70 protein-coding genes, 4 tRNA genes and 5 pseudogenes (1 of these 79 running past the window's edge) are annotated in these 82,687 nt (G+C 63.0%); 11 read left to right on the forward strand and 68 right to left on the reverse strand.

Going from position 1 to position 82,687, the window contains the following annotated elements; translation table 11 throughout:
- The 36 genes from HX613_RS05160 to aspS all read right to left on the reverse strand — a co-directional run.
- Positions 1-283: the beginning of an acetyl-CoA carboxylase carboxyltransferase subunit alpha/beta gene (locus HX613_RS05160; protein WP_235344355.1), read on the reverse strand. It extends 1,220 nt beyond the left edge of the window; the window shows 283 of its 1,503 coding nt (coding positions 1-283); it begins with the start codon at positions 281-283; its stop codon lies off the left edge, out of view.
- A 128-nt stretch (positions 284-411) separates the two neighbouring features.
- Positions 412-1,617, reverse strand: coding sequence for a CaiB/BaiF CoA transferase family protein (locus HX613_RS05165; protein WP_235344356.1), 1,206 nt, complete (start codon positions 1,615-1,617; stop codon positions 412-414).
- 2 nt (positions 1,618-1,619) lie between these two features.
- On the reverse strand, positions 1,620-2,036 hold the full coding sequence (locus tag HX613_RS05170; RefSeq protein WP_235344357.1) for a PH domain-containing protein: 417 nt from the start codon (positions 2,034-2,036) through the stop codon (positions 1,620-1,622).
- Positions 2,037-2,061: 25 nt separating this feature from the next.
- Entirely contained in the window at positions 2,062-2,901 is an 840-nt protein-coding gene (gene hisG / locus HX613_RS05175) for an ATP phosphoribosyltransferase (RefSeq protein WP_235344358.1), read from the reverse strand.
- Between the two features lie 62 nt (positions 2,902-2,963).
- Entirely contained in the window at positions 2,964-3,227 is a 264-nt protein-coding gene (locus HX613_RS05180) for a phosphoribosyl-ATP diphosphatase (protein ID WP_235344359.1), read from the reverse strand.
- Positions 3,228-3,308: 81 nt separating this feature from the next.
- Entirely contained in the window at positions 3,309-3,974 is a 666-nt protein-coding gene (locus HX613_RS05185) for a nicotinamide mononucleotide transporter family protein (protein WP_235344360.1), read from the reverse strand.
- 11 nt (positions 3,975-3,985) lie between these two features.
- Positions 3,986-4,648 (reverse strand): ribulose-phosphate 3-epimerase, encoded by a 663-nt coding sequence (gene rpe / locus HX613_RS05190; protein ID WP_235344361.1) that lies wholly within the window; start codon positions 4,646-4,648, stop codon positions 3,986-3,988.
- 1 nt (position 4,649) lies between these two features.
- Positions 4,650-6,137: an RsmB/NOP family class I SAM-dependent RNA methyltransferase gene (locus HX613_RS05195; RefSeq protein ID WP_328284902.1), complete on the reverse strand. Its 1,488-nt coding sequence runs from the start codon at positions 6,135-6,137 to the stop codon at positions 4,650-4,652.
- Positions 6,134-7,093, reverse strand: coding sequence for a methionyl-tRNA formyltransferase (locus HX613_RS22545; protein WP_235344362.1), 960 nt, complete (start codon positions 7,091-7,093; stop codon positions 6,134-6,136). Before HX613_RS22545 ends, HX613_RS05195 begins: the two co-directional genes overlap by 4 nt.
- A 54-nt stretch (positions 7,094-7,147) precedes the next feature.
- Positions 7,148-9,190, reverse strand: coding sequence for a primosomal protein N' (locus tag HX613_RS05205; RefSeq protein ID WP_235344363.1), 2,043 nt, complete (start codon positions 9,188-9,190; stop codon positions 7,148-7,150).
- Entirely contained in the window at positions 9,190-10,392 is a 1,203-nt protein-coding gene (gene metK, locus HX613_RS05210) for a methionine adenosyltransferase (RefSeq protein ID WP_328284903.1), read from the reverse strand. Before metK ends, HX613_RS05205 begins: the two co-directional genes overlap by 1 nt.
- Entirely contained in the window at positions 10,389-11,645 is a 1,257-nt protein-coding gene (coaBC, locus tag HX613_RS05215; protein WP_235344365.1) for a bifunctional phosphopantothenoylcysteine decarboxylase/phosphopantothenate--cysteine ligase CoaBC, read from the reverse strand. The genes metK and coaBC overlap by 4 nt, the downstream gene beginning before the upstream one ends.
- Complete coding sequence (rpoZ, locus tag HX613_RS05220) at positions 11,642-11,974, reverse strand: DNA-directed RNA polymerase subunit omega (RefSeq protein ID WP_204235746.1); 333 nt, start codon at positions 11,972-11,974, stop codon at positions 11,642-11,644. Before rpoZ ends, coaBC begins: the two co-directional genes overlap by 4 nt.
- Before the next feature lie 12 nt (positions 11,975-11,986).
- Positions 11,987-12,550, reverse strand: a complete 564-nt coding sequence (gene gmk / locus HX613_RS05225) for a guanylate kinase (protein ID WP_235344366.1) — start codon at positions 12,548-12,550, stop codon at positions 11,987-11,989.
- A gap of 19 nt (positions 12,551-12,569) precedes the next feature.
- Complete coding sequence (gene mihF, locus HX613_RS05230; RefSeq protein ID WP_092108101.1) at positions 12,570-12,881, reverse strand: integration host factor, actinobacterial type; 312 nt, start codon at positions 12,879-12,881, stop codon at positions 12,570-12,572.
- A gap of 244 nt (positions 12,882-13,125) precedes the next feature.
- On the reverse strand, positions 13,126-13,983 hold the full coding sequence (pyrF, locus tag HX613_RS05235; RefSeq protein WP_235344412.1) for an orotidine-5'-phosphate decarboxylase: 858 nt from the start codon (positions 13,981-13,983) through the stop codon (positions 13,126-13,128).
- Positions 13,983-17,258: a carbamoyl-phosphate synthase large subunit gene (gene carB / locus HX613_RS05240; protein WP_235344367.1), complete on the reverse strand. Its 3,276-nt coding sequence runs from the start codon at positions 17,256-17,258 to the stop codon at positions 13,983-13,985. Before carB ends, pyrF begins: the two co-directional genes overlap by 1 nt.
- A gap of 9 nt (positions 17,259-17,267) precedes the next feature.
- Positions 17,268-18,419 carry a glutamine-hydrolyzing carbamoyl-phosphate synthase small subunit gene (gene carA / locus HX613_RS05245; RefSeq protein ID WP_235344368.1) on the reverse strand — a complete coding sequence of 384 codons (1,152 nt, stop codon included), beginning with the start codon at positions 18,417-18,419 and terminating at the stop codon, positions 17,268-17,270.
- Positions 18,416-18,910, reverse strand: a complete 495-nt coding sequence (locus HX613_RS05250) for a PH-like domain-containing protein (protein WP_204235750.1) — start codon at positions 18,908-18,910, stop codon at positions 18,416-18,418. Before HX613_RS05250 ends, carA begins: the two co-directional genes overlap by 4 nt.
- Positions 18,895-20,214: a dihydroorotase gene (locus HX613_RS05255; protein ID WP_143921791.1), complete on the reverse strand. Its 1,320-nt coding sequence runs from the start codon at positions 20,212-20,214 to the stop codon at positions 18,895-18,897. Before HX613_RS05255 ends, HX613_RS05250 begins: the two co-directional genes overlap by 16 nt.
- A complete protein-coding gene (locus HX613_RS05260; protein WP_143921792.1) occupies positions 20,207-21,187 on the reverse strand; it encodes an aspartate carbamoyltransferase catalytic subunit in 981 nt (326 codons plus the stop codon). Before HX613_RS05260 ends, HX613_RS05255 begins: the two co-directional genes overlap by 8 nt.
- Positions 21,184-21,735 carry a bifunctional pyr operon transcriptional regulator/uracil phosphoribosyltransferase PyrR gene (pyrR, locus tag HX613_RS05265; RefSeq protein WP_235344369.1) on the reverse strand — a complete coding sequence of 184 codons (552 nt, stop codon included), beginning with the start codon at positions 21,733-21,735 and terminating at the stop codon, positions 21,184-21,186. The genes HX613_RS05260 and pyrR overlap by 4 nt, the downstream gene beginning before the upstream one ends.
- Before the next feature lie 110 nt (positions 21,736-21,845).
- Complete coding sequence (gene nusB, locus HX613_RS05270; RefSeq protein WP_198396295.1) at positions 21,846-22,253, reverse strand: transcription antitermination factor NusB; 408 nt, start codon at positions 22,251-22,253, stop codon at positions 21,846-21,848.
- Positions 22,254-22,814 carry an elongation factor P gene (efp, locus tag HX613_RS05275; protein WP_143921795.1) on the reverse strand — a complete coding sequence of 187 codons (561 nt, stop codon included), beginning with the start codon at positions 22,812-22,814 and terminating at the stop codon, positions 22,254-22,256. It lies immediately after the preceding gene.
- A 115-nt stretch (positions 22,815-22,929) separates the two neighbouring features.
- Positions 22,930-24,045 carry a 3-dehydroquinate synthase gene (gene aroB, locus HX613_RS05280; RefSeq protein WP_235344370.1) on the reverse strand — a complete coding sequence of 372 codons (1,116 nt, stop codon included), beginning with the start codon at positions 24,043-24,045 and terminating at the stop codon, positions 22,930-22,932.
- A gap of 79 nt (positions 24,046-24,124) precedes the next feature.
- Positions 24,125-24,748 carry a shikimate kinase gene (locus tag HX613_RS05285; RefSeq protein WP_235344371.1) on the reverse strand — a complete coding sequence of 208 codons (624 nt, stop codon included), beginning with the start codon at positions 24,746-24,748 and terminating at the stop codon, positions 24,125-24,127.
- Complete coding sequence (gene aroC / locus HX613_RS05290; protein ID WP_235344372.1) at positions 24,745-25,944, reverse strand: chorismate synthase; 1,200 nt, start codon at positions 25,942-25,944, stop codon at positions 24,745-24,747. The genes HX613_RS05285 and aroC overlap by 4 nt, the downstream gene beginning before the upstream one ends.
- Before the next feature lie 10 nt (positions 25,945-25,954).
- Positions 25,955-26,677 (reverse strand): prepilin peptidase, encoded by a 723-nt coding sequence (locus tag HX613_RS05295; RefSeq protein ID WP_235344373.1) that lies wholly within the window; start codon positions 26,675-26,677, stop codon positions 25,955-25,957.
- Positions 26,678-26,704: 27 nt separating this feature from the next.
- Complete coding sequence (locus HX613_RS05300; protein ID WP_235344374.1) at positions 26,705-27,697, reverse strand: shikimate dehydrogenase family protein; 993 nt, start codon at positions 27,695-27,697, stop codon at positions 26,705-26,707.
- Entirely contained in the window at positions 27,694-28,836 is a 1,143-nt protein-coding gene (gene mltG, locus HX613_RS05305; RefSeq protein ID WP_235344375.1) for an endolytic transglycosylase MltG, read from the reverse strand. The genes HX613_RS05300 and mltG overlap by 4 nt, the downstream gene beginning before the upstream one ends.
- Complete coding sequence (gene ruvX / locus HX613_RS05310) at positions 28,833-29,309, reverse strand: Holliday junction resolvase RuvX (protein ID WP_235344376.1); 477 nt, start codon at positions 29,307-29,309, stop codon at positions 28,833-28,835. Before ruvX ends, mltG begins: the two co-directional genes overlap by 4 nt.
- Positions 29,306-31,960, reverse strand: coding sequence for an alanine--tRNA ligase (gene alaS, locus HX613_RS05315; RefSeq protein WP_235344377.1), 2,655 nt, complete (start codon positions 31,958-31,960; stop codon positions 29,306-29,308). Before alaS ends, ruvX begins: the two co-directional genes overlap by 4 nt.
- A 175-nt stretch (positions 31,961-32,135) precedes the next feature.
- Positions 32,136-32,735: a 30S ribosomal protein S4 gene (rpsD, locus tag HX613_RS05320; protein WP_186293019.1), complete on the reverse strand. Its 600-nt coding sequence runs from the start codon at positions 32,733-32,735 to the stop codon at positions 32,136-32,138.
- Positions 32,736-33,035: 300 nt separating this feature from the next.
- On the reverse strand, positions 33,036-34,649 hold the full coding sequence (locus HX613_RS05325) for a cation:proton antiporter domain-containing protein (RefSeq protein ID WP_235344378.1): 1,614 nt from the start codon (positions 34,647-34,649) through the stop codon (positions 33,036-33,038).
- Between the two features lie 138 nt (positions 34,650-34,787).
- Positions 34,788-36,299, reverse strand: coding sequence for a replication-associated recombination protein A (locus tag HX613_RS05330; protein ID WP_235344379.1), 1,512 nt, complete (start codon positions 36,297-36,299; stop codon positions 34,788-34,790).
- Complete coding sequence (gene aspS / locus HX613_RS05335) at positions 36,299-38,083, reverse strand: aspartate--tRNA ligase (protein ID WP_235344380.1); 1,785 nt, start codon at positions 38,081-38,083, stop codon at positions 36,299-36,301. Before aspS ends, HX613_RS05330 begins: the two co-directional genes overlap by 1 nt.
- Before the next feature lie 119 nt (positions 38,084-38,202).
- Here aspS and HX613_RS05340 point away from each other — a divergent pair, with 119 nt between their 5' ends.
- Entirely contained in the window at positions 38,203-38,577 is a 375-nt protein-coding gene (locus tag HX613_RS05340; protein WP_235344381.1) for an ArsR/SmtB family transcription factor, read from the forward strand.
- A 54-nt stretch (positions 38,578-38,631) separates the two neighbouring features.
- Here HX613_RS05340 and hisS read toward each other — a convergent pair whose 3' ends face one another.
- A complete protein-coding gene (hisS, locus tag HX613_RS05345) occupies positions 38,632-39,966 on the reverse strand; it encodes a histidine--tRNA ligase (RefSeq protein WP_235344382.1) in 1,335 nt (444 codons plus the stop codon).
- 109 nt (positions 39,967-40,075) lie between these two features.
- Complete coding sequence (locus HX613_RS05350) at positions 40,076-40,720, reverse strand: MBL fold metallo-hydrolase (protein ID WP_198396307.1); 645 nt, start codon at positions 40,718-40,720, stop codon at positions 40,076-40,078.
- Between the two features lie 119 nt (positions 40,721-40,839).
- Here HX613_RS05350 and HX613_RS05355 point away from each other — a divergent pair, with 119 nt between their 5' ends.
- A complete protein-coding gene (locus HX613_RS05355) occupies positions 40,840-42,192 on the forward strand; it encodes a DUF349 domain-containing protein (protein ID WP_235344383.1) in 1,353 nt (450 codons plus the stop codon).
- 96 nt (positions 42,193-42,288) lie between these two features.
- Positions 42,289-42,849 carry a hypothetical protein gene (locus HX613_RS05360; protein WP_235344384.1) on the forward strand — a complete coding sequence of 187 codons (561 nt, stop codon included), beginning with the start codon at positions 42,289-42,291 and terminating at the stop codon, positions 42,847-42,849.
- Positions 42,850-42,881: 32 nt separating this feature from the next.
- Here HX613_RS05360 and HX613_RS05365 read toward each other — a convergent pair whose 3' ends face one another.
- From HX613_RS05365 to HX613_RS05450, 18 genes are all read right to left on the reverse strand, one after another.
- The gene (locus HX613_RS05365) at positions 42,882-45,179 is read right to left on the reverse strand and encodes a RelA/SpoT family protein (protein ID WP_328284905.1); all 2,298 of its coding nucleotides are present in this window, start codon (positions 45,177-45,179) and stop codon (positions 42,882-42,884) included.
- A gap of 16 nt (positions 45,180-45,195) precedes the next feature.
- On the reverse strand, positions 45,196-46,212 hold the full coding sequence (gene secF, locus HX613_RS05370) for a protein translocase subunit SecF (protein ID WP_235344385.1): 1,017 nt from the start codon (positions 46,210-46,212) through the stop codon (positions 45,196-45,198).
- Positions 46,209-48,533, reverse strand: coding sequence for a protein translocase subunit SecD (gene secD / locus HX613_RS05375; RefSeq protein WP_235344386.1), 2,325 nt, complete (start codon positions 48,531-48,533; stop codon positions 46,209-46,211). The genes secF and secD overlap by 4 nt, the downstream gene beginning before the upstream one ends.
- 33 nt (positions 48,534-48,566) lie before the next feature.
- Positions 48,567-49,175 carry a preprotein translocase subunit YajC gene (locus HX613_RS05380; RefSeq protein ID WP_235344387.1) on the reverse strand — a complete coding sequence of 203 codons (609 nt, stop codon included), beginning with the start codon at positions 49,173-49,175 and terminating at the stop codon, positions 48,567-48,569.
- 81 nt (positions 49,176-49,256) lie between these two features.
- A complete protein-coding gene (gene ruvB / locus HX613_RS05385; RefSeq protein WP_235344414.1) occupies positions 49,257-50,300 on the reverse strand; it encodes a Holliday junction branch migration DNA helicase RuvB in 1,044 nt (347 codons plus the stop codon).
- 56 nt (positions 50,301-50,356) lie between these two features.
- Positions 50,357-50,953, reverse strand: coding sequence for a Holliday junction branch migration protein RuvA (gene ruvA, locus HX613_RS05390; RefSeq protein WP_029416492.1), 597 nt, complete (start codon positions 50,951-50,953; stop codon positions 50,357-50,359).
- Between the two features lie 131 nt (positions 50,954-51,084).
- On the reverse strand, positions 51,085-53,022 hold the full coding sequence (locus HX613_RS05395; protein WP_235344388.1) for an HNH endonuclease signature motif containing protein: 1,938 nt from the start codon (positions 53,020-53,022) through the stop codon (positions 51,085-51,087).
- Positions 53,023-53,473: 451 nt separating this feature from the next.
- A complete protein-coding gene (ruvC, locus tag HX613_RS05400; protein ID WP_235344389.1) occupies positions 53,474-54,070 on the reverse strand; it encodes a crossover junction endodeoxyribonuclease RuvC in 597 nt (198 codons plus the stop codon).
- 21 nt (positions 54,071-54,091) lie between these two features.
- Positions 54,092-54,844 (reverse strand): YebC/PmpR family DNA-binding transcriptional regulator, encoded by a 753-nt coding sequence (locus tag HX613_RS05405; RefSeq protein WP_235344390.1) that lies wholly within the window; start codon positions 54,842-54,844, stop codon positions 54,092-54,094.
- A gap of 127 nt (positions 54,845-54,971) precedes the next feature.
- Positions 54,972-55,451, reverse strand: a complete 480-nt coding sequence (locus HX613_RS05410) for an NUDIX hydrolase (protein ID WP_235344391.1) — start codon at positions 55,449-55,451, stop codon at positions 54,972-54,974.
- Positions 55,452-55,675: 224 nt separating this feature from the next.
- On the reverse strand, positions 55,676-57,697 hold the full coding sequence (locus HX613_RS05415; RefSeq protein WP_235344392.1) for a S9 family peptidase: 2,022 nt from the start codon (positions 57,695-57,697) through the stop codon (positions 55,676-55,678).
- Positions 57,694-58,293 (reverse strand): HIT family protein, encoded by a 600-nt coding sequence (locus HX613_RS05420; RefSeq protein ID WP_442862586.1) that lies wholly within the window; start codon positions 58,291-58,293, stop codon positions 57,694-57,696. Before HX613_RS05420 ends, HX613_RS05415 begins: the two co-directional genes overlap by 4 nt.
- On the reverse strand, positions 58,290-60,296 hold the full coding sequence (thrS, locus tag HX613_RS05425) for a threonine--tRNA ligase (protein ID WP_235344393.1): 2,007 nt from the start codon (positions 60,294-60,296) through the stop codon (positions 58,290-58,292). Before thrS ends, HX613_RS05420 begins: the two co-directional genes overlap by 4 nt.
- Before the next feature lie 185 nt (positions 60,297-60,481).
- Positions 60,482-61,852 carry a DUF4190 domain-containing protein gene (locus tag HX613_RS22075; protein WP_268826631.1) on the reverse strand — a complete coding sequence of 457 codons (1,371 nt, stop codon included), beginning with the start codon at positions 61,850-61,852 and terminating at the stop codon, positions 60,482-60,484.
- 183 nt (positions 61,853-62,035) lie between these two features.
- Positions 62,036-62,107, reverse strand: a tRNA-Val gene (locus HX613_RS05435).
- Between the two features lie 36 nt (positions 62,108-62,143).
- Positions 62,144-62,215 (reverse strand) — tRNA-Val (locus HX613_RS05440).
- Between the two features lie 34 nt (positions 62,216-62,249).
- Positions 62,250-62,320, reverse strand: a tRNA-Cys gene (locus tag HX613_RS05445).
- 26 nt (positions 62,321-62,346) lie between these two features.
- Positions 62,347-62,419: transfer RNA gene (locus HX613_RS05450), tRNA-Gly, on the reverse strand.
- A 136-nt stretch (positions 62,420-62,555) separates the two neighbouring features.
- On the opposite strand from HX613_RS05450, the gene HX613_RS05455 reads away from it, so the two are divergent.
- Positions 62,556-63,032: a TIGR02611 family protein gene (locus HX613_RS05455; RefSeq protein WP_235344394.1), complete on the forward strand. Its 477-nt coding sequence runs from the start codon at positions 62,556-62,558 to the stop codon at positions 63,030-63,032.
- 46 nt (positions 63,033-63,078) lie between these two features.
- On the opposite strand, the gene zapE is transcribed toward HX613_RS05455, so the two are convergent.
- The 8 genes from zapE to hrcA (HX613_RS05495) all read right to left on the reverse strand — a co-directional run bounded on the left by zapE (position 63,079) and on the right by hrcA (HX613_RS05495) (position 71,033).
- Positions 63,079-64,089, reverse strand: coding sequence for a cell division protein ZapE (zapE, locus tag HX613_RS05460; RefSeq protein WP_235344395.1), 1,011 nt, complete (start codon positions 64,087-64,089; stop codon positions 63,079-63,081).
- 97 nt (positions 64,090-64,186) lie between these two features.
- Positions 64,187-65,122 (reverse strand): GTPase Era, encoded by a 936-nt coding sequence (gene era / locus HX613_RS05465; protein ID WP_235344396.1) that lies wholly within the window; start codon positions 65,120-65,122, stop codon positions 64,187-64,189.
- A 1-nt stretch (position 65,123) separates the two neighbouring features.
- Positions 65,124-66,377 carry a hemolysin family protein gene (locus tag HX613_RS05470; protein WP_235344397.1) on the reverse strand — a complete coding sequence of 418 codons (1,254 nt, stop codon included), beginning with the start codon at positions 66,375-66,377 and terminating at the stop codon, positions 65,124-65,126.
- A 3-nt stretch (positions 66,378-66,380) separates the two neighbouring features.
- Positions 66,381-66,869: an rRNA maturation RNase YbeY gene (ybeY, locus tag HX613_RS05475; protein ID WP_235344398.1), complete on the reverse strand. Its 489-nt coding sequence runs from the start codon at positions 66,867-66,869 to the stop codon at positions 66,381-66,383.
- The gene (locus tag HX613_RS05480; RefSeq protein WP_268826632.1) at positions 66,866-67,918 is read right to left on the reverse strand and encodes a PhoH family protein; all 1,053 of its coding nucleotides are present in this window, start codon (positions 67,916-67,918) and stop codon (positions 66,866-66,868) included. Before HX613_RS05480 ends, ybeY begins: the two co-directional genes overlap by 4 nt.
- Before the next feature lie 28 nt (positions 67,919-67,946).
- A complete protein-coding gene (locus HX613_RS05485; protein ID WP_235344400.1) occupies positions 67,947-68,729 on the reverse strand; it encodes a 16S rRNA (uracil(1498)-N(3))-methyltransferase in 783 nt (260 codons plus the stop codon).
- Positions 68,726-69,841: a molecular chaperone DnaJ gene (gene dnaJ / locus HX613_RS05490; protein WP_235344401.1), complete on the reverse strand. Its 1,116-nt coding sequence runs from the start codon at positions 69,839-69,841 to the stop codon at positions 68,726-68,728. Before dnaJ ends, HX613_RS05485 begins: the two co-directional genes overlap by 4 nt.
- 121 nt (positions 69,842-69,962) lie before the next feature.
- A complete protein-coding gene (hrcA, locus tag HX613_RS05495; protein WP_235344402.1) occupies positions 69,963-71,033 on the reverse strand; it encodes a heat-inducible transcriptional repressor HrcA in 1,071 nt (356 codons plus the stop codon).
- Positions 71,034-71,174: 141 nt separating this feature from the next.
- On the opposite strand from hrcA (HX613_RS05495), the pseudogene HX613_RS05500 reads away from it, so the two are divergent.
- Positions 71,175-72,037 (forward strand): annotated as a pseudogene (locus HX613_RS05500) (DUF3097 domain-containing protein).
- Positions 72,038-72,167: 130 nt separating this feature from the next.
- A complete protein-coding gene (locus tag HX613_RS05505; protein ID WP_235344403.1) occupies positions 72,168-73,025 on the forward strand; it encodes a DUF4870 domain-containing protein in 858 nt (285 codons plus the stop codon).
- Positions 73,026-73,218: 193 nt separating this feature from the next.
- Here the strand turns inward: HX613_RS05505 and hemW (HX613_RS05510) are convergent.
- Positions 73,219-74,453, reverse strand: a pseudogene (gene hemW / locus HX613_RS05510) (radical SAM family heme chaperone HemW).
- Positions 74,454-76,061 (reverse strand): annotated as a pseudogene (gene lepA, locus HX613_RS05515) (translation elongation factor 4); the annotation flags it as partial. It lies immediately after the preceding pseudogene.
- On the opposite strand from lepA (HX613_RS05515), the pseudogene lepA (HX613_RS05520) reads away from it, so the two are divergent.
- Both lepA (HX613_RS05520) and hemW (HX613_RS05525) read left to right on the forward strand, forming a co-directional pair.
- Positions 76,029-77,695: pseudogene (gene lepA / locus HX613_RS05520) on the forward strand (translation elongation factor 4). The pseudogenes lepA (HX613_RS05515) and lepA (HX613_RS05520) sit on opposite strands and share 33 nt — an antisense overlap.
- Complete coding sequence (gene hemW, locus HX613_RS05525; protein WP_235344404.1) at positions 77,696-78,928, forward strand: radical SAM family heme chaperone HemW; 1,233 nt, start codon at positions 77,696-77,698, stop codon at positions 78,926-78,928.
- A gap of 213 nt (positions 78,929-79,141) precedes the next feature.
- Here hemW (HX613_RS05525) and HX613_RS05530 read toward each other — a convergent pair whose 3' ends face one another.
- Positions 79,142-79,570 (reverse strand): DUF4870 domain-containing protein, encoded by a 429-nt coding sequence (locus HX613_RS05530; protein ID WP_235344405.1) that lies wholly within the window; start codon positions 79,568-79,570, stop codon positions 79,142-79,144.
- A gap of 45 nt (positions 79,571-79,615) precedes the next feature.
- Between HX613_RS05530 and HX613_RS05535 the strand changes: the two genes are divergently transcribed.
- The gene (locus HX613_RS05535; RefSeq protein WP_235344406.1) at positions 79,616-79,858 is read left to right on the forward strand and encodes a hypothetical protein; all 243 of its coding nucleotides are present in this window, start codon (positions 79,616-79,618) and stop codon (positions 79,856-79,858) included.
- A gap of 249 nt (positions 79,859-80,107) precedes the next feature.
- Here HX613_RS05535 and HX613_RS05540 read toward each other — a convergent pair whose 3' ends face one another.
- Positions 80,108-80,971, reverse strand: a complete 864-nt coding sequence (locus tag HX613_RS05540) for a DUF3097 domain-containing protein (protein WP_235344407.1) — start codon at positions 80,969-80,971, stop codon at positions 80,108-80,110.
- Between the two features lie 141 nt (positions 80,972-81,112).
- Between HX613_RS05540 and hrcA (HX613_RS05545) the strand changes: the two genes are divergently transcribed.
- Together hrcA (HX613_RS05545) and HX613_RS05550 are read left to right on the forward strand one after the other, a co-directional pair.
- The gene (hrcA, locus tag HX613_RS05545; RefSeq protein WP_235344402.1) at positions 81,113-82,183 is read left to right on the forward strand and encodes a heat-inducible transcriptional repressor HrcA; all 1,071 of its coding nucleotides are present in this window, start codon (positions 81,113-81,115) and stop codon (positions 82,181-82,183) included.
- A 120-nt stretch (positions 82,184-82,303) separates the two neighbouring features.
- Positions 82,304-82,687, forward strand: a pseudogene (locus HX613_RS05550) (DnaJ domain-containing protein); the annotation flags it as partial.

Genomic DNA, 82,687 nt, shown 5'->3' on the forward strand with positions numbered 1-82,687 from the left:
CGCGTTCGATCGCGTCGACGAGCCGCTGAGCCGCGGCGACGCCGATCGAACCGGCCAGGAACCGGAATTCTCCGGCGACGATGGCGACGCGCCGGCCCTCGATCATGCCCTCTCCGGTGATGACGGCCTCATCGACTCCGGATTTCTCCCTGGCGGCGGCGAGTTCGGCCGCGTATTCCTCGGAGATGCCCCCGGCGGGCCTGATCGGGGTCGTATCCCAAGACACGAAGGATCCGTCATCTACGACAATGTCGACGAGTTCATGTGCATTCAACCGTGCCACGTGCTTATCTCCTGCTTCAGATGTGTCTGACCAACGGTAAATCTGACGAACGGTAAAGCGGTGTTGGGCCACCAGCTGCGGATTGCCGCCACCTGCGGATCAGAGGGCGCAGCTGGTGGTCAGGGTCCTCAACTGTCCGAATCGAGCCAGGACACGATCGCCTCGGCGTCCTCGTTCAGCAGAGGCGGTGCATCGTGAGCGGTCCTCGTGGTTTCGACCTCGGCCTCGCCGTCCGCGTCGAAGAACCGCAGCGGTGGTCCTGGCAGGTCGATGTCACCGAGGACGGGATGGTCGACGGAGACCTTGAGTCCCTGGCTCAGCGCCTGGTCCCACGAGTAGACCTCTTCGAGGGTGCGCACGGTGCCGGAGGGGATTCCTGCGCCTGCGAGTTTGGCGAGCAGCTCGTCCGATCCGTAGGCGGCGAACTTGCTTTCGATGAGTTCGATCACGGCCGGACGGTTCGCGACACGAGCGGAGTTGTCGCCCATGCCCTCGGTCGCCGGGTCGATGTCGAATGCGGCGCAGAACTTCTTCCACAGGTTCTCGTTGCCCACGGAGATCTGCACGGCACCTTCGTGGCAGTTGAAGAGTCCGTAGGGAGAGAGCGACGGATGGTGGTTGCCACCGGGCTCGGGGTTCTGCCCGGCCACCGTGGCGCGTGTGCCTTGGAAGGCGTGGACTCCGACCATGCCGGCGATGAGCGAGGTCCGCACGACCTTGCCCTTGCCCGTGCGCTCTCGTTCGAGCAGGGCCGCGAGAACGCCGTAGGAGCCGTAGATGCCTGCGAGGAGGTCTGCGATGGGAACGCCGACGCGCTGCATGTCGTCGGGTCCGGATCCTGTCAGCGACATGAGTCCGGCCTCGCCCTGGGCGATCTGGTCGTATCCTGCGCGCGAGGATTCGGGTCCGTCGTGGCCGAAGCCGGTGATCGAGAGGAGCACGAGGCGGGGGTTGATCTCCATGCACACGGCGGTGGAGAAGCCGAGCCGATCGAGGACGCCGGAGCGGAAGTTCTCGATGAGCACATCGGCGCGGGAGATCAGTTCCCGCAGCGTCTCCTTGCCGGTGTCCGACTTGAGGTCGAGGGCGATGGATTCCTTGTTGCGGTTGCAGGAGAAGAAGTAGGTGGCCTGAGGATCTTCCTCGGGACCGACGAACGGAGGACCCCAGGACCGGGAGTCGTCCCCCTTGCCCGGGTTCTCGACCTTGATCACTCGGGCGCCGAGGTCACCGAACATCATTCCCGCGTGCGGGCCGGCCAATGCGCGGGAGAGATCGATGACCGTGTATCCGGTCAGTGGGCCTTCGACCCCTGTGATTGTGTCGTTCGACATTCCTATTCCTCCTTGAAGTGGGTCCATCTAGCGATGAGCATACGCAATCGCTGACATTCCTCGTGGGCTCGGGGCCCGTCCGCGTGCTGGATCGCCATCACGGCGTATGTGGTTCCGTCTGTCAGATCGAGGGTCGGCCATGGGTCGTCGCCCTCGGGTGAGAAGGCGACGCCGAGGATCTGGCCCCACGCGAAGGTGCGTGTCCTGACCATGTTCTTCACGACCAGGCCGGCTTCGCTGGGTCGGGCCTGGATGTCGGCGACGCGCAGCAGGGCCGCAGCGAAGATGATCCCGAGCAGGTTCATCCAGACGGTGTCGAGCGGGGTCCAGGGGTTCCAGTCCACGACGAGCAGGGCGACGGAGAGCACCGCGAAGCCGATGAACACCGCCACTGCGCCGACGGTGCTGATGATGCGCACCTGGCGGGGCCTGAAGACGCGGAATTCAGATTCGGCAGGCGCCAATGTTCGTCACCAGAATCGCACGGGCACCGACTGCGTAGAGACGGTCCATGACATTGTTGACCTCTTTGGATTCGACCATGACACGCGCGGCCACCCAGCCCGTCTCCTGCAGCGGGGAGATCGTGGGTGATTCGAGGCCGGGCGTGAGTCCGAGGGCCTCAGGCAGAAGGCGCTCTTCGATGTTGTAGTCGACGAGAACGTACTGTCGGGCCACCATCACGGATTCCAGACGGCGACGCAGCACCTCGATCGACTCGGCTGCTCCATCACGCTGGACGAGGACGGCCTCGGATTCCAGCAGGGGTTCGCCGAACGTCTCGAGCCCCGCGGCGCGCAGGGTGCTGCCGGTCTCGACCACGTCGGCGATGGCGTCGGCGACGCCGAGCTGGATGGAGACTTCGATCGCACCGTCGAGCTGAACGGTCTTCGCGTCGATGCCCCTGGCCTGCAGATCGGCGTCGACGAGGTTCGGGAAGCTGGTGGCGATGCGTGCGCCTTCCAGCTGGGTCGGCGAGGAGTAGGAACCGGTGACTCCGGCGTAGAAGAAGCGGGAGGCTCCGAATCCGAGGCCGATGACTTCCTGAGCTTCGGCCTTCGACTCAAGCAGCAGGTCGCGACCGGTGATGCCGGCGTCGAGGATTCCCGACCCGACGTAGACGGCGATGTCGCGCGGACGCAGGTAGAAGAATTCGACGTCGTTGACTTCGTCCTGATGGACAAGGGTCTTGCTTCCCCGACGGGTGGAGTATCCTGCCTCGCTGAGCATCTCGGAGGCGGCTTCGGACAGTGCGCCCTTGTTCGGCACGGCTACACGCAGCATGGTGTCCTTTTGTGTTTCATCGTCAACGGTTGTTTGGGGTTCGGCTGTGCCGGCGTGGAAGGCTACAGATGCGAGTTGACGTCGTCGAGGCTGAGATCCTTGGCGACCATGAGCACCTGCAGGTGATAGAGCAGCTGAGAGATCTCCTCGGCGAGCTCGCCCTTGGTCTCATATTCTGCCGCCATCCAGACCTCCGCGGCTTCTTCGACGACCTTCTTACCGATCGCATGGACTCCGGCATCGAGTTCGGCCACGGTCTTCGAGCCTTCGGGGCGATCGAGGGATTTCTGCAGGAGTTCGGCGTAGAGCGAGTCAAAGGTCTTCACGAATCCAGCCTAATACATCGCGACCGCCGCGCTCACACGGGGTCTCGGCCAGCGGGACGGCTCTCACCCGTCGCAGCACCCTCAGTTCTCAGTGCTGCGGTTGATGTCCGTAGCACCCCGATGCGGTGCGGAGATCGTCTGGCGTGATCGCTTCGACCAGTCGATGAAGCCGATGACGACCATGACGAGGAAGATGAGGTACACGGCCCCGGAGAACACGAGTCCTCCGGCCACTGCCAAGGGAATCCCGACGAGGTCGACGGCCAGCCAGACGAACCAGAATTCGACGATCGCCCGCCCCTGGGCATACATCGCCACGAGTGATCCGATGAAGATGTAGGCGTCCGGATAGGGATTCCAGGACCACCCTCCGAGGGCGAGGACGTAGCCGAACACCGCGGTGCCCAGCAAGAGGGCGCCGATCAGGAGCAGTCGCTCCTTCCAGGTCGCCCAGCGGACGAGGACCTCGCCGGAGGCCTCCCGGGACTTCTTCCACTGCGTCCAGCCCCAAACTGCGGCCACGATGATGACGACCTGGCGGGAGGCGTTGCCGCCGAGTCCCGCGGAGATGCTCGCGGCGAAGAGGAGGATGGAGCCCAGGATCTGGACCGGCCAGGACAGGATGTTCCGGCGCAGCGCGAGGACCACTGTGGCCAGAGCACAGATGTTGCCGAACAGGTCGGAGTACGGCACCGGTTTGCCCAGCAGTTGAAATGCCGGGGTGTTCAGCCAGTCGAGCAGTTCCATATCGGCTCTCTTCAGTGCACGTGGGATGCTGCGAGTTCACGCAGACCAGAGATCGCGGTGGCAGCGTCCTCGGCACCGTAGACGGCGGAACCGGCCACGAGCACGTCGGCACCGGCGTCGACGACGCGTTCGATCGTCGACGTGGAGACTCCCCCGTCGACCTGCAGCTTGATCTCAAGCCCGGCGGCCGAGATCGCTTCACGGGTCCGTCGGATCTTCGGCAGGCACACATCGAGGAACTTCTGCCCGCCGAAACCGGGCTCGACGGTCATGATGAGGATCTGGTCGAACTCGCCGAGGAGGTCGATGAAGGGTTCGATCGGGGTCGCCGGCTTGAGTGCGAGGCTGGCCTTGGCCCCCAGCTTCCGGATCTCCCGGGCCAGGCGTACGGGAGCGGCGGCCGCCTCGGCGTGGAAGGTCACCGAGGCGCAGCCGAGTTCGGCATAGACCGGAGCGTGCCGGTCCGCCTCGGCGATCATCAGGTGGGCGTCGAGCGGGATGGGGCTGATCGCCTGGATCCGTTCGACCACGGGAGGCCCGAATGTCAGGTTCGGGACGAAATGGTTGTCCATCACATCGATGTGCGCCATATCGGCAGTGCTGATTTTGTCCAGTTCACCACGCAGGTCCGAGAAATCGGAGCTGAGGATGCTGGGGTTGATCTCGATCGCCATTTCAGTTCGCCTTCCGCATCAGGGCCAAGAACATTCCATCGGTGTTGTGGACGTGGGGCCACAGCTGAGCGTACCGTCCTGCTCCCCGGCTCACCGAGGTGAACCCTTCGGCATCGGCACCTGTGATCTCGGCGAGGACGGCTGGGGCGTCGAGGATTTCGATGTCGGTGCCGCGAACGACGTCGTCGACGACGAGCACGGTCTCCGCGTAGTGGGGAGAGCAGGTGGAGTAGGCGACGACTCCCCCCGGAGCGCAGGCGTCCAAGGCCGCCCGCAGCAGTTCTCGCTGCAGTCCGGCCAGGGCGTTGATGTCCTCGGGGCGACGGCGGTAGCGGGCTTCGGGACGGCGGCGAAGGGCACCGAGACCCGAGCAGGGAACGTCGACGAGGACCTTCGCATATGGGCCTGTGGCGTCGCGGGCGTCTTGGACGCGGGTGGTGACGTTGTCGAGTGCCTGAGTGGAGGACCGCACGAGTTCGACCCGGTGGTCACTCGAGTCGAAGGCGTCGAGGGTGGTCCCCTGCTGCGTCGCAATCGCTGCGAGGACTGCGGCCTTGCCGCCGGGTCCGGCGCACAGGTCCGCCCAGGTGCCCGCCGGTGCCTGAACCTGTGCCAGTGCCAGTGCCACCAGCGCGGAGCCTTCGTCCTGCACACGGGCCCGGCCGGTGGCGACGGCGTCGACGTTCTTGGGCACGGCGGTTTCGAGGGTGACGCCGATGGGTGAGAACTCGGTCGGCGCTCCGGGCAGTTCGCTGCGGTCGATGAGTCCGGGCAGAGCGGAGACGCTGACCTTCGCGGCCGCGTTGTCGGCTTCGAGGAGTGCCTGCAGTTCAGACGCCTGCCGTCCGTGGCCTTTCAGTGCCTGTGTCATGGCCCGGACGATCCATTCCGGGTGGGAGTATTCGATGGCCTGTTCGCCCACTTCGGTGGTTCCTGCGGTGACGCGGCGAAGCCATTCTGCCCGGTCGACCTCGGAGATCCGACGCAGGACGGCGTTGACGAACCCGGATGTCTTCGGTGCGTAGGACTTGATGACGGCGACGGTCTCCGACAGTGCCGCATGGTCGGGCACGCGCATGGACAGGATCTGGTGGGCGCCGAGGCGCATGCCTGCCAGCGGTTCGGGGTCGATTGTATCGAGGGACCGGTTCGCCGCCTTGGCGATGATCGCATCGTAGAACTCCTGCTGGCGCAGAGCGCCGTAGGTGAGTTCAGTCGTGAACGCCGCGTCCTGGGAGTCCATATGCGTGCGGGCGAGCTTGGCGGGCAGGAGCAGGTTCGCGTAGGAGTCCTTCGTCTCAACGTCGACGAGGACCTCCCAGGCGATGCGTCGCGGCAGGTTCTTCGCCGGCGCCTGCTGCCTTCCCGAAGACGACTGCCTTCCCGAGGATGAAGGTCCTCCCGACTTCGGCTTCTGGCCCCGTGGCGGTTTCCCACCTGTTGCCGGTCTCTTCCGCGGCATGCGCTCATCTGCTGGCATCTGTCTCATGCTCCTTGCTCGGGGTCTGCCGCCGGCTCGGCGCTGGTTTCAGTGGGATCGAATCGGATGTCGCCACGGCCGCGGAGGAAGTCCACGGCAGCCATCCGTGCCTTGCCGAAGGGTTGGATCTCTGCGACGTGGACCCAGCCGTCGCCGCAGCCGAGGACGGCGGTCTTCTGCCATAGGGTCAGCAATCCGACTTCTGGAGGGGTGGTGACCTCGGGAGCGGGTGTGAGTCCGAAGAGTTTGGTCCGCTTCCCGTCGACGTTCGCCCATGGCCCGGGGCTGGGGCTGACTCCCCGGGAACGGTCGATGATCGCCCGGGCGGAGTCGGAGAAGTCGAGATGGGCGTCATCGATGCCGATCTTGTCCGCGTGGCTCGGCTCCCCGGACTGCGGGGTCATCACTGCGGTTCCGTCCGCGAGGTCGTCGAAGGCGGCGACCAGTTCGACCGCGCCTCGGTGGGCGTAGTCGTCGAGGGCGGCGGCGACATCGGGATGGTCCAGAGGCAGTTCGAGTCTGCGCAGGACGGGTCCGGAGTCCATGCCCTCGTCGATCTTGAACACGCTGACTCCGCTGCTGGCTTGGCCCGCGATGAGTGCCCGTTGGACCGGTGCGGCTCCACGATGGGCAGGCAGGAGTGAGAAGTGGAGGTTGAACCAGCCGAGCTCGGCGGTCGACAGCGCTGCCGGGCCGGCGATGGCCCCATAGGCGACCACGGCCACGGCGTCGACCTTGAGGGCCCGGAGTTCGGCGATGACCTCGCCGCGGAGTCGGCTGGCCTCGATGACGTCGAGGCCGAGTTCGAGGGCTCGTGCCTTGACCGGTGAGGGGGTGAGGACGCGTTTGCGCCCCACCGGGGCATCGGGTCGGGTGAGGACGGCACGGATGCGGTGCTTTGATTCGACGAAGGCCTCGAGGGCTGGCACTGCGGCATCCGGTGTTCCGGCGAAGACGATATCCACTTGAGGAATTCTACTTGTTCGCGAAGCAGTCGCAGAGTCCGGGCACCGAGGCACTCACAGCGACCGCGGATCGTCTATGCGGATGCGCACCTGGGGAAGCTTCTTCGCAGACCGGGAGGCGATCTGATGAGCCAGTGCTTCGCCGACCGCCTCTCCTGCTGCGATCGGATAGGCTGCGACGGCTTTCTGGTCATCACCGTCGGAGTCGCGGATGAGTTCGGTGAGGTCTGGGACGGCCGCGATGATGGCGTCGATGTCGGTGCCGGCGCCGGTGAGTTCGACGATGCGACGATAGGGCGGAAACCCGAGCTCGTAGCGATCGCCGAGAGCTCTGGACATGGTGGTGACCGGGTCGAAGGTGGTCACCGTGTTCCGGATCGTCTCATCGGTGTCGCCGAGGTAGACGACGCCCCCAGCTGTACGTGATCTGACGAGGACTGCCGCCCGCAGTCGTCTGCTGACTCCTTCATCGGTCGAGCGCATCCACGGCCCCGGCCACAGCGAGTCGAGCAGGATTGCGCAGGCGTAGCCACCGAGAGCATAGGGTTCTGCTCCGGTGGTGGCGACGACGATACGTGGGCTGTCGTCGATGGCGATGGGAATGTCATCGCCGCCGGATTCGAGGATCTCGATTCCCGGCATGGCCTTGCGCAGCTCCTCGACGGTCCGGCCCCTGCCGCGCACGATCGAGCGCACCTGATTCGAGCGGCAGCGCCCGCAGGAGAACGTATCGGAGTGGTAGCCGCAGGAGCGACAGGCGAAGGGTCCGACCTCGGACTGAGTGGTCAGCGCAGCCGAGCATTGAGGGCAGCGAGCAACCTCTTGGCATCTCGCGCAGGCGAACACCGGGTAGTACCCGGCACGCGGGACCTGGACGAGGACGGGTCCGACCGCGTTCGAGTCCTTGGCTCCGGGGCGCAGGGCACCGCGCATCAGCTGCCAGGCGCGTGAGGGGATGCGCTGCCAGGCGAAGGGGTCACGCTCCTCGTCGGGAACGTAGACGCGGGGCGCACCTTCACGGCGTTCGGGGCCGGTGGGGGTGGCGTCGCGAAGCCACCCGACCTCGACCAGGCGCTGGATCTCGGCGCTGCGATCGGTGGAGACGAACAGCAGTCCGGTGGTGTCGATGGTCGATCTCAGCAGGCACACTTCTCTGGCGTGCGGGTAGGGTGCGTGCTGGTCGAGGTAGTTCGGGTTCGAGTCGTCGAAGCAGATGATGAGGCCGAGGCCTGCGATCGGGGCGAAGGCGGCAGCTCTGGTGCCGATCGTCACTCGTGTGTGCCCCAGCAGGCCGCGTAGCCAGGCTTTCCACCTCTGCTCCGGTGACTGGTCTGCACTCAAGACTGAGTAGGAGGGGATGTCCGGGCTGGCGTCGAGGGCCGCCGAGAGGACTGCGAGCTCACGGTGATCGGGCACCAGCCACAGCACCGACTCCCCTGCAGCCAGTGTCGCTCGGGCAGCTTCCAGCCCGGCGGTGATCCAACTCAGCCCCGGCGTAGGGCCGGGAACGGAGGTCAGTGCCATCCGCGGATGCTCGGCGGCCGGGAAGTCGTCGTCTCGCTCGTGCTGAGACTCGTTGACCACCCATTTGCCGAGGCGGTCAATCGTGTCCTCGGCAGGCCCGTGATCGGCAGTCGAGCTCTCGGACGCCGTACTCGCGCCGCGCTGCAGCGTCTTCTCCGCCTTGAGCACAGCCTTCTCGGCGCGTGCATGGCGCGGCGGGATCGCCAGACGCAGGACATCGGAGAGGGTTCCCGCGTACCGGCGGGCAGTGGCAGAAGCGAGGCGCAGCAGTTCGGGGGTGAGCACGACGACGGGACTGGTGATGCGCTCGATCGTGGCAAGCGGTCCGATGTGGTCGGACTTCTCGACCCGCTCGAGGAGGAAGCCGTCGCGCAGTCTGCCGGCGAATCTGACTCTGACTCGCACACCGGGGCGGGCCGTGTCGGCGAACTTCTCCGGAACTGCGTAGTCGAAGGCGCGGGCCAAATGCGGCACAGGATGATCGATGAGCACGTGGGCCACGGGGTCTTCCGCTGCCAGCGGCACCTGCCCGATGGCTGCGGTGCCGGTGTCGATCGGAAGAGGTTCGTCCATCAAGCCGAGGAGACTGCGCGCAGCAGATCGTCAGCGCGGTCCGTGACCTCCCAGGTGAAGTCGGGGAGCTCACGGCCGAAGTGCCCGTACGTCGATGTCTGAGAGTAGATCGGGCGCAGGAGATCGAGTTCCTGGATGATCATGGCAGGTCGCAGGTCGAAGACCTCGCGAATGGCCCGCGAGATCGCGTATGGGTCGACCTTCTCGGTGCCGAAGGTTTCGACGTAGAGGCCCATCGGATCGACACGGCCGATCGCATAGGAGACCTGCACCTCGGCGCGGTCGGCGAGCCCGGCGGCCACAACGTTCTTCGCGACCCAGCGCATGGCGTACGCGGCTGAGCGGTCGACCTTCGAGGGGTCCTTGCCGGAGAAGGCGCCTCCGCCGTGACGCGAGTATCCGCCATACGTGTCGACGATGATCTTGCGGCCCGTCAGCCCCGCGTCGCCCATCGGCCCGCCGGTGACGAAGGGCCCGGCCGGGTTGATGTGGATGTTGGCATGACTGTCATCGAGACCGGAGCCTGCGATGACCGGATCGATGACGAAGTCTTTGATCTCGGCGTGCAGCTGTGCCTGATCGACGTGTCCGGCGTGCTGAGTCGAGACGACGATGTTCTCGATCGACACGGCTTCGTTGCCGTCGTAGCCCAGTGTCAGCTGAGTTTTGCCGTCGGGACGCAGATAGTCCAATGCACCGGTCTTGCGCACCTCGGAGAGCTTCTCCGCCATGCGTGAGGCGAGGTGGATGGGCACGGGCATGAGGACGTCGGTGGCGTTGTCGGCATAGCCGAACATGAGGCCCTGGTCGCCGGCGCCGAGGCTCGAACCGTGGTCGGATTCCACTGCTTCGCGGAAGTCCAGCGGGTTCGTCACTCCGGAATGGATGTCGGTGGACTGGCTGCCGATTGACACGGAGACGCCGCAGGAGTGACCGTCGAATCCGGTGTCGGAGGAGTCATAGCCGATTCCGGTGATGAGCCGACGCACGATGCCGGCGACGTCGGCGTAGGCTGCGGTATTGACCTCGCCGGCGACGTGGACGAGACCGGTGGTGACCATCGTCTCGACGGCGACCTTGGCGTTCGGGTCCTGACCCAGCAGATCGTCGAGGACGGCATCGCTGATCTGGTCACAGATCTTGTCGGGATGGCCCTCGGTGACGGATTCGGACGAGAAGAAGCGCAGATTTGATTGACTCACGCCGTCGATTCTACGCATTCCCAACGGCTGGCGAGAGCCTCGATGACCTTTTCCGAAACATCGTCCTTGCTGCCGGTGAATTCCGGGCCGGCGACAACTTCGTCACCGTCGACGCTCAGGATCTGGACGGCGTTGTCGTCGTGGCCGAAGGCCCTGTCGTCCGAGACATTGTTGAAGACGAGGAGGTCGACGCCCTTGCGACGGAACTTCGCCTTCGCATAGTCGAGTGCGCTGTGATGAGAATCTCCGGTCTCGGCGGCGAATCCGATGATGAGCTGGTTTTCGCGACGTGATTCGACGAGTCCCACGAGCACGTCCGGGTTCTGCACCAGGTTCAGAGTCATTCCCTCATCACCCGACTTCTTCATCTTCGAGTCGGTGCGCTCGGCCGGACGGTAGTCGGCGACGGCGGCGGCCATGATGATGGCATCAGCATCAGCCTGAGCTGCCTGCATCTGGGCTTGGAGCTCAAGCGTGGACTCGACTGTGGTGATCCGGACGCTGTCAGGCAGCGCCGACAGCAGGCCCGAGTCGATGTTGGCCGCGACCAGATCGACGTGGGCTCCGGCGGCGGCAGCGGCACGTGCCAGCGCAATGCCCTGCTTGCCTGAGGAGCGGTTCCCGAGGAATCGGACGGGATCGAGCGGTTCCCTGGTCCCGCCGGCACTGATGGCGACGCGTCTGTCGTTCAGCGGCCCGGCTGTATTCAGCACTGGATCGGTCTGTGCTGATCGGGCAGCGGCCAGCGCGAAGTCGACGATCGTGTCGGGTTCGGGCAGACGACCGGGACCGGAGTCCGGGCCGGTCAGACGCCCCACGGCGGGTTCGAGGACGTGGATGCCCCGCTGCTTCAAGGTCGCGATGTTCGCGACGGTGGCGGGGTTCTGCCACATCTCGGTATGCATGGCGGGGGCAACGACCACCTCGGCGGTCGTCGTGAGGACAGTGGCGGTCAGCAGGTCATCGGCGATACCTGCGGCCAGCTTGGCCAGGGTATTGGCGGTGGCCGGCGCGATGATGACGAGTTCGGCGTCCTGCCCGATGCGGACATGGTTGACCGATTCGACCTCGTCGAAGACATCTGTGGTCACGGTCTGTGAGGACAGCGCCTCGAAGGTGGCCGCACCGACGAAGTTCAGTGCACTGGCGGTGGGCACGACCTTGACGCTGTGCCCGAGTTCCCGGAGTCGCCGAATGACATGGCACGCCTTGTAAGCGGCGATTCCACCGGCGACGCCGAGTACGGTTCTCACTGGTCGCTGAAGTCCAGTGCGCCGTCGTTGCTGACAGCCGGCTGTGCAGGCTCTTGGGTGAGCGCACCGAAGTCGGCTTCGGTGACTTCGCGGGCCACGATCTTGCCTTCGTTGATCTCGCGGAGCGCGATCGACAGTGGCTTCTCATGGGTGCCCGGGGTCACCAGCGGACCGACGTTCTCGAGCAGGCCCTCTTGGAGCTGGGCGTAGTAGGAGTTGATCTGGCGGGCTCGCTGAGCCGCAATCGAGACCAGTTCGTACTTCGAGCTGGTCACGGCCAGCAGATCATCAATCGGTGGATTGGTGATGCCTTCAGGTTGTGCAGGCAATGAATGTCCAATCTAATCGGTAGTGGGTATACCCATCAATGATATGAGTTCTTCGGCCGCAGTGCGAACGTGGTCATTGACGATCGTGACATCGAACTCGGATTCGGCCTGCAGTTCCTGCTTGGCCGTGGTCAGTCGACGCTCCTGTTCGACTGCTGTTTCCGTTCCGCGCCCGGTGAGTCTCGACACGAGTTCCTCCCAGCTGGGCGGAGACAGGAAGACGAACAGCGCGTCGGGCATCTTGTCCTTGACCTGGCGTGCTCCCTGCAGATCGATCTCCAGCAGGGAGGGTATCCCCTGGCTCAGCTTCTCCTGGACCTGGGCCGAAGGAGTGCCGTAGCGGTGGCGTCCGTGGACGACGGCGTACTCGAGCAGCTCACCGGCAGCGATGAGCGAGTCGAATTCGTCATCGCTGATGAAGTGATAATGAACACCATCGATTTCGCCGGGTCGCCGCGGCCGCGTGGTGGCGGAGACGGAGAACCAGACCTCGGGATGATGATCTCTGATGTACGCGCTGATGGTGCCTTTTCCGACCGCGGTAGGTCCCGCGAGGACGGTCAGTCGATTATTCACAGATCTATTGTTCACACATTCAGGAGTATTTCTCCAACAGGGCATTTTTCTGGTGTACGCCCAGGCCCTTGATCCGACGTGACGATGCGATGCCGACGTCGTCCATGGCCGCTTCCGCGCGTCGGTCGCCGACGCCGGGCAGTGATCTCAGCAGATCGACGACGCGCATCTTCGCGAGTGCCTCGTCCGCGCCGGCCTTCTTCAGCACAGCTGCGAGATCGGTTTGACCATTCTTCAGCGCTGTCTTGACCTCGGCTCGCGCCTGACGCGCTTTGAAGGCCTTGTCCAGAGCGGCTGAACGCTGTTGCGGGGTCAAAGGTTCGAGTGCCACATTATCTCCTCTGTCACCATGAACGGGCAGGTAGGGAAGTTGCTTCAGTCTAAAACAAAAACCCTCGTGAGAGGCATAAAGAGCAAAAGAAAACTCAAGTCTCTGCAGAACCGGCCGAACCGGGCCCGTCGCGTCCTACCTCAGACGACGTCCCCCAACCGGTGCCGACCATTCGATGCACGCCTTGCGCAGGGCGCCGAAACCGGCGGCCTGCGCAAGCGATGGGAGATGATCGGCCCGGGTCTCAGCCCACCTGCGTCAGGGACTCGTTGAGCGAACGTGCCGCTGCGCGCATGCCGTCTGCCCCGGCGCTGAGCACAGCGCGTGAGGTGGTGGCCAGAATCTGATTGGCAGCGATCGCATCTGTGCCGAAGACGTCGATGAGTTCACCGATCCCGGCTCCCTGAGCACCGACTCCCGGTGCCAGGATCGGCCCTCCGCACGCAGACGGGTCGAATCCGAGCTCGCGGGCGCCGGATCCGATCGTCGCTCCGACCACCAGGCCGAACCGTCCGAGACCCTGTGCGGACTCAGCCGAGTTGCGCGCAGCCACCTGGCCCACGATCGTCCCGGCAACGGAGTCTCCGAAGCCCTCGACAGACTCTCCGCACGTGGCGTGCTGAACCTCTGCGCCTTCCGGATTCGAGGTCAGCGCGAGGACGAAGACTCCCCGATCATGAGCATTCGCGAGTTCGAAGGCCGGGTCCAGTGCTCCGAATCCGAGGTACGGAGACACAGTGATCGAATCGGCGGCCAGCGCCGAGGCGGGGTCGAGGTAGGCGCGTGCGTAGGCTCCCATGGTCGATCCGATGTCCCCGCGTTTGATGTCGAGGACACTGATGAGATCGTGTTCCCGGCAGGCTGCGAGGGTCTCTTCGAGAACGGCGACTCCGGTCGAACCGTACTGCTCGTAGAAGGCTGACTGCGGTTTGACCGCAGCCACATTCCCGGCCAGCTCGGTCACCGTGCGCAGTGAGAATTCGCGCAGCCCTGCCGCTGTGCGCGGCAGTCCCCAGGCCTCGAGGAGATGGTCATGGGGGTCGATGCCCACACACAGCGGTCCGTGCTCGTCCATGGCCGCCTGCAGGCGGGCGCCGAACATCACGCGTTCCAGTCCTGCAGGCTGCAGACCTTGAACTTCTTGTCACGAACGACCTCGAGTGAGGTGACTGCGGCTGCGAACTCGGCGAGCGTGGTGATCAGCGGCACGGAGTGTGCGGTCGCCGAGGCACGGATCTCGTAGCCGTCTGCCCGTTCCTGGCGTCCGGATGGGACGTTGATGACCATGTCGATCGTGCCGGCGGCCAGGTAGTCGAGGATCGTGCGATCCTCGGCATCGGCCTCGAAGTGCTTGTGCACCTGTGTGGTCTTGATGCCGTACCGGGACAGGACTGCGGCAGTTCCGGTTGTGGCGACCACGTCGAAGCCCATGTCGACGAGTTCCTTGACCGGCAGGACCATGGCCCTTTTGTCCCGGTCTGCAACCGAGACGAACACCGTGCCGGAGGTCGGAAGCTTGATCGATGCCCCCAGCAGGCCCTTCGCGAAGGCTGTCGGGAAATCGTGGTCGATGCCCATGACCTCACCGGTCGAGCGCATCTCCGGTCCGAGGATCGAATCGACGACCTTGCCCTCGACGGTCCTGAATCGACGGAACGGCAGGACCGCTTCCTTGACCGCGATCGGGTGGTCCAAGGACAGTCGCGAACCGTCGCCGGTCTCCGGGAGCATGTCTCCGCGCATATCGGCGATGGTGCGCCCGACCGCGATGAGCGCGGCGGCCTTCGCCAACTGTGTGGAAGTGGCCTTCGAGACGAACGGCACGGTCCGGGAGGCACGGGGGTTGGCTTCGATGACGTGGAGGACGTCGGCGGTGATGGCGAACTGGATATTGAGCAGCCCGCGCACGTTCGTGCCTTCGGCGATCGCTGCGGTGGCGCTGCGGACACGGTCCAGCACGTCTTCACCCAGGGTCAGCGAAGGCAGCACGCAGGCGGAGTCACCAGAGTGGATTCCGGCTTCCTCGATGTGCTCCATGATGCCGCCGATGAAGATGTCGGTGCCGTCGTAGAGGGCATCGACATCGATTTCGATGGCGTCCTCGAGGAAGCGGTCGACGAGGACGGGACGGTCCACGGAGATCTCTGTGGCAGTGGCCATATAGTCCACGAGCTGGGTGCGGTCGTAGACGATCTGCATGCCGCGGCCGCCGAGCACATATGAGGGGCGGACGAGGACCGGGTAGCCGATCTCCTCGGCTATCGTCTCGGCCTCCGCGTAGGTCACGGCGGTGCCGTGCTTGGGTGCGGTGAGACCGGCGCGGTCGAGGACGGCACCGAATTCGCCGCGATCCTCGGCCAGGTCGATGGCTTCGGGCTGGGTGCCGAGGACCGGCACTCCTGCGGCCTTGAGCTTGTCGGCCAGGCCCAGCGGGGTCTGGCCACCCAGGGTGCAGACGACGCCGAGCACGGGACCGGCGGCCACCTCGGCGTGGTAGACCTCCATCACGTCTTCGAAGGTCAGGGGTTCGAAGTAGAGGCGATCAGCGGTGTCGTAGTCCGTGGACACGGTCTCCGGGTTGCAGTTGACCATGATCGTCTCGAAGCCGGCCTCGGAGATGGCCATCGTCGCGTGCACGCATGAGTAGTCGAACTCGATGCCCTGTCCGATCCGGTTCGGTCCCGAACCGAGGATGATCACGGCAGGCTTCTCGCGCGGGGCGACCTCGGTCTCTTCGTCATAGCTCGAGTAGTGATACGGGGTGTGTGCGGCGAACTCACCGGCGCAGGTGTCGACGGTCTTGAACACTGGGCGGATCCGCAGGGCATGCCGGACACCGGTGACGACACCGGTATCCATGCTGCGCAGCGACGCAATCTGCTCATCGGAGAAGCCGTGGTTCTTCGCGTCCCGCAGCACCTGGGCGTCGAGTTCGTCTGCTGAGGAGATGAACTCGGCGACCTCATTGATCAGTTCGATCTGGTCGAGGAACCAGGGATCGATCTCGCAGGCCTCGAAGACCTCGGCATTGCTCAGGCCAGCGGCCAATCCGCGCTGAACGGAATGGATGCGGTCGGCTGTCGCGTGCGAGATCGACTCGAGGACGGATTCTCTGACATCCTCGTCGCCGATGTCGGGAAGATCGGACCACGAGAACGAGGCATCGCGCTGCTCCATCGACCGCATGGCCTTCTGCAGTGCGGTGGTGAAGTTGCGGCCCAGCGCCATAACCTCGCCCACGGATTTCATGGTCGTCGTCAGCGTCGGATCCGCTGCGGGGAACTTCTCGAACGTGAACCTTGGGATCTTGACCACGACGTAGTCGAGTGTCGGCTCGAAGCTGGCCGGTGTGACCTTGGTGATGTCGTTGGGGATCTCGTCGAGCGAGTAGCCCACGGCCAACTTGGCGGCCATCTTGGCGATCGGGAAGCCGGTGGCCTTCGATGCCAGTGCCGAGGACCGTGAGACTCTGGGATTCATTTCGATGACGACGATGCGGCCGGTCTTCGGATCCACTGCGTACTGGATGTTGCAGCCGCCGGTGGCGACTCCGACGGCGCGGATGACGTCGATGCCGATATCGCGCATCTTCTGATATTCGCGGTCGGTCAGGCTCAGCGATGGGGCCACGGTGATCGAGTCGCCGGTGTGGACGCCGACGGGGTCGACGTTCTCGATCGAGCAGATGACGACCACATTGTCCTTGTGGTCGCGCATGAGTTCGAGTTCGTATTCCTTCCAGCCGAGGATCGACTCCTCGAGGAGCACCTCGTGGGTGATGGAGTCACCCAAGCCGGCGCCGGCGATGCGCCGGAGGTCGTTCTCGTCATAGGCCATGCCGGAACCCAGTCCGCCCATTGTGAACGAGGGCCGCACGACGACGGGATAGTTGAGCTCTTCGGCCCCGGCCAGTGCCTCGTCGATGGTGTGGCAGATGACGGATTTCGCCGATTCGGCGCCGCATTCCTCGACGATGGTCTTGAACTTCTGCCGGTCCTCGCCGCGCTGGATGGCGTCGACGTCGGCGCCGATGAGTTCGACCCCGTACTTCTCGAGGGTGCCGGCATCGTGCAGTGCGATCGCCGCATTCAGCGCTGTCTGTCCGCCCAGCGTCGGCAAGATCGCGTCGGGGCGTTCCTTGTCGATGATCGATTCGATGATGTCGGGGTCGATGGGCTCGACGTAGGTGGCGTCGGCTACGTCGGGATCGGTCATGATCGTCGCGGGATTCGAGTTGATGAGGATGACCCGCAGGCCCTCTTCGCGCAGCACACGGCAGGCTTGGGTGCCCGAGTAGTCGAATTCACAGGCCTGACCGATGACGATAGGTCCGGAGCCGATGACGAGGACGGATTTGAGATCTTGTCTGAGTGGCATGGGTTCTCCTTAGGCCTGTGCGACCTGGGAAGCGGACATGAGGTCGATGAAGCGATCGAACAGGTAGCTCGAATCGTGGGGCCCGGCTGCGGCCTCCGGATGGAATTGGACGGAGAACGCGGGAAGATCGAGGCATTGGAGTCCTTCGACCACGTCATCGTTGAGGCACACGTGGGAGACCGCGACACGGCCGAAACTCTCATCATGCGGTGCCTGTGTCTCACCGTCCAAAGGCGCGTCGACGGCGAAGCCGTGGTTCTGCGAGGTGATCTCGACCTTGTCTGTGGTGCGATCCATGACGGGGACGTTGATGCCGCGATGGCCGAAGGGCAGTTTGTATGTGCCGAAGCCCAGTGCTCGGCCCAGCAGTTGGTTGCCGAAGCAGATGCCGAAGAACGGGATCTTCGCAGCGAGGACCTCCCGCAGGAGCGCGACCTGGTCATCGGCAGTCGCTGGGTCCCCGGGTCCATTGGAGAAGAATACTCCGTCGACGCCCAATGCCTTGATCTCGGCGAAGCTCGTCGTGGCGGGGAGGACATGGACGCCGATGCCGCGTTCGCTCAGGCGCTGAGGGGTCATCGACTTGATGCCCAGGTCCAGGGCTGCGACGCTGAACTTCTTCTGACCCACAGCGGGGATGAACTGGGGCTCGGTGATCGAGACCTCTTCGGCCAGTTTCGCTCCGGCCATGTGCGGTGAGGCCCGGACCTTGGCCAGCAGCTCATCGTCGCCTGCCTCGGCAGCGGGACCGGAGAAGATTCCCATGCGCATTGCACCGGCTTCGCGCAGATGCAGTGTCAGTGCGCGGGTGTCGACGTCGCTGATGCCCACGATGCCCGATTCTTCGAGGCGGGTGGACAGGTCTCCGATGGAGCGCCAGTTCGAGGAGATGCGGGAAGCGTCGCGGACGACGTAGCCGGCGACCCAGATCTTGCCCGATTCGTCGTCATCATCGGTGATCCCCGTGTTGCCGATGTGCGGCGCGGTCTGGATCACGATCTGACGATGATAGGACGGGTCGGTCAGGGTCTCCTGATAACCGGACATTGCGGTGACGAAGACCGCTTCGCCCAGGGTCTCGCCGACGGCCCCGTAGGAGGAACCGCGGAAGGTGCGTCCGTCTTCGAGGACGAGGACGGCAGGTGTGGTGGACAGTCTCATTGTGCCTCTTCGATCATTTCGCGGATGCGGTCGACGGTGGGGGTGGTGCTGGCGGCGTAGCGCGCGCGGAAGCCGGTATCGACGAGGGTCTCCCCCAGTCTCCAGGTGATGCGCACGATGCCGCCGCGTTCGACGAATTTGCCGATCATGCCGGCGGTGGTGTCGACGGAGACGATATCGCGCCTGGGGATCAGGAAGTCCTCACGTCCGGCGAGGTCCATGACCACGCCGCCGTCGGTGATGACGATCTCTCCCGTGGTGCGGATGCCGAGACCATGGACGGCGACTCGTTCGAGCGGATGTCCGGCCAGGGTCGTCGAAACGTACGATCCTTCGACGGGGTCCGCGACGGGTTTGATACCCATATGTGGTTTCGCCGGCTGCGGCACCACCGTCTGGCTCTTCTTTCGTCGGCTCCAACCCCAGGTGATCGCGAGGATCAGGAGGAGGAAGACGACTGCGATGATGATGACGCTTACTGGTCTGTCCATGATGCTCCTGCCGGGTGGGGTGTGCTGAGTCGTCCGCCCGAGAGCACCCGGTGGCCGTAGAAGAACGTGTCGGTGATCGAGGTGGAGACCTCAAGACCGGCAAAGGGGTTGTTGCGCCCCTTCGTCGCATGGTCGGCGGGCACGATCGTGTGCGTGGAGTTCGGGTCGATGAGCACGATGTTGGCACTCGAGCCGCTCTCGAGGCTGCCGTGTCCTGTTGCTCCGGTGATGCGTGCCGGTGTTGCCGACATCACGCGGGCGAGGTCACGGTAGTCGAAGTCGTAGTCGGACATCGCCTCGACGACGATGGGCAGCGCCGTCTCCATGCCGACCATGCCCATGGCCGCTGCCGTCCATTCGCTGCATTTGTGTTCGGCTGTATGCGGAGCGTGGTCGGTGCCGATGACGTCGATCGTGCCGTCGGCCAGGGCTTCGCGCAGTGCGGTGACGTCGGCTTCGGTCCGCAGCGGCGGGTTCACCTTGTAGACGGGGTCGAAGCTGCGGACGAGTTCATCGGTGAGCATCAGGTGGTGCGGGGTGACCTCGGCGGTGATCTCGACTCCGCGGGACTTCGCCCAGCGGATGATATCGACGCTGCCCTTGGTCGATACGTGGCAGATGTGCAGCCGCGAGCCCACATGTTCGGCCAGGAGCACGTCGCGGGCGATGATCGATTCCTCGGCGACGGCCGGCCAGCCGGGCAGTCCCAGCTCAGCAGAGACGACACCCTCGTTCATCTGCGCGCCCTCGGTCAGTCGCGGCTCCTGGGCGTGCTGGGCGATGACTCCGTCGAAGGTCTTGACGTACTCGAGTGCCCGACGCATGAGCAGCGGGTCTGAGACGCAGATGCCGTCGTCGGAGAAGATCCGAACTCGAGCCGCCGAGCGGGCCATGGCTCCGATTTCGGCGAGGTTCTGTCCCTCCAGGCCGATTGTCACGGCTCCGATGGGCACGACTTCGGTGTAGCCCGCTGTCCGGCCGAGTCGGTGGACCTGTTCGACGACGCCTGCGGTGTCCGCGACGGGGGCGGTGTTCGCCATCGCATGAACGCAGGTGAAGCCGCCCGAGGCGGCCGCGCGCGACCCGCTCAGGATCGTCTCCGCATCTTCTTTGCCCGGTTCCCGCAGGTGTGTGTGCATGTCGACGAGGCCGGGCAGGGCGATGAGCCCGTCGGCGTTGACGAGTTCCACATCGCTGCCGTCGGGGTCGAGCAGATCGGGGTCGACGATCGTCGAATCCTTGATCGCAATATCGGCGATTCCCTGGCCCAGCACGTTCGCACCGCGGATCAGATAATCAGTCATTGGTCTCCTCCTGACCTGTCAAGAGGCGGTACAGGACCGCCATTCGTACGCTCACTCCGTTCTCGACCTGGTCGAGGATGAGGGCGCGCGGTGAGTCGGCGGCTGCCGCTGAGATCTCGAAGCCGCGGTTCATCGGCCCCGGGTGCATGATGAATGTCTCCTTGGGCAGTCCGGCCAGCCGGGCTGCGGAGAGTCCCCATAGTCGTGCGTATTCGCGTTCGTTGGGGAAGAACGATTCGTGCATGCGCTCGTGCTGGACGCGCAGCATCATCACGGCCGCGAACTCCTCGGAGTGCAGCGCCTCGTCGAGGTCGTAGTGCAGAGTCACGGGCCAGGTCTCAACGCCCCATGGAAGCAGCGTCGGCGGTGCGATGAGGTGAACTTCGGCGCCGAGGTTGGCCAGCAGATGGACGTTCGACCGGGCTACGCGCGAGTGCAGGACGTCACCGACGATGGCGACCTTTGCGCCGTCGAGCCCCCGACCCCGCGGCCCGTCCTTGACCGCCCCTGAAGCGGAGAACCCGCCGAGGGCACGGCGCAGGGTGAAGGCATCGAGCAGCGCCTGTGTGGGGTGTTCGTGAGTGCCGTCGCCGGCGTTGACGACGGGAACGTCGATCCAGCCGGTGTGGGCCAGGCGATGCGGGGTGCCCGACCCGGGATGGCGAACGACGAGCGCATCGGCGCCCATGGCCGAAATGGTCTGGATGGTGTCCTGCAGGCTTTCGCCCTTGGATACCGACGAGCCCTTGGCGGAGAAGTTGAGGACGTCGGCCGAGAGTCTTTTGGCCGCGGCTTCGAAGGACAGGCGGGTGCGCGTCGAATCCTCGAAGAACAGATTGACCACGGTGCGTCCACGCAGCACGGGCAGTTTCTTGACCTCACGTTCGGAGACCTGTGTCATCTCCTCGGCGATGTCGAGGATCGAGATGGCGTCTTCGCGGCTCAGCGAGACGGTGTCGAGGAGGTGCTTCATTCGCGGCCTCCCGAGATCGTGACGCCGTCTTCGCCGTCGATCTCCGCAAGGGAGACGTTGACGCGTTCGCTGCTCGAGGTAGGCAGGTTCTTCCCGACGTGATCGGCCCGGATCGGCAGATCACGGTGGCCCCGGTCGACGAGGACGGCGAGCCGGACCTTGGACGGACGGCCCAGATCGGAGAGCGCGTCGAGTGCGGCTCTGATCGTGCGGCCGGAGAAGAGCACATCGTCGACGAGGACGATGGTCTTGGCATCGATGCCCTCGGCGGGGATGGTGGTGGGTTCTGGGGCGCGGTAGGCGCCGCTGCGCAGATCGTCGCGGTACATCGTGATGTCGAGGCTTCCGACGAGTTCGCTCGCCATCTCCGGGCGCCCGGAGATCGAGGCGATCTGTTCGGCCAGTCGAGTGGCCAAGGGCACCCCGCGGCGTGGGATGCCGAGCAGAACGAGGTCGTCGCTGCCCTTATTGGACTCGATGATCTCGTGGGCGATACGGGTCATTGCCCGCTTCATATCTGGGGCATCGAGCACTGTTCGCTGTGTCATGCTTCCCCTTCTCCGCCTCTCCGGACGGTGGTTAAAGGAGTGGTTCGATTCGATTGTAGACCTCGGATGGGTGAGGTCGGTGCGCGGGTCCGGATTCCGGACCCGCGGACTCAGATCAGGGTGGGCTTGACGTCCAGGACGCGCGAGAGCAGTCCCGAGATGAAGCCTGGTGAGTCGTCCGTTGAGAACTGTTTGGCCAGCGAGACGGCTTCGTCGATGGCTGCCTTGTCAGGCACCTCATCGTTGAAGAGGATCTCCCAGGTTCCGATCTGGAGCAGGGCCAGGTCGACGGCCGGCATCCGCTCCAGGGTCCAGCCTTCCGCGTAGGTGGCGATGATCTCATCGATCTCGTCGCGATGGCTCGTGACTCCTTCGACGATCTCCACCGCGTAGGCCTTCATCGGATAGTCGGGGTCGTTGGACCGCATGGTCACGATCTGATCGGTGTCGAGGCGACGCTGTCCTGCCTCGAACATGAGTTCCAAGGCCCGACGGCGGGCCCGCGTTCGTGCTGACACTTACTTGACGCGACCCAGGTAGTCGCCGTTGCGGGTGTCCACCTTGACCTTGGTGCCCTCTTCGAGGAACAGGGGCACCTGGATGTCGTAGCCGGTCTCCAGCGTTGCAGGTTTGGAGCCACCGGTCGAGCGGTCGCCCTGCAGTCCAGGTTCCGTGTGGGTGATCAGCAGCTCGACCGAAGGCGGCAGCTCCACAGAGAGCGCGGTGCCCTCGTGGAAGGAGATCTGCAGGTTCTGGTTTTCGAGCATGTAGTTGGCGGCATCGCCGACGAGGTCTGGAGAGACGCTGACCTGGTCGTAGTCCTCTGCGTCCATGAAGACGTAGTCGGTGCCGTCATGGTAGAGGTACTGCATATCGCGACGGTCGACATTGGCTGTCTCGACCTTGGTCCCGGCGTTGAAGGTCTTGTCGATGATCTTGCCGGAGATGACGTTCTTGAGCTTGGTGCGGACGAATGCCGGACCTTTGCCGGGCTTGACGTGCTGGAACTCCAGCACCTGCCACAGCTGCTTGTCGATATTGAGCACAAGGCCGTTCTTCAGGTCGTTGGTTGAAGCCACTAATTCGTCCTTCTTCGTGTCAGTCTTGGCCACCGCGAGGTGATTTGGTGTGTCTGGCAGTTTCGCCAAACAGCAATTCTAGCAAGCTCCTGTAGGAGCTGCCATCTTGGGCCTCTCAGCCCAGATCAGTGCCGAGCATGACGCGGGGCGAATCCTCGCCGATCTCCTGGTAGGCCGTGTGGAGAATTGAGACGTCCGGGATCTCCACCGTCGCGGGTGCGCCCACCTCGCTCAGCAGCACCATGCGCAGCATCGAGCCGCGCGCCTTCTTGTCTCGCTTCATCGTGTCCAGGAGCTGCGGCCAGACATCGGCACGGTAGGCGATGGGCAGGCCCAGCTTGGTCAGCAGTTCACGATGGAGGTCGACGGTCTCCGGCGGGAGGCTCTTGACCATCGCCGCCACCTCGGCGGCGAAGACCATGCCCACGGACACCGCGGCGCCGTGGCGCCACTGATAGCGCTCTTTGTGCTCGATGGCGTGGGCAAGGGTGTGGCCGTAGTTGAGGATCTCGCGGTGTCCGGATTCTTTGAAGTCGTCTGCGACGACCTCGGCCTTGACGGCGATGGCGCGTTCGATGAGCTCGCGCAGGACAGGACCATCCACCTCGGCGATCTCGGACTTCGAATGCCTGTTCACCAGATCGAGGATCGCGGGATCGGCGATGAAGCCGGTCTTGACCACCTCGGCGAGGCCGGTGAAGAGCTCGTTCTCCGGCAGCGTCTGCAGGGTGTCGAGGTCCACGAGGACGCCCGAGGGCGCGTGGAAGGAACCGACGAGGTTCTTGCCTTCAGCGGTGTTGATTCCGGTCTTGCCGCCGATGGCCGCATCGACCATTCCGAGGACCGTGGTGGGAATGTGGATGACGGAGATTCCGCGCAGCCAGGTTGCTGCGACGAAGCCGCCGAGGTCGGAGACGGCTCCTCCGCCGACGGTGATGATGGCATCGGTGCGGGTGAAGTCGCTCTGACCGAGGACCTGCCAGCAGAACGCGGCGACCTGCACGTGTTTGGCTTCCTCCGCATCGGGGATCTCGGCCACAATCGCATCGAGTCCGGTTGCGCGCAGGTCATCACGGACCGTCTCTCCTGTTGTCCGCAGGGCCCGCGGATGGATGACGAGCACCTTCTCGACGCGGGGACCGAGGAGCTCCGGAAGTTCGCCCAGGAGACCTTGGCCCACGAGAACCGGGTAGTTCCCGCCGGCTTCGACGTTGATGCGTGTGAGACTCATTCGTGCACTTTCCCCTTTGCTGCCTCCGGGCATGACATGACCGCGGTGGCTGAACTCTGAACCGGTTGCGACCTCAAGCCTAACTCTCCGGGTCGCGGCCCGAGTACTTGGCATACTCTTCCGCTCGCTGCAGACCGGTGAGGACGTCGACGACGCGGTTGACGATGGTCGAGGGATGCGAATTCGAGGCATGGACGCGGAAGGTGGCGACCTGATCATAGAGAGGTTCACGCTCGTTCACGAGCGCCAACCAGTTCTCCACCGCGGTTCCAGCACCGCGCAGCAGCGGTCTGTGCGGGGAGTTCAGCCGAGTCACGACGGTGTCGACGTCGATGTCGATGTGCACGACCTTGATCGCGGGATGGCCCAGCTGGGCACGGGTGCCCGGGTTGAGGATCGCTCCCCCGCCCAGGGAGACGATGCCTGGGCGGTCGAGCAGACGACGCAGGGCGCGCCGGACGACCTCGCGTTCGATCCGCCGGAAATGGTCCTCACCGCGCTCGACGAAGATCTCTGCGATGACGCCGTATTTGTCGACGATGTTCGCATCCGTGTCGATGAGCGGCAGATCGAGTCGATCAGCCAGGAGACGACCGATCGTGGATTTGCCGGCGGCAGGCGGTCCGGTCAGGACGATGCGCGACTGCGAGGCCGGGACCGGTTCCAGCGGTGGAACCGGTTTCGGGTGCGGGCGTTGAGTCATCGGCCGATGCGGAGGTTCTCCGGAATGGCCGCCACGTAGGCATCCAGGTTCCGCTTGGTCTCGGCCACGGAGTCTCCGCCGAACTTCTCCACCACTGCTTCGGCGAGAACGAGAGCCACCATCGCTTCGGCCACGACACCGGAGGCCGGAACCGCACACACGTCGGAGCGCTGGTGGTTGGCCTTGGCAGGTTCACCGGTGACGACGTCGACGGTGGCCAGAGCGCGTGGGACCGTGGCGATGGGCTTCATGCCTGCCCGGACTCGCAGCGGTCCACCTGTCGACATTCCGCCCTCGGTGCCGCCTGCGCGGTTGCTGACGCGTCGGATACCCTCGTCACCCACGGCGAGTTCATCGTGGGCTGCGGACCCGGAGCGCCTGGTAGTGAGGAAGCCGTCGCCGACCTCGACACCCTTGATCGCCTGGATGCCCATCAGGGCACCGGCGAGGCGGGAATCAAGTCGACGGTCCCAGTGGACGTGGGAGCCAAGACCAGGGGGCAGATCGTAGGCGAGGACCTCGACGACTCCGCCGAGTGTGTCTCCTGCCTTCTTCGCTGCGTCGATCTCAGCGACCATGGCAGCCGAGAGCTCGGAATCGAAGCAGCGCACAGGATCGGCGTCGAGGGCATCGACGTCGGAGGCCTGCGGCAGTGACACAGGCGTGTCCTCTGGCCCCGTGGCAGCACCGATCGCCACGGTGTGGGAGACGAGTGTGATGCCGAGTTCGCGCAGGAAGTTCGCGGCCACTGTGCCGAGGGCAACGCGCATCGCGGTCTCACGCGCCGAGGCGCGTTCGAGGATCGGCCGTGCTTCGTCGAAATCGTATTTCTGCATGCCGACGATATCGGCGTGCCCTGGACGCGGCCGAGTAAGTGGGGCGTTGCGGGCCTGACCGGCGAGTTCGTCCTCGTCGATCGGGTCGGCGCTCATCACGGTCTCCCATTTGGGCCACTCCGTATTTCCGACCTCGACAGCCACGGGTGAGCCGAGGCTCTGGCCGTGGCGCACTCCCCCCAGGAGCCGAACCTCATCGGCTTCGAACTTCATCCGGGCTCCACGGCCGTAGCCCAATCTGCGTCGAGCTAAGCTCGCGCGGATGTCTTCCCTGGTGATAGGAACGTGGGCGGGAAGCCCCTCAATGATCCCAGTCAGCGCTTCGCCGTGGGATTCGCCTGCAGTCAGCCATCTCAACATTCAACCGATTCTACAAAAGGATTGGGCCGAGCACCGACCCGAACCACATTCCGGATAGCATTGCCGGTCCGAATGCGATCGTCGTCGCCTTCAGGCTGCGTTTCGCAGCGGCTGCCAGGAGGGCTGCGATGCCGGCGATGAACATCATGATGATGAAGACGAGCGCCGGTGCCCACGGGGAGAACAGTGAGGGCACACCGAAGACGACGAACGCGAGTTTGACGTCGCCGAGGCCCATCGTGCGCGCGTGCATCACCCTTCCGCTCAGGTAGAGGACTCCGAAGAGAAGGACCCCGGCGCCACCGACAATGAGTCCGAGGGCCCAGATTGCGGACTTCCCCAGCAGCTGCCCGAGAATGAAGGTGAGAAGTTCGATTCCGATGAGCGGATACACGATCCGATCCGGCAGCCGATGGACGACGATGTCGACGACAGCGAGGTACGGGGTGGCAGCGGCCGCTGCACCCAGGCTCAGAGCCAGCAGAAGCCGGTCGACGGACCCGATGTCGGTTGCCACGCCGGCGTCGGGGAAGAGCAGTGCGGCCGCAGCTGCCAAGACGATGCCGAGGATCACTGAGGGCAGAGGGCGGTACAGACGAGTCTTCGCGAGCACGGCAGCGTGGGCGTCATCGGCCAGCCACCACGAGGTGCTGCTGGCCAGGAGAATGCCGAGACCAGCACTGAAGACGGCGCTGACTCCGATCGGCCACCCGTGGAGAACTCCGATGTCCACCCTCGCCCACCCTTTCCGTCCTTCTGGTCAGTCGCCTGCCGGCCCAGGTTGATCTTCGAGTGCGCGGTACATGGCTGCTGTGATCACGGCGCGCCGCTGCGCGTTCTGCGTGGGGCCCTGAGCGAGGCCGGGCTCGGCGGCCGATGCTTGGGCCGCGGCGATGAACATCTCCGACTGGGCAACGGCCTGCTCGACGAGCATCACCGTACCCTCTACCGGCATGAGGCCGTGGGATTCGGCTGCCCGAAGGAAGCCGGACTCTGCGGCATAGGCGACGTCGAGGGCCACTCCGCCGCGGAAGTCGCGAGACCACTGCAGTTCGGGGACAGCCTCGGCGGGGAGGGTCGAGATGACCACGGCGGAGGGTTCGATCTGCCTCAGCGGCGCGGTGGACGCCGACACTCCGAGCTGTTTGCTGAGGTCGAGGACCCGACCGGCCCGTTCAGGGTTTCTGACGAGGAATTCGACCGTGGTGATGCCCAGTTCGCTGCAGGCCAGCAGCGCCGAAGCCGCGGTCGCCCCTGCACCCAGGATGGTTGCTCTGTCAGCACCGTCGATGGTCGCCCTGTCGTCACCATCTCTGTCGGCGGTGCTCGCTCCTGCAGTCGCACCGAGGCCCGCGGCCGTGGCCGATATAGCGGCGGTGACAGCTGCTTCCCGACAGGTGCTGAGGCCCGGAGTCAGCGCGCGCACTATTCCCTGCACGTCGGTGTTGGCAACCGACGTCGCCCCACCTCGGCGAACCAGTGTGTTCGCCACTCCGGTCAGCCCGGCCGTGTCATCGAGGTCCCACCCATGGGTAAGCGCGAGTTCGACGAGCCGTTCCTTCAAAGGCATCGTCAGCGAGAATCCGATCTGGCTCATGTGAGCTGCCAGGAAGGATTCGAGGTCCTCCGCGCCGAGGTCGAAGCTGGCGTATTCGCTGCTGTCGAGGCCGAGGGCCCGAAATGCCGCACGATGAAGCAGCGGCGACTTGGAATGGGCGATCGGGCGACCGAGCACCGCAGCCGAGATCGTCATTTGTCGCCGTTGGCCTCTCCGTGCTCCTTGAGCCATTTCCGATAGATCTCGACATTCTTCCGATGCTCGTCGTAGGTGTCGGCGAATTTGGTCTCCCCGGTGTCCGGGTTCGTGGCCACGAAGAACTGCCAATCACCTTCGGTGGGATTGAGCGCCGCATCGACTGCTCCGGCGCTGGGCGAATTGATCGGTCCCGGTGGCAGCCCCTTCTTCTTGTACGTGTTGTACGGGCTGTCGGACTCGCGCTCCTTCTTCGTCGTCGTCAGATCGCTGCGGGCACCGTGGATATAGGCCACGGTCGCATCGGACTGGAGCAGTTGGCCGGTCTTCGAATCCTCTGAGATGCGGTTGAGGAAGACCTGCGCCACCTTCTTCCGGACTTCTTCATCACCGGGTGATTCGATTTCGACGAGGCTCGCCAGGGTCATGATCCGATTCGCGTCGTCGAGATCGATGTCAGCGTTCTCGATCTCACGCTTCGTCTTCTTGACCATCTCGGACACGATGTCCTCGGCCGTTCTGTCCTGGTTCAGCTCGTAGGTTGCCGGATACAGGTACCCTTCCAGGCTGGGGGCGTCAACGTCGAGGCCGTAGTCCTTAGGAGTCTTGTCATCGATGGCTTTGTCGACGGCTTCGGCCTTCATTCCCGACTCGACCATCGTCGATTTGATCTGGTCGATCTTGCGGCCCTCGGCGATCGTGATCTTGGGAGGTTTGATCGGATTGACGATCGCTTCCACTGCTGATTTGGAACTCATCTTCTCGCGCAGAATGATCGGTCCGGCCTGGATCGTGATATCGCGGCGCTCGACCTCGTCGAGGAACGGCTCGGAGTTCATGATCACCCCGGCCTCGACGAGCTGATTGGCCACGGAGCGGGCAGAGGCTCCCGGCGGGATCTCGATCGTGACCTCGCTGGTGCCAGCGCCCTCGTAGTCGCCCTTGGGACCGAACAGGTCATCGAAGACTCCGCCTGCGGCTCTGACACCGAAGAATCCTCCGATGCCGAATACGAGCACGCAGACGACGACGATGGCCGTCGTCCGACGCCTGCGCAGCATCCGGCGGCGCTTCTTTGCTCTGAGGTCGGACCTGCTCAGCCCTTCGTCTTCCGAGAACTCACCTGGGAACGGGCTCATAGCTCACTCTCCTCGTCGGGCATTGCTCGACCGGCTGGCTCACCGGTGTTGTGTTCGAATTCGAGGGCATTCTGCAAAATGATCACGGCGGCCTGGGCGTCGACGATCTCACGACGTTGACGCGAGTTCTTCCCTGCGGCGGCGAGGGCGTGGTGAGCCTCGACCGTGGTGAAGCGCTCATCGACGAGGCGGATGGGCGTCGACGTGGCGAGGCTGATTCGCCTGGCGAACTCAAGTGCGGTCGCCGCCGCCGCCCGTGCCGCGCCGTCGAGGGACTTCGGGTCGCCGATGAGCAGTTCGATCGGTTCGTATTCGTCGATGATCTCCCGCAGCGTTCTCAGCGCAGCGGGCTCATCGGTCCTCCGCACCACTGTCAGCGGCGTAGCGAGGATGCCGTCAGGGTCACTGCTGGCGACCCCGATGCGCACCGACCCGATGTCGAGGCCGATACGTCGGCCCCGGCGGAAACTCACTGGAGAGCTGCCTTGACCGCTGTGATGGCAGAGGGGATCGCGGAGACATCGCTGCCGCCGCCCTGAGCGAGGTCGGGTTTGCCTCCCCCGCCGCCGCCGAGTTCACCGCAGGCCAGGGACACGAGCTTGCCGGCCTGCTGTCCCTCTTCGCGTGAGGCAGCGGTCGTGGCGACCACGACAACGGGTTTTCCGTTGCTCGTTCCGATGCCAAGGACCACGGCGGAGCGTTCCGAGACTCGACCGCGCAGGTCGGTGGCGACGGTGCGGATGTCCTCTGCATTCGAGACCTCGCCGAGTTCGGCGACGATGAACAGTGTTGATCCCACGGTTTCGGCGTTGTCGAGGAATTTTCCGGCTGAGGCCAGGAGCTGCTGGGAGTTCAGGCGAGCGATCTCCTTCTCCGCATCCTTGAGCTTGGTCATCAGATCTCCGACGCGTTCGCGCACATCGGTTCCCGGCACCTTGAGCATGTCGGACAGGGAGGAGACGATGCTGCGTTCAGCGGCCAGCGAGCGAAAGGCGTCCATGCCGACGGCGGCTTCGATGCGGCGTACGCCTGATCCCACGGAGGCTTCGGAGAGCACGGAGATCGGCCCGACCTCGGACGAGGCACCGACGTGGGTGCCTCCGCAGAGTTCGCGGGAGAACGGTCCGCCGATGTCGACGACGCGCACGATATTCGGGTACTTCTCGCCGAAGAGCGCCATCGCACCGGACTTCCTGGCGTCCTCGAACGGCAGGAATTCGGTCCCGACCTCATAGTTCGAGCGGACGGCGAGGTTGGCGACGTCTTCGATCTCCGCCCGCATCTGCGGACTCGGGGCTTCGGGGAATGAGTAGTCGAAGCGCATGTAGCCTGGCTGGTTCATCGAGCCGGCCTGGACAGCGTGAGTGCCGAGGATCTCGCGCAGCGCGGCGTGGACGAGGTGCGTGGCGGTGTGGGCCTGTGAACCCTGGAACCGGTGGTCGCGGTCGACGACGGCCAGGACCTCGGCCCCGACGTGGATCTCGCCGTCGATGACTTCGACCCTGTGCGCGGGGAGCCCCTTGATGGGATTCTGCACGTCGAGGACGCGGGCGGTGAAGCCATGGCCTTTGATGAGGCCGATATCGGCGCGTTGTCCGCCCGCCTCGGCGTAGAACGGAGTCAGATCGAGGATGAGGTCGGCGGACTGTCCCGGTGTCAGAACTTCCTGTGCGAGCCCGTCGACGACGATTCCACGCACCCGGGAGTCGGCCTCGAGGCGGTCGTAGCCGACGAACTCGGAGGCACCGTCTTCGAGCAGCGCAGAGTAGGCGGAGAGGTCGGCATGTCCCCCGCCCTTCTTCGCCTTCGCGTCGGCCTTGGCTCGGGTCCGCTGTTCGCTCATGAGGGCGCGGAAGCCCTCTTCGTCGACGTGGACGCCCTGTTCGGAAGCCATCTCCAGAGTCAGGTCGATAGGGAATCCGTGAGTGTCGTGCAGAGCGAACGCGACGTCGCCGCTGATGGTCTTGTCCGACTCGGGCAGGGAAGCCGCAGCGTTCTGGAACAGCTGTGTGCCCGACTCCAGGGTCCGCAGGAAGGCCTTCTCCTCGGCGTAGGCGATGTGGGAGATGCGATCGAAATCTGTCTCCAGCTCAGGGTAGGAGAGCTTCATCGATTCCATGGACACCGGCAGCAGTTCCGGCAGGACCTCGCTGGTCACGCCGAGGAGGCGCATCGCACGTACGGCACGACGGAGGAGACGGCGGAGGATGTAGCCGCGGCCTTCGTTGCCGGGGCGGACACCGTCGCCGATGATGATCAGGGAGGAGCGGACGTGGTCGGCCACGACGCGCATCTGCACGTCGGCCTCGTGATCGGCACCGTAGCTGTGGCCGGAGAGACGGCTGGCGGCCTCGATGACGGGAAAGACTTCGTCGATTTCGTACATGTTCTCGACGCCTTGGAGCAGGAAGGCGACACGCTCGAGGCCCATGCCGGTGTCGATGTTCTTCGCGGGGAGGTCGCCGGCGATGTCGAAATCGACCTTCGACCGGACCTCGCTGAGTTCGAATTCCATGAACACGAGGTTCCAGATCTCGATGTACCGGTCTTCATCGGCCACGGGGCCGCCTTCGACACCGTAGTCCGGACCACGGTCGAAGTAGATCTCGGAGCAGTAGCCGCCGGGGCCGGGCTGACCGGTGTGCCAGAAGTTGTCCTCATTGTCGCGCGGCTGGATGCGCTCTCGTGGAATCGAGGTCTCCTCGAGCCACAGGTCGATGGTCTCGATATCGTCCTCATGGACTGTTGCCCACAGGCGGTTCTCGTCGAAGCCGAGACCACCGTCGTCCACGGGGTTCGTCAGCAGTCCCCAGGCGAAGCGGATGGCTTCGCGCTTGAAGTAGTCGCCGAAGGAGAAGTTGCCATTCATCTGGAAGAAGGTGCCGTGGCGGGTGGTCTTTCCGACCTCTTCGATGTCGCCGGTGCGCACGCATTTCTGCACGCTCGTGGCGCGATTGAATGGGGCAGGTTCCCGACCGGAGAGATACGGGATGAACTGAACCATACCCGCGATGTTGAACAGGATCGATGGATCCGAGCTGATCACCGACGCTGAGGGGACGACTGTGTGCCCATTCGCTTCGAAGTAGTCCAACCAGCGCTGTTTGATCTCTGCCGTCTTCATCCAAGGCCTTTCACATGTTGCGTGTGCACTCTTGCACTCATCAGTGATTAGTTTAGTGGCTCATCCGCATTATGCGAGGTGCCGACGCTGCGCGCCGTCGACTTGCGTATGAATGCACAACTGCCCGGAACTCGACGTTCCGGGCAGTTGATGCCGTGCGATCCCTCTGGGGTGATCAGCGCGAGTAGTGCTCGACGACCAGCTGAACATCAACGGTCACAGGAACCTCTTCGCGCTTAGGGCGACGAAGCAGGGTGGTCTGCAGACCTTCGAGGTTGACATTGAGGTAGCCGGGAACTGCAGGGAGAACATCCTTGTGTCCACCGGCTGCTGCGACCTGGAACGGATCCATCGATGCGCTGCGCTCGTGAACCTGGATGGTCTGTCCTTCCTTCACGCGGAATGAAGGACGATCGACGCGCTGGCCGTCAACGGTGATGTGACGGTGCACGACGAACTGACGCGCCTGGGCGATGGTCCGGGCGAAGCCCGAACGCAGCACCAGTGCGTCGAGACGCATTTCGAGGAGCTCGACCATGGTCTCACCGGTCAGACCGGAGAGGCGGCTGGACTCTTTGTAGATCTTGAGCATCTGAGCTTCGCGGATGCCGTACTGGGCGCGAAGACGCTGCTTCTCCTTGAGACGGACCGAGTAGTCGCTGTCATTGCGACGACGTGCACGGCCGTGCTCGCCTGGAGGATACGGGCGACGCTCGAAGTACTTCTCCGCTTTCGGAGTCAGCGGCATGCCGAGGGCGCGCGAGACGCGCGTCATCCGGCGGTTACGTGCTGGTGCTGGCACTGTATTACCTTTCATCAATATGGTGTGTCTCGACCGGCCATGGGTTCTCGCCCAAGTCGACACGGTTGTTTCCCTGGATGGGAAAGAGGGATTGAGCGTCGAGATCCGCTCGCACCGACCGCCTTTAGGGTGCAGGCACAACAGCAACCAATCTTAGCGGATTCCACTCCCCCGGCGCAAAGCGACAGAACGGGGACACGAACGATGTGCCGCGACTCTGCCGCCGGGTTGACCACAGGGCAGAAAGTATATCTGCCCGGAAGGTTCTGATGCTCAGGCGCCGGTGCGATCGGCTCCGCCGTCGGGCCTTCGCGTGGTGGGCAGCCGCATTGCCGCATCGGCAACTTCGGCTCCCGAACCACCATAGATGTTGACGACGGTGTGAACTCCTGCCGCGGAGAGGGCGTCGGCCTGGTCCTGACGCTGGACCACTGCGGCGATGGCACCGTCGAAACCGGCTATTCTCAGCTGTTCGAGTGCGAAGGTGTTCGAGTCGTGGATCGCCATAGCCAGAATCACGGTCCGGGCGGTTCCACCGACGACCAGGCGATGCCAGAACTCGTGGTCTGTGGCGTCGCCCTCCAGGACGTTGAACTTCTCGCCTTTGAGATCCTCCACCACCAGATGATCGTTGTCGACACCGATGACGGACAGACCTCCTCGGTCGACCAACCGTTCATATGCACCGCGGCCGATGCGGCCCATGCCCAGCACCACCACCTCGGCGGCACCTGTGTCGATCGGGCGATCCGGTGGGCGCAGTTTGGCCTCATTCTCATCGGGCAGGATCTCATCGAGTCTGCCCACGATCTGCAGACTGTAGGCGTTGGCCAGTGAGGAGATGATCATTGAGATCGCAACGGCCAATGCAGTCACTGTCAGCCAGCTGTCCTCGAACACTCCGCTGGCTGCCCCGACCGCCACCACGATGAGGGCGAATTCGGAGAAGTTACTCAAGGCGAGACTGGTGCGGATGCTGGTCCGGTTGCGCAGGCCGAAGAGTCGACCCATCAGATAGAAGCTGAGGAAGTTGAAGGGGATGAGAATCACACACAGGATGAGTGCCATGACCAGGTCGGCCCAAGTCGGGATCGCCTGCAGCCCGATGACGACGAAGAAGGCGACGAGGAAGAGCTCCTTGACGCTGAACAGGGACTTCGACAACTCGGTGGATCTGGGATGGCTGGCAAAGAGCAGACCCATCACCAAGGACCCCAGGTCGCCATGGATGCCCACGGACTCGAAGGCCACGTATCCCGGGCCCAACGCCATGACCACGCCGAAGAGCACCAGCAGCTCGCCTCGTCCGACACGGTCGAGAAGGCGGCGCAGCACCCATGCTGCGGGGATCAGGAGAACGAGCGCGAAGGCCCACAGACTCGGCGGCTCCTCACCTGCAACGGTGATGAAGGCGACGGCGGCGATGTCTTGGATGACGAGGATGGCGATGGCGATCTGACCGTAGTACGAACCATCGTCGGAGCGGTCTTCGAGGACCTTGACCACGAGCACCGTTGAGGAGAACGACAGCGCGAATCCGAGCAGACCGACCGTGCCCAGTCCACCGTCGAGCGACACGACGCCGATGACCGCAGCCAACCCGATCGTGCCGGCCCCCACGAGGACGCTGGAGATCAGGTGGAGCGCGGCCGTGCCGTAGGCCTCAGGTTGGATGAGGGATCGCAGATCGAACTTCAGTCCGATGGTGAAGAGGAGCAGAACCACGCCGAGGTCGGAGACCCGTTCGAGACCGTCGAAAGCGGAGAAGCCGAGGAAGTGAAGCAGGAATCCGGCACCAAGGAAGCCCACCAGTGGAGGAATGCGCAGTTCACGTGCCACCAACCCCAGAGCGAAAGCGGCCGCGATGGTGACGATGATGTCCTGCACGTCGCCCCTCCTCAGTCTCTCAGTCGCCGGCAAACCGACCGTGGCCGCGGCGCTCCTTCATCCTGTGCACAAAACTACCGCGTCCCAGGGGCCAGAGGGAGGAAATCGGCGGCGAATATCGGTAGGCCGGTGCCGATCTCAGGGTCGCAGGAGGTTCTGCAGCATCTCGAGACGCTCACCTAAGGAGCGCTCCATCCCGTTGCCTGTCGGCTCGTAGTAGCGCTTCCCGCGCAGTGTCTCGGGCAGGTATTCCTGGGCGGCAACCCCGTGAGGATGATCGTGCGAGTATTTGTAGCCCTCGCCGTGGCCGAGCTCCTTGGCGCCGGGATAGTGAGCGTCGCGCAGATGTGTCGGGACCTGCCCCGAGAACCCGTTCTTGACATCAGCGATGGCTGCGTCGAGGGCGCGGTAGCTCGCGTTCGACTTCGGAGCCATGGCCAGGTAGGTGACCGCTTCGGCCAGCGGAATGCGTCCTTCCGGCATGCCGATGTTCTGCACAGCTGTTGATGCCGCCACTGCGATCGGCAGGGCCTGTGGATCGGCCATGCCGATGTCCTCGGCAGCCGATATCACGACACGTCGCGCGATGAAGCGGGGGTCTTCGCCGGCAACGATCATCCTGGCCAGGTAGTGCAGCGCGGCATCGACGTCTGAGCCGCGAATCGACTTGATGAATGCGGAGACGACATCGTAGTGCTGGTCTCCGTTCTTGTCATAGCGCAGCACAGTTTCGGAGCTGGCCTCGGCACAGGCGGCCTCGGTGATGAGGATCGCGCTGCGATCAGTTTCCGAATCATCCGCTGTCTGATTCGACTCGGTTGTGTCGTCCGCGTCGTCTGAACCGGCCGTGTCATCAGTCGAGTCATCGGCCGTGTCTCCGTCATCTGCCTGTGCGAACTCTGCCTGTGCGGCAGCGATGCCAGCGGCGGCTTCGAGGATGGTCAGGGAGCGTCGGGCGTCGGCACCGGCGATGCGGACGATGAAGTCCTTCGCCGCAGGCTCGAGTTCGAATTGGCCGGCCAAACCTCGGTCGCTGGTGACTGCACGGTCGAGGAGATCGGCGATGGCGGCATCGTCGAGCGGACGCAGCGTAAGCAGAAGCGAGCGGGACAGGAGTGGGGAGATGACGGAGAACGATGGGTTCTCGGTCGTCGCGGCCACGAGCACGACGAGGCGGTTCTCCACCGCTGGCAGCAGAGCGTCCTGCTGTGCTTTCGAGAACCGGTGGATCTCGTCGAGGAACAGCACGGTCGTGCGCTGATACATGTCGCGCTCGCGCCTGGCGTTCTCGATCACCTGTCGCACGTCCTTGACACCGGCGGTGATCGCGGACATCTCGACGAAGGTGCGGCCCGGCGCATGGGATATGACGTGGGCCAGGGTGGTCTTGCCGACCCCGGGAGGCCCCCACAGGATCACCGAGGAGGCTCCTGCCCGGTCTCCCCCGTTGGCCTCGACGAGTTGGACGAGGGGTGAGCCGGGGAACGTCAGATGGTCTTGGCCGACCACCTCGGCGATGGTGCGCGGACGCATCCGCACCGCCAGCGGATCGAGAGCTCGACCCGAACCGGCAGAAGAACCGCCGACGCCCGGACCAGGAGATCCCTGGTCCGGGCTATCGGAGGAGAAGAGGTCAGGGCCGTTGGTCATCAGGCCTCGGTGTCGTCATCTTCCGGTTCGAAGTCCACGCCGGCCTCGGCACGCTGTGCATCGGTGATCGGTGCAGGAGCCTGGGTGAGCGGATCGTATCCGGCACCCGTCTTCGGGAAGGCGATGACCTCGCGGATCGAGTCGACCCCGGCGAGCAGGGACACGATGCGGTCCCAGCCGAAGGCGATGCCTCCGTGAGGGGGTGCGCCGAACTTGAAGGCTTCGAGGAGGAAGCCGAACTTCTCCTGTGCGTCTTCCTCGGAGATGCCCATGATCTTGAACACGCGTTCCTGGATGTCCTTGCGGTGGATGCGGATCGAACCGCCGCCGATCTCGTTGCCGTTGCAGACAATGTCGTAGGCGTAGGCCAGGGCGGCACCCGGATCGGCCTCCAGGGTGTCGAGGAATTCGGGCTTCGGAGCGGTGAAGGCGTGGTGGACCGCGGTCCATGTTCCTTCACCGACGGCGACGTCGCCCGCGGCCTGAGCCGCGGCTGCCGATTCGAAGAGCGGTGCGTCGACGACCCACACGAAGGCCCAGTCGCCTTCCTTGATGAGTCCTGTGCGTTCGGCGATCTCATTGCGGGCGGCACCCAGCAGAGCCCGCGAGCTCGCAGGATCACCGGCGGCGAAGAAGATCGCGTCACCGGGGGTGGCTCCTGCGGCTTCGACGAGGCCTGCCTTCTCCTCATCGGAGATGTTCTTGGCCACGGGACCGGTCAGGGTGCCGTCTTCGGCCACGAGCACGTAGGCAAGGCCCTTGGCGCCGCGCTGCTTGGCCCAGTCCTGCCAGGCGTCGAGCTGACGGCGGGGCAGGGAGCCGCCGCCGGGGTAGACGACCGAGCCGACGTAGTCGGACTGGAAGACCCGGAACGGGGTGTCCTGGAAGAATTCGGTGAGGTTGTGCAGCTCGAGTTCGAAGCGCAGATCAGGCTTGTCGCTACCGTACTTCTCCATCGCCTCGGCGTAGGTGATGTGCGGGATCGGCGTGGTGATCTCGTGTCCGATGAGCTTCCACAGAGCCACGAGGATCTTCTCGGCAAGCTCGATGATGTCTTCCTGCTCAACGAAGGATGCCTCGATGTCGAGCTGAGTGAATTCGGGCTGCCTATCGGCGCGGAAGTCCTCGTCGCGGTAGCAGCGCGCCAGCTGGTAGTAGCGTTCCATACCGGCGACCTGCAGAAGCTGCTTGAACAGCTGCGGTGACTGCGGCAGGGCGTACCAGGAACCGGGCTGCAGGCGAGCGGGGACGAGGAAGTCGCGGGCGCCCTCGGGGGTCGACCGAGTCAGGGTCGGTGTCTCGATCTCGAGGAATTCCTGCTCGTCGAGGACCGTGCGGGCCGCCTTGTTCGCGGCCGAGCGCAGGCGCATGGTGGAGGCCGGACCGGACCGACGCAGGTCGAGGTACCGGTAGCGCAGGCGGGTCTCCTCGCCGACGGTGCCGGCGTCTTCGGCGTGGTCGGAGACCTGGAAGGGCAGCGCCTCGGCGAGGCTGAGGATCTCGACGTTCGTGTCGATGACTTCGATGTCGCCGGTCGGCAGGTTGGCGTTGGTGTTGCCCTCGGGACGCAGGGACACGGTGCCGGTGACCTTGACGACGGATTCGTTGCGCAGCGAGTGCGCGTCGTCCTCACGGACGACGACCTGGACGATGCCCGAAGCGTCACGCAGATCGATGAAGGCGACACCTCCATGATCGCGACGACGGTCGACCCACCCGGTCAGGGTGACGGTCTGTCCTGCGTGTGAGGCTCGCAGGCTTCCGGTTTTGTGGCTTCGCAGCACCTAGGGCTCCTTTACGATGTTTATGTGGCAGCGCGTGAACAATGATAGTCGCTCGCCACTCGATTACCGGCATGGCCCACTGCAGGACATCTGCCGCAGGCGACGAGGAAGAGGATCACATGAGCACAGGTGGCACGGGCACGGAGGATCTCGGCTCGGATGCGGGAACAGACCCCACCTCGGCGCAGGTCGAGGTGGCTGCGGAGACCTTTCGCATGCTCGCCTCCGGGACTCGCCTCCGTCTGGTCTGGACGTTGGTCAACCAGGAACTCGATGTCTCTTCCCTCGCCGAGGCGATCGGTGCGGCCGTCCCCACCGTGAGTCAGCATCTGGCGAAGATGAGATTGGCGGGCCTGATCTCGTCTCGCCGGGACGGGCGTCGGATCTTCTACACCGTCGACGATCCGCACGTGGTCACAATGGTGCGCGAGATCTTCGATCACATCGCCCCCGACGGATCCTTGGCGCCCGACCCGCCCGCGAGCGGCTCCTGACATTAGGCAGAGGCTTCACACCTCGGCCCAGGCAGGAATTCGGTCCGAACGATCTCAGTCCCGGTACACCCGTGGCTGACGGTCGGCGGCGACAGGCTCCCATGTCTGAGGGTCCGCCGGAGCCTGCTCCCCGGAGCGGATGTCCTTGATTTCGTGACCACTCTCACCATCGGTGAACCATACGAAGGGGATCTCCCGACGTTCGGCGTAGCGAATCTGCTTTCCGAACTTCGCAGCGCTCGGTGAGACCTCACAGGCGATGTCACGGGCACGCAGAGCGGTGGCGACCGCATCGGCCTCACCGCGCTTGTCCTCATCCGTGACGGCGACGACCACAGCCGACGGTGTTCCACGCGTGGCCTTGATGCCGCTGTCGGCATCGAGGATGAAGGCCATGAGCCGCGAGACGCCGATCGACATCCCAACACCGGGGTAGCTCTTCTTACCCACAGTCACGAGTGAATCGTAGCGACCGCCCGAGGCCACCGATCCGAGTTCTTCGTGTCCGATCAGCTGCGTCTCATAGACCGCTCCTGTGTAATAGTCGAGTCCCCGCGCGATCTTCAGCTGCGCCACAACGACGCCGGGTGCTCGCTCATGGGCGGCGCGAAGCATCGTGGTCAGAGAGGCGAGACCCTCGTCGAGCAGGGGGTGTTCGACGCCGAGTGCACACACCTCGTCTGCGAAGTCCGGCGAATCCGATTCGATCGCGGCCAGTGCGAGGCACAGTCGCTGCTGCTCCTCGTCGGCCGCGGCTTCCGCGGCCAACAGTCTGCCCACCTCGGCGGGACCGATCTTGTCGTACTTGTCGAGACAGCGCAGGACGGCCTGGATGTCGGTGAGTCCGATGCCACGCGCGAACCCTTCGAGGAGCCTGCGATCGTTGACCACGATCTTGACCCCGGGCACGCCCAGTGGAGCCAGCCGATTGAAGGCATCGGCGACGGCGAGCGGAATCTCAACTTCGAAGTGTCCAGGCAGCTCCGCCTCGGCGATGACGTCGATATCGGCCTGGATGAACTCGCGGTACCGGCCCTGCTGGGGGCGTTCGCCGCGCCACACCGGCTGGATTCGGGCGGCTTTGAACGGGAAGGAGAGTTCGTTCGCGTTGTCGGCGATGAACCGTGCCAGGGGTACAGTGAGGTCGAAGTGCAGCCCCAGCGGATTGCGCTCGGTGCCCTCGGAGTGCAGGCGGCTGACAGCGAAGATCTCTTTGTCGATCTCTCCGTCCTTGGCGAGCTGGCTGATCGGCTCGACTGCACGGTGGTTGAGTGCCGAGTATCCATGCAGCGCGAAGGTGTGTTCGAGGACGTCGATGATCGACCTCTCAATCACGCGCTCTGCTGGAAGTCGTTCCGGGAAACCGGACAGTCGGGCTGACTTCGCCATTGTTCTCCTTGGTGCTCTTCGTCTCTGATGGGTGTTGTCGTACCTGGTGGGTGCTGGTCTGGTTCGTCTCGCGCGGAACCGCTTCGTCTTTAGAAGAACCGATTCGTCTCTAGAAGAACGGGTTCGTCGCCAGTTCGTGGCCGACTCGGGAGCCTGGACCGTGTCCAGGATAGATGGGAACGTCGGGCAGCGTCGCGAACGCCCGCAGTGATTCTGCCATCGCCGAGGCGTCTCCCCCTGGGAGGTCGACGCGTCCGATCGCTCCGGCGAAGACCACATCGCCGGTGAAGATGATCTCCTCACCGTCGGCCTGCACCCGCAGCAGGGTCGAACCTTCCGTGTGTCCGGGTGCGGCCACAGCAGTGATCGTCAGCCCTGCGACCTCCACCGTCTGCGCGTCGATGAGAGCGTTGACCTCGGGCGCTGACCAATCCTTGACGAGCGGTTCGAGCATCTGGGCGAACTGAGGGCTGAGAGTCTCGGCGGGCTTGTCCAAGCGATAGTGGTCGGTGTCGCCTAGGTAGACGGGCACATTCCAGCGGGCCAGGACGTTGGTCAGTCCGAGGATGTGGTCGGGGTGACCGTGGGTGAGGAAGATGGCCCGAGGCACCAGATTCTCCTCGTCGACGATGTCGCCGAGACCGGGGGCACAGTCGAATCCTGAGTCGACGAAGATGGCATCGTCATGGCCTTCGGCACGCACGGCGTAGCAGTTGACTTCGAGAAATTCGGCGCGGGTCACAAATACATCCATGCTCAAAGTCTATCCAGAGCATGGGGCTTGGTTATGCTGGGATAACGTCAATCAGGAAATCGAGTGATCTGCAGGCACAGAGTCCCGCAGGTTCGACCGATGGAAACAAGGTGAGAATCATGTCGACCCCGACCCCGAAGCCGGTCCCGCGCCCGTCCTCTCTGCCCCGTCCACAGGCGGCGCAGACCGTGACCGGGACTACCGTTGATCATGATGCGGAAGTCCGGCGCGCAATCGAGCACGGTCGCGCTGACCAGGAGGGCAATGTCTTCGTCGTCACCGCCGACGGCGAGCGTGCGGTCGGACAGTATCCCGATGCCAGCGCTGAGGAAGCCTTGGAGTACTTCGCCAAGAAGTACGTCGACCTGGTGGAGAACGCAGCACTGCTCCGCAATCGTCTCTCCGCCGGTGCCCCCGGCCGCGAAGTGTCTTCGGCGGCGAAGACCCTGCAGGAAACCCTGCCGGAGGCCAATGTCGTCGGCGATCTCAAAGGCCTGTCTGCCACTTTGGACACCCTGATCTCGGATGCGCAGGCCACCGAATCGAAGCAGGCTGCCCGTGCGGAAGCGGCCAAGCTCGAGGCTGCACAGGAACGCGAAGAGATCGTCGCCGAGGCTGAATCGCTGGCCAAGCGCGATCCCGCGAAGATCCAGTGGAAGCAGTCCGGGGCACGTCTGCGTGAGCTCTTCGCCCAGTGGAAGGACATGCAGCGCAGCGGTCCCAGACTGCCGCGTGCCGTGGATCAGGAGCTGTGGGGCCGCTTCTCGCAGGCTCGGAACACGTTCGAGCACAAGCGCAAGGAATTCTTCGCAGAGCTCGACAAGCAGAACTCCGAAGGCAAACGGATCAAGGAGAAGCTCGTCGTCGAGGCGGAGTCACTGTCAGACTCGACCGACTTCCGCAATGTGTCGCAGAAGTACAAAGACCTCATGAACCAGTGGAAGAAGGCTCCACGTGCCTCGCGCAAGGACGATGATGCTCTCTGGGCGCGCTTCCGTGCCGCCCAGGATGTCTTCTTTGCGGCTCGAGATGCCGAGAATGCTGCCGTCGACGAGGAGTACAAGGGCAACCTTGAGGCCAAAGAGGAGATCTTGGCCAGGGCGCAGGGTCTGCTGCCGATCGGTGATATTGCCGTGGCGAAGAAGGAGCTGCGCGTTATTCAGGACGAGTGGGAGGCTGCCGGCAAGGTGCCTCGGGCTGATGTGTCCCGCATGGAGAACGGGCTGCGTGATGTCGAACGCGCCCTCTCCGATGCCGAAAGCGCCGAATGGAAGCGCAGCAACCCGGAGACCAAGGCACGCACGTCCGGTGCGCTGAGCCAGCTCGACGATTCGATCGCCGAGCTGGAGCAGAAGTACGAGAAGGCGAAGGCCGGTGGCGACGAGAAGGCCGTCGCTGAGGCACAGTCGGCACTCGACGCACGTCGGGCCTGGCGAGACCAGCTGGCTCAGACAGCTGCCGAATTGGGCTGATTGGGCTTCCACAGCCTGGCGACCATGAGTCGCGGTTTATCCACAGATCGGGTCTTCGGTCTTGAACACGCCTCCATACAGCGCAATAGTGGCTGTATGGAGGCGATGTTTCATCTGCGCGACTACAGCTATGAGCACCTCACCGAACTGACGCTGGACGGGCTGCTGACGCGGCTGACCGAGTCCACTTGGGTCCGCAAGGGCGCTGTGCTCAGCTCAGAGGACCGCATGGCGGCGCTGCGGGCGCAGATCCCGCCGCGCCTTGTGCTCTCCCATGACATCGCGTGGTGGGTTCACACCGGCCTTGGCAGAGCTCCGAGTCCGCTGACGTTCATCACCTATCCGAGGCGGCGCTACGTCGACGGCTGCGACGTCGTCGTTCATGAGCTCACCATTGCGCCCGACGAATGGGAACTGATCAGCGATCTGCCCATCACCACGGAGGACAGAACGCTCTACGACCTGCTGCTCCCCCACCTGCGCAGCCCCGATGAACGTTCGGCCCAGGTCGTGAAGAACCTCATCGACGAACTGCCCGGAAGAGCCAGACAACGGTTCCGCATGTATCTGGCGGAGATGTCCCGCAGGCCATATGTCGCCCACATGCGAACCGTCTTCGAGCGGACCTGTGCCGCATCAGACCGCGATAGACGCTGACCCTCTGCGAGACAATATGAACCGGGTCGCCTTCAGCCCCCGGCGATGCGGTAGACGTCGAAGACCCCTTCGACCTTGCGAACTGCCGAGAGTACGGTATCGAGATGGCTGGCGTCGCTCATCTCGAAGACGAACTTCGACTGGGCGACTCGGGCCCGGGACGTGGCGACCGAGGCGGACAGGATGTTGACGTGGGTCTCGGTGAGAACCTTCGTGATGTCCGAGAGCAGACCTGAGCGGTCCAAGGCCTCGACCTGAATCTGAACAAGGTAGATGCCGCTGGTCGTCTCCCCCCAGGAGACATCGACCATCCGCTCAGGCTCCCGCTCGAGGGACGCAATGTTGGGACAGTCCACACGGTGCACGGAGACTCCAGAACCACGGGTGACGAATCCGAGGATCTCATCACCGGGCACCGGCGTGCAGCAGCGGGCGAGTTTCACCAGGACGTCGTCGACGCCTTTGACTGTCACTCCCCCGGACGAGGAATGATGGCCCGAGGACTGACCTGTGCGATTGCGCGGTGACGGTGGCAGTACCGTCTCTTCGTCGTCGTCTCCAACCTCTTTTGCCAACAGATCAACGACGTGGGCGGCCGAGCTCACTCCGTTGCCGATCGCGGCGTAGAGCGCGGTGACATCGGGCAGGCGAAGCTCTGTGGCCACAACCTGCAGCGCTTGCTGACTCATCAGCGCCGAGGCGGAGAGCGTGTGACGCCGCATTGCCCGCGCCAGCTGCTCGCGACCGTTCTCGATCGCTTCTTCGCGGCGTTCTTTGGAGAACCACTGGCGGATCTTGCTGCGTGCGCGAGGGCTCTTGACGAAGCCCAACCAGTCACGGCTGGGGCCTGCGTTCTCATCTTTCGAGGTGAAGACTTCGACCGAGTCGCCGTTCTTCAGCTCGGTGTCGAGCGCGACGAGACGACCGTTGACCCGGGCGCCCATGGTCTTGTGCCCGACCTCGGTGTGAACCGCATACGAGAAGTCGACGGGCGTCGCCCCTGCCGGCAGGCTCATCACGTCACCCTTGGGGGTGAAGACGTAGACCTCTTTCGAATTCACCTCATAGCGGAGGTTGTCGAGGAACTCATCGGGGTCGCTGACCTCGCGCTGCCATTCCAGCAACTGCCGCAGCCATGCTGCGTCGTCAACTTCGCCGTCATCTGAGACTTTGACCGACCGTGCGGTATTCGACGTCGCGGCCTTAGATACGTTGCGGCGATCCTTGTACTTCCAGTGGGCGGCGACGCCGAATTCTGCGCGCCGGTCCATTTCATGGGTTCGGATCTGGATCTCCACGGGTTTCCCGTTCGGTCCGATCACCGTCGTGTGCAGGCTCTGGTACATGTTGTACTTCGGCATCGCGATGTAGTCTTTGAACCGTCCGGGGACAGGATTCCACCGGGCATGGACTATCCCCAGCGTGGCGTAGCACTCGCGAACGGTCTCGACGAGGACACGAACTCCGACGAGGTCGTAGATGTCGGCGAATTCGTGACCGCCGACGACCATCTTCTGATAGATCGAGTAGTAGTGCTTCGGTCGCCCTGTGATCGCGGCTTCGATGTTTGACTGCGCGAGCTCCGATTGGAGTTCGCTGGAGACCGTGGCCAGGTACTTCTCACGTTGAGGTGCCCTATCGGCGACGAGTCGCACCACTTCGTCGTAGACCTTCGGGTGGAGAACCTGGAAGGACAGATCCTCAAGTTCCCACTTGATCGTATTCATGCCGAGGCGGTGAGCCAATGGGGCGTAGATCTCGAGGGTCTCACGAGCCTTCTTCGTGCTCGATGAGGCGGGTACGAAACGCCAGGTGCGGGCGTTGTGAAGACGGTCTGCAAGTTTGATGACGAGGACACGGATGTCCTTGGCCATGGCCACGATCATCTTCCGCACGGTCTCCGACTGCGCGGCCTGGCCATAGGTGAGTTTGTCGAGCTTCGTCACTCCGTCGACCATCGCGGCGACCTCGGGACCGAACTCCTCGGTGAGTTCCTTCAAGGAGTAGGAGGTGTCTTCGACGGTGTCGTGGAGCAGCGCGGCGGCGAGGGTGACCGGCAGCATACCGATCTCAGCCAAGATCGTGGCCACGGCCACGGGGTGCGTGATGTAGTCATCACCCGACCTGCGGGTCTGACCTCGGTGGGCCTGTTCTGCGACCTGATAGGCCCGGACCACCAGGTCGATGTCGGCCTTCGGGTGATTAGACTGCAGAGCCCTGATCATCGGACCGAGGACGCGTGGGTAGCCAGGGTTGTTCTGCGCCCTGGCCGCCCACCAAGCTAAGCGGGAGATGCCTCGCGGACGGCGCGAATCGGCGGAAGAAGCCATGACATCCCCTTTCTGCTCAGACCTCGGCGTGAATCACCGGTGGAACATCTTCTGCTCCATTCTTCAAGCGTAGTTCACGCACGGCCTCTTCCTGTTCCTTGACCGCAGGTTCATTTGCCCGCAGAAGGGCATAGAGAGGACTGGCGACGAACAACGTCGAAGCTGCTGCCACAATCGTACCGATGAACAGCGACAGTGAGATGTCGACCAAAGTTCCCGCGCCGAGCAGGAATACACCGATGAAGAGAATCGATGCGATCGGGAGCACCGACACGACAGAGGTATTGATCGAACGAACTGTTGTCTGATTGACGCCGAGGTTGACCAACTCGGAGAATTTCAGATTGCGTTTGTCCTTGAACCGGGTCGTATTCTCTCTGATCTTGTCGAAGACCACCACAGTGTCGTAGAGCGAGAAGCTCAAGACTGTGAGGAAGCCGATCACCGCCTCAGGGGTGATCTCGAACCCTGTTGCGGAATAGATGCCCGTCGTGATGATCATGACGACCAACAGCCCGACGATCGCTGCCAGAGACATCTTCCAAGTCCGGAAGTACAGCGCCATCACGATCATTGCGATGCCGACGAAGATGACGAGAGCACGGATCATCTTCTCTGTCACATCCTGGCCCCACTCGGGGCCGACGAACGTGGATGTGACGTCTTCTGCCTTGACGTCGTATCCGCTCACGAGACCGTCACGCACTTCCTGCATCTGGTCATCGCTGAGCTGGTTCGTCTCGATCTTCACAGCTGTATCGCTCGTAGGAGTCAGACGTGGTTCGGAATTGTCCACGACCCCGGCGACGATGTCTTCGCCCTTGGCCGGCGCAGTGTCCGAGACGTGGTCGACCTGGAACTGCGATCCGCCCTTGAAGGCAATGCCGAAGTTGAATCCTGCGATCAACGGCACGAGCAGTGACAGAAGGACCAGACCGCCGGTGATCAGCAGCCAGAGTTTGGCCTTCCCGACGAAGGGAATCGATGACTCACCGTTGTGGAGCCGGTTGCCCCAGGCAAAGAACCGTTTCACTTGTCTGCCTCCTTGCCATTGTCGGCAGAATCTTCGGCGGCCTTCTTCTCAGCCGCCTTACGCTCTGCGATCGTGCCACCGGTTCGTGCCGAGTTCGTCGACGACGTGGTCTTCTTCTTCGACTTCTTCTCGGTCGCCTCATCGACTGGCTCTGTGAAATCAGAGACCTCGTCGGAATCGGTGGACCGAGACTGCTTCGACCGTTTGGTCGTCGTACCACGAGACTGGCTGGATGACTCGGATCCGGCTTCGACCTTCGACTTCGACGATGCAGACGGCGAAGTTGTCGACTCGCCAGTCGACTCCTCAACCGAATCCGCCTCAGCGTCGGGGGACATTCCTGCCTTGCGGATTCGAGCCTTCTCCCGTCTGCGTGCCTCCGGCGACTTCTCGTCATCGTCGATGCTGAGGTTCAGAGCGCCACGGTAGGCAGCGGGCTTGACACCCAACAGCCTCGGATCCATACCGGACATCGGATGGCCCTGACCGAAGAACTTGGTGCGTGCGAGCACTTCCAACATTGGGTGCGTGAACAGGAAGACGATGAGGACGTCGATGATCACCGTCAGGCCCAGGGTGAAGGCGAACCCGCGCACGGAACCGACAGCCAAGATATAGAGGATGACTGCGGCGAGCATATTCACTGCCTTGGACGCCCAGATGGTGCGCTTGGCACGATCCCAACCGACCTCAACTGCAGACAGCAGTTGTCTGCCGCTGCGCAATTCGTCTCTGACTCGTTCGAAGTAGACGATGAACGAGTCCGCCGCCATGCCGATGCCGATGATGATACCGGCGACACCTGCCAATGACAGTCGATATCCGTATCTCCACGAAGCCAGAAGCAGCAGGAGATAAGTCAGCACTCCGGCGACGACAAGACTCGAGACCGTGACCAGGCCGAGCACTCGGTACTGCAGGAGCGAATAGATGACGACGAGGATGAGTCCGACGAGACCGGTGAGCAGGCCGATATTGAGGTAATTGGTACCCAACGTCGGCGAAATCTGATCCTCGCTCTGGACCTGGAAGCTCAACGGCAGAGAGCCGTTCTTGAGCTGGTCGGCCAGGGTCTGTGCCTCGTCAAGAGTGAAATTGCCCGAGATCTCGGCATTGCCGTCAGTGATCGCTACGTTCGATGTCGGGGCCGAAAGCACGTTCCCGTCAAGAGCGATGGCGAACTGGTTGTACGGCTGCTGCTTACCGGTGATGTCCGAGGTGATCTGCTTGAAGATCTCACGCCCGACGCCGTCGAACTTGAGGTTCACCGCAGGCTGGTTGGTCTGCACTCCGTTGGCGCCCGTCGAATAGCCGAAGTTGGCATCTGCGAGATGCTCGCCCGAGAGTTCGACGGGGCCCAAGATGTACTTGGCCTCTCCGTCCTTGCCACAGGCGACGACCGGTTCATCGGAGGGCTGCTGCTGTCCACCGGTCCGATTCTTCGGATCGGTGCAGTCGAGCTCCGAGTACTTCTTGATGATGGACTCGGTCTGCCACTTGTCGACGTCCTTCTCGGGGTCGAAGAGCGGTCGCGGCGTCGAATCAGTGACCTTCGTGTCGTCGCCCTTGCCGGACCCGCTCGCCTCGGCCGCCTGTTGGCCGCTCTTCTCTCCGGATTTCTCAGCGTCCTTGCCTGCCGGTCCGGGAACGCTGCCACCGGCGTTGGCGACATCGCTGCCGCCGGCCTTCGCAACATCGCCACCACCGGTCTTGGCAACTTCGCCGCCACCGGCAGGTGCATCCCCGCTGTCCTGGCCCTGTGCTCCAGCGCCGCCCTGACCGCTGCCGTCGGCCTGTGCACCGGCACCGCCACCGGTGAGATCTTCGAGGCGCTTCTTCTCCTCGTCGGTGAGTCCTTCGGAGGGGTCCTGCTGCTCTCCCCCGCCGCTCTTCTCCTGTTCCTTCTGGATATCCTCCTGGGAACGAGGGTCACCGACGAGTGCGACTCGACGGAAGACGAGCTGCGCGGAAGAACGGACCAGGTTGCGTGTCTCCTCGTCCGGGTTGCCCGGCAGGTTCACAACGATGTTGCGATCACCTTGGGTCGTGATCTCGGCTTCGGAGACACCGGTCGAGTCCACACGCTGTCGAATGATCGACACAGCTTGGTCAAGCTGTTCCTTGCTGATGTCCGTGTCCTCTGAAACCTGGGGCTCCAGGATGATCGAGGTTCCGCCCTCGAGGTCGAGTGCGAGCTTCGGGGTGGTCGTGGCATCTGACCATACGACACCGCCAGCAATGACGCCGAGGAGCAGTGCAGCGACGATCGACAGCCACACGAAGCGCAAACCAGGACGTGGCTTTTCTTCAATATCAGACACGTTTCAGCTTTCGATTGAGTGCAGTGAACGAAGTCAGTTCTTCTTGTTGTTCTCAGGATCGGAAGAATCGGTGCCTGATGCGTCAGCATCGGTGTCACCGGAACCATCCACAACGTCGTCGGCACGCTCAGCCCCGGGAGCATCGTTGCCGATGACGGAGTCTGCATCGTCGGCCTTGGCCTGATCAGCATCCGTGTTCAGCCCGGTGTCGGAGTCAACCACATCGTCTGCGGAAAGGTCCGCATCCTTATCGGTGTACTCGGCCCGCTTACGCTCATTCATAGCGTCGAGTTCTGCGTCGGTGATCGCCGGGGTATCCGTGCCCTCAGCGTCGTCGGCTACGTCGGCAGATCCTGCAACAGCGCCGCCGGCGGCAGCGCCTTCGGTTTCAGGGTTGTTGATCTGGCCGATTGCCTGGCGGTGAACGCGGAGCACAGTGCCGGGGCTCGACTCGATGGTGACCTGGTTGTTTTCATCGTCGATGGACAGGACCGTGCCGAAGACACCGAACGTCGTCATCACGGTAGCCCCGGGGACGAGTCCAGTCTTGATCTGCTCTGCACGCGCCTTCTGTTTACGCCGAGAATTGAATAGGAAAAAAATGAGCAACGCTGCAAGCGCGAGAGGGATCAATAAATCCACAGGTATCTACCTTTCATAAGAACGAACCAGTCCACTACCTTAGTTCGTACTCAGTACTCAAGGCGAACTCAATTGCCGGGATCAGAACTCATAGTTTGCTGGGATCTGCATCCCAAGGTGTTTCCAGGCTGCTGACGTCGCAACTCGACCGCGCGGAGTGCGGCTGATGAGTCCTTCTCGCACAAGGTAGGGTTCCGATACGGTTTCAACGGTGTCGGCCTCTTCTCCGACGGAAACAGCGATGGTTCCAAGGCCAACCGGCCCCCCGGCAAAACGTTTGCACAGAACTTGCAGCACCGAACGGTCAAGACGATCCAGTCCAAGTTCGTCGACCTCGTAGACCTTGAGTGCCGTGAGCGCTGCGGCCTCATCGATGATGCCGGTTCCGCGTACCTGCGCCCAGTCTCTGACTCTTCGCAGGAGGCGGTTGGCAACTCGAGGAGTGCCGCGAGACCGGGTTGAGATCTCTTTCAGACCTGCAAGGTCTGCTTCGATTCCGAGCATGTGGGCTGACCGCTTCAGGACGGTCAGGAGATCATCGCTTGAGTAGAAGTCTAAGAGTCCGGTGAATCCGAACCGGTCGCGCAGAGGTGCGGGCAGCAGACCAGAACGAGTCGTGGCCCCGACCATGGTGAACTGGGGCAGGTCGAGCGGAATCGCTGTGGCGCCGGGGCCTTTGCCGACGATGACATCGACACGGAAGTCTTCCATCGCGACATAGAGCATCTCTTCTGCGGCGCGAGCCATCCGGTGGATTTCGTCGATGAAGAGGACTTCGCCTTCCTCCAAGGATGAGAGGATCGCTGCGAGATCTCCTGCATGCTGAACTGCCGGCCCGGAGGTGACGCGCAGACTCGTCTGCATCTCATGCGCGATGATCATCGCCAGCGTCGTCTTCCCCAGGCCGGGAGGCCCCGAGAGCAGCACGTGGTCGGGAGCCCTGTTCCGTGCTTTCGCAGCATCGAGCACGAGGGACAGCTGTTCACGGACCTGTGGTTGGCCGATGAAATCCTGCAGTCCTTTGGGACGAAGCGCAGCTTCCGCATCGCGCTCGGCGGTCTCCGCGCGCCCCGAGACCAAACGCTCCTCTTCTGCACCGGTCAGTTCCTGATCGCCGAATTCCATTTCGTAGGACTTGGTTCCACCGTCGTAGGAGGTGTTTCCACCGTCATGGGAGTGAGTCACTTCCTTGCACCCAGAACCTTGAGTGAGGCCTTCAGGAGCGCCGAGGTGCCCGCATTCTGGCCGAGATCATTGACTACTTCCTGCACGACGTCTGCGGCCTGTGCTTCTTTCCAGCCAAGACCGACCAGGGCGTCAACGACCTGCTGGTTCGCACCGCCGAACGACAGTTGTGGCCCTGGCTCCGATGCGGAGAGCTTCGGCAGTTTGTTCTCGAGTTCGAGGATGATTCGGGAAGCGCCTTTTTTGCCGATTCCTGGTACGCGAGTCAGCGCGTTGGCGTCCTGATTCGAGATCGCGGCTGCCAGTTCGCCCGGCCCCATCACCGACAGGATCGCCATGGCCAGGCGGGGACCGATTCCGGAGATCGACAGCAGCACTTCGAACGTGTGGTTCTCGTCTTCTGTTCCGAAGCCGAAGAGAGTCATGGAGTCTTCACGCACAACCAGGGTGGTCACGAGTTCGATATCTGCACCATGCCGTGTGTTTGAAAGGGTATCCGGCGTGACGTTGACTCTGCGTCCGACACCATAGGTGAGAATCACGAGGTGGTCAGCTGCGATGCGATGGACCGTACCGCTGAGGAAACTGATCACGGCCTGCCTTTCGAGTGGGAACACATGTACGAATCCAGGCTATCAGCTAGTCTCCGAGTACCTGACTCGACATACCGACGATACCAAGGCTCCGGCCAGTTGCGGACAGCCCGGAAGACATCACCAGCGCATTACTGCGGTGGAATTTCTGTCCCGTCTGACAGCCCGTCGATGATCTCCTGTGCGACGAACCTGGAGTGCAGGATCGGGCGCCGTTCGACATCGATGCTCGGTGGCGGGATCCATGCAGGTCGACCGTCGTGAAGCATTCGGGCGTACCAGTCCGATTTGTCGATCAGGTGGTGATGCAGTCCGCATGCCAGTGTGAGGTTGTTGATGTCGGTCCTGCCGTCGTCAGCCCAGGGCACAATGTGGTGCGCGTCGCACCATCCTGGCGGTGCATCACATCCGGGGAATGTGCAGCCTTGATCCCTGGCTGCGAGTATTGCCACCTGCCTGTTCGTGGCATATCGAGCTTCGGTGGCGATTTCCATCGTTTTGGCTTTGTCCGACATGAGGTGGAAGAAGACTGACCCGTTCAATCCTTCGCTGGCCGCCGTTGATATCGGAAATTCGGTTTCGCAACCTGTGGTCGAGCGTCCTTTTCCGGTCGCAATGTCTTCGGCTTTTGCGGTGACGACCAAGGCGAATGGCGAACCGCGCCCTATCCGGTCCATCTCGACGCGGGAGATCATTGTTGCAAATCGTTCGTAGATTCGATTGCGCACTGTTCCTTGACTCGCGCTTGTGTCGACCAGCGCTCCGTCTTCGCTGACGCCGAAGCTCGAGAACCCAGAAGCGGCCGAATCGGAATCACCTGTATCGGCAATCCAGTCCGGCCGACCCTCTGGCAGATCATGTGGCAACGGCGCGTCCGAGACGTCCCCCGCCAGAACGGCTCGAAAGATGTCGAATTCAGGCTCGGCAGGACCCTCGTCTTTCGCGGTCGTGCGCGCGCCATCAGTCGAGTACGTGCCATCTGTGGTGCACTCGCCATCGTGAGCTTGCAGAGTTTCCGTCGAGCCTGGTACGCCCTGTGCGTTTTCCGAATTGTCACCCGGCAGAATACGCGAGGCCAGCAGTCCGTTGAGGACTCCTCCTGAGACTGAATCCAGGAGGCCTCTGAGATCCCAATCGCCGTCATCCCGGGCTCGCACATTCACGTAACAGCGCGAGCGATCCCGCGGAAGCTTCGGTTCTTCTCCGTCGGGATCAATCCGGTCCAGAATCGAACCGAAGATCGTCTTCAAGTCTGCGACTCGGACACGCGGTGCCTTCTCCACGAGGTCCGCTTCGACTTTGTCGCGAACGGTGGAGGAAACCCAGATCGGCAGTTTGGAGAGACAGTCATTGATCTCGGTGGCCTGACCAGCCGAGAGCACTCCCGAGTGCAGGGCCTTGGCAACGATCGGGTTGACGGGTTCTCTGGCCTGTCCCGTCATATAGACGCGGCCGCCAAGGTTCTTAGCAAGCTCGGCACGTCGGTTGGCCTCATATCCGGTCAGGTTCAACCGGCTCTGGACCAGCGCCTTCGTCGTCTTCGCTCCATAGTCGGTGGGTGTCACGCACCTTTCATAGACTGACAGAGCGACAGCAGACATCGCTTCGAGAATGCGAGTGGCGGTTTCGATCCCGTTGACGACCGTCATAGCGTGATCAGGCCCAAGAGGTCGTTCGAATCTCAGCAGTTCGTCTTTGAGGACGCTGAGTTCACCGATACTGCGGGTCAACTCAGGGGCAAGTCGGTCGAGGTCGCGCCATTCGAGATCCGACAGAAGTGGATGTGGCACGACGACAGTCGAATCACCTTCGTCCGCAGTCGAGGACTGGTCGGTGCCACCGCCGTGACTATGCGTTCCAGCATCGGAGTCGAATGGTTCCCCGTCGACGAGAGCGCCAGACATCCGCCCATCTGCTTCGGAATCACCGAGAAGAACCTGCTCATCGGAATGGGAGCCCTCGTTGCTGAGCCGGTCAGAATCGTCACTGTCGTGGTCTTCAATGGAAGTCGCTGGAACTGCCGCGATCGAATCGAGCCTATCCGCCAAAGGATTGCACGTCAGATCCATTCCGGCCGCCTCGAGCTGCTCACGAAACGATGCTGGCTCCGGCAACGATCCATCTTGGCCTGAAGCGGACTCCCCTGCAGTCGCGCCAGATGCCTGCGGGCCTCTTGCCGACTCACCCGCGGCGGTGCCAGGTGAACGCTTTCCGCTCTTTCCTGGTGTCCGGTCGGGAGTGAGAGTCATCGTCTGAACATCCATTCGTCAACAACAGTGTTGCGTCTATACTATGATTATATACGCTCTAACCGTTATTGTATAGATGCATATTCGATTCCCTTCCGAATAGTTAGCATCACTTCGATTCTGCTCTATTGTGTTTCGCAGACTTCCGGACTCGGCCAAGGAACGATGACAGCTGCGAAGCGACCGGACTTCAGTGGCAGCCAAACAGACCGACAGCGACACTCACAACCGCTGCAACGCTGCTGAGCCGTCACGCCACTTCGCTACGCAGCTACTTGGATTTGCGAAGGGCCTTGGCCCACTGCTCCTGTGCTTTCGTCAGACCTGTGCCTTGGCGACCAGCGCTCTTACGCTCATTGAGGTCCTTATTCGCTCCAGGAGTCGATTGCCCGCTGAGAGCTCCACGCCATGAGTGGCAGATAGCGATCGCGAGAGCATCCGCGGCATCGGCCGGCTTCGGCGCAGCCTCGAGTTCGAGGATCCGGGTCACCATGTTCGTGACCTGCTTCTTATCAGCCCGTCCCGACCCGGTGATGGCGGCTTTGACCTCGGAGGGCGTGTGCATCGCCACGGGCAGTCCACGTCTGGCGGCAAGCCCCATAGTCAGGCCTGACACCTGGGCAGTTCCCATAATCGTGGAGACATCATTGCGGGCAAACACTCGCTCGATGGCCACGACATCGGGACGGTACGTGTCCAACCAGCTGTCGAACGCCTCGGCGAGGGCGCCCAGACGCAGATCCACGGAGTCCGTTGACGGCGTGCGCAGCACATCGACGGATACCATTGTGGCCTTGCGGGCGGGCAGGGTGTCGATGACACCCAGCCCGCACCGGGTCAGACCAGGGTCAACGCCGAGGATTCTCATCAATAACCAAATCCGGTCTCATCAGGAATCAAGTTCGGCAAGAACCTCGTCGCTGACATCAGCATTGGAATAGACGTTCTGAACTTCGTCGCTGTCTTCGAGCGCATCGATGAGGTTGAAGACCTTGCTAGCGGTGTCCGCGTCCAAGCTGACTTCGATCCCGGGCACGAAGGATGCCTCGGCCGAGTCATAGTCGATGCCGGCATCGACAAGCGCTGTGCGCACAGCGACGAGGTCGGTGGCCTCGCAGATGATCTCGAAGTTCTCGCCTTCGTCCTTGACTTCTTCGGCGCCGGCGTCGAGGGTGGCCAGGAGGATCGAGTCCTCGTCGGTTCCCTCGGCAGGAACGATGATGACGCCCTTGCGGTCGAAGTTGTATGTCACCGATCCGGGGTCTGCCATGGTGCCGCCGTTGCGCGTGACTGCCACGCGGACTTCGGAGGCCGCACGGTTGCGGTTGTCGGTCAGACATTCGATGAGGAGGGCGACGCCGCCGGCGGCATATCCTTCGTACAGAATGTTCTCGTAGTTCACGGCAGAGCCGTCGAGACCACCGCCGCGCTTGACCGCGCGGGTGATGTTGTCGGCAGGAACCGAATTCTTCTTCGCCTTCTGGACCGCGTCGAACAGCGTCGGGTTGCCTTCGAGATCAGGCCCACCGTTGCGAGCGGCAACCTCGATGTTCTTGATCAGCTTGGCAAAGAGCTTGGCCCTCTTGGAGTCGATGGCAGCTTTTTTGTGTTTAGTCGTTGCCCACTTGGAATGACCTGACACTGGTGTTCCTTCCTATAGATACAGCCCCTAGAGTCTATACGCTCAGCACACCGTTATGTGCGCTGTACCGTACGAAGCAGCGCCCCGGTCATGCGGTACGTTCGCTCGGCCGATGGCGAGCGGCCACTCAGTCGATGACGAGGGGAACTTCGGGCACAGAGCCTTCAGCGACAAGATCCATGAGACTGAGAAGATTCTTCGGATAGATCGTCTCCGTCGTGGTCATCAGCTCTTCGCGGGACCACCACCGGAATTCGAGCAGACTGCGCTTCTCGATGTCCGTCCAGACGGCGTCCTCGAGCTCGATGTCCTCGCTCGTGCGGAATGCGAAGTAGGTTTCGCGCTGATGCAGAGACTTCTCCGTGAATTCGAAGACCCCGTCGCGGGTGGCCAAGGGTCCGATGAGCTCGCCGGGTTCGCATTCGATCCCGGTCTCCTCAGCGAGTTCGCGGGCCGCTGTCTGAGCCGCGGACTCCCCGAGTTCGGATCCGCCGCCGCAGGTCATCCACCACTGGTGAGTGGGCGTGAGCAGGTCCTGAGCTCGAATCAGGAGAACCTCGTCGCGCTCATTGAGTAGTACGACCCGTGAGGCTTTACGAGGTTTCATGGTTCTCCCGGAGTTGACGATGGACGGATGCAGTCTGTGCAGAATAGTGAAGCGGCAAGCAACCGGCAAGACCGCAATCGTAACCGACAGAACGATATCGGGTAGTGCCCAGACGACCAAGCCGGTGACGTTCAATGTGAGAAATCACCGACTTGGGACGTGCTCTGGCCAGGTGCAAGAGGGGTAGGGGCATCGCCTCAGAGGCGGTTGAGTTGGTCATCGGCTCAGTGGATCGCCGAGGCGGTCTGGTCGTCGAGATTCGCATCGACGTCTCCGCCCAGATGCTGGTCCCACCAGTCGAGCATCGCTTCGAAACGCTGCCGACGGTGGCGGGGCTGGCCTGAGCGTGAGAGTTCGTGGTTCTCTCCGGGGAAGATGAGCATTTCGGTGTCCACACCCGCCCGCTGCAGCGCGGCATAGTACTGCTGAGCCTGTTCGAGCGGACAGCGGAAGTCGAGTTCGGAATGCATCACCAGGCTGGGCGTGCGCACCTGCGAGGCGTGCGCCAAAGGCGACTGCCGTGAAATGGCCTCCCGATCACGGGTGGTGTACTCCTCGGTGAAGAACCGTCCGATGTCGGAGGTGCCGACGAAGCTGTCGGGGTCGAGGTAGCCGCGTTCGACGATGGCCGCCTGGAAGCGATGATCAGCAGCGGTGATCATCGCGGTGAGATAGCCGCCGTAGGAACCGCCTTGGACGCCGAGGCGGGTGGAGTCGAGTTCTGCATCGCCGGCCACCGCGTGGTCGAGGACCGCGAGGACGTCGGCCATTGCTGGGACCGCCATGTCCCCCTGCACAGCTGTCCCCCATGCGCGGGTGCGTCCACCGGAGCCGCGCGGGTTCGCGTAGACCACGGCGTAGCCGGCCGAGGTGAGCACCTGGGTTTCATCGAACCACCCGTGGGTGTACTGCGCGAACGGTCCACCGTGGATGTTGAGAATGACGGGGAACGGGCCCGGGCCGCTGGGCTTCGCCAGCCACCCCGTGATGGCTCCGCCCTCACCGTCGACTCGAAGAAGCTGTGGAAGGACGGAATTCGCGGGCGCAGGATGTGCTCTGAGGGCCTCGCCGTCACCAGCGGGTGTCCTGCCGGGCCCGGAGAGTCGCACACGGTTGAGAACAGCAGGGTTCGTGGGCGTCTCCCCTGTCCAGACGAGACTGTCTCCGTCGACGTCGAAGCCGTTGACCACTGCAGTGTCATCCGTGAGGAAGTCCAGTTCGTCCAGCGTCCGCTTCTCGGCCGCCAGATCGATCGAGATGATCCGTGAGGCTCCGTCCGTGTCCACGACAGCGATGACAGAAGCCTCGGCCGCATCTGAGGCGTTTCCGGCAGTGTCGACGATCTGGGGCCGGATCGACGCGACAGAGACGGTCTCCGGGTCGGTCAGGCGTCGTGTCGAGCCAGTGGTCAGATCGTGGACGAAGAGTCCGGGCATCTGCCCGACGAAGTCGAGTTCGTCTCGGGTCAGCTCGTTGCCGACGAGCAGCACAGTCTCATCGTCGATCCAACGGTGCAGGTTCACGCTCATCCGCGGCAGCGTCAGCGGCTCCGGGTGGTCTCCGCCAAGCAGCCACACCGTCGCTCGCAGGTCGGGCTCGCCATGGTCGGGTACCACCGAGGAAACCAAGCTGACTCGGGTGCCGCTCGGTGAGAACTGCGGGTCGTGGACATCTGACTCCGGGGACTCCAGGAGCGTGGACAACGGAACCTCGGCGCCGCCGGCGATGCCGGACTTCCCCAGACCCGGTTCGACGAGATCGACCAGGAAGGCCCGCGCCGGACGGTCGTTCGTGTAGCCCAACCCATTGCTCAGGTAGGCCGCCGAGGTGATTCGCCGTGGCGCTTCCTCACCGGCGGGGATGTCGTCATCCTGGCCGTAGCGTCCCGGCTCATTCACCCGCGCGATGTAGAGTGCCCGTGCGCCCTCATCGTCGAGCGCGAACTCGGAGACGCCGAGGTGGTTGTCCGTGATCCGATGCGCCGTCTCGAGGCTGGAGCCGGCGAACAGCTGAGCTGATTCCTTCTTGGCCGCACTCAGATACCCGGACCAAATGCTGCGAACTTCGGGGGCGAAGTCTCGCCAGTTGTGGGTCAGCCGTCTCGAGGTCTCCCCCGACAGCGCGAAGAGCTGCGAGAGGTAGCTGTTCGACTCAAGGTCGGGGCGGGTGATCGTGATGACGGCTTCGTTGCCGCGCAGCAGTGGGGATGAGTACTCGGCGAGAGAGTCGAGATCTTCGGGGTTCATCTGTTCCATTCCTTTGACAGCGCTGCCTGCACGTCGGCGTGCACCTGCGGCAGAGCTTTGGTCTGTGCCACGACGGGCAGGAAGTTCGAGTCCCCGCCCCATCTGGGCACAATGTGCTGGTGGAGGTGTGCGGCGATTCCGGCACCTGCCACGGGTCCTTGGTTCATTCCCAAGTTGAAGCCGTCCGGGGACGATACCGCGCGAATCACGGTCATGGCCTTCTGCGAGAAGCGGGCGAGTTCCGCCGTCTCCGACTCAGTCAGCTCCGTGTAGTCCGCGACGTGACGATAGGGGCAGATGAGGAGGTGACCCGGATTGTACGGGTACAGGTTGAGCACCGCGTACACTTCCTCACCGCGGGCGACGATCAGGCCCTGTTCGTCGGACTTCGTCGGTGCGCTGCAGAACGGGCACTCGGAGACTCCGGAATGCTTGGGTTTGTCCTGTCCTCCGATGTAGACCATCCGATGCGGTGTCCACAGCCGCTGGAAGCCATCGGGCTCCCCCGGAAAGCCCGCAGCCGCCTCGGGTTCGGGCATGCCTTCACAAGGATCGGGCCTGCCCTCGCCGAGGCGGTTGTGTGGGTCCTCTGTCATACCTGGGCCTTGGTTTCGATGGATTCGACGATCCGGGTGACCGCCTCGGCGACGGATACGCCGTTGTCCTGCTCACCGTTGCGGAAACGGAACGACACGGCATTCGCGTCGCGATCCTCCCCACCGGCGATGAGCACGAAGGGCACCTTCGACTTCGAGGCGTTGCGGATCTTCTTCGGGAACCGATCGTCGCTGTCATCGATCTCGACGCGAACGCCGGCGGCCCGCAGCTGTGCGGCCACCTCGGCGAGGTAGTCATTGAACTCCTCGGCCACGGGGATGCAGGTGACCTGGACCGGTGCCAGCCAGACGGGGAACGCGCCCGCATAGTGTTCGATGAGCACACCCATGAACCGTTCGATGGACCCGAACTTCGCCGAGTGGATCATCACCGGCTGCTTGCGGGTGCCGTCGGCGGCCTGATATTCCAGGCCGAAGCGCTCCGGCTGGTTGAAGTCGAGCTGCACGGTCGACATCTGCCAGGTCCGGCCGATGGCGTCGCGGGCCTGGACGGAGACCTTGGGCCCATAGAACGCGGCTCCGCCGGGATCGGGGACCAGCTCGAGTCCGGTCTCCCGTGCAACCTCTTCGAGGACCTGAGTGGCTTCTGCCCACTGCTCATCCGAACCGATGAACTTATCCTTCTTCTTCCCGTCTTCGTCGCGTGTGGAGAGTTCGAGGTAGAAGTCGTCGAGTCCGAAATCGCGCAGCAGGCTGAGGACGAATTCGAGCAGGTGACGGATCTCCTTCGCGGCGTCCTCCTGAGCCACATAGGAGTGCGAATCGTCCTGAGTCAGTGCGCGCACACGGGTGAGGCCGTGGACGACGCCAGAGGCCTCGTCACGGTACACGGTGCCGAATTCGAAGAGGCGCAGGGGAAGTTCGCGATAGGAGCGTCCACGCGAGCGGAAGATGAGGTTGTGCATCGGGCAGTTCATCGCCTTGAGACGATACGGGGTGCCCTCCTTGACGATCTCACCGGACTCGTCGCGGACCTCATCGACGGAGATCGGCGGGAACATGTTCTCGCCGTAGTACGGCAGGTGCCCGGAGGTGTAGTAGAGGGCTTCCTTCGAGATGTGCGGGGTGCCGACGTACTCGAAGCCCTCCTCGATGTGGCGGGCGCGGACGTAGTCCTCCATCTCACGCTTGATGATTCCGCCCTTCGGATGGAAGACGGGCAGACCGGAGCCGAGCTCCTCGGGGAACGAGAACAGGTCGAGTTCGGCGCCGAGCTTGCGGTGGTCACGACGTTCTGCCTCGGCGAGGCGATCCTGGTGGGCTTTGAGGTCCTCTTTCGAGGCCCAGGCGGTTCCGTAGACGCGCTGCAGGCTCGCATTGGCCTGGTCTCCGCGCCAATAGGCCGCCGAGGAGCGGGTGACCGCGAACCCGTTGCCGATCAGTTTGGTGGTGGGCAGGTGCGGTCCGCGGCAGAGGTCCTGCCACACGATTTCTCCCTTGCGGTCACGGTTCTCGTAGACGGTGAGCTCACCGGCGCCGACCTCGACGGAGGCCGAGTCGTCGGAGCCTGCGCCCTTGTCCGAGATGAGTTCGAGCTTGTAGGGCTCATTCGCCATGCGCTCGCGTGCTTCCGCCTCGTCCACGACGACACGGTTGAAGGTCTGGCCGGACTTAACGATCTGAGCGGCCTTCTTCTGAATCGCCTTGAGATCTTCAGGGGTGAAGGGCTCAGCGACATCGAAGTCGAAGTAATAGCCGTCAGTGATGTAGGGCCCGATGCCGAGCTTCGCGTCTGGGAACAGGTCCTGGACGGCCTGGGCGGTGACGTGTGCCGCCGAGTGGCGCAGGATGTCGAGACCTGCGGGGGAATCGATGGCGATCGGAGCGACCTTGTCACCAGCGGAAAGTTCGCGGCTGAGGTCGACAGGCTGCCCGTCGAGCCACATTGCAACGACCGTGCGGTCCGTGGAGAAGATCTCCGTGCCGGTCAGTCCCTGTTTCCAAGGAATGGTCTCTCCCGCGCAGTCAATGCTGTCTGCCACTGATCTTCTCCGTTCGTCTGTTCTAGGGTGTCTCGCCACTCGAGTCTAATACTAAATCGGCGGTGCGAAATCAGTTGGGTGGCAGTCGTGAGACCGCCACCCAACTGGTGAATCATATGCAATTTTCGAAGTCCGCGCGGTTCGCGCCTATGTCAGTCGGGATCGGAGCGTCGTCCCGAGCCGTATCACGCGGCCTTGCTGAACTCGAAGTCCTTGCCCTTGCCCAGATCTTCGCTCATTGAGAGCTTCAGGTGGACCTTGTCGAGGTCAGCCGAGGGAACACCGTAGGCGAGCTGAACGGTCTTCTCGCCGCCTGCAGGAATCGTGGTGTCGAACACCAGGCTGGCTTTGTACTCATTGCCTTGGAAGACGTCGCTATATTCCTTGCCGGCACCATCGTTCGCAGACATCTGAGCGCTGCTCGTATCGATGTCCGAGCCCGAATTGTTCTTCAAGGTCACTGTCACAACAGCGATCTGGCCGTTGGTGTCCTCCGCACCAGCAGCAGTGTCAGACGCAGTACCCGATTTTACGGCGACGGACGCGGTCAGATCAGTGCCGATCTCAACCCCTCCTCCCTCGACAGGAGGCGGAGCGGCTTCTTCACTGCCGTCAGATGAGCCTGCACCCTGGCTGGGGTCCTGGGCAGGATCAGAGGGATCCTGAACCGGCGCTGCGGACGAGGACTGCTCATCAGCGGCCTCGCCTACCGCAGTGATGAACATGCCGCCGAAGATCAAGGTGACGATGACCGAGATGATCGAGAACAGGATGGCGATGAAGCTGAGGATCATGCCGGTGATGGTCATGCCCTTGTTGTTCGCCAACCCCTTCTTGATCGCGGAGAGACCGACGAAGGCGAAGATCACACCGGCAACGCCGAAGATGAATCCGATTCCGAAGAAGATGGACAGGACGATGCCGGCGATACCGCCGATCAACGCGAGGATTCCCCAGATGTTCTTCGATTTATTGCTGCCCGGACCGGCCGAATAGGATCCGTAGCTCGCATTGGGGTTGGCGGGAATGAACTGGTCCGACGAACCGTCAGCACCGGCATAGGCAGGCTGCTGGCCGTACTGGTTCGCGGCATAGCCCTGCGCGTTGGGGTCGTAGCCCTGACCATAGCCGCCCTGATTCTGGCCGTAGGGATCCTGGCTGTAGGGACCCTGGTTGTAGGGATCCTGGTTGTAGCCCTGCGCATTGGGGTCGTAGCCCTGACCATTGGGGTCGTAGCCGCCCTGGTTCTGATCGTAGCCTGGAGCACCTGTGTCGTTCGGCTGGCCGTACTGGGGCTGCGAGCCGTACTGGGGCTGCGAGCCGTACTGGGGCTGCTGATTCGGATCGTTCTGCGAGCCGTATTGTGGTGCCTGCTGCCCGCTGTTCTGCGAGCCGTACTGTGGTGGCTGCGAGCCGTACTGCGGTGGCTGCTGGCCGTCGTTCTGATCACCCGAAAAACCAGGAGCGCTGGGCGGCTGGTTGTCGGGGCCCTGACCGTTGGGGTACTGATTTCCAGAACCGTTGTTCGGTTCGTACGGGTTCTGAGGAGTAGACATGAGTGCTCCGAAGTCTTCGTCGATGGTTACCGTCACTAGCGTACTAGTTAATGTTTCGCTTTCCCCATGGCATCCACGTGGCAGTCCTGACACACGCCCGACACATCGGGGCCGAGCTCATCGCACTGAAGACGCGGAGATGAATGCACGAAGCCCCGAGTGAGTCACTCGGGGCTTCTTCTGTGCGCGATACTGGGATCGAACCAGTGACCTCTTCCGTGTCAGGGAAGCGCGCTACCGCTGCGCCAATCGCGCCTTATTCATTTGTTGCACCGGGACACAAGGCCCCTGTGCGCGATACTGGGATCGAACCAGTGACCTCTTCCGTGTGAAGGAAGCGCGCTACCGCTGCGCCAATCGCGCCGACTCACCAACAGCGAACCGTTGGACGAATCCGAGGTGGCGACGGGATTCGAACCCGTGTATACGGCTTTGCAGGCCGCTGCCTCGCCTCTCGGCCACGCCACCATCAAGGCAGTGCCATGACGCCTTCGAGCGGATGACGGGATTCGAACCCGCGACCCTCACCTTGGCAAGGTGATGCTCTACCAGCTGAGCCACATCCGCATTTCTCGCTGCCCGGTTTCCCTGGCAACGAGATACAACTCTATACGCAGGTGGCGGTCCATGCAAAATCAGATCCGAGTGATCGTGGTCACACACACAAATCGGGCTTTCAGACTCATCGACTTATATTGGAAGAGTGAACGACGATCCCCAGGACAAGCGGCCCACAGGGTGGCTGTCACGCCATCACAAGCAAGGCGTGCGCCCCTGGCGCAAAACGCGCCTGAGCTTCCTGCGCTGGCGCAGAACCGTCATGGCCAACCCGCACACGGCACGGCTCTATCGGACCATCGTCGGCGGAGTGGGCACGCTCATCGTGCTCATCGGCCTGGTGCTCGTGCCGTTTCCGGGCCCGGGGTGGCTCATCGTCATCATCGGACTGTTCGTCATCTCCAGCGAGTTCCGTTGGGCGCAGCGGATTCTGCGCTTCGTCCGCCTCAACGTGGAGAAATGGACGCACTGGGTCATGGCGCAGCCGGTCTGGGTGCGCTGGACGCTTGCTGCGGTCACAGCGGTATTCGTTGCCGTTATCGTCTGGGGCACATTCAGAATCATCGGACTCCCCGACTGGGTGCCTGAACTCGAGGTCCTCAAATACCTCGAGCTGCAGTAGCGCTGACGCGCCTGCCCACAGGGCCTGATGCTGCCAGGAGAGCAGATTATTGCGAGGAGAGCGCTGTCAGTCGCGAAAGGCACCGCATGTACTTCTTCCGGTACCCTCCGGCCAATGACTCTTCGGTGAAGACCTTGTTCAACGCCTGTCCCGAGTTGATGATCTTGACGTTGCGGTCATAGAGCCTGTCGACGAGGGCAACGAAGCGCAGCGCGACACCCTCGTTGTCGATCGTCGTCACGTCTTCCCACACGGCCGCGTCCAGCCCATCGACCATGCGACCGTACTTGGAAGGATGAACGGTGGAGAGATGGCGCAGAAGTGTCGGGAAGTCGTCGCGGGCGACTGTGCCGGTCAGTTCGGAGGTCGCGGCATCGATGTTCTCGGCAGGAACCGGTTCGGCCGGCTCGCTCAGCCCACGGTGACGGTAGTCCTTGCCTTCGATGCGGTAGATGTCGAATTGGTCGGCCAGCGCCTGGATCTCGCGGATGAAGTCCTGTGCGGCGAAGCGGCCCTCCCCCAATGATCCTGGAAGAGTGTTCGAGGTGGCGATGATCTTCACGCCGGCGTCAGTGAGCTCGCGCATGAGGCGTGACATGAGCACCGTGTCGCCGGGATCGTCGAGTTCGAACTCGTCGACGCAGACGAGCTTCATCTGTGAGAGATCGTCACGGGCACGGATGAATCCGAGCGCTCCGACGAGGTTCGTGTATTCGACGAAGGTGCCGAAGGTCGCAGGCTTCTCATTCGCATGCCAGGCAGAAGCCAACAGGTGTGTCTTGCCCACGCCGTAGCCGCCGTCGAGGTAGACGCCCTTTGGTCCGTCCTTGCCCTTCGAGAACAGCTTGCCCAGAAAGCCCTTGGACGTCGACGACGCCGCGAACTCCTCAAGTTTGTTGCGAGCCTGGGCCTGCGAGGGCTCCGAGTCATCGGTGCGGTAGCTGGCGAAGGACACGTCGTGGAACTGCGGCGGCGGGACGAGGCCCGCAATCAGTTCCTCGGGTGCAACGTGGGGGGAACGGTCGCTCAGTGCGACCAGAGTCTGCTCGGCATTCACTCGGCCTAGTCTATTGCAGGCCACGCGTGGTCGATCAACTGCCTCCGACGTGAGAGTGCTCTCAGCCGGCGTGAGAGCACTCCCAGCTGAAGTCGTCTCAACTGAAGTCGAAGCCCAAGCGCCCCAGCTGCTTCGGGTCTCTCTGCCAGTCCTTGGCGATCTTCACATGCAGGTCGAGGTACACCTTGGTCCCGAGCAGTGCTTCGATGCCGCGCCTCGATTCGCTTCCGATTGCTTTGAGTCGGCTGCCGCCCTTGCCGATGATGATCGCCTTCTGGCTCGAGCGTTCGACGTAGAGGTTGACGTGGACGTTCCACAGCGGGTTGTCCTCGCTTCGCCCCTCGCGGGGGTACATCTCCTCGACTTGAGCGGCCAGAGAGTGCGGAAGCTCGTCGCGGACGCCTTCGAGCGCGGCCTCACGGACGAGCTCGGCGATCATCATCTCCTCCGGCTCATCCGTCAGCTCGCCCTCGGGGTAGAGCGGCGGTGAGACCGGCAGGTGACCGGTCAGAACGGAGTCCACCGTGTCGATCTGAAAACCGTCGACAGCCGAGACCGGAACCACGTCGGCGAAGTCGGCGAGAGCACCCACGGCCAGCAGAGCCTCGGCGACCTTCTCCTGGGGAACCTTGTCGGTCTTCGTTACCAGGGCCACGATCGGGGTGCGGCCGTCGAGGAGTTCGAGCTGGGACGCAATGTATTTGTCGCCGGGCCCGATGGGTTCATCAGCGGGCAGGCAGAAGCCGATGACGTCGACCTCGCTCAGCGTCGAGGCCACAAGATCGTTGAGGCGGCTGCCCAGCAGGGTCCGAGGCTTGTGGAGCCCCGGGGTGTCGACGAGGATCAGCTGGTGATCATCTTTGTGGACGATGCCGCGGATCGTGTGCCGGGTGGTCTGGGGCTTCGCCGAGGTGATCGCCACCTTCTCCCCCACCAGCGCGTTCGTCAGCGTTGACTTACCGGTGTTCGGTCGCCCCACGAAGCAGGCGAAGCCGGCCCGGTAGTTCTCGGGGTAGTCCGTACGAAATTCCATTTCAGTTCTCTTCCTTCGTGACCCTGACGTGGGTGATGCGGTGGCGGCGGCCCTGACCCTCCATCGCTTCGATGTAAAGACCTTCGATCGCTGCGTTCGAGCCGTCGATGGGAACGCGGCCGATGAGCTTCGTGAGCAGACCGCCGACGCTGTTGACGTCGTCCTCGTCGATCTTCACATCGAAGTAGTCGGCGAAGTCGGAGATCGACATGCGGGTGCTGATGACGAATGATCCGTCGTCGACCTCGACGAGTTCATCATCACTGGTGTCGTATTCATCTTCGATCTCGCCGACGATCTCCTCCACGATGTCCTCGATGGTGACGAGTCCGGCGGTGCCGCCGTATTCATCCACGAGGATCGCCAGATGTGTCGAATCGAGCTGCATCTGCTCCAGCAGGTCATCGGCAGGTTTGGTCTCGGGGACGAACAGAACTCCCCGTGCCAGGATGTCGACCGATCGTTCTGCGTCCTCCGGATGGAGATGGAGCCGTCTGGCGACGTCCTTGAGGTAGGCAACACCGCGAATGTCGTCGAGATCCTCTCCGCTGACGGGGATCCGTGAGAATCCCGAGCGGAGGAAGAGGTTCATGACCTTGGACAGCGGTGTGCCGGAGTTGACCGTCACGAGGTCGGTGCGCGGGACCATGACCTCATTCGCCGAGGTGTCCGAGAGGTTGAAGACGGATTGGATCATCTCCCGTTCGCCGTCTTCGATGATGTCGGACTCGCTGGCTCGCTCCACGAGGTCGCGCAGCTGGTCGGAGGTGACGAAGGGTCCGTCCTTGTACACGCGGTCCGGCGTCAGCAGGTTGCCGAGGAGGACGAGGATCTTCGTCAGCGGTTTGAGCACGACCAGCGCTGCGCCCACGACCCAGCTGAGGTTGAGGCACACGGCCAGAGAACGGCGTCGACCGATTGTCCGTGGGGACACGCCGGCGACGACGAAGACAGCGATCGAGGCGGTGAGCACTGTGAGCACGACCATGAGCGGTCCCACGGAGTAGATCGAGTTATAAGCCAGAGCGATGAAGACGGTGGCCAGTGCCTCCATGAAGTTCCGGACGAAGATGATGACGTTGATGTTGGTGGGCAGATCGATGAGGATCTTCTCTGCCCGAAACGCAGACTTCTTGCCTTCGTCCTTCGCATCCTGGATCGCCTGATGGGACACACTGAGCAGAGCGGCATCGACAGCAGACAGAGTCGCCGAAACGACGAGACACAGTGCGGCACCGAGGAACAGCCAGAGCACGGCTCAGACCTCGGTGGGGGAAGGGATGTCGGTGCGACCGTCGTAGCGGGCAGCGAAGAAGGTCAGCAGCAGATGCCGCTGCAGGGCGAACATCTCTTCCTTCTCCTCAGGCTCGCCGTGGTCGTATCCGAGCAGGTGCAGGAACCCGTGGACGGTCAGCAGGAGCACCTCGTCCATGGTCGAATGTCCCGAGGACGAGGCCTGGGCGGCGGCCACCTCGGGGCAGATGATGATGTCGCCCATCTGGCCCTCGGTGGGAGCCCCGGTCTGTCCCTGTGTGAGCTGATCCATCGGGAACGACATCACATCGGTGGGGCCGTCGAGGTCCATCCAGGTGATGTGGAGTTCCTCCATCGCCTTCGCATCGACCATCGTGACTGCGAGCTCCGCGCCGGCGTGCATGTGGAGAGCCTGGCCCAGGTATTCCGTCAGAGCCACGACCTCGTCGAGGTCGATTGCTTCATCCGTCTCGTTTGAGATCTCGGTATTCACTCGGTGCTTCCCCACAGGTCATAGGCGTCGACGATCTTCGTCACCAGCTGATGGCGGACGACATCCTTGCTGCCGAGGTGGCAGAATTCCATGTCGTCGATTCCGGTCAGAATGTCCTGGACAAGGTTGAGACCGCTGCGAGTCTTGCCCGGCAAGTCGATCTGGGAGACGTCACCGGTGACGACCATCCGCGCGCCGAAGCCCAGCCGGGTGAGGAACATCTTCATCTGCTCACCGGTCGTGTTCTGCGCTTCATCGAGGATGATGAACGCATCGTTGAGGGTGCGGCCGCGCATGTATGCCAACGGTGCGACCTCGATGGTCCCCGTTTCGATGAGCAGCGGAATCGACTCGGGATCAACCATGTCGTGCAGGGCATCGTAGAGGGGCCGCACGTAGGGGTCGATCTTCTCGTTCAGCGTTCCCGGCAGGTAGCCCAGGCTCTCCCCCGCCTCAACCGCTGGGCGGGTGAGGATGATGCGTGAGACTTCTTTGTGCTGCAGGGCGTTGATGGCCATGGCCATCGCCAGGTACGTCTTGCCCGTACCTGCTGGTCCGATGCCGAAGGTGATCGTGTGGTTGCGGATCGCCTTGACGTAGTCGTGCTGGCCCATCGTCTTGGGACGGATGGACTTTCCGCGGGTGGACAGGATGTTCGTTCCCATCACCGCCGAGGCGGCTTTGCCCTCCGAGGAGAACGACGCCACCCGGTCGATCGTCTCCTCGTTGATGCGGTGGCCGGAGCCGTGCAGCTTCTTGAGCTCCCCGATCACGGAGACGAAGGCTGCCACCCGCGTCGGCTCGCCGCTGGCTTGGACCTGGTTGGCGCGCACGTGCACGTCAAGGTCGGGGAATACTCGCTCGAGCTTCCGCAGGTTCGACTCCCCCGGCCCGAAGAACTCGACCAGATCGATGGAGTCGGGAATCACGAGACGCACTGTGTCCGATGCAGCTTCGTCGGCAGGTGTGTTGTTCACAGAGTTCGTGGGCTGAGTGGAGGTGTCCAGAATGATCCTTAGTGACTGTTCGTACTCGTGGGAGTACTGCAATTGTGTGCTTCCATCGTAGTCGCCTTCGTCACCAACGGCCCAATGAATTCTGAGCCATGACGAGTCCGGCCGCTCCGGCCGACGACGACCGCAGGACGGTGGGTCCCAGGAGCACGGCTTTCGCACCGATGGCTGCGAGTGCATCGAGCTCAGCGTCGCTGATCCCGCCTTCGGGGCCGACGACGAGGACGATGCGTCCAGAGTCTGCGGCCGAGGAGTCTTCGACGGTCGACGTATTCGCTGGTCCAGAGTCTCTCAGAGCCTGCGACAGTTTCTGCTCGGCGGCTTCATGGAGGACGTAGACGTTGTCGGTCTCGGTCAGAATCGATGCCAGGCCGGTGCCGCGGACCAGGTCGTGGCGCAGAGGGAAGCGGGAGCGTCTGGCCTGCAGGGATGCCGCCCGCAGAACGTTGTCCCACTTGGCTGCGAGCTTGTCGCGCTTCTTCGCGGGCCAATCGGCGATCGAGCGCTCGGCGGCCCAGGGGACCACCTCGTCGACTCCGATCTCTGTGGCGGCTTCGATCGCCTGCAGATCGCGGTCGCCCTTGGCCAGAGCCTGCACGAGGACCAACCGTGGCTGGTCCTCGTCGGTGTGAGTCACCGAGGCGACGTGCAGTCCGAGTTCGTTCGCCGAGGCGGCCGACACCGTTCCGCGTACGCGGGTGCCGGATCCGTCGACAACTTCGAGCTCGTCCCCGGGTCCGAGTCTGCGGACTCGGATCGCGTGCCCGGCCACATCCTCACCGAAGGTGAGCACCTGCCCGGCGGCCGCCTCGGCGACCTGGGTCGAGAAGAAGACGGGAAGACTCACCGACCGGCGAACTTCTCACGCATACGGGAGAACATGCCGCGGTTCTGGGTGGTGATCTGAGCGCGTGGGGTCTCTTCCTCGCGCAGAGTCGCCAGCTGTGACAGCAGTTCCTTCTGCTCATCGTCAAGCTTGTCCGGCGTCAACACGTCCACCGTGACGAGCAGGTCGCCTCGGGTCTCCGAACGCAGTCGGGTGGCACCGAGTCCTGGAAGCTTGATGACGGTGCCTGACTGGATGCCGGCGTCGATCGAGAGTTCCTGCGAGCCGTCGAAGGTGTCGAAGGGGATCGAAGCGCCCAGAGCGGCTGCGGTCATCGGCACGGAGACGGAGGCGCGCAGGTCGTCACCGTCGCGCTGGAAGACTTCGTGGCGGGAGACCATGACCTCGACGAAGAGGTCACCGGCAGGACCGCCGCCGGGTCCCACTTCGCCCTGCGATGAGAGCTGGATGCGGGTTCCGTCGGAGACTCCGGCGGGGATGCGGATCTTCATGGTCCGCTGCTTGCGGACCCGACCGTCACCCTGGCAGTTGAGGCAGGGGTTGGGAATGACGGTGCCGAAGCCGTGGCAGGAGTTGCACGTCTGGTTCGTCACCATCTGGCCCAGGAGCGTCCGGGTCATGCGCTGAACGCTGCCAGCACCGTGGCACAGGGAACAAGTCTCAACGGATGTGCCCTGCTGGGTTCCGGCACCTGAGCAGGTGTCGCAGACGACGGCAGTGGTGACGTCGAGGTCGATGTTGCCGCCGAACGCGGCGGTCTCGAGATCGATGTTGACTCCGACGAGTGCGTCCTTGCCGCGTTGTGTGCGCGGCATCGGACCGCCGGCCGAGCCGGCTCCCCCGCCGAAGAAGGTCTCGAAGATGTCGCCGAAGCCGCCGAAGCCGCCACCGGCTGGGAAGCCCTGTCCGTTCTCGCCGCCGCCCATGTCGTAGTTACGGCGCTTCTCCGTATCGGAGAGGACATCGTAGGCGAGGGAAATGGCTTTGAACTCGTCCTCGTGTCCGGGGTTCACATCGGGGTGATACTTCCGGGCCAGCTTTCGGTACGACGATTTGATTTCAGCCGCCGAAGCGTCTTTGGACACTCCGAGTGTTTCATAGTGATCGGCCACAGAAACTTCTCTCTCCCTGGTGGTGTGCGTTGTTCGCGTTATCGTGCCTGTTCGCAGTGTGGTGCTTGGTCACGCTGTGCTGCTTGTTCGCGCTGTGCTGTGTGCTCTGGTGTCGGTGCATCTAACCCTGGTCGAGGACAGAGGAGACGTATTTCGCCACGGCCCGGACAGCTGTGATCGTCGTAGGATAGTCCATCCGGGTCGGCCCGAGCACTGCCAATCGCGCGGTGGACCCCGCGTCATGACCATATTCGGCGGCCACGAGGGATGTCGAGCTGAACGACTCGTGAGTATTCTCACGACCGATCCGAACGCTGATCTCCTCTTGGTCCTCAGCCATCGACGTCAGCAGCTTGAGCAGTACGACCTGCTCTTCGAAAGCTTCGAGGATCGGTGCCATCTTCTCACCGAACTCCCTGCCGGAGCGAGCCAGGTTTGCTGTGCCTGCCATGATGATGCGCTCTTCACGCGTGGCAATGACGAGATCAGTCACGGCGGAGCGGACCTGCACCAGTGCTGCGGCTACGTCCGTTCCGACAGCGCCAGCTCCCACGACAGATTCTGCCTGGGTGCCGTCATCGTTCTGAGCCGAAGCACGAGGTGTGGCCGTGCTCACGACTCTCGACAGCTTCTGACCGGAGAATTCGGCGTTGACCTCATCGCGGATTCCGCGCAGCGACTCATCGTCAACGACGCCCGGCGTGATCACGATCTTTTGCTCGACCTGCCCTGCGTCGGTGATGAGGACGACGAGGATGCGGTTGGGGCCCAGGCCCACTACCTCGATGTGCTTGATCGTGGCACGCGACACTGTCGGGTATTGGATCAGCGCCACTTGGTGAGTCAGGCCCGAGAGGACCCGCACCGTGCGATCGAGCATGTCGTCGAGGTCCCCGTTGCCATCGATGAGCTGGAAGATCGCACGCCGCTCAGCGTGCGTGAGCGGTTTGAAGTCGTCGATGCGATCAACGAACATCCGATAGCCGAGATCAGTCGGAATTCGACCGGCAGAGGTATGAGGCTGCGCAATGTAGCCCTCCTGCTCCAGGTGGGCCATGTCATTGCGGATCGTGGCCGGAGAGACACCGAGCGTGTGGCGCTGAACGATGGCCTTCGACCCGACGGGTTCATTGGTGGCGACGAAGTCTTCGACGATCGCACGCAGAACCTGTGCTCGCCTGCTGTCGTTCATTCGTCCCCTTCCTTCGTTCGGCACCGCATTTGGCACTCATCTGCTTTGAGTGCCAATTCTACGCCTCTTGCATTCCGAATTCACTTTCGGGCCCGCCCCAGCGGGTCTGCACCCATCGCATCGAGTCCTTGATTAGGGTGGTTGACCGTGAATACCTTTGATCGCTACGGGCCCGATGTGCTGGCCGGTTCCTCACCTTCCTCGCACCGGCCCAAGAAGTCCACACCTGTTGAGCTGGGTCTCGGAATGGTTCTCGAAGACGCGATGAGCGGATACGTCGGCGCCGTCGTCGGCGCTGAGAAGACCACCGCCGGAATCGTCGTCAATCTTGAGGACAGGGCAGGAAGGGTCCGCGCATTCCCCCTGGGTCCTGGCTTCCTGCTTGAGGGCAAACCCGTCGACATCAAACTGCCGACCAAGAAGAAGTCGGCTCCCGGTCGCACGGCTTCGGGCTCACGTGCGGTCGGCAATGCTCGTGCCCGGGTGGCTCGCGGGTCCCGCATCTGGGTCGAAGGCAAACACGATGCTGAGCTCGTCGAGAAGATCTGGGGCGACGATCTGCGCGTCGAGGGAGTCGTCGTCGAACCGCTGGGTGGACTGGACGATGTCGCCGACAAGCTCGCGGCATTCGGTCCCGACAAGGACCACCGCGTCGGAGTCCTCGCCGACCACCTCGTGTCCGGCACCAAGGAATCCAAGATCGCCGAGGCGGTGCGTGCCGATCCCCGCTACCGCGACGTCGTCCACATCATCGGTCATCCCTATGTCGACATCTGGCAGGCGGTGAAGCCTCATGTCGTCGGCATCAGGGAATGGCCGGTCGTCCCCCGCGGTGAGGATTGGAAGACGGGAATCCTGAGACGTATCGGTTGGCCGCACGCCGACCACCGGGATGTGGCACGGGGTGGGTGCGCATCCTGGGCAAGGTCAGCACTATCGCCGATGTCGAACCCACGCTCTCGGGCCGAGTCGAAGAGCTCATCGACTTCGTCACCGTCGGCTGAAGCTCGATCGCATCTCGTCAAGAGCAGGATGAGATGTGATCAACTTGGTACAGCTTTGAGGCAAACCCCCATCCGGCGACCACACGTTTGACGATAGGGTGAAGGCCACGAAGCTCTGAAAGGATCCCGCATGTCTGACAATGCCCAGCAGCCGAACTACGGCCCTGACGAATCTCGTCCTATGCCGCCGAACTATTCTCAGGCCTCCGGACCCCAGCAACCCTATGCCCAGCAGAATCAGAACCCGGCTTCACAGCAGCCGGATCAGCGCCAGCAGGCTTTTGGCTCCCAGCAGCCAAACCCAACGCCAGACGGATCGCAGCAGTACGGATCCCAGCAGGGTCAGAATTTCGATGGTCAGCCGAACCAGTCCTACGGCCAGCAACCTTATGGTTCGCAGCAGCCCTACGGCGATCAGCAGCCCTTCGCTCAGCAACCTTATGGTTCGCAACAGCCCTACAGCGCCCAGCAACCTTATGGTTCGCAGCAGCAACCTTATGGTGCTCAGAGCTATGGCGGTGCGGCATTCGGCCCCGGGATGGCCTCAGCCACGTCACATGCCGCCACGATACCGATGGGGGCCCCGCTTCCCGACGCCGCTTATGGGTCAGGTTCGGTCGGATTCTGGACTGCCGACCAGACGGAACGATCGACTGCACTGTGGTCGCATTTAGCCCATGCGGCCACCTACGTCATAGGCGTCGGCTGGATCGTCACGCTGATCCTCTTCCTCATCAACAAGGACAAGTCTCCATTCATCCGTCATCACGGTGCGCAGTCACTCAACCTGCTCATCGTCGGTGTCATCACCTGCTTCGGAATCGGCATTGTCGGTGGTCTGCTGTCGATCATCGGCATCGGACTGATCCTGCTTCTCCTACTTCCGGTGGTCACTATCTACATGATCATCATCGAAATCATTGCCGGCGTCGCAGCCAACCGCGGTGAGGGATACAAGATTCCTCTGACGCCGAACTGGATCAAGTGACCGAACTAATCTGAACCGAACTGATCTGATCAGGACGCCACCTGATCAGGACGCCACCTGATTGCACAGATGCTCCTGGTACCCCATCGGTACCAGGAGCATCTGCCATTCACATTGAATCTCGCGGGTCACTTCCCTGCAGCGGCTGGCCAGATTGACCGGTCGAGCGAGCTCCGGAGGAGTCAGCTCAGGCTCAGCTCACGTAGTCCGTGAGGATGCGAACCATGTAGTCAGCCATCAGCCGGCCCTGCAGCGTAGGTTCGAAGCGGCCTTCATCCACGGCGTCTCCATCGAGAAGTCCCTGCTGGACGAATCCTCTGATCGCCCTGTCACTGCCTGTACCCAGTGAGTCCAGAGGCAGTTCCGAATCGATGCGAGCCGCGAGCATGATCCGCTCGATCTCCTGGGTGGATGCTTCCAGCACCTCACGTCCGATGGCAGGCGACTCACCTGCAAGCAGCCGGTCGGACCAGGCACGGGGATGTTTTGCGTTCCAGAACCGCACTCCGCCGCCGATGTGCGAATGAGCTCCGGGCCCGAAGCCCCACCAATCGGCATTGCGCCAGTAGGCCATGTTGTGGTCACAGCGGGTCTCCGCTGACGTCGACCAGTTGCTGACCTCGTACCAGTGCAGGCCGGCCGCCTCCATGGCGGCATCGGCGATCTCGTATTTGTCGGCCAGGTCGTCCTCGTCGGGCATCGGCAGTTCACCCCGGCGAACCATGGCGCCCATCTTCGTACCAGGTTCGACGATGAGCGAATAGGCGGAGATGTGATCGACGTCGTTGCTCAGCGCCACCTGAAGTGACCTGCGCCAATCATCGATGGACTCCCCTGGTGTGCCGTAGATGAGGTCGAGGCTCAGTTCCAGGCCGGCCTCTTTGATCCATTTCGCCACATCCGGGATCTTCTCCGGGTCGTGTGTGCGGTCCAGGGTCGCGAGCACATGGGGCACGGCCGACTGCATGCCCAAGGAGATTCTCGTGAACCCGGCGGCGGCCAGGGTCGCAATGTAGCTCGGGTCCAATGTGTCGGGGTTCGCTTCGGTCGTGACCTCGACATCCGGTGCCAACCGGAAGCGGTCGCGGATGTCATCCATCACCCCGGCCAGCACCTCGGCGGCCAACATCGTCGGGGTACCTCCACCGAAGAAGATCGTCGTCACCGCACGGTCGGCGGCCCCTGCATCGGCGAGGACACGAGTCGACAGATCAAGCTCGCGGGCAAGATTGCTGCGGTAGTCGTCGCGGGAGGCGCCGGCCCCAGATCCTCTGCGGTGTAGGTGTTGAAGTCGCAGTAGCCGCAGCGGACCCGACAGTAAGGGACGTGAACGTACAGGCTCAGCCCGCGAGAGGCCGCGCCGGCCCCGGCCGAGGCCGGCAGCGAACCGTCAAGCGGTGGAGTCTCACCAGTCGGTTGTGCGGGCACTTACTTCTTGGATTCCTTCTTGGGCTCCGGATCATCCGAGGACAGGGCGGCGATGAAGGCCTCCTGAGGGACCTCGACATTGCCAACGACCTTCATCCGCTTCTTGCCTTCCTTCTGCTTCTCCAGCAGCTTGCGCTTACGGCTGATGTCGCCGCCGTAGCACTTGCTCAGCACATCCTTGCGGATGGCGCGGATGGTCTCACGAGCGATGATGCGCGAACCGATGGCAGCCTGGATCGGCACTTCGAACTGCTGGCGCGGGATCAGCTTGCGCAGCTTGCCGGCCATGAGCACACCGTAGGAGTAGGAGTTGTCGCGGTGGACGATCGCGGAGAAGGCGTCGACCTGATCGCCGTGGAGCAGGATGTCGACCTTGACCAGGTCCGCTGCGTCTTCGCCGTCATCGGAGTAGTCGAGGGTCGCGTAGCCCTGGTCTTCGACTTCAGCTGGTCGAAGAAGTCGAAGACGATTTCGGCCAGGGGCAGTCGGTAGCGGATCTCGACCCGGTCCGAGGACAGATAGTCCATTCCCTGAAGACTGCCGCGACGTGTCTGGCACAGTTCCATCACCGCGCCGATGTAATCGCTCGGGGTGAGGATGGTGGCCCTGACCATGGGTTCGCGGACCTCTTTGATCTTGCCCGTCGGGTACTCGCTCGGGTTCGTGACCTCCATCTCCGATCCGTCTTCCATCGTGACGTCGTAGATCACGCTGGGTGCGGTGGAGATGAGGTCGAGGTCGTATTCGCGTTCGAGGCGATCGCGCAGGACTTCGAGGTGGAGGAGTCCGAGGAATCCGCAGCGGAAACCGAAGCCCAGCGCCGTCGAGGTCTCTGGCTCGTAGGCCAGCGAGGCATCGTTGAGTTTGAGCTTGTCAAGGGCATCGCGCAGACCGGGTAGTCCGATCCATCGATCGGGAACAGCCCGGTACACCATGGGCTTAGGTTCCTTGTAGCCCTCGAGCGCCTGTGTGGCCGGTGCAGAGTTCAATGTGACCGTGTCGCCGACCTTGGACAAGCGCACGTCTTTGACGCCGGTGATGAGATATCCGACCTCGGCCGACGCCCAGGCCCTTCGTGGGCTTCGGCTCCGGTGAGGGGACGCCGATCTCGAGGAGTTCGTGGGTGCTGCCCGTCGACATCATCGTCAGCTTCTCACGCGGATGCAGCGAACCGTCGATGAGGCGCACGTAGGTCACGACGCCCCGGTACGTGTCGTAGACGGAGTCGAAGATCATGGCTCGCGCCCGGCGCATCGGCGTCGCCGACAGGAGCAGGAATGTCCGAGATGATGCGATCGAGGACCGCATCGACGCCTTCACCGGTCTTGTTTGCCCGACACCAGCAGGCAGTCTTCGGTTCGCAGCCGATGAGGTTGGCCAGCTCCTCCGCGTACTTCTCGGGCTGCGCGGCGGGGAGGTCGATCTTGTTGAGGACGGGAATGATCGCGAGATCGTTCTCCATGGCCATGTAGAGGTTGGCCAGAGTCTGGGGCTTCGATGCCCTGCGCTGCGTCGACGAGGAGGAGCGCACCTTCACAGGCGCCAGGGATCTGAGACTTCATAGCTGAAGTCGACGTGCCCCGGAGTGTCGATCATGTTCAGAGCGAAGGGAAAAATGGAGAGATCCCTACTTGCTTCGCTCTGAACATGATCGACACTCCGGGGCACGTCGACTTCAGCTATGAAGTCTCCAGATCCCTGGCCGCCTGTGAAGGTGCGCTCCTCCTCGTCGACGCAGCGCAGGGCATCGAAGCCCAGACTCTGGCCAACCTCTACATGGCCATGGAGAACGATCTCGCGATCATTCCCGTCCTCAACAAGATCGACCTCCCCGCCGCGCAGCCCGAAAGTACGCGGAGGAGCTGGCCAACCTCATCGGCTGCGAACCCGAAGACTGCCTGCTGGTGTCGGGCAAGACCGGTGAAGGCGTCGATGCGGTCCTCGATCGCATCATCTCGGACATTCCTGCTCCTGTCGGCGACGCCGATGCGCCGGCGCGAGCCATGATCTTCGACTCCGTCTACGACACGTACCGGGGCGTCGTGACCTACGTGCGCCTCATCGACGGTTCGCTGCATCCGCGTGAGAAGCTGACGATGATGTCGACGGGCAGCACCCACGAACTCCTCGAGATCGGCGTCTCCTCACCGGAGCCGAAGCCCACGAAGGGCCTGGGCGTCGGCGAGGTCGGATATCTCATCACCGGCGTCAAAGACGTGCGCTTGTCCAAGGTCGGCGACACGGTCACATTGAACTCTGCACCGGCCACACAGGCGCTCGAGGGCTACAAGGAACCTAAGCCCATGGTGTACTCCGGGCTGTTCCCGATCGATGGATCGGACTACCCGGTCCTGCGCGATGCCCTTGACAAGCTCAAACTCAACGATGCCTCGCTGGCCTACGAGCCAGAGACCTCGACGGCGCTGGGCTTCGGTTTCCGCTGCGGATTCCTCGGACTCCTCCACCTCGAAGTCCTGCGCGATCGCCTCGAACGCGAATACGACCTCGACCTCATCTCCACCGCACCCAGCGTGATCTACGACGTCACGATGGAAGACGGATCGGAGATGGAGGTCACGAACCCGAGCGAGTACCCGACGGGCAAGATCAAAGAGGTCCGCGAACCCATGGTCAGGGCCACCATCCTCACCCCGAGCGATTACATCGGCGCGGTGATGGAACTGTGCCAGACACGTCGCGGCAGTCTTCAGGGAATGGACTATCTGTCCTCGGACCGGGTCGAGATCCGCTACCGACTGCCCCTGGCCGAAATCGTCTTCGACTTCTTCGACCAGCTGAAGTCGAAGACCAAGGGCTACGCGACCCTCGACTACTCCGATGACGGCGAAGACGCAGCGGACCTGGTCAAGGTCGACATCCTGCTCCACGGCGATCAGGTCGACGCCTTCTCCGCGATCGTCCACCGCGACAACTCCTACTCCTACGGTGTGCTCATGGCCGGCAAGCTGCGCAAGCTGATCCCGCGCCAGCAGTTCGAAGTGCCGATCCAGGCTGCCATCGGTTCGCGCATCATCGCTCGTGAGACCATCCGCGCCATCCGCAAGGATGTGCTGAGCAAGTGCTACGGCGGCGACATCAGCCGTAAGCGCAAGCTGCTGGAGAAGCAGAAGGAAGGCAAGAAGCGGATGAAGGTCGTTGGCAATGTCGAGGTCCCTCAGGAGGCCTTCATCGCCGCCCTGTCCTCGGATGATCCGGAGCCCAAGAAGGAATCCAAGAAGTAAGTGCCCGCACAACCGACTGGTGAGACTCCACCGCTTGACGGTTCGCTGCCGGCCTCGGCCGGGGCCGGCGCGGCCTCTCGCGGGCTGAGCCTGTACGTTCACGTCCCTTACTGTCGGGTCCGCTGCGGCTACTGCGACTTCAACACCTACACCGCAGAGGATCTGGGGCCCGGCGCCTCCCGCGACGACTACCGCAGCAATCTTGCCCGCGAGCTTGATCTGTCGACTCGTGTCCTCGCCGATGCAGGGGCCGCCGACCGTGCGGTGACGACGATCTTCTTCGGTGGAGGTACCCCGACGATGTTGGCCGCCGAGGTGCTGGCCGGGGTGATGGATGACATCCGCGACCGCTTCCGGTTGGCACCGGATGTCGAGGTCACGACCGAAGCGAACCCCGACACATTGGACCCGAGCTACATTGCGACCCTGGCCGCCGCCGGGTTCACGAGAATCTCCTTGGGCATGCAGTCGGCCGTGCCCCATGTGCTCGCGACCCTGGACCGCACACACGACCCGGAGAAGATCCCGGATGTGGCGAAATGGATCAAAGAGGCCGGCCTGGAACTGAGCCTCGACCTCATCTACGGCACACCAGGGGAGTCCATCGATGATTGGCGCAGGTCACTTCAGGTGGCGCTGAGCAACGACGTCGATCACATCTCCGCCTATTCGCTCATCGTCGAACCTGGTACGAAGATGGGCGCCATGGTTCGCCGGGGTGAACTGCCGATGCCCGACGAGGACGACCTGGCCGACAAATACGAGATCGCCGATGCCGCCATGGAGGCGGCCGGCCTGCACTGGTACGAGGTCAGCAACTGGTCGACGTCAGCGGAGACCCGCTGTGACCACAACATGGCCTACTGGCGCAATGCCGATTGGTGGGGCTTCGGGCCCGGAGCTCATTCGCACATCGGCGGAGTGCGGTTCTGGAACGCAAAACATCCCCGTGCCTGGTCCGACCGGCTGCTTGCAGGTGAGTCGCCTGCCATCGGACGTGAGGTGCTGGAAGCATCCACCCAGGAGATCGAGCGGATCATGCTCGCGGCTCGCATCGATTCGGAACTGCCTCTGGACTCACTGGGTACAGGCAGTGACAGGGCGATCAGAGGATTCGTCCAGCAGGGACTTCTCGATGGAGACGCCGTGGATGAAGGCCGCTTCGAACCTACGCTGCAGGGCCGGCTGATGGCTGACTACATGGTTCGCATCCTCACGGACTACGTGAGCTGAGCCTGAGCTGACTCCTCCGGAGCTCGCTCGACCGGTCAATCTGGCCAGCCGCTGCAGGGAAGTGACCCGCGAGATTCAATGTGAATGGCAGATGCTCCTGGTACCGATGGGGTACCAGGAGCATCTGTGCAATCAGGTGGCGTCCTGATCAGGTGGCGTCCTGATCAGATCAGTTCGGTTCAGATTAGTTCGGTCACTTGATCCAGTTCGGCGTCAGAGAATCTTGTATCCCTCACCGCGGTTGGCTGCGACGCCGGCAATGATTTCGATGATGATCATGTAGATAGTGACCACCGGAAGTAGGAGAAGCAGGATCAGTCCGATGCCGATGATCGACAGCAGACCACCGACAATGCCGATTCCGAAGCAGGTGATGACACCGACGATGAGCAGGTTGAGTGACTGCGCACCGTGATGACGGATGAATGGAGACTTGTCCTTGTTGATGAGGAAGAGGATCAGCGTGACGATCCAGCCGACGCCTATGACGTAGGTGGCCGCATGGGCTAAATGCGACCACAGTGCAGTCGATCGTTCCGTCTGGTCGGCAGTCCAGAATCCGACCGAACCTGACCCATAAGCGGCGTCGGGAAGCGGGGCCCCCATCGGTATCGTGGCGGCATGTGACGTGGCTGAGGCCATCCCGGGGCCGAATGCCGCACCGCCATAGCTCTGAGCACCATAAGGTTGCTGCTGCGAACCATAAGGTTGCTGGGCGCTGTAGGGCTGTTGCGAACCATAAGGTTGCTGAGCGAAGGGCTGCTGATCGCCGTAGGGCTGCTGCGAACCATAAGGTTGCTGGCCGTAGGACTGGTTCGGCTGACCATCGAAATTCTGACCCTGCTGGGATCCGTACTGCTGCGATCCGTCTGGCGTTGGGTTTGGCTGCTGGGAGCCAAAAGCCTGCTGGCGCTGATCCGGCTGCTGTGAAGCCGGGTTCTGATTCTGCTGGGCATAGGGTTGCTGGGTCCGGAGGCCTGAGAATAGTTCGGCGGCATAGGACGAGATTCGTCAGGGCCGTAGTTCGGCTGCTGGGCATTGTCAGACATGCGGGATCCTTTCAGAGCTTCGTGGCCTTCACCCTATCGTCAAACGTGTGGTCGCCGGATGGGGGTTTGCCTCAAAGCTGTACCAAGTTGATCACATCTCATCCTGCTCTTGACGAGATGCGATCGAGCTTCAGCCGACGGTGACGAAGTCGATGAGCTCTTCGACTCGGCCCGAGAGCGTGGGTTCGACATCGGCGATAGTGCTGACCTTGCCCAGGATGCGCACCCACCCCCGTGCCACATCCCGGTGGTCGGCGTGCGGCCAACCGATACGTCTCAGGATTCCCGTCTTCCAATCCTCACCGCGGGGGACGACCGGCCATTCCCTGATGCCGACGACATGAGGCTTCACCGCCTGCCAGATGTCGACATAGGGATGACCGATGATGTGGACGACGTCGCGGTAGCGGGGATCGGCACGCACCGCCTCGGCGATCTTGGATTCCTTGGTGCCGGACACGAGGTGGTCGGCGAGGACTCCGACGCGGTGGTCCTTGTCGGGACCGAATGCCGCGAGCTTGTCGGCGACATCGTCCAGTCCACCCAGCGGTTCGACGACGACTCCCTCGACGCGCAGATCGTCGCCCCAGATCTTCTCGACGAGCTCAGCATCGTGTTTGCCTTCGACCCAGATGCGGGACCCGCGAGCCACCCGGGCACGAGCATTGCCGACCGCACGTGAGCCCGAAGCCGTGCGACCGGGAGCCGACTTCTTCTTGGTCGGCAGTTTGATGTCGACGGGTTTGCCCTCAAGCAGGAAGCCAGGACCCAGGGGGAATGCGCGGACCCTTCCTGCCCTGTCCTCAAGATTGACGACGATTCCGGCGGTGGTCTTCTCAGCGCCGACGACGGCGCCGACGTATCCGCTCATCGCGTCTTCGAGAACCATTCCGAGACCCAGCTCAACAGGTGTGGACTTCTTGGGCCGGTGCGAGGAAGGTGAGGAACCGGCCAGCACATCGGGCCCGTAGCGATCAAAGGTATTCACGGTCAACCACCCTAATCAAGGACTCGATGCGATGGGTGCAGACCCGCTGGGGCGGGCCCGAAAGTGAATTCGGAATGCAAGAGGCGTAGAATTGGCACTCAAAGCAGATGAGTGCCAAATGCGGTGCCGAACGAAGGAAGGGGACGAATGAACGACAGCAGGCGAGCACAGGTTCTGCGTGCGATCGTCGAAGACTTCGTCGCCACCAATGAACCCGTCGGGTCGAAGGCCATCGTTCAGCGCCACACGCTCGGTGTCTCTCCGGCCACGATCCGCAATGACATGGCCCACCTGGAGCAGGAGGGCTACATTGCGCAGCCTCATACCTCTGCCGGTCGAATTCCGACTGATCTCGGCTATCGGATGTTCGTTGATCGCATCGACGACTTCAAACCGCTCACGCACGCTGAGCGGCGTGCGATCTTCCAGCTCATCGATGGCAACGGGGACCTCGACGACATGCTCGATCGCACGGTGCGGGTCCTCTCGGGCCTGACTCACCAAGTGGCGCTGATCCAATACCCGACAGTGTCGCGTGCCACGATCAAGCACATCGAGGTAGTGGGCCTGGGCCCCAACCGCATCCTCGTCGTCCTCATCACCGACGCAGGGCAGGTCGAGCAAAAGATCGTGATCACGCCGGGCGTCGTTGACGATGAGTCGCTGCGCGGAATCCGCGATGAGGTCAACGCCGAATTCTCCGGTCAGAAGCTGTCGAGAGTCGTGAGCACGGCCACACCTCGTGCTTCGGCTCAGAACGATGACGGCACCCAGGCAGAATCTGTCGTGGGAGCTGGCGCTGTCGGAACGGACGTAGCCGCAGCACTGGTGCAGGTCCGCTCCGCCGTGACTGATCTCGTCATTGCCACGCGTGAAGAGCGCATCATCATGGCAGGCACAGCAAACCTGGCTCGCTCCGGCAGGGAGTTCGGTGAGAAGATGGCACCGATCCTCGAAGCTTTCGAAGAGCAGGTCGTACTGCTCAAGCTGCTGACGTCGATGGCTGAGGACCAAGAGGAGATCAGCGTTCGGATCGGTCGTGAGAATACTCACGAGTCGTTCAGCTCGACATCCCTCGTGGCCGCCGAATATGGTCATGACGCGGGGTCCACCGCGCGATTGGCAGTGCTCGGGCCGACCCGGATGGACTATCCTACGACGATCACAGCTGTCCGGGCCGTGGCGAAATACGTCTCCTCTGTCCTCGACCAGGGTTGATGCACCGACACCAGAGCACACAGCACAGCGCGAACAAGCAGCACAGCGTGACCAAGCACCACACTGCGAACAGGCACGATAACGCGAACAACGCACACCACCAGGGAGAGAGAAGTTTCTGTGGCCGATCACTATGAAACACTCGGAGTGTCCAAAGACGCTTCGGCGGCTGAAATCAAATCGTCGTACCGAAAGCTGGCCCGGAAGTATCACCCCGATGTGAACCCCGGACACGAGGACGAGTTCAAAGCCATTTCCCTCGCCTACGATGTCCTCTCGCGATACGGAGAAGCGCCGTAACTACGACATGGGCGGCGGCGAGAACGGACAGGGCTTCCCAGCCGGTGGCGGCTTTCGGCGGCTTCGGCGACATCTTCGAGACCTTCTTCGGCGGGGAGCCGGCTCGGCCGGCGGTCCGATGCCGCGCACACAACGCGGCAAGGACGCACTCGTCGGAGTCAACATCGATCTCGAGACCGCCGCGTTCGGCGGCAACATCGACCT

This window comes from Brevibacterium sp. UCMA 11754, from assembly GCF_021532275.1.
GTDB lineage: Bacteria > Actinomycetota > Actinomycetes > Actinomycetales > Brevibacteriaceae > Brevibacterium.

Coding starts and splice junctions, on each gene's coding strand:
- HX613_RS05250 (WP_204235750.1), bottom strand. CDS start 18,910: ATGGACAGACCAGTAAGCGTCATCATCATCGCAGTCGTCTTCCTCCTC.
- mltG (WP_235344375.1), bottom strand. CDS start 28,836: ATGAGCCCGTTCCCAGGTGAGTTCTCGGAAGACGAAGGGCTGAGCAGG.
- alaS (WP_235344377.1), bottom strand. CDS start 31,960: ATGAAGACGGCAGAGATCAAACAGCGCTGGTTGGACTACTTCGAAGCG.
- carA (WP_235344368.1), bottom strand. CDS start 18,419: ATGAGACTGTCCACCACACCTGCCGTCCTCGTCCTCGAAGACGGACGC.
- HX613_RS05355 (WP_235344383.1), top strand. CDS start 40,840: ATGTCGACCCCGACCCCGAAGCCGGTCCCGCGCCCGTCCTCTCTGCCC.
- HX613_RS05420 (WP_442862586.1), bottom strand. CDS start 58,293: ATGACAGAGGACCCACACAACCGCCTCGGCGAGGGCAGGCCCGATCCT.
- pyrF (WP_235344412.1), bottom strand. CDS start 13,983: ATGTTCGGCGCCCGCCTGCAGGCGGCCATGGACGAGCACGGACCGCTG.
- HX613_RS22075 (WP_268826631.1), bottom strand. CDS start 61,852: ATGTCTACTCCTCAGAACCCGTACGAACCGAACAACGGTTCTGGAAAT.
- HX613_RS05285 (WP_235344371.1), bottom strand. CDS start 24,748: ATGACTCAACGCCCGCACCCGAAACCGGTTCCACCGCTGGAACCGGTC.
- HX613_RS05410 (WP_235344391.1), bottom strand. CDS start 55,451: ATGAAACCTCGTAAAGCCTCACGGGTCGTACTACTCAATGAGCGCGAC.
- rpsD (WP_186293019.1), bottom strand. CDS start 32,735: ATGACGCGCGTCTCGCGCGCCCTCGGCATGCCGCTGACTCCGAAAGCG.
- HX613_RS05395 (WP_235344388.1), bottom strand. CDS start 53,022: ATGGATCTGACGTGCAATCCTTTGGCGGATAGGCTCGATTCGATCGCG.
- HX613_RS05360 (WP_235344384.1), top strand. CDS start 42,289: ATGGAGGCGATGTTTCATCTGCGCGACTACAGCTATGAGCACCTCACC.
- aroC (WP_235344372.1), bottom strand. CDS start 25,944: ATGTTGAGATGGCTGACTGCAGGCGAATCCCACGGCGAAGCGCTGACT.
- HX613_RS05330 (WP_235344379.1), bottom strand. CDS start 36,299: ATGACCAACGGCCCTGACCTCTTCTCCTCCGATAGCCCGGACCAGGGA.
- aroB (WP_235344370.1), bottom strand. CDS start 24,045: ATGAGTCTCACACGCATCAACGTCGAAGCCGGCGGGAACTACCCGGTT.
- HX613_RS05205 (WP_235344363.1), bottom strand. CDS start 9,190: ATGGACGAACCTCTTCCGATCGACACCGGCACCGCAGCCATCGGGCAG.
- pyrR (WP_235344369.1), bottom strand. CDS start 21,735: ATGACACAGCGAACAGTGCTCGATGCCCCAGATATGAAGCGGGCAATG.
- HX613_RS05530 (WP_235344405.1), bottom strand. CDS start 79,570: ATGGCCTCAGCCACGTCACATGCCGCCACGATACCGATGGGGGCCCCG.
- hisS (WP_235344382.1), bottom strand. CDS start 39,966: ATGGCGAAGTCAGCCCGACTGTCCGGTTTCCCGGAACGACTTCCAGCA.
- carB (WP_235344367.1), bottom strand. CDS start 17,258: ATGCCACTCAGACAAGATCTCAAATCCGTCCTCGTCATCGGCTCCGGA.
- HX613_RS05255 (WP_143921791.1), bottom strand. CDS start 20,214: ATGACTGATTATCTGATCCGCGGTGCGAACGTGCTGGGCCAGGGAATC.
- HX613_RS05300 (WP_235344374.1), bottom strand. CDS start 27,697: ATGACGATCTCGGCTGCGGTGCTCGGTCGCCCGATCGCCCATTCCAAG.
- hisG (WP_235344358.1), bottom strand. CDS start 2,901: ATGCTGCGTGTAGCCGTGCCGAACAAGGGCGCACTGTCCGAAGCCGCC.
- rpe (WP_235344361.1), bottom strand. CDS start 4,648: ATGGCGATCGAGATCAACCCCAGCATCCTCAGCTCCGATTTCTCGGAC.
- HX613_RS05165 (WP_235344356.1), bottom strand. CDS start 1,617: ATGTCGAACGACACAATCACAGGGGTCGAAGGCCCACTGACCGGATAC.
- HX613_RS05185 (WP_235344360.1), bottom strand. CDS start 3,974: ATGGAACTGCTCGACTGGCTGAACACCCCGGCATTTCAACTGCTGGGC.
- HX613_RS05195 (WP_328284902.1), bottom strand. CDS start 6,137: ATGAGACAGATGCCAGCAGATGAGCGCATGCCGCGGAAGAGACCGGCA.
- HX613_RS05415 (WP_235344392.1), bottom strand. CDS start 57,697: ATGAACCCCGAAGATCTCGACTCTCTCGCCGAGTACTCATCCCCACTG.
- HX613_RS05260 (WP_143921792.1), bottom strand. CDS start 21,187: ATGAAGCACCTCCTCGACACCGTCTCGCTGAGCCGCGAAGACGCCATC.
- HX613_RS05350 (WP_198396307.1), bottom strand. CDS start 40,720: ATGGATGTATTTGTGACCCGCGCCGAATTTCTCGAAGTCAACTGCTAC.
- hrcA (WP_235344402.1), bottom strand. CDS start 71,033: ATGAACGACAGCAGGCGAGCACAGGTTCTGCGTGCGATCGTCGAAGAC.
- HX613_RS05340 (WP_235344381.1), top strand. CDS start 38,203: ATGAGCACAGGTGGCACGGGCACGGAGGATCTCGGCTCGGATGCGGGA.
- era (WP_235344396.1), bottom strand. CDS start 65,122: ATGGAATTTCGTACGGACTACCCCGAGAACTACCGGGCCGGCTTCGCC.
- HX613_RS05505 (WP_235344403.1), top strand. CDS start 72,168: ATGTCTGACAATGCCCAGCAGCCGAACTACGGCCCTGACGAATCTCGT.
- ruvC (WP_235344389.1), bottom strand. CDS start 54,070: ATGAGAATCCTCGGCGTTGACCCTGGTCTGACCCGGTGCGGGCTGGGT.
- hrcA (WP_235344402.1), top strand. CDS start 81,113: ATGAACGACAGCAGGCGAGCACAGGTTCTGCGTGCGATCGTCGAAGAC.
- ruvB (WP_235344414.1), bottom strand. CDS start 50,300: ATGGAATTCGGCGATCAGGAACTGACCGGTGCAGAAGAGGAGCGTTTG.
- HX613_RS05365 (WP_328284905.1), bottom strand. CDS start 45,179: ATGGCTTCTTCCGCCGATTCGCGCCGTCCGCGAGGCATCTCCCGCTTA.